The 115,343-nt window shown below is 71.1% G+C and carries 90 protein-coding genes and 5 pseudogenes (1 of these 95 running past the window's edge); 52 read left to right on the forward strand and 43 right to left on the reverse strand.

Annotated elements, in window-relative coordinates; genetic code table 11:
• Positions 1 to 192: 192 nt before the first annotated feature.
• Positions 193 to 522 carry a hypothetical protein gene (locus AB0I77_RS31385; protein WP_363286100.1) on the reverse strand — a complete coding sequence of 110 codons (330 nt, stop codon included), beginning with the start codon at positions 520 to 522 and terminating at the stop codon, positions 193 to 195.
• A gap of 230 nt (positions 523 to 752) precedes the next feature.
• Between AB0I77_RS31385 and AB0I77_RS31390 the strand changes: the two genes are divergently transcribed.
• From AB0I77_RS31390 to AB0I77_RS31405, 4 genes are all read left to right on the forward strand, one after another.
• On the forward strand, positions 753 to 1,403 hold the full coding sequence (locus AB0I77_RS31390; protein ID WP_363286101.1) for a hypothetical protein: 651 nt from the start codon (positions 753 to 755) through the stop codon (positions 1,401 to 1,403).
• A 184-nt stretch (positions 1,404 to 1,587) separates the two neighbouring features.
• Positions 1,588 to 1,965, forward strand: a complete 378-nt coding sequence (locus tag AB0I77_RS31395) for a MerR family transcriptional regulator (RefSeq protein ID WP_363286102.1) — start codon at positions 1,588 to 1,590, stop codon at positions 1,963 to 1,965.
• Between the two features lie 241 nt (positions 1,966 to 2,206).
• Positions 2,207 to 2,410 carry a cold-shock protein gene (locus AB0I77_RS31400; protein WP_010986199.1) on the forward strand — a complete coding sequence of 68 codons (204 nt, stop codon included), beginning with the start codon at positions 2,207 to 2,209 and terminating at the stop codon, positions 2,408 to 2,410.
• A 166-nt stretch (positions 2,411 to 2,576) separates the two neighbouring features.
• Complete coding sequence (locus tag AB0I77_RS31405; protein ID WP_363286103.1) at positions 2,577 to 2,858, forward strand: SCO5918 family protein; 282 nt, start codon at positions 2,577 to 2,579, stop codon at positions 2,856 to 2,858.
• A 30-nt stretch (positions 2,859 to 2,888) separates the two neighbouring features.
• Here the strand turns inward: AB0I77_RS31405 and AB0I77_RS31410 are convergent, their stop codons facing one another.
• Positions 2,889 to 3,257, reverse strand: a complete 369-nt coding sequence (locus AB0I77_RS31410; RefSeq protein ID WP_363286104.1) for a DUF4333 domain-containing protein — start codon at positions 3,255 to 3,257, stop codon at positions 2,889 to 2,891.
• 92 nt (positions 3,258 to 3,349) lie between these two features.
• Between AB0I77_RS31410 and AB0I77_RS31415 the strand changes: the two genes are divergently transcribed.
• Positions 3,350 to 4,561, forward strand: coding sequence for a histidine kinase (locus AB0I77_RS31415; protein ID WP_363286105.1), 1,212 nt, complete (start codon positions 3,350 to 3,352; stop codon positions 4,559 to 4,561).
• A gap of 293 nt (positions 4,562 to 4,854) precedes the next feature.
• Positions 4,855 to 5,595 (forward strand): class E sortase, encoded by a 741-nt coding sequence (locus AB0I77_RS31420; RefSeq protein WP_363286106.1) that lies wholly within the window; start codon positions 4,855 to 4,857, stop codon positions 5,593 to 5,595.
• A gap of 68 nt (positions 5,596 to 5,663) precedes the next feature.
• Here AB0I77_RS31420 and AB0I77_RS31425 read toward each other — a convergent pair whose 3' ends face one another.
• Positions 5,664 to 6,317 (reverse strand): response regulator transcription factor, encoded by a 654-nt coding sequence (locus AB0I77_RS31425; RefSeq protein ID WP_363286107.1) that lies wholly within the window; start codon positions 6,315 to 6,317, stop codon positions 5,664 to 5,666.
• 369 nt (positions 6,318 to 6,686) lie between these two features.
• On the opposite strand from AB0I77_RS31425, the gene AB0I77_RS31430 reads away from it, so the two are divergent.
• Positions 6,687 to 9,560: a LuxR C-terminal-related transcriptional regulator gene (locus AB0I77_RS31430; RefSeq protein WP_363286108.1), complete on the forward strand. Its 2,874-nt coding sequence runs from the start codon at positions 6,687 to 6,689 to the stop codon at positions 9,558 to 9,560.
• Between the two features lie 87 nt (positions 9,561 to 9,647).
• Here AB0I77_RS31430 and AB0I77_RS31435 read toward each other — a convergent pair whose 3' ends face one another.
• From AB0I77_RS31435 to AB0I77_RS31450, 4 genes are all read right to left on the reverse strand, one after another.
• Positions 9,648 to 12,974, reverse strand: a complete 3,327-nt coding sequence (locus tag AB0I77_RS31435; RefSeq protein WP_363286109.1) for an FG-GAP-like repeat-containing protein — start codon at positions 12,972 to 12,974, stop codon at positions 9,648 to 9,650.
• A gap of 218 nt (positions 12,975 to 13,192) precedes the next feature.
• A complete protein-coding gene (locus AB0I77_RS31440; protein ID WP_363286110.1) occupies positions 13,193 to 16,348 on the reverse strand; it encodes a S8 family serine peptidase in 3,156 nt (1,051 codons plus the stop codon).
• A gap of 308 nt (positions 16,349 to 16,656) precedes the next feature.
• On the reverse strand, positions 16,657 to 17,202 hold the full coding sequence (locus tag AB0I77_RS31445; protein WP_363286111.1) for a GNAT family N-acetyltransferase: 546 nt from the start codon (positions 17,200 to 17,202) through the stop codon (positions 16,657 to 16,659).
• On the reverse strand, positions 17,199 to 18,440 hold the full coding sequence (locus AB0I77_RS31450; RefSeq protein ID WP_363286112.1) for a hypothetical protein: 1,242 nt from the start codon (positions 18,438 to 18,440) through the stop codon (positions 17,199 to 17,201). The genes AB0I77_RS31445 and AB0I77_RS31450 overlap by 4 nt, the downstream gene beginning before the upstream one ends.
• Before the next feature lie 151 nt (positions 18,441 to 18,591).
• On the opposite strand from AB0I77_RS31450, the gene AB0I77_RS31455 reads away from it, so the two are divergent.
• Positions 18,592 to 19,161, forward strand: a complete 570-nt coding sequence (locus AB0I77_RS31455) for a hypothetical protein (RefSeq protein ID WP_363286113.1) — start codon at positions 18,592 to 18,594, stop codon at positions 19,159 to 19,161.
• Positions 19,154 to 19,909, forward strand: coding sequence for a DUF6415 family natural product biosynthesis protein (locus AB0I77_RS31460; RefSeq protein ID WP_363286114.1), 756 nt, complete (start codon positions 19,154 to 19,156; stop codon positions 19,907 to 19,909). Before AB0I77_RS31455 ends, AB0I77_RS31460 begins: the two co-directional genes overlap by 8 nt.
• 275 nt (positions 19,910 to 20,184) lie before the next feature.
• On the opposite strand, the gene AB0I77_RS31465 is transcribed toward AB0I77_RS31460, so the two are convergent.
• The 4 genes from AB0I77_RS31465 to AB0I77_RS31480 all read right to left on the reverse strand — a co-directional run bounded on the left by AB0I77_RS31465 (position 20,185) and on the right by AB0I77_RS31480 (position 23,155).
• The gene (locus AB0I77_RS31465; protein WP_363286115.1) at positions 20,185 to 21,294 is read right to left on the reverse strand and encodes a methyltransferase domain-containing protein; all 1,110 of its coding nucleotides are present in this window, start codon (positions 21,292 to 21,294) and stop codon (positions 20,185 to 20,187) included.
• Complete coding sequence (gene tgmB / locus AB0I77_RS31470) at positions 21,291 to 22,268, reverse strand: ATP-grasp ribosomal peptide maturase (RefSeq protein ID WP_363286116.1); 978 nt, start codon at positions 22,266 to 22,268, stop codon at positions 21,291 to 21,293. The genes AB0I77_RS31465 and tgmB overlap by 4 nt, the downstream gene beginning before the upstream one ends.
• Entirely contained in the window at positions 22,265 to 22,495 is a 231-nt protein-coding gene (gene tgmA / locus AB0I77_RS31475) for a putative ATP-grasp-modified RiPP (protein WP_363286117.1), read from the reverse strand. The genes tgmB and tgmA overlap by 4 nt, the downstream gene beginning before the upstream one ends.
• 252 nt (positions 22,496 to 22,747) lie before the next feature.
• Positions 22,748 to 23,155: an ATP-binding protein gene (locus AB0I77_RS31480; RefSeq protein ID WP_363286119.1), complete on the reverse strand. Its 408-nt coding sequence runs from the start codon at positions 23,153 to 23,155 to the stop codon at positions 22,748 to 22,750.
• A gap of 208 nt (positions 23,156 to 23,363) precedes the next feature.
• Between AB0I77_RS31480 and AB0I77_RS31485 the strand changes: the two genes are divergently transcribed.
• Both AB0I77_RS31485 and AB0I77_RS31490 read left to right on the forward strand, forming a co-directional pair.
• Positions 23,364 to 24,479, forward strand: a complete 1,116-nt coding sequence (locus tag AB0I77_RS31485; protein ID WP_363286120.1) for a helix-turn-helix transcriptional regulator — start codon at positions 23,364 to 23,366, stop codon at positions 24,477 to 24,479.
• 13 nt (positions 24,480 to 24,492) lie between these two features.
• Positions 24,493 to 25,068, forward strand: coding sequence for an HD domain-containing protein (locus AB0I77_RS31490; RefSeq protein ID WP_363286121.1), 576 nt, complete (start codon positions 24,493 to 24,495; stop codon positions 25,066 to 25,068).
• Between the two features lie 199 nt (positions 25,069 to 25,267).
• Here AB0I77_RS31490 and AB0I77_RS31495 read toward each other — a convergent pair whose 3' ends face one another.
• On the reverse strand, positions 25,268 to 25,495 hold the full coding sequence (locus tag AB0I77_RS31495; protein ID WP_363286122.1) for a hypothetical protein: 228 nt from the start codon (positions 25,493 to 25,495) through the stop codon (positions 25,268 to 25,270).
• A gap of 34 nt (positions 25,496 to 25,529) precedes the next feature.
• On the opposite strand from AB0I77_RS31495, the gene AB0I77_RS31500 reads away from it, so the two are divergent.
• The gene (locus AB0I77_RS31500; RefSeq protein WP_363286123.1) at positions 25,530 to 25,967 is read left to right on the forward strand and encodes a hypothetical protein; all 438 of its coding nucleotides are present in this window, start codon (positions 25,530 to 25,532) and stop codon (positions 25,965 to 25,967) included.
• Positions 25,968 to 26,031: 64 nt separating this feature from the next.
• On the opposite strand, the gene AB0I77_RS31505 is transcribed toward AB0I77_RS31500, so the two are convergent.
• The 3 genes from AB0I77_RS31505 to AB0I77_RS31515 all read right to left on the reverse strand — a co-directional run bounded on the left by AB0I77_RS31505 (position 26,032) and on the right by AB0I77_RS31515 (position 28,057).
• Positions 26,032 to 26,772, reverse strand: a complete 741-nt coding sequence (locus AB0I77_RS31505; protein ID WP_363286124.1) for a methyltransferase domain-containing protein — start codon at positions 26,770 to 26,772, stop codon at positions 26,032 to 26,034.
• A 41-nt stretch (positions 26,773 to 26,813) separates the two neighbouring features.
• Positions 26,814 to 27,407, reverse strand: coding sequence for a GNAT family protein (locus AB0I77_RS31510; RefSeq protein ID WP_363286125.1), 594 nt, complete (start codon positions 27,405 to 27,407; stop codon positions 26,814 to 26,816).
• Between the two features lie 71 nt (positions 27,408 to 27,478).
• Positions 27,479 to 28,057: a TetR family transcriptional regulator gene (locus tag AB0I77_RS31515; protein ID WP_363286126.1), complete on the reverse strand. Its 579-nt coding sequence runs from the start codon at positions 28,055 to 28,057 to the stop codon at positions 27,479 to 27,481.
• A 68-nt stretch (positions 28,058 to 28,125) separates the two neighbouring features.
• Here AB0I77_RS31515 and AB0I77_RS31520 point away from each other — a divergent pair, with 68 nt between their 5' ends.
• The gene (locus tag AB0I77_RS31520; protein WP_363286127.1) at positions 28,126 to 28,719 is read left to right on the forward strand and encodes a dihydrofolate reductase family protein; all 594 of its coding nucleotides are present in this window, start codon (positions 28,126 to 28,128) and stop codon (positions 28,717 to 28,719) included.
• A 79-nt stretch (positions 28,720 to 28,798) separates the two neighbouring features.
• Here AB0I77_RS31520 and AB0I77_RS31525 read toward each other — a convergent pair whose 3' ends face one another.
• On the reverse strand, positions 28,799 to 30,280 hold the full coding sequence (locus AB0I77_RS31525; RefSeq protein WP_363286128.1) for an MFS transporter: 1,482 nt from the start codon (positions 30,278 to 30,280) through the stop codon (positions 28,799 to 28,801).
• A gap of 262 nt (positions 30,281 to 30,542) precedes the next feature.
• Between AB0I77_RS31525 and AB0I77_RS31530 the strand changes: the two genes are divergently transcribed.
• Positions 30,543 to 31,649 carry a substrate-binding domain-containing protein gene (locus AB0I77_RS31530; RefSeq protein ID WP_363286129.1) on the forward strand — a complete coding sequence of 369 codons (1,107 nt, stop codon included), beginning with the start codon at positions 30,543 to 30,545 and terminating at the stop codon, positions 31,647 to 31,649.
• Between the two features lie 117 nt (positions 31,650 to 31,766).
• On the forward strand, positions 31,767 to 34,214 hold the full coding sequence (locus AB0I77_RS31535; protein WP_363286238.1) for a SpoIIE family protein phosphatase: 2,448 nt from the start codon (positions 31,767 to 31,769) through the stop codon (positions 34,212 to 34,214).
• 87 nt (positions 34,215 to 34,301) lie between these two features.
• Here the strand turns inward: AB0I77_RS31535 and AB0I77_RS31540 are convergent, their stop codons facing one another.
• Entirely contained in the window at positions 34,302 to 37,382 is a 3,081-nt protein-coding gene (locus tag AB0I77_RS31540) for a hypothetical protein (protein WP_363286130.1), read from the reverse strand.
• Between the two features lie 272 nt (positions 37,383 to 37,654).
• On the opposite strand from AB0I77_RS31540, the gene AB0I77_RS31545 reads away from it, so the two are divergent.
• A complete protein-coding gene (locus tag AB0I77_RS31545) occupies positions 37,655 to 38,167 on the forward strand; it encodes a signal peptide protein (RefSeq protein ID WP_363286131.1) in 513 nt (170 codons plus the stop codon).
• 82 nt (positions 38,168 to 38,249) lie between these two features.
• On the opposite strand, the gene AB0I77_RS31550 is transcribed toward AB0I77_RS31545, so the two are convergent.
• The gene (locus AB0I77_RS31550; RefSeq protein WP_363286239.1) at positions 38,250 to 39,791 is read right to left on the reverse strand and encodes an alpha/beta hydrolase; all 1,542 of its coding nucleotides are present in this window, start codon (positions 39,789 to 39,791) and stop codon (positions 38,250 to 38,252) included.
• A 358-nt stretch (positions 39,792 to 40,149) separates the two neighbouring features.
• On the opposite strand from AB0I77_RS31550, the gene AB0I77_RS31555 reads away from it, so the two are divergent.
• Together AB0I77_RS31555 and AB0I77_RS31560 are read left to right on the forward strand one after the other, a co-directional pair.
• Positions 40,150 to 40,941, forward strand: a complete 792-nt coding sequence (locus AB0I77_RS31555; protein WP_363286132.1) for a DNA-formamidopyrimidine glycosylase family protein — start codon at positions 40,150 to 40,152, stop codon at positions 40,939 to 40,941.
• Between the two features lie 201 nt (positions 40,942 to 41,142).
• Positions 41,143 to 42,768, forward strand: a complete 1,626-nt coding sequence (locus AB0I77_RS31560) for an MDR family MFS transporter (RefSeq protein ID WP_363286133.1) — start codon at positions 41,143 to 41,145, stop codon at positions 42,766 to 42,768.
• A 58-nt stretch (positions 42,769 to 42,826) separates the two neighbouring features.
• On the opposite strand, the gene AB0I77_RS31565 is transcribed toward AB0I77_RS31560, so the two are convergent.
• Positions 42,827 to 48,505 carry a type I polyketide synthase gene (locus AB0I77_RS31565; RefSeq protein ID WP_363286134.1) on the reverse strand — a complete coding sequence of 1,893 codons (5,679 nt, stop codon included), beginning with the start codon at positions 48,503 to 48,505 and terminating at the stop codon, positions 42,827 to 42,829.
• Positions 48,506 to 48,731: 226 nt separating this feature from the next.
• Between AB0I77_RS31565 and AB0I77_RS31570 the strand changes: the two genes are divergently transcribed.
• Positions 48,732 to 49,604 carry a helix-turn-helix domain-containing protein gene (locus AB0I77_RS31570; RefSeq protein WP_363286135.1) on the forward strand — a complete coding sequence of 291 codons (873 nt, stop codon included), beginning with the start codon at positions 48,732 to 48,734 and terminating at the stop codon, positions 49,602 to 49,604.
• Here AB0I77_RS31570 and AB0I77_RS31575 read toward each other — a convergent pair.
• Positions 49,599 to 50,213, reverse strand: coding sequence for a nuclear transport factor 2 family protein (locus AB0I77_RS31575; protein WP_363286136.1), 615 nt, complete (start codon positions 50,211 to 50,213; stop codon positions 49,599 to 49,601). The genes AB0I77_RS31570 and AB0I77_RS31575 overlap by 6 nt on opposite strands.
• Positions 50,210 to 50,638, reverse strand: a complete 429-nt coding sequence (locus AB0I77_RS31580; RefSeq protein ID WP_363286137.1) for a nuclear transport factor 2 family protein — start codon at positions 50,636 to 50,638, stop codon at positions 50,210 to 50,212. The genes AB0I77_RS31575 and AB0I77_RS31580 overlap by 4 nt, the downstream gene beginning before the upstream one ends.
• Before the next feature lie 397 nt (positions 50,639 to 51,035).
• On the opposite strand from AB0I77_RS31580, the pseudogene AB0I77_RS31585 reads away from it, so the two are divergent.
• Together AB0I77_RS31585 and AB0I77_RS31590 are read left to right on the forward strand one after the other, a co-directional pair.
• Positions 51,036 to 51,155: pseudogene (locus AB0I77_RS31585) on the forward strand (IS5/IS1182 family transposase); the annotation flags it as partial.
• 22 nt (positions 51,156 to 51,177) lie between these two features.
• Positions 51,178 to 51,282, forward strand: a pseudogene (locus tag AB0I77_RS31590) (IS5/IS1182 family transposase); the annotation flags it as partial.
• Here AB0I77_RS31590 and rutA read toward each other — a convergent pair.
• Positions 51,282 to 52,364 (reverse strand): pyrimidine utilization protein A, encoded by a 1,083-nt coding sequence (gene rutA, locus AB0I77_RS31595; RefSeq protein WP_363286138.1) that lies wholly within the window; start codon positions 52,362 to 52,364, stop codon positions 51,282 to 51,284. The pseudogene AB0I77_RS31590 and the gene rutA sit on opposite strands and share 1 nt — an antisense overlap.
• A 146-nt stretch (positions 52,365 to 52,510) precedes the next feature.
• Here rutA and AB0I77_RS31600 point away from each other — a divergent pair, with 146 nt between their 5' ends.
• From AB0I77_RS31600 to AB0I77_RS31610, 3 genes are all read left to right on the forward strand, one after another.
• On the forward strand, positions 52,511 to 55,693 hold the full coding sequence (locus AB0I77_RS31600; RefSeq protein ID WP_363286139.1) for a SpoIIE family protein phosphatase: 3,183 nt from the start codon (positions 52,511 to 52,513) through the stop codon (positions 55,691 to 55,693).
• Between the two features lie 137 nt (positions 55,694 to 55,830).
• The gene (locus tag AB0I77_RS31605) at positions 55,831 to 56,478 is read left to right on the forward strand and encodes a protease inhibitor I9 family protein (RefSeq protein ID WP_363286140.1); all 648 of its coding nucleotides are present in this window, start codon (positions 55,831 to 55,833) and stop codon (positions 56,476 to 56,478) included.
• Entirely contained in the window at positions 56,475 to 58,964 is a 2,490-nt protein-coding gene (locus AB0I77_RS31610) for a S8 family serine peptidase (protein WP_363286141.1), read from the forward strand. The genes AB0I77_RS31605 and AB0I77_RS31610 overlap by 4 nt, the downstream gene beginning before the upstream one ends.
• 27 nt (positions 58,965 to 58,991) lie before the next feature.
• Here the strand turns inward: AB0I77_RS31610 and AB0I77_RS31615 are convergent, their stop codons facing one another.
• The 6 genes from AB0I77_RS31615 to AB0I77_RS31640 form a co-directional block, all read right to left on the reverse strand.
• Entirely contained in the window at positions 58,992 to 59,504 is a 513-nt protein-coding gene (locus AB0I77_RS31615) for a DUF5990 family protein (protein ID WP_363286142.1), read from the reverse strand.
• A 23-nt stretch (positions 59,505 to 59,527) separates the two neighbouring features.
• The gene (locus tag AB0I77_RS31620) at positions 59,528 to 60,568 is read right to left on the reverse strand and encodes an iron-siderophore ABC transporter substrate-binding protein (protein ID WP_363286143.1); all 1,041 of its coding nucleotides are present in this window, start codon (positions 60,566 to 60,568) and stop codon (positions 59,528 to 59,530) included.
• A gap of 118 nt (positions 60,569 to 60,686) precedes the next feature.
• Positions 60,687 to 61,532, reverse strand: coding sequence for an ABC transporter ATP-binding protein (locus AB0I77_RS31625; RefSeq protein WP_363286144.1), 846 nt, complete (start codon positions 61,530 to 61,532; stop codon positions 60,687 to 60,689).
• Positions 61,529 to 62,626, reverse strand: a complete 1,098-nt coding sequence (locus tag AB0I77_RS31630; protein WP_363286145.1) for an iron chelate uptake ABC transporter family permease subunit — start codon at positions 62,624 to 62,626, stop codon at positions 61,529 to 61,531. The genes AB0I77_RS31625 and AB0I77_RS31630 overlap by 4 nt, the downstream gene beginning before the upstream one ends.
• Entirely contained in the window at positions 62,623 to 63,627 is a 1,005-nt protein-coding gene (locus AB0I77_RS31635) for an iron ABC transporter permease (RefSeq protein ID WP_363286146.1), read from the reverse strand. The genes AB0I77_RS31630 and AB0I77_RS31635 overlap by 4 nt, the downstream gene beginning before the upstream one ends.
• Before the next feature lie 220 nt (positions 63,628 to 63,847).
• A complete protein-coding gene (locus tag AB0I77_RS31640) occupies positions 63,848 to 64,597 on the reverse strand; it encodes an SDR family oxidoreductase (RefSeq protein ID WP_363286147.1) in 750 nt (249 codons plus the stop codon).
• Between the two features lie 128 nt (positions 64,598 to 64,725).
• Between AB0I77_RS31640 and AB0I77_RS31645 the strand changes: the two genes are divergently transcribed.
• Positions 64,726 to 65,160 carry an Rrf2 family transcriptional regulator gene (locus tag AB0I77_RS31645; RefSeq protein ID WP_363286148.1) on the forward strand — a complete coding sequence of 145 codons (435 nt, stop codon included), beginning with the start codon at positions 64,726 to 64,728 and terminating at the stop codon, positions 65,158 to 65,160.
• Between the two features lie 50 nt (positions 65,161 to 65,210).
• Here AB0I77_RS31645 and AB0I77_RS31650 read toward each other — a convergent pair whose 3' ends face one another.
• The 4 genes from AB0I77_RS31650 to AB0I77_RS31665 all read right to left on the reverse strand — a co-directional run bounded on the left by AB0I77_RS31650 (position 65,211) and on the right by AB0I77_RS31665 (position 72,389).
• Positions 65,211 to 67,193 carry a glycoside hydrolase family 97 catalytic domain-containing protein gene (locus AB0I77_RS31650; RefSeq protein WP_363286149.1) on the reverse strand — a complete coding sequence of 661 codons (1,983 nt, stop codon included), beginning with the start codon at positions 67,191 to 67,193 and terminating at the stop codon, positions 65,211 to 65,213.
• 113 nt (positions 67,194 to 67,306) lie between these two features.
• On the reverse strand, positions 67,307 to 67,777 hold the full coding sequence (locus AB0I77_RS31655) for a hypothetical protein (protein ID WP_363286150.1): 471 nt from the start codon (positions 67,775 to 67,777) through the stop codon (positions 67,307 to 67,309).
• 93 nt (positions 67,778 to 67,870) lie between these two features.
• On the reverse strand, positions 67,871 to 71,863 hold the full coding sequence (locus AB0I77_RS31660) for an SGNH/GDSL hydrolase family protein (RefSeq protein ID WP_363286151.1): 3,993 nt from the start codon (positions 71,861 to 71,863) through the stop codon (positions 67,871 to 67,873).
• A gap of 73 nt (positions 71,864 to 71,936) precedes the next feature.
• Complete coding sequence (locus AB0I77_RS31665) at positions 71,937 to 72,389, reverse strand: peptidase inhibitor family I36 protein (protein WP_363286152.1); 453 nt, start codon at positions 72,387 to 72,389, stop codon at positions 71,937 to 71,939.
• A 389-nt stretch (positions 72,390 to 72,778) separates the two neighbouring features.
• Here AB0I77_RS31665 and AB0I77_RS31670 point away from each other — a divergent pair, with 389 nt between their 5' ends.
• The gene (locus AB0I77_RS31670) at positions 72,779 to 73,141 is read left to right on the forward strand and encodes a hypothetical protein (RefSeq protein ID WP_363286153.1); all 363 of its coding nucleotides are present in this window, start codon (positions 72,779 to 72,781) and stop codon (positions 73,139 to 73,141) included.
• Positions 73,142 to 73,189: 48 nt separating this feature from the next.
• Here AB0I77_RS31670 and AB0I77_RS31675 read toward each other — a convergent pair whose 3' ends face one another.
• The 5 genes from AB0I77_RS31675 to AB0I77_RS31695 form a co-directional block, all read right to left on the reverse strand.
• The gene (locus AB0I77_RS31675; protein WP_363286154.1) at positions 73,190 to 74,458 is read right to left on the reverse strand and encodes an ABC transporter permease; all 1,269 of its coding nucleotides are present in this window, start codon (positions 74,456 to 74,458) and stop codon (positions 73,190 to 73,192) included.
• A complete protein-coding gene (locus AB0I77_RS31680; RefSeq protein WP_363286155.1) occupies positions 74,455 to 75,174 on the reverse strand; it encodes an ABC transporter ATP-binding protein in 720 nt (239 codons plus the stop codon). The genes AB0I77_RS31675 and AB0I77_RS31680 overlap by 4 nt, the downstream gene beginning before the upstream one ends.
• The gene (locus AB0I77_RS31685) at positions 75,171 to 76,517 is read right to left on the reverse strand and encodes a peptidoglycan-binding domain-containing protein (RefSeq protein ID WP_363286156.1); all 1,347 of its coding nucleotides are present in this window, start codon (positions 76,515 to 76,517) and stop codon (positions 75,171 to 75,173) included. Before AB0I77_RS31685 ends, AB0I77_RS31680 begins: the two co-directional genes overlap by 4 nt.
• On the reverse strand, positions 76,514 to 77,437 hold the full coding sequence (locus tag AB0I77_RS31690) for a hypothetical protein (RefSeq protein WP_363286157.1): 924 nt from the start codon (positions 77,435 to 77,437) through the stop codon (positions 76,514 to 76,516). The genes AB0I77_RS31685 and AB0I77_RS31690 overlap by 4 nt, the downstream gene beginning before the upstream one ends.
• Before the next feature lie 528 nt (positions 77,438 to 77,965).
• The gene (locus tag AB0I77_RS31695) at positions 77,966 to 79,300 is read right to left on the reverse strand and encodes a hydrolytic protein (protein WP_363286158.1); all 1,335 of its coding nucleotides are present in this window, start codon (positions 79,298 to 79,300) and stop codon (positions 77,966 to 77,968) included.
• A 221-nt stretch (positions 79,301 to 79,521) separates the two neighbouring features.
• On the opposite strand from AB0I77_RS31695, the gene AB0I77_RS31700 reads away from it, so the two are divergent.
• From AB0I77_RS31700 to AB0I77_RS31715, 4 genes are all read left to right on the forward strand, one after another.
• Positions 79,522 to 80,244: a LuxR C-terminal-related transcriptional regulator gene (locus AB0I77_RS31700; RefSeq protein WP_363286159.1), complete on the forward strand. Its 723-nt coding sequence runs from the start codon at positions 79,522 to 79,524 to the stop codon at positions 80,242 to 80,244.
• A 352-nt stretch (positions 80,245 to 80,596) separates the two neighbouring features.
• Positions 80,597 to 83,845: a hypothetical protein gene (locus AB0I77_RS31705; RefSeq protein ID WP_363286160.1), complete on the forward strand. Its 3,249-nt coding sequence runs from the start codon at positions 80,597 to 80,599 to the stop codon at positions 83,843 to 83,845.
• Entirely contained in the window at positions 83,842 to 84,552 is a 711-nt protein-coding gene (locus tag AB0I77_RS31710; protein WP_363286161.1) for a DUF4255 domain-containing protein, read from the forward strand. The genes AB0I77_RS31705 and AB0I77_RS31710 overlap by 4 nt, the downstream gene beginning before the upstream one ends.
• A 23-nt stretch (positions 84,553 to 84,575) precedes the next feature.
• Positions 84,576 to 86,666 (forward strand): AAA family ATPase, encoded by a 2,091-nt coding sequence (locus AB0I77_RS31715; RefSeq protein WP_363286240.1) that lies wholly within the window; start codon positions 84,576 to 84,578, stop codon positions 86,664 to 86,666.
• Between the two features lie 301 nt (positions 86,667 to 86,967).
• Here AB0I77_RS31715 and AB0I77_RS31720 read toward each other — a convergent pair whose 3' ends face one another.
• Positions 86,968 to 88,074 (reverse strand): pentapeptide repeat-containing protein, encoded by a 1,107-nt coding sequence (locus AB0I77_RS31720; RefSeq protein WP_363286162.1) that lies wholly within the window; start codon positions 88,072 to 88,074, stop codon positions 86,968 to 86,970.
• Positions 88,075 to 88,296: 222 nt separating this feature from the next.
• Here AB0I77_RS31720 and AB0I77_RS31725 point away from each other — a divergent pair, with 222 nt between their 5' ends.
• From AB0I77_RS31725 to AB0I77_RS31735, 3 genes and pseudogenes are all read left to right on the forward strand, one after another.
• Positions 88,297 to 88,749, forward strand: coding sequence for a transposase family protein (locus AB0I77_RS31725; protein WP_363286163.1), 453 nt, complete (start codon positions 88,297 to 88,299; stop codon positions 88,747 to 88,749).
• Positions 88,733 to 88,789, forward strand: a pseudogene (locus tag AB0I77_RS31730) (hypothetical protein); the annotation flags it as partial. The gene AB0I77_RS31725 and the pseudogene AB0I77_RS31730, both read left to right, overlap by 17 nt.
• A gap of 224 nt (positions 88,790 to 89,013) precedes the next feature.
• Positions 89,014 to 89,196 carry a hypothetical protein gene (locus AB0I77_RS31735; protein ID WP_363286242.1) on the forward strand — a complete coding sequence of 61 codons (183 nt, stop codon included), beginning with the start codon at positions 89,014 to 89,016 and terminating at the stop codon, positions 89,194 to 89,196.
• Between the two features lie 226 nt (positions 89,197 to 89,422).
• Here the strand turns inward: AB0I77_RS31735 and AB0I77_RS31740 are convergent, their stop codons facing one another.
• Complete coding sequence (locus tag AB0I77_RS31740) at positions 89,423 to 89,668, reverse strand: hypothetical protein (protein ID WP_363286164.1); 246 nt, start codon at positions 89,666 to 89,668, stop codon at positions 89,423 to 89,425.
• On the reverse strand, positions 89,665 to 89,976 hold the full coding sequence (locus AB0I77_RS31745) for a hypothetical protein (RefSeq protein WP_363286165.1): 312 nt from the start codon (positions 89,974 to 89,976) through the stop codon (positions 89,665 to 89,667). The genes AB0I77_RS31740 and AB0I77_RS31745 overlap by 4 nt, the downstream gene beginning before the upstream one ends.
• A 505-nt stretch (positions 89,977 to 90,481) precedes the next feature.
• Between AB0I77_RS31745 and AB0I77_RS31750 the strand changes: the two genes are divergently transcribed.
• Positions 90,482 to 91,933, forward strand: coding sequence for an XRE family transcriptional regulator (locus AB0I77_RS31750; protein ID WP_363286166.1), 1,452 nt, complete (start codon positions 90,482 to 90,484; stop codon positions 91,931 to 91,933).
• Between the two features lies 1 nt (position 91,934).
• Here the strand turns inward: AB0I77_RS31750 and AB0I77_RS31755 are convergent, their stop codons facing one another.
• Positions 91,935 to 92,765 (reverse strand): alpha/beta fold hydrolase, encoded by an 831-nt coding sequence (locus AB0I77_RS31755; RefSeq protein ID WP_363286167.1) that lies wholly within the window; start codon positions 92,763 to 92,765, stop codon positions 91,935 to 91,937.
• A gap of 65 nt (positions 92,766 to 92,830) precedes the next feature.
• Here AB0I77_RS31755 and AB0I77_RS31760 point away from each other — a divergent pair.
• Positions 92,831 to 93,148, forward strand: a pseudogene (locus AB0I77_RS31760) (ATP-binding protein); the annotation flags it as partial.
• 32 nt (positions 93,149 to 93,180) lie between these two features.
• Here the strand turns inward: AB0I77_RS31760 and AB0I77_RS31765 are convergent.
• Positions 93,181 to 94,953 carry a PE-PGRS family protein gene (locus tag AB0I77_RS31765; RefSeq protein ID WP_363286168.1) on the reverse strand — a complete coding sequence of 591 codons (1,773 nt, stop codon included), beginning with the start codon at positions 94,951 to 94,953 and terminating at the stop codon, positions 93,181 to 93,183.
• A gap of 374 nt (positions 94,954 to 95,327) precedes the next feature.
• On the opposite strand from AB0I77_RS31765, the pseudogene AB0I77_RS31770 reads away from it, so the two are divergent.
• From AB0I77_RS31770 to AB0I77_RS31840, 15 genes and pseudogenes are all read left to right on the forward strand, one after another.
• A pseudogene (locus AB0I77_RS31770) lies at positions 95,328 to 95,867 on the forward strand (DUF4157 domain-containing protein); the annotation flags it as partial.
• Between the two features lie 1,471 nt (positions 95,868 to 97,338).
• A complete protein-coding gene (locus AB0I77_RS31775) occupies positions 97,339 to 99,156 on the forward strand; it encodes a DUF4157 domain-containing protein (protein WP_363286241.1) in 1,818 nt (605 codons plus the stop codon).
• 151 nt (positions 99,157 to 99,307) lie between these two features.
• Positions 99,308 to 100,870, forward strand: a complete 1,563-nt coding sequence (locus AB0I77_RS31780) for a phage tail sheath family protein (protein ID WP_363286169.1) — start codon at positions 99,308 to 99,310, stop codon at positions 100,868 to 100,870.
• A gap of 34 nt (positions 100,871 to 100,904) precedes the next feature.
• Positions 100,905 to 101,345, forward strand: coding sequence for a phage tail protein (locus AB0I77_RS31785; protein ID WP_124440001.1), 441 nt, complete (start codon positions 100,905 to 100,907; stop codon positions 101,343 to 101,345).
• Positions 101,342 to 101,842: a hypothetical protein gene (locus tag AB0I77_RS31790; RefSeq protein ID WP_363286170.1), complete on the forward strand. Its 501-nt coding sequence runs from the start codon at positions 101,342 to 101,344 to the stop codon at positions 101,840 to 101,842. Before AB0I77_RS31785 ends, AB0I77_RS31790 begins: the two co-directional genes overlap by 4 nt.
• Positions 101,839 to 101,997, forward strand: a complete 159-nt coding sequence (locus AB0I77_RS31795; protein ID WP_363286172.1) for a DUF6760 family protein — start codon at positions 101,839 to 101,841, stop codon at positions 101,995 to 101,997. The genes AB0I77_RS31790 and AB0I77_RS31795 overlap by 4 nt, the downstream gene beginning before the upstream one ends.
• A gap of 4 nt (positions 101,998 to 102,001) precedes the next feature.
• Positions 102,002 to 105,046 (forward strand): hypothetical protein, encoded by a 3,045-nt coding sequence (locus tag AB0I77_RS31800; protein ID WP_363286173.1) that lies wholly within the window; start codon positions 102,002 to 102,004, stop codon positions 105,044 to 105,046.
• 36 nt (positions 105,047 to 105,082) lie between these two features.
• Positions 105,083 to 105,508, forward strand: coding sequence for a phage tail protein (locus AB0I77_RS31805; protein ID WP_124439998.1), 426 nt, complete (start codon positions 105,083 to 105,085; stop codon positions 105,506 to 105,508).
• 67 nt (positions 105,509 to 105,575) lie between these two features.
• A complete protein-coding gene (locus tag AB0I77_RS31810) occupies positions 105,576 to 106,298 on the forward strand; it encodes a LysM peptidoglycan-binding domain-containing protein (RefSeq protein WP_363286174.1) in 723 nt (240 codons plus the stop codon).
• Positions 106,295 to 108,115: a VgrG-related protein gene (locus AB0I77_RS31815; protein ID WP_363286175.1), complete on the forward strand. Its 1,821-nt coding sequence runs from the start codon at positions 106,295 to 106,297 to the stop codon at positions 108,113 to 108,115. The genes AB0I77_RS31810 and AB0I77_RS31815 overlap by 4 nt, the downstream gene beginning before the upstream one ends.
• A gap of 83 nt (positions 108,116 to 108,198) precedes the next feature.
• Positions 108,199 to 108,546, forward strand: coding sequence for a PAAR domain-containing protein (locus AB0I77_RS31820; RefSeq protein ID WP_363286176.1), 348 nt, complete (start codon positions 108,199 to 108,201; stop codon positions 108,544 to 108,546).
• Positions 108,543 to 108,965, forward strand: coding sequence for a GPW/gp25 family protein (locus tag AB0I77_RS31825; RefSeq protein WP_363286177.1), 423 nt, complete (start codon positions 108,543 to 108,545; stop codon positions 108,963 to 108,965). Before AB0I77_RS31820 ends, AB0I77_RS31825 begins: the two co-directional genes overlap by 4 nt.
• The gene (locus AB0I77_RS31830; protein WP_363286178.1) at positions 108,965 to 110,944 is read left to right on the forward strand and encodes a putative baseplate assembly protein; all 1,980 of its coding nucleotides are present in this window, start codon (positions 108,965 to 108,967) and stop codon (positions 110,942 to 110,944) included. Before AB0I77_RS31825 ends, AB0I77_RS31830 begins: the two co-directional genes overlap by 1 nt.
• Positions 110,941 to 111,504, forward strand: a complete 564-nt coding sequence (locus AB0I77_RS31835) for a phage tail protein (protein ID WP_363286179.1) — start codon at positions 110,941 to 110,943, stop codon at positions 111,502 to 111,504. The genes AB0I77_RS31830 and AB0I77_RS31835 overlap by 4 nt, the downstream gene beginning before the upstream one ends.
• A 4-nt stretch (positions 111,505 to 111,508) precedes the next feature.
• Positions 111,509 to 112,954, forward strand: coding sequence for a zinc ribbon domain-containing protein (locus AB0I77_RS31840; RefSeq protein ID WP_363286180.1), 1,446 nt, complete (start codon positions 111,509 to 111,511; stop codon positions 112,952 to 112,954).
• A 42-nt stretch (positions 112,955 to 112,996) separates the two neighbouring features.
• Here AB0I77_RS31840 and AB0I77_RS31845 read toward each other — a convergent pair whose 3' ends face one another.
• Positions 112,997 to 113,785 carry an IclR family transcriptional regulator gene (locus AB0I77_RS31845; protein WP_363286181.1) on the reverse strand — a complete coding sequence of 263 codons (789 nt, stop codon included), beginning with the start codon at positions 113,783 to 113,785 and terminating at the stop codon, positions 112,997 to 112,999.
• A gap of 161 nt (positions 113,786 to 113,946) precedes the next feature.
• On the opposite strand from AB0I77_RS31845, the gene AB0I77_RS31850 reads away from it, so the two are divergent.
• Positions 113,947 to 115,284 carry a gluconate:H+ symporter gene (locus AB0I77_RS31850; RefSeq protein WP_363286182.1) on the forward strand — a complete coding sequence of 446 codons (1,338 nt, stop codon included), beginning with the start codon at positions 113,947 to 113,949 and terminating at the stop codon, positions 115,282 to 115,284.
• Between the two features lie 35 nt (positions 115,285 to 115,319).
• Positions 115,320 to 115,343 carry the 5' portion of an enolase C-terminal domain-like protein gene (locus tag AB0I77_RS31855; protein WP_363286183.1) on the forward strand. It continues 1,308 nt past the right edge of the window, so the window shows 24 of its 1,332 coding nt (coding positions 1–24); the start codon lies at positions 115,320 to 115,322; its stop codon lies off the right edge, out of view.

Here is a 115,343-nt window from a genome sequence, read left to right on the forward strand (position 1 = left end):
GCCACGACCGGGACGGACGGGGCGTACGCCTTCACCGACCTGGACGGCGGCGAGTACACCGTCATCGCCACGGGGTACCCGCCGCGGGCCACCGCGCTGACCCTCAACGGCCACGGCGTCGACGACCACGACATCGAACTCGCCCACTCCTACGAGTAGGCGGGACGGGAAGCGTGTGCGGGCCGCTGTCGGTCAGCCGGGCTCGTCCGTGTGGGAGCGGCTGGCCTGGAAACGGCTGCTGACCAGCCAAGGGGATGCGGTGGGCGGCTCGTCGGCGGCGCGTCCGGTGTCGACCGTCAGGTGGAGCAGGGTGCCTTGTCCGTCCGCGCCCGTGGGATAGCTGCGCGGTTCGTCGCACTGGAACCCCGAACGCAGCAGCAGCGCGACGCGTTGGGCGACGTCGGGGTCCGCCGCGATGATGCGGACCTCGGCGAAACCCTCGCCCTCGGGCGGCTCCGGCGAAGTCTCCTGTGCCCTGCGAGTGCTCTCGGTGTCACGGAAGCGGCGGGGCCTCAAGCGCATGACAGTCACCCCATCTCGTCTCTTCGTCCGCCGCTTGCCCCGGTCTCTCCACCGTACGCCCGGGCTGTCCTGGCCGGCCGGACGGACAGTACAGGCCCGGTCGGCGGCGCGGGGCCGGGAGTACCGTGAAGGGACCGAGGGCTCGTCGTGCGGCCGCTTCCCCGCGGTGCCGTTCTCGGCGATGGACGACGCCGGGCCGGATCCGTCCGAGCCCGGGGCAGGGCTCGCCGATGACCGTGAACGTGCCGTATCGGAAACCGCCCCGGAAGGGACGGCAGGGACCCTCGCCCCTGGAAGGGGAACACGTCCGCCCGCTGAGCCGGAGCCAGGTCGAGGACCGGTGGCAGGAACTCGGCGACCTGTACGCGCAGACCTCGGGCGGCGGGCCGAGGGGAGGGGACCAGGACCGCGCCGGCTTTCTGCGCCGACTCGCGGTCGACGTACGGCGGCCGGGGTTCGCATTGCTGATCGCGGAGACCGTCGGCGTCGGCGACATGCCCGTGCTGACCGGTTGCGCCTACGGCTTCCCCGTATGCGTCGACGACCCTCCTGGACGGGGACCCTCCTGGCGGGGCCTGGACGGATACCTGCCGGAGCACCTGCTCCAGCTCGCCTCCTCCGGAGGGCTCTTCGCGATCTCCGGGATCCTCGTCCCGCCCCGGGTGCGCGCAAAGGACCAGGACCGCGACTGGAACCTCGCCCGGCGCCTCCAGAAACGGCTCCTCACCGACCACGCCGCCGCGCTCGGCGTCATCCTGGTCGACCGCGGCGACACCCGGACCCTTGAGGCACTGCGGTCCTGGGGATGGCGGTCCGTCGCCACGGACCGGCGGAACGCGTCCCAGCCCGCGCCGTGCCACGTCCTGATCGTCGGCCCCTGACCGGACTGGGCACTCCGGACGGCTGATGCGGATCCCTGGCCCAGGTCCTTCCCCAGGCGCGTCCCGGTTCCTCGGAGATCTGTGCCCGCCGCGGCAGGGATTCACCCGGGGCGACTAGAGTTCCTGTGCGGGGAACCAGCCCCCGGAGGCGGGCCGCGCCCCGGCGACCCGCAGGAAGGCGCACATGCCCTCGGAAGAGCAGCCGCACGCCGGCGACCGGCTCGACGACGACCACTACCCGGCGTACACCATGGGCCGGGCCGCCGAGCTGATCGGCGCCACGCCCGGATTCCTCCGGGCCCTCGGCGAGGCCCGGTTGATCGCCCCGACCAGGTCGGAGGGCGGCCACCGCCGCTACTCCCGTCACCAGCTGCGCCTGGCCGCCCGTGCCAGGGACCTGGTCGACCAGGGGACGCCGATCGATGCCGCCTGCCGCATCATCGGCCTGGAGGACCAGCTGGAGGAGGCCCTGCGGGACAACAAGGAGCTGCGCGACCCGGTGCACGGACGCGGACCCGGACCGGACGGTCCCGGACGCCGACCCGGCGAGGGACGCGGATGAAAACCTGACGTCGCCGGAGTAGAAATCCGCGCGGTGCCGGAAAAGAATACCTCGGCGAATCTCCGCCATTATTCTCGGCGCAATCCTTGCGTCGATTTGTTTCCGGCTGCCCCGTGCTAGGCTGACGTCAGTTGCAGTTGTGGTTGCCATTTTGCTGCCGGTTTTCCGGGCAGGTGATCATCGCAGCGATGAGTGAGGCTCGCGCAGTGTGAGTCTCCAGCACTGCCTCAGGAGATATGACATGGCCACCGGTACCGTGAAGTGGTTCAACGCGGAAAAGGGCTTCGGCTTCATCGAGCAGGACGGCGGCGGCGCCGACGTTTTCGCTCACTACTCGAACATCGCCACCCAGGGCTTCCGTGAGCTTCAGGAAGGCCAGAAGGTGACGTTCGACGTCACGCAGGGTCAGAAGGGCCCGCAGGCCGAGAACATCGTTCCCGCCTAATACTCGCGACACTCTCGCGCGCTACGGCGAAACGGGGCCCGCACCTTGGGTGCGGGCCCCGTTTGTATATCCATTTTCTTTTTATTGATGGCTGACGGCTGTCTCCGCTGATGTAACCCGGCTCGAAAACACCCCGCCGCTCCCCTCGAACCTCGGTGAGGCACCCATGCGCTGCGTGATCGCTCGTTACCCCTTCGACCTGATCAAGTCCGAGGTCGAGACACAGATGGAGGGCGTCCGACCGGAGCCCGTCACCGGGGCCTGCGTGGTCATCGGGCGCAAGGTGTTCCCGGTCAAGCAGGTCGGCGAGATCATCACGCGCCAGGACCGCCGCGACTTCACCGCCTTCGAGGTGACCCGGGCGCTGACCCGGCTCGGCTTCACCTGCCACGAGACGCCCCCGGAGTCCCCCGCCACGCGCTCGGCGGCCCTTCCGACCATCGGCTGACCCGCCCTCGAGGACTCCGCCGGACAGGCCCTAGCGCTCGAACTTCCAGGTGATGTGCGTGTCCGTCGCCTTGGTCGCGGTCACCGGGATGTCGATGGTCGTGCCGTCGTTCTTCCTGCCGGTGCACGTGATCGTCGTACCGGCGATGGCCTTCAGGCCGGCCGGGCAGGACACCTCCACCTTCACCCCGACCCAGGGCACGGGGTGGTACTTGCTCTGGGTGCGGCCGGCGACGATGTTGGGCGCGAGGGCCTTGTGGCCGTCCACGGACACGGTGTCGAAGCGATCGAGCGGGGTCGTCGACTCGGTGCCGGAGACCAGGCGCGTGCCGAGACCGCCGAGGAGCAGCACGGCGGCGGCACCGCCGACGACGCCGATGAGGAACTTGCTGTCCGGCACGACCCACTCCTGATGCCCGGGGAGCTGGAAAGTACCAGGCTCGGCCGTTCGGCCGATCCTCCGGCCGAGCCCCTCGGCCTACCGTGACCTCCATGAAATCCGCTTCCGGCCGGGGCTGCACCCGAGGTCTCGTCGTCGGCGCCCTGCTCGCGCTGTCGCTCCTCGATCTGCTGATCGCGGACGAGGCGGGCTCCAGCGTCTGGCGCCCGGCGCTCGTTCTGGCGGTCGGGCTGACCGCCGTACTGTGGCCGGCCGCGCGGCGGCCCGCATGGCTCACCCCGCAGCTGCGCACCGCCGTACCCGCGCTGCTGTCCGTCCTGTACACGCTGACGACGATCGTGCTGAACCGGGACGCGCCGATCGGCCCCGGCGAGATCGCCGTCCTGCTGAGCCTGCTGTTCATCGCCGTACGGCACTGCCCGCCGCGCTGGGCCGTGGCGTGCGGCGCGCTGGACGTGGGGGCACTCCTCACCACGCCGGCCCGGTACTTCCGGTCAGTGTGGTCGGACGAGGCGTCGTACTACACCCTGGTCGGCCTGATCCTGGTCGGCCTCGTCGGCGGCCTCGCGGCCTACCTGCGCTCACTCGACTACCGCCGCATGGTCGCGGTCGACGAGACGCGCCGGGGGGAGCGGCTGGCGATCGCGGCCGACCTGCACGACTTCGTCGCCCATCACGTGACCGGCATTCTGGTGCAGACGCAGATGGCGCGGATGATGGCGGCGGACGCGCGTCCGGAGCAGAGGGGTGGGGATGACCTCGATCCCGTCCTGGCGGGCATCGAGCGCGCCGCCACGGAGGCGCTCGCCTCGATGCGCCGCACGGTGGGCGTACTGCGCGACACCGACACCGACACCGACGCGGACCGGCCGGGCCGGCGCCCGGTCGGCGATCTGGCCGGTATCACCGACCTGACCGAGGGTTTCGCGAGCCCGGCCCAGCGGGTCACGCTGCACCGCGACGCGTCGTTGCCGGACGACGTGCCCCACGAAGTGCAGGCGGCCGCCTATCGCGTCGTCCAGGAAGCGCTGACGAACGTACGCCGCCATGCCGCCGACGCGACCGAGATCACCGTAGGCCTGCGTCACGACGGCAACCGCCTGGAGGTGACGGTCGCCGATGACGGCCGCGGGGGGACTCAGCTCCCCGCGGCGGCCCACGGCGGCGGCTTCGGCCTGGTCGGTCTCACGGAGCGCGTCACGGCGTTGGGGGGTGAGCTGGGGGCGGGGCCGAGGGCTGGGGTCGGGTCGGGGCCTGGGCCCGGAAACGGGTGGGAGGTGCGGGCGGTGTTTCCGACGGGGTGACGCCCGTGTGCCGCCGGGTGGGCGTGGCGGATACGGCACTGGTGTTGACCGCGTACGCGGGGCAGGTCGGCGTGCAAGGGGCCGGCTGACGCCTGCCGCAGCCCGTATCGCGGATTCGGACATCAATGGGCGACCGCATTCCTTCGTGGAATACGACAAGCTTCGCTGAGTCTGGCCCGGGGGGCGGGGGAACTCCTGGACGGCTCTCATCGTTCTCCCCTCGAATTCCCCGCGAAGCGACCGCCTTCCGCGTCTGGCGGCGCGACGCGACCGGCTACCCGAACCCGAGTCCCATGCCCCGCTCTCGAAACCTTCCCTCCATCCTTGTCACCGTCGGTGTCGCCGGCCTCCTCGGCTGCTCCACCGGCGGCGGCGCAGCCGGCGAGTCCATGACGGATCGCGGGACGACGGCCCCTGTGACCAGCCCCGCCGGGGCCTCACCGGAGACCTCGTCGTCGTCCACGGCGCCCCCGGCGCAGCCGGCTCCCCCCAACCCCAGCACCCGGGGCCAGACCGCCCGGCTCACCATCCCGGCGCTCGGCCGCAAGGACCTGCGTGTCGTCCCGTACGAGGGGACGACGGACGACCGGCCGGGTACGCGGATCCAGAACCGTGGTGTCGGCGCCAGCCCCTACGGCAAGCGGGGCGGGGTCGGTCCCGGTGAGGTCGGCAACTACCTCGTCACGGCGCACCGGCTCTCCGCCGGCGGGCCGCTGCGGGAGCTCCCGGAGCTCGATGAGGGTGACTCGGTCCTCGTCACGTCGGGCGGGGTGTCCTACGAGTACGAGATCACCGGCACCAGAAGCACCTCCTTCCGCTCCGCGCGTTCGCTCGCCGAGCAGCGGGCGGCCGTCCCGGGCTTCCCCGGTAAACGGCCGACTCAAGCCATGATCACCATCTCCACCTGCTCGACGCCCGAGGACAACGCGGCCGGGAACTACTGGCGTGACGAAAACGGCAACCCCGAACACCGCATAGACAAGATCGGCGTGCTGGTTTCCGCGCGGACTCCGCAGACTCCGCAGACTTCATGAGCACGCCCTGACGGTCAGGAGTCGGGCAGCCGCGCTGCCCGAACTTCCCCCTCCGGTTGCCCGTTCGGTCAGATGTAGCCTTCCCGGAGGGCATAGGCCACGGCGTGCGCGCGGTTGCGCAGGTGCAGTCGGGTGGTGAGCCCGTGCATGACGTTCTTGACGGTTCGTTCGGAGTAGGACAGCTTGCTGGCGATCTCTCCGGTGTCGAGGCCCTCGGCCACCAGCCTCAGGACGTCCACCTCCCGGGGCGCGAGGCCCAGGGAGGGGGAGCCGGGCCGGCCCGGGGCGCCCCGGTGCAGGGTTCCGATCTGGCTCATGAGCCGGCCGAGCAGGTCGGCGGGCAGGTCGCCGTCGCCGCGGGAGGCGGCGAGGACCGCCTGCACCAGCCGGTGCGAGGTGGCCTCCCGGCGCCAGACGATGGCCGCGACCCCGCAATCGACGACATCCAGCAGTTCGTTCTCCCGGATACTGCCTACGACCAGGACCGCGCGCGCCCCCTCCGCGCGCGCGATCCGGCGCAGCCGGGCGAGGGCCGCCTCGTCGAGCGTGTCCTCGATGAGCAGGGCCACCGTGCCGGGCCCGGACTCCTCACGCAGTTCGATCTCCGGGTGCCTGCGCAGCTGGCTGACCGCGCCCTCGCGGGAGATGGGATCGGCGGCGGCCACCGCCACGGGTATGCGGCGCCCGGTACCGGTGGCTGCTGTCCTGTGTGGGATGGGCAACGGTTTCTCCCCTGTTCCGGGCCTGACACCCGACGAGGACCGGGAGCGGATGGGCACGTTCCACACTTCTGTGACCCGCGTGGCATGCGCATCGTGGAGTACCACGAGACACACCACGAGACCGGGGAGCGATCACCATGAACGCGCCCCGGGCCGGCCCGAATCGCAGCAGGTCAGCAGGGGGTGCGGGGCAACTGGCGGTCCCGGAAGGCTGGTTCGCGCACCAAACGTGAACCTCGCCACGTTCGGGCGGTCGCGTGTGGGGCACGTCACACCACCGGAGTCGGACGCCCGCACGTCTCTGTCAACGGCACGCCATTTCAACCATTCCATCCAGTCCATCCAGTCCATCCAGCCCGGGAGGCAGCGATGACCGCACCGCTGTGGGAACGCGACGACGCGCACGCGCTGCTCGTGTCCGAGACCGAGCGCGCCCGCGCCGGCAGCGGCCGCCTGGTCCTGCTGCGCGGGGCCACGGGCACCGGTCGTACCGCCGTACTGGAGGCCGCCACCGCGCACGCGGCCGACCGCGGACTGCGCGTGCTGCACCTGCGCTGCTCCCCCGGGTGCGCCGCCGAGCCCCTCCTCTCGGTCCGCCAACTCCTGTGCGCCGTACCAGGGTTCGCCGACGTCGTGCCGGGCGACGCCGACCGCCCCGACGGGACAGCATTGTGGCGGCTGCTGCTCTCCTACGCGGCGGACGCCCCGCTGATGGTGGCCGTGGACGACATCCACCTCGCCGACGACTCCTCGCGCCGCTGGTTCGCCGAGGCGGCCCGCCGTATCGACCAGTTACCGGTACTGCTGGTGGCCACCGAACGCAGCCAGTACGACATCGACCCGCAACCGGCCGGTCTCACCCACGCGTTGTCCCCGTCCCTGGTCCGCACGCACACCCTCGCCCCGCTCACCGACGCCGCGTCGGCCGAACTGGTCCGGGACGCCTTCCCCACGGCCCCGCCCCAGTGGACGGCGGACTGCGTACGAGCCGCCGCCGGCAGCCCACTGCTGCTGCGCGCCCTCTTGGACGACCTGGGCGACCCACCCCCGGCCACCGTGCCCCGGACCTGCGCCGCGCTGTATCCGGGTGCGTATCCGGCGGCGGTCTCCTGGTGGCTGGACAGCGCCGGGCCCGCGACGACCGAGGTGGCGCGGTCGCTCGCGGCGCTGGAGCAGGGGTGGGATGAGGAGGGGGGTGCTTTCGCCTTTGGGGTGGTTGGGGAGGGGGCGGGGGTGGGTCGTGTTTCTGGGGTGGTTGCGGAGGGGCTGCGGGGTGCTTCTGCTTCCGCGCTGCTCGCCGACGTGGCCGGGGCCGATCCCGCCCGGGTGGCCGGCTGGCTCACCGCGATGACGCGGCTCGGGGTGCTGCGGCCGGACGCCGTCGGGCGGCCCCGTTACGCTCATTCGCTGCTGCGGGACGCCGTGCTCACCGGCTGTCCGGTGGCCCGGCGGCAGGAGGTTCATCGGGCGGCGGCGGAGGTGATGCTGCGCCGGGGTGAGGGGGCCGAGGCCGTGGCCCGGCAGTTGCGGGGCGGTGGGGTCGTCGGGCTGCCCTGGGCGTTGCGCGTGCTGCGGGACGCGGTGACCGCCGCGGTGCGCGACGAGCGGCCCTACGACGCCGTAGGCCATCTGCGCCGGGCCCTCGAGGAGCCGATGCCCGACGACCTCAGACAGCGGCTGCTGACCGAGCTGGGCTCCCTGGAGTACGCCGCCGCCGACGCCCCGGTGGGGATACCGCACCTCGCCGAGGCGCTGCGCCTGCCGGCCGAGCCGCAGGACCGGGTGCGTACGGCCATCGCCTTGGGCACCGCCCTGGCTGGCCGGGGTGAGGTCCGCACGGCCGTGCAGGAGTTGCGCCGGCTGGAGGACGGGCTGCCCGGGCACCCCGGGCTGGCCCGAACCGTGCAAGCCGCCTCCGCGCTGCTGTCCGACCAGGACCGGACGGTCCGCCAGGAGGCGTACCGGTGGCTGAGCGGCGCCGCCGAACACTCCCCGGAACTCGTCGGCACCGCCGGACAGGCCCTGCTGGTGCGGTACACGGCGACGGCCGGGGTCAGTTCGGCGCAGGAGGCGATGACACAGCTGCGGGCCCTGCTGACGGAACCCGCCGACCCGCTGGCCGAGCCCTTCCTGCTGGGTACGGCCGCCGCGGTCGCCCAGTGGGCCGACGAACTGGACGAGGCGGACACGCTGGTGGAACTCGGCCTGGCCGGACAGCGTCCCCCGGTGCTGCATCCGATGGAGCGGTCCCTGCTGGACGTCCGGATTGACATCGTTGCCGCGCGCGGACAGTACGGACGGCTCCTCGCCGAGCACCTGACACGGGCGACACCGGCGACACCGGCGACACCGGAAACACGGGCGAACTGGACCACCTGGGCGGCCCCGGCGCGCGGCCCCGGCCCCACCAACACCGACGCGCACCTCGTGATCGCGCTGATCGAGACCGGCCGGATGGCGGACGCGCGGCGGCTCGCGGACAGCTTCGACCTCGGACAGGCCCCGGATTCCTGGGAGTTGAACCGCTTCCTGTTCGCGCGGGGCGTGCTGCACTACCTCGAAGGGGACGTCACGGCAGCCCTCCACGACTTCCTGGAGTGCGGCCGGCGGCAGTCGGCCCGTGCCGTGGTCAACCCGATCGTCACGCCCTGGCGGACGGCCGCCGCGGAGTGCCTCCTCGCGCAGGGCCGCCGCCCGGAGGCCGTGGCGCTGGCGGAGGAGGAACTGCGGCTGGCCCGCGTGTGGAACACCCCGCGCACGGTGGGGCGGGCGCTGCGGATACTGGCCCGGATGGCCGGCGGGCGGCGCGGTCTGGAGCTGGCCGAGGAGGCCGTGCGGGTCCTACGGCAGTCACCGGCCGAGTTCGACATGGCGACGGCGCTGCTCGCGCAGGGGCGGCAGCTCGTCACCGCCGGGGAACGGGCGCGCGGGCGTGGTCACATGCGGGAGGCGGCCGAGCGGGCCGAACGACTCGGTGCCGTACGGCTGCGCAGCCACGCCGAGGAGGCGCTGCGCGCGGGTGGCGCCCGCCGCTTCGCGTCCGCGCTCACCGGCTCCGGCTCGCTCACCGTCAGCGAGCGCCGCATCGCGGAACTCGCCGCCGCCGGCCGCACGAACACGGAGATAGCGAATCTCCTCCAGGTGGCCCGCCGCACCGTGGAAACCCACCTGACGAGCACCTACCGCAAGCTCGGGATACGGCGGCGGGGGGAGCTGCGGGGGGTGCTGGAGGCAGAGGGGTAGGAGTGGGGCCCGGGCACACACGCGCCCGGGCCCCGAACCGTCGTCGACCGCAGCACACCGAGCGGCTACGACCGCAGCACCGAGCGGCTACATGACCGCCTTGTACCCCTGCCAACCCGTAGCGATCTTCGTCCGGCCCCCGAACGACCCCTGCCCGTTGCCGTTGTTGCGCCAGACGTTCCCGGAGGTGTCCCGGGACACCAGATCCGCGCGGCCGTCGCCGGTGAAGTCGCCGACGCCGACCACCGCGTTGTACGAGGAGCCCCAGTCGTTGAAGACCTTGACCCGCGCCTTGAAGCCGCCCGTGCTCGTGGTGTTCGCCTCGTAGCGCCACAGCTCGTTGGACTTGTCCTGGACGAGGAGGTCGCCCCGGCCGTCGCCGTTCAGGTCGCCGGCGCCGACGATCTTCTTGTAGCCGGTCCAGTGAGAGGCGATCTTGGCGCGGGCGGCCAGCTTTCCGGTGCTGGTGCCCTTGTAGAGGTAGACGTCCCCGGTGGAGGCCTGACGGGCCACCAGGTCGGGGCGGCGGTCGCCGTTGACGTCGCCGGGCGAGGTCAGCACGTCGTACTGGTTCCAGCCGGACGTGCCGAGCGAGGTGTACGCCGTCGTAGGCGTCGCCGCCTTGCCGCAGGCCGGACGGTAGGCGCGCAGGGCGCCGCTGCTCAGCCGGACCAGGACGTCGTTGCAGCGGTCGCCGCTCAGATCGCCGTACGGCACGAACTTCGCGGTGGTCGGCCAGCCGGAGCCGGAGACCTTGCTGCCCAGCGTGCCCGTGCCGGTGCCCCGCTGGATGGTGAGGCCGCCCGAGGAGTTGAGGGTGAGCAGGTCGCCGACGCCGTCGCTGCCCGCGTAGTCGCGCGGTGCCGCCGCTCCGGCGGTCACCTTGACGGAGCCGGAGAGGGTGAGGGCGGCGCCCTGGCCGTCGGCGGGCTGGGAGGTGAGCGTCCAGGTGTAGGCGCCGTTGGCGACCAGGCGGCCCGCGGCGTCCTTGCCGTCCCAGGCGGCCTTCAGCAGACCGCGGGCGGCGGAGCCGGACACGGTGCGGACGGTGGCGCCGGACGCCTTGTCGCGGACGGTCACCTTCCAGGCGGCGGCGGGCTTCGACAGCCACCAGGTGCCCGACCAGCTCGCGGTCCCGGACGTGACCGTGGAGTCGACGGCCGACAGCGCGGAGGCCGGGACACCGGTCGGCACGATGTGGACGCGCTGCGCGTCGTCCCCGGAGGCGCCCGCGTAGGCGACGCCGCCGCTGAAGCGGTCGACGGTCCAGGTGGTGCGCACGCTGCCGTACGGGCTGTACTCGCCGAGGTCGGTCCAGTCGACGAGCTTGCGGCTCGGCAGGTCCGTGTAGTTACCGCTCGTCGGCAGTCCGCCGTGCAGGTCGATCAGCTTCAGCCCGCTGTTCGACGTGGTGCCGGAGACATGCTGGACGAGGTAGCCGTCGCCGAGGAGGACCCGGCCGGCCGGCGCGGTGGCGGTGCGCTTGGTCGTGCGGTCGTAGACGCCCGAGCCCTGGACGTCGCCCCAGGCGTCGACGCAGGTCCAGTACACCCAGCGGCCCACGGCCTGGAGGCTGGAGGGGGTGCAGCCGTTGCGCGTGGTGAAGGACTCCACGGCGGTGCCGGCGGGCAGCCGGGTCGCCGTGACCGTGCCTCCGCTCGCCGCGCCGCTCCACAGCGTGTTGCCCCAGACGGCCGCGCCGACCCGGTCGCGCTTCACGAGGACCTTGCCGGCTTCACCGGCCGGGAACTCGCCGACGTACTGCTTGCCGGAGGAGGCCCCGTTGACGACGGCGTACCGGCCGGAGAGGTCCGCGAGCTGCGGGCTGTCGTCGAAGGTCTCGAGGGTCGGGCCCCAGTTGGTGGCGCCGTTGGCGCGCAGCATCGTCAGGCCGGACTCGGTGGCGTCGCGGCGGCCGTGGTAGCCCGTGCCGTCGGCGAACATCGGGATGCAGCGCGGGACTTCGGGGGAGCAGTCGCCGTCCCATCCGCTGACCAGCCCGTCCACCGTGGTCTTCTGGACGCTCGGGGTGCCGTCCGCGGCGGGTGTGCCGAGCCAGGTGCTGCGGTACGCGCCGATGATCGTGCCCGGCTCGTACAGCGTGCTGTTGTCGGCGGTGGTGAGGATGCCGTTGCCGAGGGAGAGGCCGTGGATCTGCGCGGGCATCGGCTGGACGGCGGTCAGGCGGCTGCGGGTGACCGAGCCGTCGGCGGCCGGGGCGATGCGGTACACACCCCAGTCGAGGTCGCCCTGCTCGACGTACTGCGCGGCGCCCGCCACGAGCACGGAGCCGTCGGGCGCCTGGACGAGCTGCTGGGCGGCCGGGTCCATGACCCTGGTCATGTCCGTGTTGTCCGCGCCGTCGGTCGTGAAAGCCCACAAGGGCTGGCCACGGTACTTGTTGTTGCCCGCCGACACCGGCTCGACGGCCAGCAGCGCGTCGCCGACGACCTCGAAGGAGGCCTGGTAGCTCATGGAGCCGACGTCGAAGGTGCGGGGCGGCGCGGTCAGGTCGGCGCGGTCGTACACGTCCGCCTTCGACCTTCCGGAACGCAGCCGCAGCACCGAGTCGGCGCCCAGCCGGAAGCCGGTCACCTCATAGGCGTCGTCCGCGATCCGGTCGGGCAGCGCGCTGAACGCGCCGGTGGCGAGGTCGATGATGCCCCAGTGGCCCCAGCCCTCGTCGCCGTTCGCGTAGTGCAGGATGACGGACCGCGCGTCGCCGTCCTCGACGACGACGTTGCTCGCGTCGGCCGGGAGCCCGGTCACGGGAGTCTCGGCGACGCCGCCGCCGTCCTGGGGCTTCCACAGGTGGTACTCGGCCGGGCTGCCGTCGTCGCCGGTGCGGGTGAGGACGGTGGAGCCGAAGGTGCCCCGGTAGGAGTGGCCCTCGGGCACCGGCACCTCGACGCTGTCGCCGGAGGCGGCCTGGAGAAGGGTGACGTGCGTGGCCGAGTCCTCGGAGTAGTCGCCGGAGTACAGGGCGACGGTGTCGGAGCTGTCCCCGTACCAGCCGGGCGCGGACGGGGCGGCCTCGGTGAAGTAGCCGGTGTCGATGTCGTACTGGACGGGCAGGGGCAGCCGCTGCTCCAGTGCGGTGGTGGCGCCGGTGGCGTAGTCCGTCCACAGGAGACGGTCGTCGCCCTCCTGGGCCCAGAGGAAGCCGCTGGTACCGGCGTTGAGGATCTGCGTGGCCCGGGGAACGGCACGCGGGGCGGCGGGGAGCACGAGTTCTCCGGCCGCGGCGGCCTGGAGCGCCGCGGGGGCCGCCGCCGCGGGCGGGCCGGCGAGCGGGAGACTGAGGCTCAGCGCTGTGGCGAGGACGGCGGCGGTGCGGGCCGCCGGCGATCTGAGACGTACTGAAGGCGAGCCAAATACCGGTCTGTACCGGCGTCGTCGGCCGAGTCGGGCCACCGTTCCTCCTGGGAAGGCGAGAAGCCTGGAAAGGCGAGAAGCCTTGAAAGGCAAGAAGGAGGCATGGCGGGGCGTACGGCAACGCCCTGGCCTGGCTTTTCTCCGGCCCCCCGGCCGCCCCCCATGCGCGTGTGAGGGAGCGTAACAGCATGCTCATGACTGAGCGGGCCCCACCACGTGTGTGATGGGGCCCGCTCCTCGGTTTCAGCCAGTGACCGTCAGGGCGTGACCGTCACGATGGTGTTGCCGATGGTGTCGGTTCCGTCGCCGTACCCGACGAGGCCCAGGTACGTCTGGCCGGCCGGGAGGTCCTTCCAGGAGACGGTGACCTTGGCGGTGGCGCCAACGGCCGCCTGCTGCTCGGCCGGGGCGGCGGTGGCCGCGTGGTCCGGCTTGGAGTCGGGGCCGATCAGCCAGGTGTGGAGCTTGTAGGTCTGGCTGGTGGTGCCCGACGGCAGGGCGAACTGGTTGACGTACACCTCGTAGGTGCCCGGCTTGAGGTCGACGTGCTCGTCGCTGCCGTCACCGGGCAGTTCGGAGACCAGCTGGCCGTCCTTGTCGAGGACCCACAGGTCCATGTCGCTGCCCGCGACGTAGTCGGAGGACAGTATCCCGACGCGGGCGAGGGTGGTGCCCTCGGGGACGGTGACCTCGGTCTTCACCGTGGCGGCCGGCAGCGGCGACGCCGACGGGTCGAAGTTCTGGTTCGTGCCCGTGAGCGTGCCGGTCTTGGTCGTCCCCGCGTACAGACCGTTCACGGCGGCGGTGAGCTTGCCGTCGTAGCCGGTCTTCGCGCTCAGGTCGACGGACCCGGTGGCGTCCTTGCCGGTGACCTCGTCCGCCGCGATGATCGGCGTGGCGCGCAGCGCGACGGCGCTGCGGACGCGGTGCCCGCTCCTGTCGCTCAGCAGGACCGAGCCGTACGACCACTTGCCGAGGGCGGCGGACGTACGCGTGAAGCTGACCTTGTACGTGGCCGACTCACCCGGCGCGACGACCAGCGTCTTCGGTGAGACCGTGGCCTTGTAGCCGGCCGGTGTCTGGAGCTTGGCGCTGTAGACACCCACGCTGTCGCCGACGTTGGTGACCGTGCGGGTGACGGTCTGCTTCCCGGCCAGGTCGCCCACCGAGATCGTCGGGTAGTTGAGGTCGCTCGGGTCGATCTTCCGGGCGGTGGCGCAGACGTCGGAGCCGTCCGCGTTCGCCAGGTGGTCACCGAGGGAGCAGGAGTACGCCGCCCAGTCCGCGGAGGTGGAGTTGTAGACCAGGCCCGGGTCGTCGGCGGAGTTCGGGACCACGTGCCCGGCGCCGTAGTCGAGCGGGGTGGCCGCGCTGTCGGAGCCGGAGCGCCGGATCGCGTCGCCCGCGCTGTCCTTGGTGGACGCGGTCGTCATCAGCGCCGACTTGACCTCCATCGGGGACCAGTCCGGGTGCAGCGACTTGATCAGCAGCGCCAGACCGGAGACGTGCGGCGCGGACATGGACGTGCCGGACATGATGCCCTGCTCGCCCTTGAACATCCCCTCGCTACCGCCGGGGGCGGTACCGGCGACGATGTCCACGCCGGGGGCCGTGATGTCGGGCTTGAGCAGGTCGCCGTTGCTGAGCGGGTCCGGGCCGCCGGAGGAGAACCCGGCGATCATGGAGCCCGCCTGCTTGACGGCCGTGGCGGCGCTCAGTTCGGCCGTGGCACCGGAGCCGTCGGCGTACGCCTTGACGGCCTCGCCGGCACTCTGGTCGAGGTGGGTGCTCGGGATGGTGTGGGCGTCGGCGACCTCTTCGTCGGCCGCGCTGACGTTGTACAGCACCATGCCGATGCCGCCGGCCGCCTTGACCTGGGCGCTCTTGTCGAGACGGGCGTTGGTGCCGCGGACGCAGACCACGATGGCGCCCTTGACCTTGGCCGGGTCGAGCGCGTCGGCCTGGCACTGCGCGGCCTTGATGGTGGCCACGCCGCTCTTGGCGGCCTTGGCCCCGTCGACCAGCTTCGCGGACGCCACGGCGGATGCGCTGATGCCGACCCCGGTGTACGACTTGCCGTTGCCGAGGGTGACGGTCGTGCGGTAGCCGACGTCGTGGGTGGAGGCGGCGACCGTGGTCACCCACGGCGGGGTGTTGCTGACGGTGTTCGGCCCGTCGTTGCCCGCCGAGGCGGAGAAGAAGACACCGGCCTTGGCGGCGTTGAGCATCGCCACGTACTCGGGGTCGGTGGTGCTGGCGGCGGGCCCGCCGAGGGAGTAGTTGATGACGTCCACACCGTCGGCCACGGCCCTGTCGATGCCGGCGACCATGTCCACCGTCGAGCAGCCGACGCTCCAGCAGACCTTGTAGGCCGCGATACGGGCGGCCGGGGCGAGCCCCGATATCTGCCCGGATATCCCGCTGTCGGGCACGGTCGCGGGCACGTCGATGTTGCCGGCCGCGGTGGTCGCGGTGTGCGTGCCGTGCGCCTCGGTGTCGAGGGGGGAGGCATAGTCGTCGGGGCCGGGATTGGCGATGCCCTTGCGGTAGTACTGGGCGCCGATCACCTTGTTGTTGCAGGTGACCCGGTGCAACAGGTCCGCACCGCGGTCGCAGCCGCCCTTCCACTTCTTGGCGATGACGGCGGCGTCGGGCCGCGGCTCCGGAAGCGCCTTCAGGGACGGGTTGTCGGTGTCGATACCGGTGTCGAGGACACCGATGACCAGTCCCTCGCCGGCGTTCTTCTGCCCACCGGGGATCTTGGAGTACAGGCCGCTGCGGTCCTTGAGACCGAGGAACTTGGCGGTGTCGGGGACGGGGAGGGGGTCGGCTGCGGATCCGGTTGCTGTTCCGGTTGTGGTGCCGGTCGCGGTCGTCGCCGGGGCCGTCTTCGCCGTCTGCGTGGCGGCCGTCGTGTCGGTGTCGGACGTCGCGTCGGTGTCGGACGTCACCTGGCGCATCTCGTTACGGACCAGCGAGACGACGCCGGCGGTGCGGGCCAGCTTGTTGGCCTGACCGGCCGTCAGCTTGGCGGCGAATCCGTTCGCCACGTACTGGTAGCTGTACATCGGGGCGACGCCGTCCACCGCGCCCAGGACCTTGTCGCGCTCCTGCTTCAGGTGGCCGAGGTACTCGCGTACGGCCTTCGCCAGCGGGTTCAGCCGTTCGCCCGGCTCGGGCGCGGTCTTGGAGTACGTCGCGACGGGCTTGTCGGCGAGCTGGACGAAATACGTGCCGGCCTTGTACGTCTGCCGCGCCGCGCTGGTGGAGGGAATCGCCGCCGGATCGGTGGGCGAGGCCTGGGCGGTCGCGCCGTAGGCAACGATGAGGCCGCCGAGGAGTGCGGGGGCGGCCAGTAGGGAAACCGTTCTGCGGCCGACGCGGCGGCGCCGGCCGGGGTGGTGCTGGGACAAGAGAGGTGCCTTCCCCCTGCGCACGCCTGTGAGACACGTGCGCATGACGGTCGCTGGAGTGGTCAGTCCCCCGAGAGTGCCGTCATCGTGTCTTCTGAGAGATCGCTGTGAGAAGAGCAAGATCCCTGAAAGTGCAACAACTCCACACAGCCTCCACGGAGTTCGCTCGCCGTTCCTCAACTACTGCTCCGGCGGACGATTGAGGAGCAGGCTTACGCAGCCTGAAGGACCATCGGCCCGTCTCCCGGCCTGAATCGGGGTCCCGCCGTCCCGGAGTCGTCGAACGCCCCATCGGGCGCTCTCCTCGCTCAGCGAAGATCCAGCACCATTGCGCACAGCAGTGGTGCCCCGTCGAACGGCACCGTTTCACCCACGGTCCGGTAGCCCCACCCCTCGTACAGGACCCGCACCTTGTCGTGCGCCTCGTGCGCCAGCAGCGTCACCCGCTCCTCACCACGGGAGCCCAGCAGTGCGTCATGGATGCGGCGGGCCGCCCCGGTCTTCCGCCATGGCACCCGCACCATCAGCTCGGACAGCGCGAACGTGCGGGACCCGGTCTCCGCGGTGAACGGCTCCGCCAGGGGCGGAGTCACCTTCGCCCACCACGTCGTCGCCGCGGACAGAGGGGCACCGTAGGCGTACCCGACCGGCTCACCGTCGTCGTAGGCGACGACGCACGCGAAGCCGGGGCGCGCACACCAATGGTCGACGAACTTCGCGAATTCGTCCCGCCCGGCGAGCGGGTCGTCAACGCCCTCGTACACCTCGTCGTGCACGTCGAGGAGGAGCTCACGGATCGCGGCCGCGTCGGTGTGGCCGTAGTGCTTCAGGTCGAGTCGGGCAGGCGCGCTCACGACGGGCGTCCTTCCTGCTGCTGGGCGGCCTGTGCCACCCGGTGGAGGCGGGCGGTGATCCGGCTGCTCGCGACTGTGGAGACGGGTACGTGCGAGACGGTTTCGGCGGCCTGCTCCCTGTGGCCCTGGGCGAGCTGGAGCTCGGCGAGCAAGGTCGTGTAGTAGGCCCTGTTCCTGCTGAATCGAGCGTCGAGGAGGCCTAGAGCCTGGGCCGTCTGCTCCTCGGCCCGCGCGAGCCGGCCGGCGCTCTGGTGGGCGAGCGCACCGAGCCCGGTCAGCTCCGCAGGGGTCAGAAAGCTGAGCCAGCTCGGGGCGCCCACTGTGGTGTCGGCGCGGTCGTAGGCGCGTTCGGCGGCGGCGAGCTGGCGGCCCATTCCCGTGGTGTCCCGGGTCTGCGCGAGGCAGTCGGCGAGCCGCGCGTGCAGCAGCGCGGTGATGAGCGGCTGGGCACGCAGGTGGCGTTCCGTCAGGGCGGCCCGGTTGATCCGCGCGGCCTCCGCGGGGCGACCGGCATGCTCGGCCTGGGCGGCGAGGTCGGACCATGCCCGGATCACGGCGACCGGCTCACGCGCCAGCAGAGCGGCTTGCAGCGCCTGATTACGGAACACCTCGGCACGGGCGTAGTCGCCGCAGTCGTGCGCGGACCATCCCGCGCATGCCGCGACGTCGGCCACGGCCCGCGTCAGGGCACGCTCGACGCGCTCGCCGTACGTGCAGTCGTTCAAGGCCCGCTGAAGCCGTGTGAGGTAGTCGGCGGCGACGTCCACCAGGGCGCCGCCGCCGAGCCCGTTGAAGTGGGCGTCGAGGCGCGTGATGGTGCTCTGGATCCGGTCGACGTCGGACATGCCGATGCGGCCTCGCCATGGTGTCTGGTCGATGCTGAGGGCTGCGATGAGGGATGCGGCGATGAAGGTACGGCGCTGCACGGGCGCGTGTTCCTTGGCGGGTGTCGGCCGCTGTGGCGCAGAGGGTGGTGCGGGCGCTGGTGTCCCGGTGCGCGGCACGAATCCCATCTGCTGCGGGCTGCGACCGAAGATGTGTTCCAGAGGGCGAAGGTAGCGCGGCCACGGCCAGCGCACAGCGCCGGAGATCCAGCGCCTGACGTGCCGGTCGGTGCAGTTCGCGTCTTCCCCGAACTCGTCGGCGCCGACCCGGTTGACCTGCTCGGCCAACTGGGCGTGCGTGAACCCGAACTCCGCGAGCAGCGCCTCAAGTTCGGTGTTCCGCTGCCTGGCCACACCCGCGCCTCCTCCCATGTTCCTGTGTTCATGCGCGCATCACCGTAGTCCTGCCGCAGTCGACTGCCCGCTGAAACTGTCCTGTTGGCTGTCAGCAACACCCCTGAGAGTGTCCTGACGGGGGACAGGGCACGTCCGGTTCCCTCGAACCATGACGCTCCGCAGCCGCCACGTCCCCCCATCCGCCGAGCCACAGCCCTGCGCCTTCGTCCAGCCCGGACCGGACCGGAGCCTGACGGCCGGTCCGTGGCTCCTGGCCGCCGCCGACGACCCGCAACGGGCCCGCAAGGAGTGGGACGAAAGCGGGATCGCACTGCTCAGATGCGGCACCCGCTTCACGGCGGTCCGCCTCTCCGCCGCCCTCGTCCGGGCCGCCGCCGACACCGAAACCCTGCAGGACGTCGATACCTGCCTCGCTCGCGCCCTGCTCGGCGGGCCGGTGTTCGCCGACACTCGATGGCACCTGTACTACGCCCTGGTGCCGGAGGGCACCGACCGCGTGCCGTCGTGGAACTACCGCAGCGCGGGCGCGGAATGCCTCGGCCCGAACTCCTACCTAGGTGTCCCCGACCTCTCGCGCACCAGGCCGGGCGAGGGCTTCTCGTACTGGTGCGTGCCGCTGCACACCCCGGGGAAGCTGTGCAGCCCGGACGCGGTCATCCAGCTGGTGAGGTACGGCCGCTACCGGCTCACGACGACGGAGGCCAAGACCGGTGCCTAGCGACATGCCGCTTCCGGTCGACGCCGACACGATCCGGACGACGTACGACTCCGTGCTGCGGGGCGTTCGCTTGCCGACGGGTGAGGAACTGGACACCTTGATCGGGCAACTCCTGGGGCACGTGCGGCTCCTGGCGCCGGAGGTTCAGGAGCTGACCGCCCGTATGCGGGGCGAGACGCGGCGTACGGCGGTGCACGTCCTGGTGCGCACGTGTCAGCTCCTGGAGGAGACGGAGGACACCAAGTCCTTGCGGGTCACGCGGGGTTGCGACGCCTACGACCTGGCGGTCATGGCCCGCGCACTTCTGACGCTGCACCAGCACCCTGGCCCGCTAGGGCCTCCGGTGGGCGCGGACGAGATCGCCGAGGAGATCCGCCGACACCGGTGCGGCGCCTGCGGGGAGCCGATCGCGGACGGCGAACCGTTCGAGCGGCGGACCATCGACAGTGACGCCGCCGGCGGTGTCCACGGCTACGACACGCCGAGCCGCGCGTCAACCGGGCGAGCCTCGTCCTCGGGAGATGAGGCTCGCCCGCTGACGGCGGACGGCGTCGTCACCTGGATGACCTGTGGCCATCACCTGCAAGGACCTACCTCACCGTCCCGGCAGGGAACCGAGCCGACAACGGTGCTCGCTTGGGCCTGCACCGCCGGGAGCAACACGGCTCCGAAGACGCTGAGCACGAGGGCAGCCGACACGGCGATGTTGCGGGGCTTGCTGAGGAGAGCACTCATAAGAACTCCTTGAAGTTTGAATGATTCAAGGAAGTGATAGCAGGCATCAGTGGCGGGCATCAATGATCAACTCGAAAGCAACTCGCTGTCTCCACACATGTGTTGGGCGTCGGACGCCGCGAAGTCAGGAACGGTAGGAGATGCTCAGCCACGACGGCGTCCGCTAGCCGGAGCACCGGAGCACCGGAGCACCGGAGCACCGGAGCACCGGAGCACCGGAGCACCGGAGCACCGGAGCACCGGAGCACCGGAGCACCGGAGCACCCGAGGGCCAGGACACCGCGGCTCCTACGCCTCGGCAGGGGCGACGGGGACCGGACGGCTCGGGGCGTCGAGCCAGACGCGTTGCCCCTCGGCGGTCACGGTCACCCCGAAGCGCTCCCGGCCCGGTCGGTCGTTGGCCACGTACAGCTGGTGCGCGGTCTCCACCGCGTCCCACAGCATTCGCGGTCCGGCCTGCCGTACGGCGCCACCGTCCTCGGCGCGCGCCCACGTGCCGTCACTGCCCCACAGCTCCACGGCCGTCACGCGGCCGTCGTCGCCGCGCTCGAAGGCGAACCCGGTGTCGGGGGCGACGAGGGACAGCACGAACCGGAAGGCCTCGTCCTCGGCGACAGCGGACAGGTCCAACCCGGTGAGTCGGCCGCTCGTCGCGTCCGGTCCGCCCGGGTGCACAGGCGTGCCGGTGGTGCCGGCGTCGCGTACGGCCATGAAGTACGAGGCGACGGGCAGGAACCGGCCCTCGGCACGGCCGTCGTCGCTGACGACCAGGCATGCCGTGCCCCAGCCCACCGGGCAGACGATCAGGCCGGCGGGCTTCACTTGCTCCAGCCATGCGGCCGGGACCGTGCTGAAACCGCAGGTCGCGATGAGCCGGTCGTACGGGGCCTGGGCCGGGTACCCCTCGCGGCCGTCCCCGGCGTGGACCAGTGGGGCGTATCCGGAGCGCTGCAGCCGCGATCCCGCCAGCCTCGCCAGCACCGGATCAACCTCCACTGTCACCACCTGGTGACCGCCCAGCCGCTCCGACAGCAGCGCGGCGTTGTAGCCGGTGCCGGTCGCGATCTCCAGCACCCGGTGACCGTCGGCGACGTCGAGGGCCTGGAGCATGACGAGCATCAGCCCGGGGGCCGTCGAGGACGACGTAGCCACGCCGTCGGTCAGCTGCGTGGCCAGCGCGTCATCCGTGTACACGAGGTCAAGCCAGTCCGGATCGGCGGACGTGACGCGCCGCTGCCCCTCGTCGGTCAGGGTCCAGAACTCCGGCACATACGGATGGCGCGGAACGGTCTCGAACACCTTCCGCCATGTCGGGTCGGTGAGTTGGCCGCCGGCCTCCAGGCCGTCAGCCAGCGCCGCGCGCAGCTCCTCCGCGCGCTCTTCGGTGTGCGTCGTCATGGTCGTCCCTTGGCGAGTAGGTCGGCGATGTGCGCGGCGATGGGCAAGCCCGTCCTGTGCTGGATCCAGGACCACTCTCCGGACGGGTTGCACTCGAACATCACCCAGTTCCCGGACGGGGTGACGGCGAAGTCGAACGCGCCGAAGTCGAGCCGGAAGTGCTCCAGCCAGCCCAGCACGCCCGCCCGTACGTCGTCCGGGACTTTGCACACGTCGTAGGTGAGGGCGTCGTAGTCGCTGCGCCAGTCCACCCGGGCCGCGTCGCTGCCCGCGTGGATTTCTGCCGCGAACAGGTCCGTGCCCACGACAGTCAGCCGCACCTCGTGCGACTTGGGCACCCACTCCTGGAACAGGTGCGCCGTCAGGGACACGGAGTCGTCGATGGTGTCGGGGTCGACCACGTGTGTGGGGACTCCGGTGCGGTGGCCGTCCGGGTACTTCAGCGGACCGCCCATGAGTGGCTTGCAGATCACTCGGCCGCCCACCTGGTGGCAGAAGTTCCGGGCAGCCTCCGGATCGGTGGTGATCAGCGAGCGGGGGGTACGGAGTCCGTGCGCCGCCGCCACCGGGAGTTGCCCCGGCTTGTGGGAGGCGATGCCGTCCACCTCCGGCCGGTTGACCCACGTCACCGGCAGCGCGTACAGGGTGCCGAGCAGGCCGGCCAATGCCTGTTCGTCGGCCCACGTGCGGTGGGGTTCCTCCATCTGCTCGGAGACGGCGGGTAGGCGGGGCCGCCTGTAGTAGACGGCCCTCACCTCCTCCAACCGCACGGAGCGGTACTCGTCAGCCAGGACCCCGGCCCAGGGTGCTGCGGCATGCTCGACGCACAGGGAGATGGCTTGCGGGAAGTCGCCCATGTCGAACCTCATGACCGGTACGTGCCGGATCGTCAGCTCGTCGACCACCAGGTCCGCCGCAGGGTCCAGTTCCTTGGTGACGACCAGCACCGGGCCGCCGGACAGGTGCTGTGTCACCGCATCAGGTACGGGTCGGCGGTGTCGTCGTTCTTGCTGTCCCAGTTGGTGTTGGTGCAGCTTCCGGCCAGGTTGGCGGACCGGCTCCACAGGGCGCCGGAGCCGTCGGTCAGGACGTTGACCTGCCGGGCCGGGTCGTAGGTGAACGAGCCCGCCTCCAGGGTCACGGTGTATGGGGTGCGCTCGGCGCTGGCGCCGAACGGGACGAGCGCTGCTGCTGTGGGCATACGTGTCTCCTTCTCGTGATGGTGTTCGGACTGCTCTGTCGGTTCGCCCGTGCGCGAGGGCGTGGACGAGGGTCTTGCCGGGCCGCTCCGCTCCGATGGCCGGCCGTGGTGCTGGACATCGCCCCCCACGCGGCCGAACATCCCCAAGCGGCGGGCACAGCGCGCGCAGTCGATGGCCATCTGCTGCCGCGGCTTCAGCTGGCCGACGCGGGGCGGGGCAGATGTGAGGCAGGGCAGATGTGGGCGGCGCACTCACTGCTCGCCGTCCGCGCGGAGCTCCGCCCACACCCGTTTCCCGCCGTGCACCAGCTCACTGCCCCAGGCGTGCGCGAGGGCGTCGACCAGGAGGAGGCCGCGGCCGTGCTCGTCGTCAGGGGACGGCGTGCCCGGGGCGGGCCTGACGCGCGAGGTGTCCGTCACGACGATCCGCGCGGAGTCCCCGCCGGTCCGGGTGATAGAGGCGCCGACCGTCGCCGCGTCGGTGTGCTCCACCGCGTTGGCAACCAACTCCGTGACGATCTGCTCGGCGATCTCCACCAGTTGGTGCAGGCCCCAGGTCTCCAGCGCCAGTGCTATGTCCCGACGGGCTTGAACAGCGGCCTCCAGCCTCGCCGGGTACCGCTCCTGGTAGCGCTGTGGCCCCACCGTTGCAGCCGTCATGGTCATCGTCGCGTCCCTGGGGGTGCTCGTGTTCCGTGTAGCCCAACCACCGGCCGCCAGGCTGGGAGCATCAGCAACGTCACCCACGGTGACAGCCTCCCTACTAAGCTGGTCCGGTGATGCCTACGACAGTAGGGAGCCGTGATCAGCGCTTGAAGTGACCGTGAGTACAAGTGGGTTGCCGCGAGCGCACAGGAGTGAGGCTGTCATGCGATCAAGTTCGCGACGAACCCTGACTGGCGGTCAGGGATCACCTGGACGCCCCCGCACGGGCGTCATCTCCGGCTACGTCTTCCGGCTCATCCGAGAGCAGCAGAGACACACCCAAGAGGAAGCAGCCGAGCAGCTGCGCGTATCCCCGGACACGATCGCCGGGTGGGAGTCCGGCCGCCGCCCCCTGACCGCCGTACCGGTCGGGCAGATGCTTGTGCACCGTCATCGGCTGATGCGGATGGGTACCGCCCCCGCGCTCCTGCAAGCCCTGGACCGCGCCCTGGAGGCGGACGTCCTCATCGCCGGCGCCCTCGACGGCAAGGCCGCAGTAGAGGAAAGTCCGCTCGGAGCCTGGGTTATGCAGCGCGACCTCGTCGAGGTCCTCGCGTGGCTCCTCAACCATGTACCACCCCAGTCCGTCCGTGACCTGCCCGATCCGCCCCGGAAGCGCCGAGGGCCCGCGCCGACCGGACCGGAGCTGTCGGTCTCCGACCGGGCACGGTTCTTCACGCAGATCCGGCGTATCGCGGAGCAGGCCCGCGGCGAGGACCAGTTCTTGCTCCGCCGCCAGGCCCTCTACCTCTCCGGGTACGACGACCAGGCCGACACATCGGAGTGGCTCGCCCACCAGCAGGCCACGGAGCGCCCCGGTGACTGGCTCACGCGGTGGCTCAACTCCCGGTCCGTCGCCGCTGTCTCGGCCCGGAGAGGAGACCGAGACCGTATGAGCTACTTCATCGACACCTCCCTCATCGACGACGACGCAGGCGAGGCCGCGAACCTGAACTACTGGGCGTACTGGGTTGGCGAGACCGCTCACCTTGAGTTGAGTGACGACTTCATCGCCGCCCGCACGCCCGGACCGTGGCCGGGTGACAGGCTCCTCGCCCACCTCGCTCAGGGGCTCGCGCCGCATCACGGCTACGTGGACCTCAACATCCACTCCGTCTGGTCCCTGCTCAAGGTCCGGCCCAACCTGCTGCGATCCGGCGCAGCAGGCCGCACCCTGCGCGACCGGCTGCCCGTGATGTTGGATAGCCGGGAGCTGACGGCGCGCGGGCGCCGGGAGCTGGAGAGCATCCGGTATGCGATCGGCCTCGCCGAGGCGTGAGAGGAGTCCGACGGTGACTGAAGAGCTGTCCGCGGTAGCGCGATTTCTGTACGAGGCGGGGACGTTGAAGCAGACCAGGCGCACCGGCTGGTGGATGGCAGGTGTACGCGCCCCCGAGTCGGTGGCGGAGCACTCCTGGCGTACCGCGCTCATCGCGACCATCATCGCGAAGCTCGAAGGAGCGGATCCCGCCAGGGCCGCGTTCCTCGCGGTGTGGCACGACTCGCAGGAGACCCGCACCGGCGACGTGAACCATCTGGGCAAGAAGTACGCCCCGGGAGCGGACCCGCGCGTGGTCACGGACGATCAGGTCGCCGGCATGCCCGAAGTCCTCGCCTCCGCGGTGCGCGAACTCGTGGCCGAGTACGAGTCGAAGGAGTCCCCCGAAGCCGTCTGCGCCCGGGACGCCGACAAGCTGGAGTGCATGATCCAGGGCATCGAGTACAAGGCCCAGGGCTACGAGAACGCCCAGCGGTGGATCGACAACAGCCGCGGCCGCCTCACCACGAAGTCTGCCAACGAACTCGCCGACGCGGTACTGGCGACCGGATCCCTGGACTGGCTGCGCGCCGCCCTCGGAGAGAAGTAGGACTGACCTCGGTCCGCCGCCGGACCATGGCACGCGAGAGCCTGCCGCCCCGAACCGGGCCGCCAGCTCTCCCTAAGTCGAGCGCGTCCACTGGCGGAGGGGCTACGGCATGCGCACCACGGGTGAGTTGGGGTTCTGCCTCAGCAGCCCGGCGCGGCCGGTCGCGCCGGCATCCGTGGCGGACGTGCCAGAACAGGAGCTAGGCGTGGACCGCCGTGCCTTCGTGATGGACGGCGCGGGTGCCGCACTGTCGCTTCTCCCGCTCGGGGCCGCCAGGGAGAACCCGCCAGGCCGGATCGGGATCGGCGACGTGCGGGCCGTCGACCGAGCCGTCAGCCGGATCTACGCACACGACCACGACCACGGCTCCGCCGCCCTGCGCCGCGCTGCCTCCGAGGCGCTGCACACCGCCTGCCAGTGGCTCCAAGAGGGGACGTGCACGGGAGCGGACCGGAAGGCGGATGCGGTCGGCGACTGGCCATCTGTCGATCGCGGCCAGGTGGCTGTCGTACGACTCCGGCCGCCCCGCCGACGCCCGCAGTCTCTACAACGAAGCGCCGGACGCCGCCCGGATCGCCGACGACCCGGCCCTCGAAGGGCACGCCTTCGGCTGCCTCTCTCTACTGGCCAGGTATCGGGCCGTCCACGTGAGGCGATCTCCGCAGCCCAGGGTGGCCGCAGCCGGAGCCGAACAGGCCGTGTTGCTGCACGTCGACGCCTTCGCCCGCAACCGCGCCCTGTACACCGCGGACATCGCGATCCAGCATGCGGTGAGGGAACGGCCCGAGCCGGAAGCCGCGGCAGATGCCGCCGCCCGCGTTCTGGCCTATCTCCCCGAGGTGCGTTCGGACCGGCTCACCCTCGCCTCGATCCGGCTCTGGCTCTGGCTCCGCCCATGATCAGCCGGACAGGCCCTAGGTGTGCCCGGCGAGGGGATGCCTTCACGTCTCGGCGCGGCGGAACTTACGGTTTGTGGGTCACCCAGAGCAGTTCCGCCGGCCAGCGGTGTGCCCAGTCGGGTGGGTCGGTTTCGTTGTAGCCGTTGGGTGTTCCGAGTTCGGGGCGCGGCTCGATGAGGTCGTCAATGATGAGACCCGCGCCGCGCAGGACCTTGACCCAGTCGCCGTAGGTGAGCTGATAGCTGGTCGCGCCGTCGTCTTCGGCGATGGTGTTCAGCCCGAAGTAGTCCTGCTGCAGCGTCGTGGTCACGCGGCTGGCGGCTTCGTCGTAGCAAGCTTCGAACCATGGGCTGGCGACGTTGAACACCAGGCGCCCGCCTCGGCCCAAGACGCGTGCGGCCTGCGGGACGGCCAGGTGCGGGGGCGCCCAGCTGAGCCCACCGAAGTCGCAGAACACCAGGTCGAAGCTGTCGGCGGCGAAGGGGAGTTGTTCGGCGGCGCCTTGCACCAGCGGGTAGCGGGCCGCTCCCATCGTGCGGGCCGCTGCGGCGAGTTGGGCTTCGGACAGGTCGAGCCCGACCACCGTGGCGCCTTCGGCGGCGAGCGCCCTGGACCACTGGCCGGCGCCGCAACCGAGTTCGAGGACGCGCTTGCCGGTGACGTCGCCCAGGGCGTGCAGGTGCGCGTCCGGGATGGAGTACACGCCCCACAGCCGGGGTGCGGCGCCGATTTGCGGGTCGTGCTCGTGCTGGTAGGCGCTGCTGATCTGGTTCCAGAGCCGCCGGTTGGCGGGGATGCTGTCCACGTGCCGACCCCAGCACTGCCTGCCGGGGGCGGTCAACACGATTAGGGCACTGGCCGGCCCTCGCCTCGGTCCGGCCCTGGCTCGGCCCATGATCCGCCGGACGAGCCCCGCTTCCACTCCTGAACGAGGAGCCCGAGCAGCACCTCGTCAAGAAACTCCCCCATCACCCAGGTCGAGGAGCGCAGCACGCCTTCGCGGACGAAGCCGTTGCGTTCGGCGGAGCGCAGCATCGCTGTGTTGTCCGACAGCGTGTCGATCTGTAGCCGCTGCAAGCCGCGCACGACGAACCCGTAGTGGCACAGCACCGCCACCACGTCGGTGCCGTAGCCCTTGCCGCGAGAGGACGGCAGCAGCCCAAGGCCGATGTGCGCGGACCGGTTGTGCGTGTCGATGCCCCACAGCGTCGCGGCGCCGATCAGCGTGCCGCCGTCCAACTCCACCACGGAGAACGGGACCTGCCGCTGCTCCTTGTCGTCCACCACGAACGGCGCCTCCTTCGAGCCGGGCGTGATCGGCCGCCACGGCCCGCCTGCGGCCCGCGAGGCGTTGACCACGTCGTCGTGGAGCTCGGCCTGAAGGATCGGGATGTCGTCCTCGTGCCGAGCCCTGAGCTCGACCTTGCTGCCTCTTAGCATCCGAGCTTCTTATCCGACCGGGCTCGGCGACGGCAAACCAATAAGGCAACCGCACTGGCGCCGTGGCGGGCCTATTCCGCCCCAACGATCCGCTCGACCGCCGCCGTCACCAGCTGTTCACGCTCCGCCTCCGTGAAGACGTCCGGCAGGGTGAGCTGCTCGACGATCAGCCAGTTCAGGGTCAGGATGAGCAGCTTGACGGCCATGGCGTCCCCGGGGAGGCCGGAGGCCTCGTGGTAGGCCACGTTGGCATCGACGTCGGCCCGGACCCGCTCGGTGAGGACCTTCCGCAGTTCGGGGCGGCGGGTGGCCTCGAGGCGGAGTTCGAGCAGCGCGAGGTAGCCGGTACGGAACGAGGCGATGCGGCCGACGAGTTCGCGCATCAGTTCCGCGTACGTTTCCCGGTCGCGGCCGGCCGCCTGCTGGCGGGCGATCGTGGCCTCGTCGGGCTGGAGCCGCTCATAGACACGGGCGCCGGCCTGCGTGAGCAGGTCGTCGCGGTTGGCGAAGTAGTTGGACGCGGTGCCGGTGGGTACGGCGGCCTCGGCGTCCACCGCCCGGAACGTCAGGCCTCGGGCGCCTTCCCCGGCCAGCACCTCGATCGCGGCATCGACGAGGGCGGCGCGCCGCTGGTCATTCCGTCTCACCATTGACACCACTCCAGATGTAGTACTACCTTCAAACCACTTCGGTCAGAGTACTACGTTTGGAGTTGGAGATGCGAAAGCTCGTGTACTACGTCGCAGTCACGCTCGATGGCCGCATCGCCGGCCCGGACGGCGAGTACGACTTCTTCCCCCAGGGCGACGAGCAGCAGGCCGCCGCCTACTCCTCCTGGACGAACGCGCTGTATCCCGAGACCGTCCCGACCGCCTTCCGCGCCGCCGTGGGGGTCGCCGACGCTCCCAACCGGCATTTCGACACCGTCATCATGGGCCTCGGCTCCTACCGGCCCGCCTTCGACCACGGGATCACCAGCCCGTACACGCACCTGCGCCAGTACGTGGTCTCCAGCACGCTCAAGCCCGACGTCGACCCGGCCGTCACCGTCGTCCCGGGCGACCCGCTCGGCCTCGTCCGCGAGCTCAAGCGGGAGGAGGGCCCCGGCTTGGACATCTGGCTCTGCGGCGGCGGCAAGCTCGCGGGCGCCCTCCTGCCCGAGATCGACGAACTGGTGCTCAAGCACTACCCGGTGGTCGCCGGCGCGGGAATCCCGGCCGTCGACGGCGTCTTCGACCCCACCGACTTCGACGTCGCCGAGCGCACCGCCTTCCCCAACGGGGTCACTCTCACCCGCCTTACCCGCGCCTGAGGGCTCCACCTGGAGAACACGCCGGGCGGCCGCCTCCCCTGAGGGGAGACGGCCGCTCTTCGTCGTTGTGGTGGGTGGGTCATGCCTTGGCGGCGGCGACTTCCGCGGTCTCGGCGGGGCCGTCGGTGGCCGGGGTGGCCTGGGCCGCGCGGTGCCTGGGGATGAAGGTGGCGAAGGCGAAGGCCAGTAGGGCCGCTCCGGCGCCGATGGCCATGACCACCTTGAAGCCGTTTTCGGAGGGGAGGGCGTAGCCGCCGAAGTCGGTGGTCATCTGGGCGAGGATGACGCCGGCGAGGGCGCTGGCGAAGCTGGTGCCGAGGGAGCGCATGAGGGTGTTGAGGCTGTTGGCGGCGCCGGTCTGGGAGGGGTCGACGGCGCCCATGATGAGGGCGGGCAGGGCGCCGTAGGTGAAGCCGATGCCGGCGCCGATGACGCAGGAGACCAGGACGAGGTGCCAGACCTGGGACATGAGGATGATGTTGAGGCTGTAGCCGGCGGCGACGATGAGGGCGCCGATCATCAGGGTGACCTTGGGGCCCTTGGCCTTGGTGACGCGGGCGGACACGGCGGACATGACCATCATCACCAGGCCCTGCGGGGCCAGCACCAGGCCGACCATCAGCATCGACTTGCCCAGGCCGTAGCCGGTGGCCGAGGGCAGCTGGAGCAGCTGGGGCAGGACCAGGGACATCGCGAACATCGAGAAGCCGAGGGCCACCGAGGCGAGGTTGGTGAACAGGACTTGGGGGCGGGCGGTGGTGCGCAGGTCGACCAGGGGCTGCGTGGCCCGCAGCTGCCACCGGCCCCAGGCCGCCAGGATCACGATCGCGGCGGCGCCCAGGCCGAGGGTGGTGGCGCTCGTCCAGCCCCAGTCGCCGCCCTTGGAGACGGCCAGGAGGAGGGAAACCAGTCCGGCCGAGAGGCCGATCGAGCCGGTCATGTCGAAGCGGCCGCCCGTGCGGACCTTTGACTCCGGTACGACGGTCAGGACCAGGGCGAAGGCGAGGGCGCCGAGGACGGCGGAGGCCCAGAAGAGGATGTGCCAGTCGTAGTTCTCGGCGATGAAGGCGGCGGTGGGCAGGCCCAGCGCGCCGCCGACACCCAGCGAGGCGCTCATGAGGGCGGTGGAGCCGGCGAGGCGTTCGGCGGGCAGGACGTCGCGCATGACGCTGATGCCGAGGGGGACGACGGCGGCGGCGAGGCCTTGCAGGGCGCGTCCGATGATCATGGGGAGGAGGGAGTCGGCGAGTGCGCAGACGACGGAGCCGGTGACCAGCAGGACGATGCTGATGAGGAGCATGCGGCGCTTGCCGAACATGTCGCCGAGGCGTCCGACGACGGGGGTGGCGACGGCTGCGGCCAGCAGGGTGGCGGTGACGGCCCAGGCGGTGTTGGAGGCGGAGGCGTCAAGGAGTTTGGGCAGTTCGGGGACGATGGGGATGACCAGGGTCTGCATGAGCGAGACGACGATTCCGGCCAGGGCCAGCACCGCCACCACGGCGTTCGGCCGGGCCGGGGCGCCGGCCCCGGTGTCGGCGGGTCGGGCAAGGGTGTCGGACATGACTGGGCCTCCGTCGGGCGGGCGTCGGGACGAGGTGTATTGCTTGACTTAGGCAAACATAGTCGAGTTACTTAAGTCAAGCAACCTTCTTGCGTTTGCTGAACTTGCGTAAGCAGACGCTGCCGACGTGGTCTCCTGTGACCTTCCGCCTCTTGACGCTGAATGCCGTTGGCGCGTTGGCTGTTCAGTCATCTGGTCCCCCACGCCACCCCTGCCTCGGAAGGCACTCGTTGTGAACGCTCGTACCACCCGTGGGACCGCCGTGCGTCCTTTCGTTCTGACGCTGGTCGCCGCCGCGTCGGCCCTCTCGCTCACCGCTTGCGGCGTCATCGACGGCGTCGGAGGGGACAGCGATGACCCGAGCCCCAAGAAGGGCGACGACATCACCGTGGGGCTCCTCCTGCCCGACAGGGAGACGGCGCGCTTCGAGAAGTTCGACCACCCCCTCATCAAGGAGCGGGTCGCCGCGCTCACCAACCACAAGGGCACGGTCCGCTACGCCAACGCCGGGGCGAGCGCGGCCAAGCAGAGTGAGCAGTTCGCGCAGATGATCGCCGACAAGGTGGACGTGATCCTGGTGGACGCGGTGGACGCCCATGCCATCGCGCCGGACGTCGAGAAGGCGAAGGACGCGGGCATCCCCGTCATCGCGTACGACCGTCTCGCCGAGGGTCCGATCGACGCGTACGTGTCGCACGACAACGAACTCGTCGGTGAGGTGCAGGGCCGCGCCCTCATCGGCGCGCTCGGCAGCAAGGCGGCGAGCAGCGAGATCGTGATGATGAACGGCTCGCCCGCCGACCCGAACACCGCGCGGTTCAAGAACGGCGCGCTCAGCGAGCTGCGGGGCAAGGTGATCATCGCCAAGCAGTACGACACCAAGGAGTGGCTGCCCTCGGTCGCCAAGTCGAACATGAAGAAGGCGATCCAGTCCGTCGGTCTCGGCAATATCGCCGCCGTCTACTCGGCGAACGACGGCATGGCGGGCGCCGTCATAGAAGCGCTGAAGGACGCCGGCGTCACCCAGATGCCGCCGGTGACCGGGCAGGACGCGGATCTGGCGGCGGTGCAGCGGATCGTCGCGGGCGAGCAGTTCATGACCGTGTACAAGTCGTTCCTGCTGGAGGCGACCAACGCCGCGGAGATGGCGGTGGCCAAGGTCCAGGGCCACTCGCTCCAGTTCGACGCGCTGACCCAGGACAGGATCGACAGCCCGACGCAGAAGGCGATCCCGTCGATGCTGGTGCCCGTGGTCGCCCTCACCCAGGACAACATCCGGCAGACGGTGATCCAGGACGACGTCTACACCGTCAAGGACATCTGCACCCCGGAGTACGAGGCGGACTGCGCGGCGATCGGCCTTAAGTAGCGGACGTAGTGGATGTAGCGGACGCTCCTGCGAGATCGCATCGAAGTACGGGATAATGTGACATTGGGATGAATGCCATGTGATGTGAATGCTCCTGACGAGAGCGAGATGAGCGACATGGAGCGGCCTGTCGTCGACCACCAGGGAGCGGGTCCCGTCCGCGACATCGTCGGCGAGGCGCTCACCGCGCGCGCCACCGTCGACGAGCACGGCACCGTGACCGGGTGGAGCGACGGTGGCGAGCGGCTGCTCGGCTACACGGCGGCGCAGATCGTGGGGCGCCCCGCGGCCACTCTGCTCGCCGGGGAGCCCAGGACGGAGGGCCTCCCGCCCTTCGCGCAGTTGCCGCGGTGGCACGGAAGGCCCGCCCTCAGGCACCGGGACGGCCACCGCGTCGAGGTCCGGGTGCTGGCCCATCACCGGACTCCGGCCCGGGGGGACGGCGAATGGCTGGTGCTCTCCCCCCTGACCGGACAGGAGCCCGAGCCGGCCGACGACGTCCTGGTGGACTGGAGCTTCGCGCAGTCCCCGTGCTGTGCGCTGGCGCTGTACGACACCAGGCTCCGCCTGCGGCGGGCCAACGCGGACATGGAACGGTCCGTAGCCCTCACCGAGGGCGAGATGCGCGGCCTGCGCGTGCAGGAGATCGTGGACAACGAGACCGCCGAGCTGGCCGAGCAGGACATGAGGCGGGTGCTGGAGACCGGGGAGACGCATTACCGCGAGAACTATCTGCGCACGGCCGGCGAGATCCGCGAGCACGCCTGGTCGGTCTTCGTGTCACCGCTGCGCGACCCGGAGGGCCGGATCCGCGGCGTGTGTCTCACGGCGCACGACATCACGGAGCAGCACGCGGCCCGCAAACGCCTCCAGCTGATCGCCGAGGCCGGTCAGCACATCGGCAGCACCCTGGACGTGACGCGGACGGCGCAGGAGCTGGCGGACGTGGCGGTCCCGAACCTCGCCGACTTCGTCAGCGTCGACCTGCTGACGTCCCTGGACGACCCGCACGAGCTGCTCCCGGGTTCGCTGCCGGAGGGCCCCTCCCTCGCCCTGCGGCGCATCGCCCACCAGTCCGTGCTCCCGGGCGTCCCCGAGGCGGCCGTGGACCTGGGCGAGGTGGACGAGTACCCGAGGGCCTCCCCGCCGATCGAGAGTCTGCGGTCCGGGCGGGCCGTGCTGCACCGGATGAGCGAGCCCGCGATGGTCGAGTGGATGGCGCGCAAGCCGCTGAGGGCCTCCCGGGTCCGTGATTTCGGCTTCCACTCGGTGATGACCGTGCCGCTGTCGGCACGCGGAACCACCCTGGGCGTCGCCGTCTTCGTCCGCCATCGGCACCCCGACGCGTTCCAGAACGACGATCTGGTCCTGGCCGAGGAACTGGCGTCCAGGGCGGCGGTCTGCATCGACAACGCCCGGCGGTACAGCCGCGAACGCGGCACGGCGGTCACGCTTCAGCGCAGCCTGCTGCCGCAGCGGCTGCCCGAGCAGGCCGCGGTGGAGGTCGCGTACCGCTATCTGCCGGCCGGTGCCCAGGCCGGGGTGGGCGGGGACTGGTTCGACGTGATCCCGCTGTCCGGAGCCAGGGTGGCGCTGGTCGTGGGCGATGTCGTGGGCCACGGCATCCACGCCTCCGCGACCATGGGACGGCTGCGCACCGCCGTACGCACCCTCGCCGACATCGATCTGCCGCCCGACGAACTGCTCACCCACCTCGACGACCTGGTGGGCCGCCTGGCCACCGAGGCGGAAGGCGCGCAGGACGGGGAGACCGCGGGCGACGTCGGGGCGACCTGTCTGTACACCGTCTACGACCCCGTCTCCCGCCGTTGCACACTCGCCCGGGCCGGGCATCCGCTGCCGGCCGTGGTGAGCCCGGACGGCACCGTGGAACTGCTCGACCTGCCGGCGGGGCCGCCGCTGGGCCTGGGCGGACTGCCCTTCGAGTCGAGGGAGATCGAACTACAGGAAGGCAGTCTGCTCGCCCTCTACACCGACGGCCTGATCGAATCCCGTGACATGGACATCGACGAGGGCGTCTCCCGTCTGTGCCAGGCCCTCGCCTCGCCCACCGCGTCCCTGGACGTGCTGTGCGACACGGTGCTCGCCGCCGCGCTCCCCCAGCGGCCCGCCGACGACGTGGCGCTGCTCGTCGCCCGTACCCGGGCGCTCGACGCCGAACGGGTCGCCGCCTGGGACATCTCCCCCGACCCCGCCGCCGTCTCCGAGGCCCGCAAGAACGCCGTTGAACGGCTGGAGGAATGGGGGCTGACCGACGCCGCGTTCGTCACCGAACTGATCGTCAGCGAACTGGTCACCAACGCCATCCGGCACGCCCGGCCGCCCATCCAGCTGCGTCTCATCCAGGACAGGCACCTCATCTGCGAGGTCTCGGACGCCAGCAACACGGCACCCCACATGCGCCGCGCCCGCACCTACGACGAGGGTGGTCGCGGGCTGCTCCTGGTCGCCCAGCTGACCCAGCACTGGGGCACCCGGCCCACCCCCAAGGGCAAGATCATCTGGGCGGAACAGAACCTGGACATGCCGCTCGACCGGTTCTGAGCACTTTCAAGTGCCGTAGATCGAAAAGCGACTTGGCCCCGGACCGGCGCAGTGCCGGTCCGGGGCCAAGCCGGGGTGAGGGAGGGGTCAGGACGGGGACGGTGACGGTGTCACGGCGTCCGAGGGCTTGTCGGCCAGGGGCTCGAAGGCCAGAGCGTCCCAGGCGATCGAGTCGTCGCCGGTGCCGTCGGCCGTGTCCGAGCTCAGCGAGACACTCGGGGTGCCGCTGAACTCGTACGACCCCAGGGAGACCCAGCTGTTCCTGCCGCCGGTGTCCTGCGAGATCGTCTTGGTCACGACGGTGCCGTCACCGAGATCCACGCGGTACGTCGCCTGATCGGTGTTGGCCTCGTGGTCGGGCAGGTGGACCATCACCCGCGCCCAGCCCTTGACCGACCGGTCGGGCGTCCAGGTGCCGGTGACGACCGAGTCGGTGAACTTGGGGTCCCGGGTGTGGGTGAACCAGAAGTGACCGCCGAAGCCCGAACTGAGCTGATGGAAGTCGATCTTCGACGGGTAGACGGTCGCGCCGTTCTGCTCCGCGGAGCCGAAGGTGAACGACAGCGTGCCCCTACTGGTCCAGTTCTTCTCGCCGGCGCAGGGGTTGGTGCTGCCCACCCGGTACTTCACCGTGTTCGGCACGTCGTCCACGATCAGCGCGTTCGGCGGCAGCGAGGAGGTGCAGGCCGCCGGGTGCGGCGAGGTGACCGCCGGCTCGGGGTCGGTGGCCTGGTAGGTCAGCACCTCGGTGCCGCAGGTGGCGGTGCAGTCCGTCCAGGTCGCGGGCTGGTGCCACCAGCACTTGAAGTCGTCGCGCTGGCAGGGGCCCTCCGGCTGGCTCGAGCCCTCCACCTTGCGGGGCTTGGAGGTGTCGCACTCGTTGACGGCGGGATTGCAGAAGGCGTCGTGCGGCGGCTCGGCGTCCGGCGCGCTGCCGGTCGGCCAGGTGCCGACGGCGAAGGCCGGAGCGGACGTGCCGGTCGTCGGGTCGGTCTTCTGCTGGGAGTACGCCGCCCAGCCCAGGACCCGCTCCGGGTAGGACCACAGGTTGGGGGTGCGGGCGTCGTCGGGGCCGGAGGAGAGGAACATCTTCCGGTCCGCCGGGTAGAGGCCGTTGGCCGGGTTGTTGAACCAGCCCAGGCCCCAGGGGGCGGCGGCGTCCGAGGCGCTCGGCTCGTTGAAGCCGCTGTTGTACGCCCACAGCGCGAACCACCAGTTCTCCAGGTACTGGGGGTCACCGCCGTTGACGAGCATGTCGTGCGCGGCGAGCTGGTTCCACTTGTCCTGGAGGATCCGCAGACTGGCGGCGATGTTGGCCGCGTAGTCCACCGTGATCGCCTTCTGCTGCTCGGCGGTGTAGGTGGTGGTGTCCGAGCGGGCCATCCCGGTGGTCACCTGGCCGATGCCGTAACCGCAGTCGACGGCCGACCAGTCGACGGTGTGGACGCTGCCGGCATTGCCGTAGTAGCCGCCCTGGATGAAGTTGCCGCTCTCGCCCGCGGACGCCCGGGGGGTCGCCTGCGCCAGGTTGGACTCCTGGGAGAGCACGCCGAGCATGATCTGCGCGGGCACCCGGCCGCCGCCCTTGAGTTCGAGGGGCGGGAACATTCCCTGCGGGGTGTACGACGCGAGGTCCGTGCCGTTCCATCCGGACCGGCGGCGGACGTCGAGCTTGCCCTGCACGGCGAGGTCCGTCGCCCACTCGACCTGAGCGGGGGAGGGCTGGAGCGACTGGAGTTCGGGGTCGTTGCGGGTGACGGCGCAGGCGCGGTCCGGGTCGGTGGTGGTGGTCGCCGGGTCGTCGTCGGCGCTGTCCGACTGCTTTGCGGCGGACGGGCTTTCGACGGCGGCGGACTTCGCGCCGATCAACCGGGTCTCGACGCTGTTCGTGTGCAGCCCGGACGACTGGCTCTCGCCGCCGGAGCCGGAGCCGGAGCCGGAGCCGGAGGTGAGCGTGGCCAGGGCCGGGGACTGCTCGGCGCCCTGCCCCTGCCGCGGTGCCTTGGGCTTCACCCGGAAGTCGAAGGTCGCGCCGGTGCCCGGTGCCAGGGCGTCGATGCCGACCGGCTGTGCGGTGCCGGTGGCGGGGGAGGGGGTCGTGCTGACCTCTTTGCCGCCGGCCGCCTCGGTGCCGTTGCTGACGCTGGTCAGGGCGAGCCCACCGGTGGTGGAGACCTCGGAGGAGGCCGGGACGTCGAGCACCTTCCAGCTCTTCGGCCAGCTCTTGGGCAGGGTGGAGCCCGAGGCGTCCTCCTGCGCGCCCTTCCCGGTCACGAAGACCCGGCCGCCGGTGCCGCGCACCGCCAGCGAGCCGAGCGCGCCGGAGCCGAGCAGCCGGTCCGTGCCGCCCTGGGTGACCCGGCGGACCTGCACCTGCTTCCCGGTCTTTCCGGTCTTCGCGGCGCCCGGGACCTGGTAGGCGAGGCCGCTGTGTGCGTCCGGCACCAGCCGGAACGGCATTCCCTGCGTACGGGACAGGGTGCGTACGGTCCCCTGCGGGTTCACCGACACCACCGAGTCACCGGTGGCCGCCGCGATCCCGTTCCCGAAGGGCACGGCGGAGGTCAGCTCACCCGGGACGGTCTGCTGCCCCGTCACCTTTCCCTGCCGGGCGTCGACGGTGAGCAACTGCGTGCCGTTGCCCTGCGGCCGGGACAGCACGGCCTGCTCGCCGTCGCCGCAGCCCGGGTTGAAGTAGGCGAGGGAGACCAGCTGCGGCAGCTTGGTCACCTTGCCGTCCGTCAGGTTGACCACAGCGGCGAAAGCGCCCTGCTGGAAGCCTTGTTGATCGTTGATCACCTGTCGGGGCGCGTAGACCACCACGGCGCGGTCCCCGGACGCCGTCACGCAACTCTGGCCGACCCACTGGTCGGTGTCGATGCCCGGCTCGGACAGGGTGGCCGCGGTGCGCCAGGTGTAGGCGTGCGCGGCATCGGCGACCAGGACGTGCAGTCCGGTGCTGTCCCCGTCGTACGTGACCATCCGGTCGCCGGAGTCCTGCCAGCCGGAGGGCAGTTGGGAGGTGTCGGTGACCCGGTCCAGCAGCGAGACGGTGGTGTCGGGGGACGTGTCGGTCAGAGCCGCTGAAGCCAGCGGTGCGACGAGCGCCATCGACACCAGGGATATCCCGCCGGCCGCGAGTATGCGGCCGCGTCGGCTTTTCGGCACCCGCCACCGGTGCCTTCCCCCTGGGTTTTCACGAGAAGTGCGCAAGGCGTTCCGTCCAGATTCATTTGTAAAGAGAGGTCAGTTACCGGCTTCGACGGTTCCCCCGGGCCAGTGAGGCGGAAGTTATCAGTCCGCTATGGCCGCAGAACGTGACGGAGGACTCCTACCGGGGGGTATTCACGAAATATCCACGAGGGATGAAATGGAATTCTGAGACGGTGTAGCGACTGCAACTACCGGTTCACACAAGCCAACCCGAAGGATCAGCGAACGTGTCGTCGAAGAACAGCCGCCTCAGGGTCGCTTTCGTGGCTCTCGTCGTGGGCCTCGCCGGTCTGGCCGCGGCAGGACCCGCCGCGGCGGCCACGCACCAGGACATTCCGCCAGCGGCCACGGCTCCGGGAGAGCAAGCGCCCCCGGTACTCGTCGACTTCGTGGACCTGGCAGCGAGCCCGCTCCCGGCCGACAGCGAGAAGCACGAGTTCACGGTCACCTACCGCAACGAGTCGTTGGTGGACCAGACGGTAGCCCCGCAGTTGCTGGTGGAGTCCCCGGACGCGGGCCCGTACCTGGACCCGTCGGACGTCAAGCTCGAGCGGCGCACCGCGCACGGCTGCTGGAAAACCGTACAGATGGGGACCCAGACCGGCACGCTGTACACCGACCTGGTGACCGCGCAGCGCACGCTGCACCCGGGTCAGACCCTCACCCGGGTCTACCGGCTCACCGTCACCAACCCCGAGGCAGTGGGCACGGTGCAGCCGAGGGTGGCGCTCTACGCCTGAGCTTCCAGAGACAGTCGCACCAACGGCGAGGCGCCGGGCCCCATGAAGGGCCCGGCGCCTCGCCGTTGGCGTGAGGGGCGAATCAGCGCAGGACGCCGATGCGCTCCAGGCGGTCGCTGACGCCGTTGAGGAGTTCGCCGAGCGTGGTGCCGGGCGGGGCCACCGTGGGCGTGGAGGAGGGCGGCTGGGTCTCGTCCGCGCAGGTCGTGCCCGAGGCCGGGACCTTCAGGTCCACCAGGTAGCCGATGACCGCGTCCGTCGCGCAGGCGCTCCTGCCGAAGGCGGTGTGCCCCTCGGCCTTGAACGTGAGCAGCGAGGCGTTGTCCAGCTCACGGGACAGGGCCACCGCGTCCTGGTACGGGGTGTCCGGGTCGCCGGTGGTGCCGAGGACGAGGATCGGCGCCGAGCCCTTCGCCGCGTAGGAGCCGTCGTACCGGCTGACGTGTTCGCCGGTCCACTGGGCGCAGGCGGTGGCGTGCTGGTGGTCGTAGGTCGGAGGGCCGTACGCCATGGCCGGGCCGAGCAGCGGTGCCAGCCTGGCGTTGGTCGTGACCTGCCGCTTCAGCAGGGCCGGGTCGCTCGGGTAGTCCTTGTCGACGCACTCGACGGCCACGTTCGGGTTCAGGAAGTCGAAGCTGGCCGGGGACGGCGGCCGCAGCAGCATGGAGGTGTTGTCGCGCTGCTGGGCCTTGTGCAGGGCCTCGCCGAGCGAGGGCCAGATGACCTTGCCCTCGTTGATGTTGAACATCAGGCGGTAGACGAGGGTGTAGCCGTTCGCCTGGCCGCCGTTCGCGGTCGGTACCGGGTCGGCGTCCAGGTCGGCCTTGAGCTTCGCGAAGGCCGCACGGGGATCGCCGTCGCCGAACCCGCAGGTGGCCTGGTCGGCGGCGCACCAGTCGAGGAAGCGGCTCATCGCGCCGTCCAGGGCCAGGTACTGGGGCCGGTCGTAGGCGTACGGCTGGTCGGTGTAGTGCACCGGGTCGTACGCGCCGTCGAGGGCCAGGGCGCGCACCCGGTCCGGGAACATGGCGGCGTAGACGGTGCCGATGTAGCTGCCGAACGACCGCCCGTAGTAGGTGAGTTGGTCCTCGCCCAGCGCCTGGCGCAGCAGGTCGATGTCGCGGGCGACGTACTCGGTGCCCACGTACGGCAGCAGGTCGCCCGCGTTGGTCTCGCAGGCCTGGTCGAACTCGGCGGCCTGGCGTACGGCCGGCTCGTAGGCGCCGGGGCCGGGGACGCCCTTGGCCTGGGTGACGGCCTGGGTGTACGTCGGGTCGTCCCAGCACTGGAGCGCCGAACTGCGGCCGACGCCGCGGACGTCGTAGCCGAAGACGTCGAACGAGTCGCGGAGGGCGGCCGGCAGGCTCGCGTAGTTGCCGCGGACGAAGTCCACTCCGGAGTTGCCCGGACCGCCGGGCTGGAGGAAGAGGGTGCCCTTGCGCTTCGTCTGGTCCGCGGCCTTCTTGCGGATCACCGCCAGGGTGATGGTCTTGCCCTGCGGTTCGCGGTAGTCCAGCGGCACCGGGGCGTTCGCGCACTCGAAGCCGTCCTGGCAGTCGGACCAGGCCAGGCTCGGTACCGGCGGGGTGTCCTGCGAGGTCTTCCCGTCCGTCTGCGCGGCCATCACCTGGACGCCCGTCCCGGCGATGACGAAGGCGGCCGCGGCGGCGGCAGCGATCCTCAGTCGCGGGAGCCCTCTGCGCGCCCGGGTACCGGACCGGCGTCCGAGCCGGCGCGTCAAGCGCCCGCCCCGTCCGGACGAGTCGTGATCGTGCGTAGTCACCGCGTGTTTCCCCTCGGGCTGTTGTGACACCAAGCACCCACTGGTCCAGGTGAGTTCGGGGACTGTTTAGCTCAAAGGGAAGGCAAAAGGCCACTCGAGTGACCGTATGGCGGCTCTTCTACGAGATCTTTTCAGTACCCGGCGGTAGTTACCGTGTGCGTCACGTTGGTCGTGTTGCTCGTGCGAGAAGGACGTGCCCATGCCGGAACTGCCGGACGTCGAGGGATTCCGCGAAGTGCTCGAGACCTGTGCGAAGGGCCGGGTCATCGAACGCGTCGACGTGCGCGACGCGGGCGTCCTGCACGGTGTGAGCGCGCGGCGGCTGCGCGGGGCGCTGGAGGGACGGCGGTTCACCCGGCCGGAGCGGCTCGGGAAGTGGCTGCTGGCCCACACCGGCGACGGGCCCACCCTCATGCTGCACTTCGGGATGACCGGACTACTGGTCTGCGGCCATTCCGACGACGCGCCCGAGGCCCACGACCGCGTCCTGTTCACCGTGGGCGGCGGCCGTCAGGTGCGTTACCGCGACCAGCGCAAGCTCCAGGGCGTCTGGCTGGCAGAGGACGACTCCGAGCTCGCGCGGTTGCTGGACGAGCAGGGCCCCGACGCGATGGCGGTGGACCGGGAGGAGTTCATGGCCGCGCTCTCCGCCCGCCGCGGCCGCGTCAAGACCGTCCTCACCGATCAGTCCGTACTGGCCGGACTCGGCAATCTGCTGGCCGACGAGATCCTTTGGCGCGCGGGGCTGCCCCCGACCACCCGGGCGAGCGATCTCACCGAGGCCGAACTCCGCCGCCTGTACACCCACATGGGCCGCACCCTGCGCTCCGCGGTCACCGCCGGCCGCGTCCCGCCGCGCGACTCCTGGCTCACCGGCCACCGCGACGACACCGACCCGGTCTGCCCGCGCTGCGACGGCCCGCTGCGTCGCCGCCGTATGTCGGGCCGTACGACGGTGTGGTGTCCGCGGTGCCAGCCGGAGGGGTCCTGAGCAGGTCGCGATCCGGGCAGGAAGCCCGGTCGGCGACCCGAACAGCTGGACCCCCACTGATCTCTCGCACTCCCTGCACTCCTTGCACGGTGCGCGGTTGCCGCGTGGCGCGCAAGGATTTCGGCATGGCTTCCCAAGGGATCCGGCGGCGCCGCTCTTCCCCCTGGTAGTCGGGCCCACTCCTCGATGTCAGGAACTCCCTTGCACGACTCGCCACAGGCCGTTGAGGCGGAGGATCAGGAATCCTCCGGCGCTCCACCCCGCTTCGGCCTCGTGTTCGCCGCCCTGATGGCCGCGATGCTGCTCGCGTCCCTCGACCAGACGATCGTCAGCACCGCCCTGCCGACGATCGTCGGCGAACTGCACGGCGTGCGGCACATGGCCTGGGTGACCACCGCGTACATCCTCGCGGCCACCGTCGCCATGCCTGTCTACGGCCGGCTCGGCGACCTGATCGGCCGCAAGGCCCTCTTCCTCGGCGGTATCGGAGCCTTCCTCGCCGGTTCCGTGATCGCGGGGGCGGCACCGGACATGACCGTGCTCATCGTCGGCCGGGGCATACAGGGGCTGGGCGGCGGCGGGCTGATGATCACCTCGCAGGCGATCATCGCCGACCTCGTACCGCCGCGCAGGCGTGCGCGGTACATGGCTCCGATCGGTGCCGTCTTCGGTCTGTCCTGCGTGGCCGGACCGCTGCTCGGCGGCTGGTTCACCGATGGCATCGGCTGGCGCTGGGCCTTCTGGATCAACCTCCCGGTCGGTGCCGTGGCCCTTGCCGTCAGCGCGTTCGCCCTGCGTCTGCCGCGCCGGGCCACCCGGATCGCCTTCGACTACCGCGGTTTCGTCCTCATGGCCGCCGCGGTGACGTGCACCGTGCTGGTGGCCGACTGGGGCGGCACGGACTACGCCTGGTCCGACCCGCTCATCCTGGCCATGGTCGCCGGCGGTCTGCTGGCCTGGTTGCTCTTCTTCCTCTCCCAGCGCCGCGACGCGGCGCCCGGACACCGCCGCGTCGCGCAGCCGGTCATCCCGTTGTGGCTGTTCCGCAGCCGGATCTTCGTCATCGCCACGCTGACCGGTCTCCTCGTCGTGGGGATCGGCATGTTCGCGATCGTCGGCTATCTGCCGACATATCTGCAAATGGTCTACGGCGTCAGCGCCACCGACTCCGGTCTGCTGCTCCTTCCGATGGTCGCCGGCATGTTCTTCACCGCCGGTCCGTCCGCACGGATGATGAGCACGACCGGGCGCTACAAGACCTTCCCGATCGTCGGCACGGCCCTCGTCGGTGTCGCCGCGGCGCTGATGTCCACGATGGACACCGCGACCTCGCTCGTCCTGGTCTGTGGCTATGTCTTCGTGCTCGGCGCGGGCCTCGGCCTGGTGATGCAGCCACTGGTCCTGGCCGTGCAGAACGACTTCCCCGTCTCGGAGGTGGGCACCGCGACCGCCGCCAACAACTTCTTCCGCGAGATCGGCGCGACCCTCGCCACCGCGGCCGTCGGCGCGGTGTTCACCCACCGCCTCACCGATCGGCTCGCTGAGCGCCTCGGCGGCGGCTTCACCGGTGCGGCCGACGACACCGACTCCCTCACCCCGGCGCTGGTCCGCTCCCTCCCGGGGAAGGTCCAGGACGCGGTGGTCCTGGCCTACCAGCAGGCCCTGACCCCGGTGTTCCGCTACCTCGTCCCCGTGTTCGCGCTCGGCCTCGTGCTGGCCTTCGCGCTCCCGGAGAGGAAGCTCTCCGACGGCGCCGGCGACGGCACCGACCGCGACCCGGCCCCCGTGCCCGACCGGACCGTGGCGACGGTTCCGCCCCTGGGCTGACGTCCAGGGGCTGCTCCGGTGTGCGGGCCCGCGGCCACGGACCGCACACCGCAGACGGTCACAACCGGCGCAGCCAGTCGCTCACCGCGGTCGCCGTGGTGGCCGCGTGTTCGTTCATCATCGTCTGGTGGTCTCCGGGAGCGTCGAGCGTGTCGTGCTCGAAGTCCCACTCCGTGCTCCAGCCCTGCGGTGCGTCCGTCACGGCGTCCGCCCGCTGCGGCATCTGTTCGGCGGCCCGCACCAGGACGACCGGCGCGGTGACGGTCTGCGGCAGCCAGCCGTCGAACAGTTCCAGATACGCGCCCTGGGCCGTGACCTGCGCCTCCGTCATCAGGGCGAAGGCGTGGTCGTTGACGGCGATGCCCTGGAGCTGCTCCCGGATCTGCTCCTCGGGGATGCCGTCCTTCGGGAACCAGGTGTCGAGCAGGACGACCCCCCGGGGAAAGTGCCCCCGGGCCTCCAGCCGGGCCGCGACGGCGTGTGCGAGCCAGCCTCCGGAGGAGTAGCCGGCCAGGGCGAACGGGGTGTCGCCCAGTTCGCGGACGATCGCGTCGGCGTGCATGCCGACGACGAGGTTGCTGGTCGCGGGCAGCGGTTCGTCGTCGCCGAAGCCCGGCAGCGGCAGGGCGTACACGTCGTGCCTCCCGTGCAGGCGCAGGGCGAGGCGGGCGAAGTTGTGCGGGCCCGAGGGGGCCACCATCGACGGCAGGCAGACCAGTGCGGGTCGCTCGGGGCCGGAGGCCAGCCGTACGACGTCGCAGGGACGGCCGAATTCCTCCGCGCCGGTGAACACCGGCCGCAGCTTGGCGGCGGCCTGGAGGACGCGGATCCCCTCGGTGAACTTGCCGATCTCGCAGGCCCGCCGGTACAGGCCACGTACCCCCAGCCCGTCGCCGTCGGACGGCGAGGCGGGGGCCTCCGGGCGCTGCGCCGCCGCCAGTTCCCCCAGGTGGCCCGCGAGTTCCGCGGGCGTGGGGTGGTCGAAGACCACCGGGGTGGCGAGCGGCAACCCGGTGGCGGCCATCAGCCGCTGCCGCAGTTGCACCGAGGTGAGCGAGTCGAAGCCGAGTTCCAGGAAGCGGCGCGTGGGGTGGATCTCGTCCGGTGACGCGTACCCGAGGACCGCGGCGGCTTCCGTCCGCACTGTGTGCAGCGGGTCGGTCATCCGCCGCCCCGCCGGTATCTCCTGCGCCGCCGCGGCGGCGGACGGCTGCGCGATCTCGTCGAAGAACCGGCTCGCCCGCGTCGCCGTGAACGGCGGCAGGAAGCGGCCCCAGTCGATGTCGGCGACCGTCAGGGCGGTCTCCTTCGCGGCGACCGCCCGCCACAGCTCGTCGATGGCCACCGTGGGATCCATGGGCGGCAGGCCGCGTCGGGCCAGGAATTGCCGCATCCCGTCCTCGGCGCCCATACCCGCCTCGGCCCACGGGCCCCAGGCCACCGAGGTGGCGGCCAGGCCAAGGCCGCGGCGGTGGCAGGTGAGGGCGTCCAGGAAGGCGTTGCCCGCGGCGTAGGCCGTCTGTCCGGTGCTGCCCCAGGTGGCGGAGATGGACGAGAAGACGACGAACGCGTCCAGCGCCGTGTCACCGAGCAGCTCGTGGAGGTGTGCGGCTCCCGCGGCCTTCGCCGCCACGGTGTCCGCGAACTCGGCGAGATCCATGTCCGTCAGCGGCGCGAACCGGCCGCCGACTCCGGCCGCGTGCACCACGGCCGTCAGCTCGCTGCCCGGTATCGACCGGAGCAGTCGTGCGACCTGATCGCGGTCGGCCATGTCACAGGTCTCGACCGAGACGTGCACCCCCAGGCCGAACAGCTCACCGACCAACTGCGTGGCGCCCGGCGCGTCCATGCCCCGGCGGCTGGTGAGCACCAGCCGCCGTGCGCCGTTCTCGGCCAGCCACCGGGCAGCCCGCGCGCCGAGCGCGCCGGTACCTCCGGTGACCAGCACGGTGCCGCGCGGGCGCCAGTCACCCTCCGCCGGGCGGGCCTCGGCGTGCGTCAGACGGCGGGCGAACAGCCCGTCGCCGCGCACCGCGAGCTGGTCCTCTCCCTCCGGCGCGGTCAGGGCCGTACCGAGCCACAGCGTCGCCTCGTCGTCCAGCCGCTGGGGCAGGTCGATCAGGCCGCCCCAGCCGCGCGGCCGTTCCAGGGCGAGGGTGCGGCCCAGGCCCCACACCATGGCCTGGGCGGGGTCGGTGACCGTCTCGCCGTCGGCCGTGGCGACGGCGGCGCGCGTGACGCACCACAGCGGCGCCTCGAGTTCCAGGTCGGCCAGTGCCTGGGCGAGTGCGCAGGTCGCGGCGAGGCCGTCGGTGACCGCGGGGTGCCCGGCGTGCGGGGTGGCGTCCAGCGCGAGCAGGGACAGCACGCCGCCGGGCGTACCGCCCGCGTCGGCCACCTGCTTCGCCACCAGCTCCGTCATCCGCGCGCGGTCCGCGTCCCGCGGCCCGACGGGTACGGTGACCGCCCGGCCGCCGAGGCGGTCGACCGTCCATGCCAGGCGCGAGACGAGTTCCTCGTCGGCCCCGGCCGGCGTGGTCAGCAGCAGCCACGTCCCGGACAGCCTCGGCACGGCCGCGGAGGGCGCGGGCACCACCGGACGCCACTGGACCCGGTAGCGCCAGTCGGCCGGGTCGGCCGGGGCCGGCGCGGTCTCGGAGACCTCTGTCCGGGCGGCCGGCTGGAGCCAGTAGCGCCTGCGCTGGAAGGCGTACGTGGGCAGGTCGACGTGGACCGCGCCGCGGCCCTCGTAGAGCGCGGGCCACTCGACGTGAACACCCCGCACATACAGGTCGGCCAGCGCGGTCTGCACGGTCACCTCCTCCGGGAGGCCGGCGCGCGCCGCCGCCACGAAGACGGCCGAGACGGCGGCCTCCTCGGGCAGGCAGCCGGCTCCCATGGCCGCCAGCACCGCGTCGGGGCCCAGTTCCAGGAACCCGGTGACGCCCTGTTCGTGCAGGCAGCGCACCCCGTCCGCGAACCGCACGGCCTCCCGGACATGCCGAACCCAGTAGTCGGGCGAGCCGAGTTGCTCGTCCGTGGCGGCCTTACCAGTGAGGTTGGAGACGACGGGCAGCAGCGCGGGCCGGTAGGTGACACCCGCGGCGACCTCCCGGAAGGCGTCGAGCATGTCGTCCATGTGCGGGGAGTGGAAGGCATGACTGACCGTCAGCAGCTTTGTCCTGCGGCCACGCTCCCGCCACAGCTCGGCGACCTGGTCCACCGCGTCCGCGTCCCCGGCGACGACGGTGGCGGCCGGGCCGTTGACCGTCGCCACGACCACCCTGCCGTCGAATCCGGCCAGGGTCTGAAGGACCTCGTCCTCGGTCGCCTGTACGGCGGCCATCGCACCGCCCGCCCGGCAGGACTGCATCAGCCGCCCGCGTGCGGCGACCAGCGCGCAGGCGTCGTCCAGGGACCACACGCCCGCCAGGTGCGCGGCGGTCAGCTCGCCGACCGAGTGGCCGAGCAGCACGTCGGGCCGCAGGCCCCAGGACTCGACGAGCCTGAACAGCGCGGTCTCGTAGGCGAAGAGGGCGGGCTGGGTGTACTCCGTCCGGTTCAGCAGCGCGGCCTCGGCCGTGCCGTCGGGCGCGAACATCACCTCGCGCAGCGGCCGTTCGAGGTGGACGTCCATCCGGGCGCAGACCTCGTCCAGGGCCTGGGCGAACACGGGGTGGGCGCCGTACAGCCGCCGCCCCATTCCCGGCCGCTGGCCGCCCTGTCCGGTGAACAGCACCGCGAGCCGCCCCTCGGCGACCCGCGGCGAGACGCTGCCGCGCGTCACGCTCGGCGCGGCGGCGTTCTCGGCCAGTGCCCGCAGCGCCCGTACGGTCTCGTCGCGGCCGGAGGTGACGACGACGGCGCGGTGCTCGAAGGGGGCCCGGGCCGTCAGGGTCGCCCCGGCGTCCGGCAGGGCGATGTCCGGGTGGTCGGCCAGGTGCTGGGCGAGGCGCCCGGCCTGCTCGCGCAGCGCCGCTTCGGTCCGTGCCGACACCACCACCGGCAGGGGCGGCGCAGCGGTCGCGGGCTCGGGCCGCGGGGGCTCCTCGATGATGACGTGCGCGTTGGTGCCGCTCACCCCGAAGGCGGAAACCGCCGCCCGGCGCGGACGCCCGGTGTGCGGCCACGGCACCGGCTCCCGCAGCAGCTCGACGCACCCCGCGGACCAGTCCACGTGCGGGGACGGTTCCCGCACGTGCAGCGTGCGCGGCAGCAGCTCGTGCCGCATCGCCATGACCATCTTGATCACGCCGACCACACCCGCCGCCGCCTGGGTGTGCCCGATGTTCGACTTGAGCGACCCCAGGTACAGCGGGCGCTGAGCCGGGCGGTCCTGGCCGTAACTGGCGATCAGCGCGCCCGCCTCGATCGGATCGCCGAGCGCGGTACCGGTCCCGTGCGCCTCCACCGCGTCCACGTCCGCCGGGCCCAGCCCGGCGGACGCCAGGGTCCGCTGGATCAGCCGTTGCTGGGACGGGCCGTTGGGGGCGGTCAGGCCGTTGCTCGCACCGTCCTGGTTGGTGCCGGTGGCACGCAGCACCGCCAGCACCCGGCGGCCGGCCCGGCGGGCGTCCGAGAGCCGTTCGAGCAGCAGCACGCCGGCGCCCTCCGACCAGCCGGTGCCGTCCGCGTCGTCGGAGAACGCCTTGCAGCGCCCGTCCGGGGCCAGCCCGCGCTTGCGGCTGAACTCCAGCAGCATGCCCGGGGTCGACATCACGGTGACTCCCCCGACCAGCGCCAGGTCGCACTCGCCCGTGCGCAGCGACTGCGCCGCCAAGTGCAGCGCCACCAGGGAGGAGGAGCACTGCGTGTCGATGCTCAGCGCCGGCCCCTCGAACCCGTAGGTGTAGGCGATCCGCCCGGAGACGACCCCAAGGGCGTTCCCGGTGAGCATCTGTCCCTGCATCTCCTGCGGCGCCTCGTGCCAGGCCGGCCCGTAGTCCTGGAGCGAAACGCCGGTGAAAACACCCGTGTTGCTGCCGCGCAACGCGTTCGGGTCGAACCCCGCCCGCTCCATCGCCTCCCAGGAGATCTCCAGCATCAGCCGCTGCTGGGGGTCCAGCGCCGTCGCCTCGCGCGGCCCTATGCCGAAGAAGCCGGGGTCGAAGTCGCCCACGCCGTCGAGGAACCCGCCGTACCGGGTGTAGGCCGTGCCCGGCTGCTCCGGATCCGGGTCGTACAGCCCCTCCAGGTCCCAGCCCCGGTCGTCCGGAAGACCGCCGATCGCGTCCCCGCCCTCGGCGACCAGCCGCCACAGCGCCTCCGGACAGGCCACGCCACCGGGAAGCCGGCAGCCGAGGCCGACGATGACCACCGGATCGTCCGCCGTGTTCGCGCCTTTGCCGCTGTCGACGGCGCCCGCCGCCGGCCCCGTAGCCCCGTCCCGCACCTTCACGGCACCGAGCAGTTCGCCGTGCAGGTACTCGGCGAGCGCGTGCGGTGTCGGGTAGTCGAACAGCACGGTGGCGGGCATCCGCAGCCCGGTCGCCTCCGCCAGACCGTCCCGAAGCCGCTGCGCCAGTTGGCGGTACACGCCCAGGCGCCGCCACGGTGCCCGGACATCGACGTGGCCACAGCCGTCCCCCTCCGCCGCCACCCGGGAGATCTGCTCCTTCAGCAGGTTCAGCAGCACGGCGTGCCGCGCGGCGGGCGTGAGGTCCGCCAGCCGGTTCCGCAGGACGTCACCGCTCCCGGCGTATGCCCGCGCGGGAGAACCAGGAACATCAGTGGTCATGTGCGTCCCATGTTCTGGTGCAGTGAATTGCAGACGGCCAGGAAAACCGTAGGTTACAGAAGATAATTGTCCAGCACGCCCGGCATGTATTCGCCTTGCAGAGAAAGGGTGAAGGTTCTGATTTAGATTCGCCCCCACTTTCACCTTGCAATCACCGAATAATCGATATAGGTTTACTTGAAATTCACAGGGCCGACCTCAGGGCGACCCAGGGAAAGGAGCCAAGATGCGGGGGGCGAACTCCGCGCCGACTTCACGCGTCGTCGACATCATCGAGTTGCTGGTCAGTCGCAGGGGTGATGACCTCCGCTACAGCGACATCGCCCGTGAACTGGAGCTGACTCAGGCCACGACACACGCCATCCTGAAAACCCTCTCCGACCGCGGGTGGGTGAGTCGCGATCCGGTCAGCAAGACCTTCACGCTCGGCCCCGGGCTCGTGCCGGTGGCCGAGGCGGTAGGCGCGCGTCCGCTGGTCCACGCCGCGCGGGCCGCCGCGGTCAACCTGGTTGTCGAATTCGGCTATGCCGCCTCGGTGAGTGAGAGAGTGGGCGACTCTCTGGTGATCACGGCGTTCGAAGGAGGGGAGAGTCCCTGGCCTGGCGACCGTATCCCCTATGCGCCGCCGTTCGGTGTCGGTTTCGCGGCTTGGGGCACCGATGAGGAGCGTCGCGTCTGGATCGAGCGGGCCGCTTCCGCCGGCGCGGCAACCGCCGCGCGCTTGGAGGGCGTCCTCGACCGGACTCGCGAACGTGGATTCGATGTGGACTACGTCTCGCCGGCGGTGGCGCACGCCGCCAGCCTGGTCGACACGCTCGACAGCGGCGCGATCGCGTTCCCGCCGAACATCCGAGGGACACTCGACCAGTTGCTGGTGGAATTCGCCACGATCGGATTTCCCGACGACGCCGTAGCCGTCGAGGAACAACCGGTGGCCGCTGTCGCCGCGCCCGTATTCGACCACCGAGGACATGTGGCGTTGCTGCTCGCCGTGCACCCCCTTGTCGCCCGTCCGCTGCGAGAGATTGATGCCATCGGCCGGCATCTCGTCAGCACGGCAACGGAAATCAGCACCTCCGAGCCGCACCGCATGTCATAGACGTATCTCGGCCTTCAAGCCGAGCAGGTTCACTTGCGCGAGCGGATCGAGATAAACCCGGGTGAGTTTGCTGCTGCTGATAAGCCACCGGCCATCGACGAGCGAATACGTTTCGTGATAGTGCCCGAATCCGTTCACTTTGACGGTGCCCAGCCAGATCAGCAGATCCTGGAGCGCCCAGATTCCTGTCGCTGTCGTCGGCGAGGTCACGTCGATTTCGGGCATGTGTCCTTGGTGGACGGTCTCGGCGGCACCGATCGTCAGTCGGATGAACCCGATGAACTCATCCGCGCCGGTCATCCTGGGCCCGAACGAGCCAGTGGTGTCGACGACGACATCGTCGGTCAGCTGTTGCCTGAGCAGGGCCCAGTTCTTGGTGTCGATCGCCCGGAAGTAGCGCGCTTTGAGCTGTTTGATCTCCTGAGTGGCGGCCACAGCTGTAGCGGGGTCCACGCTGCCCGGTTCGGCCGCGGCACCGAAGGCGGCGTTCATGGCCGGCACGGATGCCAGGCCGAGGGCTGCCGCGCCGCCCCCGATCAGGAGCCTTCGCCGGGTGGGCGTGAACGCATGCGCCCCCCGGGTGCCACGGCCGTGACCCGGCGCGGTCACGACTCGTCCTGGTGCAGGCGCGTCGACGTGGTGGCCGTGATCAGCCATCGCCCGCCACGCAGAGCGTAGCTGTCACGGTCATGACCGAAACACAGTTCACGCTTGCCGTCCGGTCGGACCATCAGCGCGTGTACCGCCCACGTTCCGGTGGCGACGGCCGGTGAGGTGAGCTGGATCTCCGGCATGTGTCCGTGATGGACGGTGATCGTTTTGCCGTAGTTCCGTTTCAGCAGGGCCAGGTAGTTCGCTGCTCCTGTGACGCGGTCGCCGCCGAGTGCGGTCGTGTCGACATCGACGTCATCGGCAAGGGCGGAGTCGACGGAGGGCCAGTCCTTCGTGTCAAGGCTTCTGAAGTAGCGCGCCTTGAGGGACTCGATCGCGTTGATCGCCTGCACCGTGTACGGATCCATCGGCCTGTCACTCACCTTTCCTCGCGAGGGTGTCGCTGATGGGCCGACCGGCGACCGACCGCTCCGGCGGTGAGCTTGGGGACTTCCGCGTTCCTCGCCGTGGGGATCGATTATGCGATGAGACTCATCGAATAATCGTGATGACTCGGTGGCTGGTTCGTGGAAGGTGCGTCGAGATCCGCAGGCTGGGAGCGTGATCTGAGGAGAGGGGTGATGGCGCCGGGTGGGCGGTGCGTAAGCGGGAGCTGGCCGGGAGGTCGTCGGCGCGCTGGGCGGGCAGGTGGCCCATATGGCCTGGCTGCGGGGGCAGATCGCGTCGGTCGAGGCGCGGCTGGCCCGGCCGCTGGGCGTCGAGGCGGACAAGAGTGGCATGCCAAGTCCCGCCGACGGTGAGGCGGGCAAGCGCTTCGGCAGGGGGATCGAGTCCTCACAACGGCTCGGCCGCCACCGACGGGTTGTCGAGAGCACCGTGTCCTGGCTCGCCGGCTGCCACCGGCTCCACCGCCGCGACGAACGCACGCCAGAACATCTGAACGGCAACGAATCCGGGGGTCCTGGCCCACGACTACGAAAGCCTGCCAGCCCGCTCCGAAGCCGTGATCCAGCCGGCCATGGCCGATCTGATGGCCCGCCGCCTCACCGGCGAAGCCACCATCTCTCAGGCCGCCGCCGGCCCGCCCGACCGGGACTTCATCAGCGGCTGGACGCGCGTGCCGAACTTCTCGATGCCGTCGAGGAAGTCGTCGAACACCAGCATGATCCCCTTGGTGCCGGCCACCTCGGCGACCTCATCGAGCATCCTCGCGACGGTCTCGTACGAGCCGACCAGCGTGCCCATGTTGAAGTTCACGGCGCCCTCGGGCAGCGAGATGGTCCGGGCTGTCGAGGAGTCGTCGGCGGTCGTGTCCGTGGCCGTTTCCCCCGCCATGTACGCGAGCGCCGCGAGGTCGGCGTTGTCGTGGTAGTCCTGCCACTTCGCCTGGGCGGCCTCGTCGGTCTCGTCCGCGATGACCATGAAGAGGGAGAGCGCGCCGACGTCGCGGCCGGTCTGCCGTGCCATGTCCACGAGCGTGGCCGTGGTGTCCGAGAGCGCGAGCGGGGTGTTCACGCCGCTGCCCAGGATGAAGTTGAACTCGGCGTGCTCGGCGGCGAATTTCATGCCGGTGTTGCTCTGGCCCGCGGCAACGATGTCAATGTGCCCGTTCGCCGGCCGGGGCGACAGCACGCAGTCGTCCATCTCGTAGAACTCGCCCTTGAAGTTGCTGACGCCCTCGCTCCACAGCTCCCTCATCACGGTGACGTACTCGACGGCACGCTCGTAGCGGTTGCCGAAGTGCGCGTCGCCGGGCCACAGGCCCATCTGGGAGTACTCGCCCGGCGCCCAGCCGGTGACGATGTTGACGCCGAACCGGCCGGGGGCGATCGAGTCGACCGTCACGGCCATGCGCGCGACGATCGCCGGGGGCAGCGCGAGGATCGGCGTGGAGGCGTACAGCTTGATCCGGTCGGTCACGGCGGCCAGGCCCGCCATCAGCGTGAACGACTCCAGGTTGTGGTCCCAGAACTCGGTCTCGCCGCCGAAGCCCTTCAGCTTGATCATCGACAGGGCGAAGTCGAGGCCGTGCTCCTCCGCCTTGAGCACGATCGCCTTGTTCAGCTCGAAGCTCGGCAGGTACTGCGGGGAGCTCTTCGATATGAGCCAGCCGTTGTTGCCGATGGGGATGAAGACGCCGATGTCCATGCCGCTCCTTGGCGGGTCGGGAGAGCATCCAAGGTAACTCGCCGTTGTTTCCGCACCGTTGACGCCCCTGTGGGCCGGCGACAGCGGAGCGTGAGAATCTTGCGAAGCGCTGCTTCACATGAGGCGCGGGCGGTTAAGTTCGCCATATGAACGCACGGCTGGCTCTGCTCAGCACGGTTGACCCCGGTGTCGCGGAAAGTGAGGTCTTCCGGCTGGCGCTTCAGCATGCGGTGGCAGAACTGGGCGCCTTGGGCGGAACGATTCATCTGCGGGGCCCCATGTCCGCGCTGCGCCTGGTGTCGGCGACCGGCCTCCCGCCCCTCCTGACCCGCTCCTGGGAAATCCTCGACCAGGAAGGGCCGTTGGCCCCGGCTCGCGCCCTGCACGCGGGCAGCGGGGTTTGGGTGCCGCTGAAAAGCGCCGGTCCCGCCGCCGACCTCACTGGTCCTGCCGCCGGCGTCACTGGTCCTGCGGATCGCATCGGTTCCGCCGGCGTCACTGGTCCTGCGGATCGCATCGGTTCCGCCGGCGTCACCGTTCCTGCCGATCGCATCGGTCCTGCCGACCTCTCCGGTCCGGCCGGTCCCACCGGTTCCGCCGACCTCACCGGCCTCACCGATCTCACCGGCCTCAACGGTCCCACAGGCGGTCCCACAGGCACCAACGGTCCCACCGGTTCCAACGACCTCATCGGCCCCAGCGACTCCAGCGATCCCGCCGACCTCACCGATCCCGCCGACCCGGCCGGGTGGCCCGGCACCGGCCTGGCCGCCGTGCCGGTGTTCAGCGGGGACCGCAGCATCGGGGCGCTCACCGTCCTGATGGGCGATCAGGGTGAGCCCGCTCCCGGGCAGTGGGATTTCCTGCGGGCCGTCGTCACCTGGACCGAGGAGCGCATGGCCCAGGCGCTGCCGCCGTCGGGGCCCTCGCGGACGGAGCTGAGCGGTGAGCACCTGCGGCAGGCCCTGAAGGAGGTCAGCGTCGGCTCGTGGGACTGGAACATCCGCACCGGCGAGCTGGTCTGGGACGAGGCCGCCCTGGAGCTCTACGGCACCAGACCGGCCGACTTCACCGGGAAGATCGAGAACTGGATGCGGATCGTCCACCCCGACGACCTGGCACCGACGCTCGCGGCGGCGCAGCGCGCGATCCGGGAGCACGGCTTGTACGAGGCCGACTACCGGGTGCGCAAACTGGACGGGACGTGGGGCTGGACCCAGGCCCGCGGCAGGGCGACGTACGACGAACAGGGCGAAGCCGAGCGGATGATCGGCGTGGGGTGGGACAGCAACGAGCCGCGTTCCGCCCGTGACACGCTCAGCCGCGCCCTGCGCCACATGAGCGACGGCTTCCTGGCCGTGGACGACGAGTGGCGGATCACCTTCGCCAACCTGGAGGCGGAGAGCACGCTGGGCTTCTCCGAGGAGGAGTTGTTCGGGCGCGTCCTGTGGGATCTGCCCTACGCACAGCAGGTCCCGGGCCTGGAGTACCGCTGCCGGATCGCCGCGGCCGAGGACAGGCCGGTCGGCTTCGACATCCACCTGCCGGACACCAGGCGCCGCTACCACCTGCGGCTGGTGCCGGGGCCCGACTCCCGCACCCTCTACTTCACCGACGTCACCGAGAAACGGCGGCTGGCTCAGGAGCGTCAGGCGTCCGAGCGCGCCGCGTCCGAGCGGGCGGCCCGGGTCGCGGAGCTGACCGCGGCGCTCGCCAAGGCGACGACCTCGCAGGACGTGGTGGACGCGGTCGCCCGGCGGGTGCTGCCGCCGTTCGTCGCCACCGGCCTGGTGGTGCAGGTGATCGAGGGCGACCGCCTGCACACCGTCGGATCCATGGGCTACCCGGACGACGTCCTCGACGTCCTCGACAACACCCCGCGGGCGCCGGGCGACCCGCTCTGGGACGCGATCCTGGCCGGCACCCCGACATTCCTGTCCTCCGTGGACGAGTTCACCGCGCTCTACCCCGAGCGGGCCGACCTGCCCGCCCGCGCCGGCAAGCAGGCGTGGGCGTTTCTGCCGCTCACCGCGTCCGGGCACACCTTCGGGGTCTGCGCGGTGACCTTCGACGTTCCGCGCCGTCTCACCGACGAGGAACGCACCCTGCTGACCACGATCAGCGCCCTCGTCGCCCAGGCCCTGGAACGTGCCCGGCTCTACGACGCCGAGCACACCCGCTCCCGCGAGCTCCAGCGCAGCCTGCTCCCCCGGGTCCTGCCCGACCTGCCCGCGTGCACGGCCGCCGCCCGCTACCTCCCCGCCGGACAGGGCATGGACGTCGGCGGCGACTGGTACGACATCATCCCGCTCTCCGGCGGCCAGGTCGCCCTCGTCGTCGGCGACGTGATGGGCCACGGCCTGCCCGAGGCGGCCACCATGGGCCGGCTGCGCACCGCCGTCCACACCCTCGCCGATCTCGAACTGCCCCCCGACGAGATCATGAGCCACCTCAACGACATCGTCGCCGGCTGGGGCGAGGAGTCGTACGTCACCTGCCTGTACGCGCTCTACGACTCCACCACCCAGACCTGCTCCATAGCCCGCGCCGGGCACCCGCCGCCGGCCCTGGTCCGTCCCGACGGCACCGTGTACTTCCCGGAGCTGGCCGCGGACCCGCCACTCGGCGCCGCTGAACCGCCGTTCGAGACGGTCGAGTTGCACGTCCCCGAGGGAAGCCTGCTCGTGCTCTACACCGACGGCCTGGTCGAGTCGGCGAAGCGCGACATAGACGAGGGCATGGCCGACCTGGCCCGCCTCCTGAGCACCGCCCACCAGGACGGCACCGCCGCGGACCTGGAGCGCCTCTGCGACACCATGACGGCCGGGCTGCTCCCGGCCGAGCACCAGGCGGCCGACGACACGGCGTTCCTCGTCGCCCGGCTGCACGCCCTGACCGACGACCGGATGGCCTCCTGGCCGCTGCCCGAGGACCCGAGAGCGGCGGGCCAGGCCCGCCGCCACGTCCGCGAGCAGCTCTCCGCCTGGGGCCTGGACGACCTGACCCCCACCACGGAACTCCTGGCCAGCGAACTGGTCGGCAACGTCGTACGCCACGCGAAGGGCCCGGTCAGCCTGCGCCTGCTGCACGGCGCCGAGCTGATCTGCGAGGTCTTCGACGGCAGCCTGACGATGCCCCGCATCCGCCGCGCGACGGAGACCGACGAGGGAGGCCGCGGCCTCCAACTGGTCACGGCACTCTCCCAGCGCTGGGGCACCCGCTACACACCGACGGGAAAGTGCATCTGGACCGAGCAGCCCCTGCTCGCCCGGCCGTCCGATGACGCTCTGGGCCTGATGTTCCTGAACACCGACGAGTTCGACCTGTAGCTCAACTGATGTGCTGTGCACAGCTTGTGAGGACCCCTCAGTAACTTCCCCCCATCTCTTTCCCCATCGCCCCCATGGCAACAAGCTGTCGTCAACGGGTGGAAACGACATTCATTTATCGGGAAAGAGCCAGTGACTTGACCCCTCACCAGCTTGTGCTGATCCCGCTGCTCGCCGGAAGTCTCGCGGTGGGCGCACTGGCGCCCGCCCAGGCCGCCGCACCGGACACGGGGACGGGCAAGCAGCACTACTCGGCCGGAACGTATCTGATCCGGATGACCGGGGAGCCCGTGGCCTCCTACACCGGAGGCACGGACGGGCTGAAGGCCACCAAGCCCGAGCGGGGCAAGCGGCTGGACATCGGCACGCGGTCCGTGCGCGCCTACCAGGAGCACCTTCAGGAGCAGCGTGCCGACGTGCTCGCCGGCGTCCGGGGCGTCAAGCCGCTCTACACGTACGACGTCGTCGTCAACGGCTTCGCCGCCAGGCTGACCGCCGCCCAGGCGAACCGGCTGGCCCGCACGCCGGGGGTCGCCTCGCTGACCCGCAACGAGACGGTCCCCCTGGCGCGGACGGCCGAGGCCGACGCCGGTGCGGGTAGCGGGGCCGGTGCGGCTGTGGGTACGCCCGCGGGCACAGCCGCCGACACAGCCCCCGGCACCTCCGCCCGCACCTCCGCGGGCACCCTTCCCGTCCCGGACACCGCCGCGTTCCTGGGCCTGAAGGGCGAGAAGGGCCTCTACAGCAAGGTTTCCGGGGGACAGCGCAACGCGGGCGGGGTGTGATCCTCGGTGTCCTCGACTCCGGCATCGACCCCGGCAACCCGTCGCTGAAGGCCCTGCCCGAGCCCCGCCCCGACGCCGATGTCATCGCCAGGAAGTGGAAGGGCGAGTGCGACCCGGGGGAGGACCCCGCGCACGAAGTCCGCTGCAACAACAAGCTGATCGGCGCCCGGTACTTCGACAAGGGCCTCGACGACCCCACCGAGCGGGACTGGGCGTCCCCGATGGACGCCGCCTCGCACGGCACCAACACCGCCACCGCGGCCGCCGGGAACATGGACGTCGAGACCGCCGTCCCCGACACCGGCATCTCCGGCCGCATATCGGGGCTCGCGCCCGCCGCCCGCATCGCCGCCTACAAGGTGTGCTGGACCAAGGGGTGCACCTACGTCGACACCATCGCCGCGCTCGAGACGGCCGTGGCGGACGGCGTGGACGTCATCAACTACTCCATCGGCGGATACGGGGTCCTCGGCGGCACCCTTGAACTGGCCCTGCTCAACGCGGCCAAGGCGGGCGTCTTCATCGCCGCGGGGGCGGGCAACGAGGGGCCCGACACGGTCTCGAGCGTGATGCCCTGGGTCACCACCGTGGCCGCCTCCACCCACGACACCGGTTTCCGTTCCACCGTCACCCTCGGCGACGGCACCTCCTACACGGGCGCCGGCGTCGGCGCCTTCGGCCTGCCGTCCGCCCCGCTGGTCGACGCGGCGCGCGCGGCCCGCGGCGGCGTGGCCGACGCCGATGCCGAGCGGTGCCTGCCCGGCACCCTCGACCCGGACAAGGTGACCGGCGCGATCGTGCTGTGCGAGCACGTCCTCGGCGACTCCCGTGCGAACAAGGGCGAGCAGGTCAGGCAGGCCGGCGGTGTGGGCATCGTGCTCTACAACGTGGCCACTCCCGTCGACACGGCCTTCGCCGTCGCTCAGGCGGTCCCCTCCGTCTACCTCACCAGCGCCCAGGGGAAGGCCGTCAGGGCCTACGCCGAGCGGGCCGGGTCCGGTGCCGCCGGGAAGCTGAGTGCCGCCGTGGCCGTCCGCCAACGGGCCCCGGAGATGGTGACGTTCTCCTCCAGTGGCCCCGGCCCCGTCCGCGGCGGCGACCTGCTGGAGCCGGACCTCACCGCCCCCGGCCTCGACATCGTGGCCGGCGTCGCCAAGGGCAGCCCGGACTTCAAGGGTGAGCAGGCCGTGACGTCCGGTACGTCGATGTCGACGCCGCACATCGCGGGCCTGGCGCTGGTGTTGCGGGGGCTGCACCCCGACTGGTCCCCGGCCGAGGTCAAGTCGGCCCTGATGACCACGGCGACGACCACCGACAACGCGGGCAAGCCGATCCGGCGTTCCGGGGCCACCGCCACCCCGTTCGACTACGGCGCCGGCCATGTCGTCCCGACCTCGGCCGCCGACCCGGGGCTGGTCTACGACTCGACCTCCGCCGACTGGAAGGCGTACATCTGCGCCGTCGACGGGCGGCTCGTGGACGAGGACGGCAACGACACCTGCGCCGGCGTCGCCAAGATCGCCCCGAGCGATCTGAACTACCCGACCATCGCGGTCGGCGAACTCATCGGCCGCCGGACCGTCACCCGCACGGTCACCAACGTCGCCGACACCACCGGCGACTACGCGGTCGAGGCCAAGGCGCCGCGCGGCTTCAAGGCGTCGGTCTCGCCGCGGAGGCTGACCGTGGCGCCGGGTGCCTCCGCCACGTACAAGGTCACCTTCACCCACACCGACGCCGCCTACGGCGACTGGTCGTTCGGCTCGGTCCTGCTCAGCGACAAGGGCGGGCACCGGGTCCGCAGCGCCGTCGCGCTGCGCGCCCAGCACTTCTTCGCGCCCGCCGAAGCCACGGGGACCGGTACCGGTGCGACCGGCTCGGTGACACTCGGCACGAAGGCCGGCTGGACCGGCACGCTCACCACCGAGGTCAACGGCCTGTACGCGGGCGAGAAGAAGACCGGCACCCTGACCGGCACGGACCGGGACTTCGACGCGACCAAGCCGCCGGCCGAACTCTCGCCGGCCACGGTCAGGACCGAGATCACCGTCCCCGAGGGCACCAGGCTCGCCCAGGTGGGGATCCTCTCCGCCGACTATCCGGCGGGCACTGACCTGGACCTGTGGGTGGTCGACAAGGCCAGCGGCAAGCTGGTGTTCGAGCCGGCCTCCAGCAGCGAGGAACACGCCCGCCTCGCACCGGGCACGTACGTCGTCTACCTCAACCAGTACGCACTGCCGGCAGGCGTCACGAGCCAGCCGTACACCCTGCGCACCTGGCTCATCGACGACGACACCCGGCCCGACCACCCGGCCCCGGCCGACCCGGTCACCCAGCAGGTGACCGCCGGCGACACCCCGGAGGTCACCATGCCCTGGAAGGACCTCGACCCCGAGCAGTCCACCGTCTACCTCGGCGTGGTGGCCTACAGCGACGGCACCGCGACGGTCGGCCGCACGGCCCTGACCGTCACCGTCGCACCCTAGGGACGCGCGCCCGGCGGGGGTCCTCCCCTACCCCGCCGGGCGCGCCTTGTCCGGCTGTCCGGCGGTCCAGGTGATCCGCGGCGGCTCGACGCGTGCGCAGAGGGGCCCGCCGCACGCGTCGGTCAGGCCCAGGCGGCCGACCAGCAGGCCGTCGCGGGCGGCGGCGTCGAGTACGCCGGCGGGGACGGCGTCGAGCATGAGCTTGGCGCGGCGGAACATCGAGAAGACGCCCGCCTCGTCGACCGTGCCCCACGACAGGTAGATGAACCGCCGGCCCAGCCGGTCCTGGACGTAGGGGCCTTTCACGTTGGTGCCGGTCTCCGAGGCGCTCGCGGTGCACTCCAGGGTCCAGGTCGCGGACGCGGCGTCGCCGGGCTGCGGATCGAGGAGTTCGGCGGGGCGGTCGCGGCGCTGTACGGCGACATGGATGTTGCCGTAGGCAGGGGTGCTGCCGTCGGCGGGTGCCGGGCGGGTGCGGCCGGGCAGGTCGACGGCGTCGATGCGGATGCGCAGGGGGACCGGGGAAACCAGGGGGACCATGGGTCCATCATGCGCGACGCGCCCTACTTGACGAGGCGCTCCTCCAGGTCGGCGAGTACCGCCTCGGCGGCTGTCACGCCGAGGCCGAGGTACCAGGTCTCGTCCGGGACGTCGTAGGCGTGCCCGTCCTTGACCGCCCCGAGGTTCTTCCACAGCGGGTTGCCCTGCGCCTTGGACTTGTCGGTGGCCTTCGGGTCGCCGTAGACGCCGGTGAAGATGTAGTCGGCGTCGGCCTGGTCGATGTTCTCGGCGCTGATCTCGACGGCGAGGTCCTCGATGTCCTGGTTCCCCGGCCGGGGGATGCCGGTGTCCTTCAGGATCGTGCCGATGAACGAGGCGTTGGCGTACAGGCGGATGACGCCGTCCGGCATGAAGCGGACCATCGAGACGGTCGGCTTGTCGGCGCCGAGCTTCTCGCCGAGCGCCTTGGCCTTGCCCTCGTAGGCCGCGATCTTCTCCTTCGCGAGCGCGGTCTTGTCGAGGGCCGCCGCGTTGAGGAGGTAGTTCTCCTTCCAGGTGAAGCCGGGGCGGATGGAGAAGACGGTCGGCGCGATCCGGGACAGCTCGTCGTACAGGTCGGCGGCCCGCAGCTGGCTGCCCAGGATCAGGTCGGGCTTGAGGCCGGCGATGGCCTCCAGGTTGAGGTTGTTGATCGTGCCGACGTTCTTCGGGCTGCCCGCGTCCTTCCTCAGGTACGACGGCAGTTCGGGGGAACCCTCGGTGGGGGCGAGGCCGACCGGTTTGATGCCCAGCGACACGACATTGTCGAGCTCGCCGACGTCCAGGACGACCACGCGCTTGGGCTGGGCCTCGAGTTCGGTCTTGCCCATGGCGTGCGTGATGGTGCGCGGCCACTCGCCGGGCCTCGCGTCGGTGCCCATCGCGGCGGTCTTCTTCGCCGCGTCCCCGAAGTCCTCCCCGCCCTGGGCGACCGCCTTCTTGCCGCCGGCTCCGGCCGAGGGGCCGGCCTCCCCGCTGTCCGAGGAACCGCCGCAGGCGGCCAGGGAGAGCGCGGCGGCGAGAGCGAGAGCTGCGGCGGTGAGGCCGCGGCGTCGGACGAACATGGGGGGCTCCCGTCGTGCAAGGAAAGAGCAAAAGGAAAGAGCAAGTAGCCTTAGGTGAGGCTTACTTACCTTAGAGAACCCTGTGCGGGACGGGACCGTATGGAAGGTGTGCTTCCGATCACGTGCCGGTCTGCTGCGCGGGCACGGCGGCGCCGTCACCCCGGCCCGGCCCCACCGATCGCGGCGGGCCGGGAACCACCAGCGGATCACCCGTCACCGGATCCGGTACGACGACCGAGGCGAGCCCGAAGACCTCCTGGACCAGGTCCGCGGTGACGATGTCGGCGGGCGGACCCTGCGCCACGATCCGGCCCTCGCGCAGGGCGATCAGATGGTCGGCGTAGCGCGCCGCCTGGTTCAGGTCGTGCAGCACCGCCACCACGGTCCGTCCGCGCTCACGGTTGAGCTGGCGCACCAGGTCCAGGACCTCCACCTGGTGGGCGATGTCCAGATAGGTCGTCGGCTCGTCGAGCAGCAGCAGGTCGGTGTCCTGGGCGAGGGCCATGGCGATCCACACCCGCTGGCGCTGGCCGCCGGACAGCTCGTCGACCGGGCGCTCGGCGAGGTCGGCGGTCCCGGTGCGCTCCATCGCCTCGGCGACGGACGTCTCGTCCGTCTCGGACCACTGCTGCCACCACTTCTGGTGCGGCTGCCGTCCGCGCGAGACCAGGTCCGCCACCGTGATGCCCTCCGGCGGCACCGGAGTCTGCGGCAGCAGGCCGATCACCTGGGCGATCCTCCTCGTGGGCAGGCGGGCCAGTTCGGCGCCGTCGAGGAGTACGGCGCCCCGACGCGGCTTCAGCAGCCGGCCCAGGGCGCGCAGCAGGGTGGACTTGCCGCAGGCGTTGGGGCCGACGATGACGGTGACCTTGCCGTCCGGGACCTCCAGGTTCAGGTCCTCCACGACCGTACGGTCCTCGTAGGCGAGGGTGAGCCCCTGTGCGGTGAGTCGGTTGCCGGTCACGCGGTTCCTCCGGAACGGCCGTTACGGGTGCGGATGATCAGCCACATCAGATACGGGGCGCCCACCAGGGCGGTGAACACGCCGACCGGAAGTTCCAGCGGCGAGAAGAGCCTGCGGGCCAGCAGGTCCGCGACGACCACGATCAGCGCGCCCGCCAGCGCGGAGCACACCAGCGGGATGTGCGGGGTGCGGGTGAGCCGACGGGCGATCTGCGGGGCGAGCAGGGCCACGAAGTCGACCGGACCGGCGGCACCGGTCGCGGCGGACGCGAGGACCACGCCGAGGACGCTCAGCCCGAGCCGGACGCGGCCGAGCCGGATGCCGAGGGCGGCGGCGGTGTCGTCGTCGAACGCGGCGCTGCGCTGCGCGCGGGCCGCCCACAACAGGAACGGCACGAGCAGCAGGAGGAGCGTGGCGAGCGGTGCCGCCTGGTCGAAGCCGCGGCCGTTGAGCGAGCCGGTGAGCCAGGTCTTGGCCTGCTGGGCGACGAGGTAGTCGCCCTTGGTCACCAGCAGCCGGGTCAGCGAGCCGAGCGCCACCGAGATGCCGATGCCGATGAGGACGAACCGGGAGGCGCTGAGGCCTCCGCGCCAGGCGAGCAGATAGACGAGCAGGGCGGTGAGCAGGCCGCCCGCGACGGACACGTACGGCAGGGCGGCGTACGAGGTGAGGCCGAAGGTCATCGCGGCCACCGTCGCCACGCCCGCGCCGTGCGTCACGCCGATGACGTCGGGGCTGGCCAGCGGGTTGCGGGCCATGGTCTGGATCAGCGCCCCGGAGAGGCCGAAGGAGACGCCCACCAGCAGGCCGGTCACCAGGCGCGGCAGCCGGAGCGTGCCGACCACCAGGTCGTCCGGGCTGGGCAGGCCCAGCAGCACGCGGACGACCTCGCCCGGGGCGACGAACGACTCGCCCACGCACAGGGAGCCCACCGCGGCGGCCGACAGCAGGACGGCGAGGACGGCGCCCACCGCAAGGGCTCTGCGGTGCACCAGGAAGCTGCTGCCGCGCCCGGCCCGCAGGAGGGCGTGCCCGGCGGGACGCACGGCGGGGTGCCGGGTGGCGCGAGAATCCCGGCCGGCGATCCCGGTCATGCCGCGGCCACCGCCTTCCTGCGCACCAGCACGACCAGGAACGGCACCCCGGTCAGGGCGGTCATGACGGCCACCGGTACCTCCGAGGGCCGTACGACGACCCGGCCGAGGACGTCCGCCAGGAGCAGCATCACCGGGCCGAGCAGCGCGGCCATGGGCAGCAGCAGGCGGTGCCCCGGGCCGACGAGTGCGCGGGCGATGTGCGGAACGGCGAGGCCCGTGAAGGCGATGGGACCGGCCGCGGCGACCGCGGCACCCGTCAGGACGGTCGCGCCGAGGGCGCCGGTCGCCCGGAGCAGGGCGACGTTGCGGCCGAGCCCCCGGGCGATGTCCTCGCCGAGCGCGAGCGCGTCCAGTCCGCGGGCCATGGCCAGCACCAGCAGCAGCCCGGCGAGCAGGAAGGGCCAGACCTGCCCCACGATCGACGCGTCCCGCCCGCTGAGGGAACCGACGTCCCAGAACCGGAATTCGTCCAGGGCCCGCGCGTTGGTCGTGAGGACGGCCGAGATCACCGAGGCGAGGAACGCGTTCATCGCGGCGCCCGCCAGCGCCAGCCTGACCGGCGAGGCGCCGCCGCGTCCGCTGCCGGCCACGGCGTAGATGCTGACGGCCGCGACACCCGCGCCCGCGAACGCGTACCAGACGTATCCGGTCAGGGTGTGCACCCCGAGAAAGGCGATGGCGCAGACGACGCCCAGCGAGGCCCCCTGGCTGATGCCCAGGATGCCGGGCTCGGCGATCGGGTTGCGGGTGATGCCCTGGAGAACCGTTCCGGCGATGGCGAGCGCGACGCCGACCAGTACGCCGATGACCGTCCGCGGCAGGCGCAGTGACCGTACGACCTGGGCGTCGTCGCCGGCGCCGCCGTGCACCAGGGCGTCCCAGACCACCGAGGGAGCGATCGGGCGGCTGCCGACCGCGAGACTGAGCAGCACCGCCAGCGACAGCAGGAGAAGGGCCGCGGCCATCCAGCCGACGCGACGTCTCGCGACTTGGGGCATGCGTCCTCTCCGTCTTCTCCCTGTCCTTGTCCGGTCAGTCAGCCAAGGCTGGCCCAAGAGTACGGCGTGAGGAACGGCGGCTTCCGCCTCAACTGCCGCTGTCTCAACGGCCGCCGCCGTCCGCCGCCCGGGAGCCGGTCGTCGACCGGCACGCCCAGCTCGTCGGCGGTGCGCGCCCCGAAGGCGCGATGTCCTTCGGGGCGCGCGGCAGGGGTTCGGGTCAGGCGTTGTAGCCGCCGTGGGCGTCCAGCACCGCGCCCGTGACGTACGACGCGGCGGGGCTCGCCAGGAAGGCGATCGCCGCGGCGATTTCGTCGGGGTGCCCCATGCGTTGCAGGGACAGCGAGCTGACCAGGGCGTTGAGGGTCTCGGGGTCCGGCGGTTGCATGCCGCCCTCCATCAGTCCGGCCTCCACGACGTTGGCCGTGATGTTCCGGGGCCCGAGGTCGCGTGCGACGCCCATGGTGTACCTCTCGATCCCGGACTTGGTCGCCGAGTAGTCGGCACGGCCGGGGCCGCCGACCCGGGAGCCCAGTCCGGAACTCACCGTGATGATGCGGCCGCCCGTGCGCAGCACTCGGGAGGCGGCCCGGATGACGGCGATCACGCCGAGGTAGTTGGTGGCGTGCATCCGGTCCAGGGCGGCCGTGTCGGCCTCCGGGTCGTCCACCGTGTGGCTCACCGAGATCGCCGCGTTGTTGACGAGGATGTCCAGGCCGCCGAAGTGCGCGACCACGTCGTCGATCAGCGCCGGCGCCCGGCTCGTGTCCGTCTGGTCGGACTGGAAGGCGACGGCCTTGGCTCCCTTGCCGTGCACCTCGTCGACGACGGCCTGCGCCTGCTTCTCGGAGCTGACATAGGTGAAGGCGACGTCGGCGCCCTGCTCGGCCAGCAGCCGTACGGTCGCGGCTCCCAGTCCGCGCGACCCCCCGGTGACCAGGGCGACCTTGCCCGTGAGTGGCTTGCTCATTCTTCTCTCCTCGTTGATTGACCCTTCCCGGCAGTCGCAACGTTAATTGTTACGACAGGCTGTTGCAACCTTCACTGTTACGACTGCGCTGTCGTAACATGAAGCGTTGCGGCCGAGAGGAGGAGCCCATGAGCGCCAACAGCAGGCTGACCATCGCCGCCCACGCGCTGGCCTGGATCGGCCTCTACCAGCGCCAGGGCCATGAGGTCGCCACCTCCGAGCAGATCGCGACCAGCGCGAACACCAACCCCGTGGTGATCAGACGGCTGCTCGGCGAGCTGCGCAGGGCCGGGCTCGTGGAGTCCCGGCGGGGCATGGGCGCGGGCTGGTCGCTGGCGCGCGAGCTGGGGTCGATGACCCTGCTCGACGTGTACGAGGCGGTGGAACCCGGCCCGCTGTTCGCGATGCACCGCACCACCCCGGACCAGGGATGCGTGGTGGGTCACGGCATCCAGCCGGCGATGCAGGGCATCTACGAGGGCATCGAGGAGACCCTGAGACACGAGCTGGCCCGCGTCACGCTCGAGAACGTACTCCGGGACGTACTCGCGGCACCTCGCTAGCCTCCCCGTTACGCCCTGACATCACCCAGATCCAATCCTTCCGCCCGGCGTCAGGCCGGCGTCAGGATGATCGCCTGGCCGCCCGCACTCGCCATGGCCACATCCAGCGTGGTCTCCGAGGTGACGGTCTGGGTGCTCACCACGACCGGGGTCCGGAACGGGCTGGTGCCCGGGGCCCCGTCGGCGTAGACGGTCGCCGTGTAGGTTCCGCTCGTCTCGCTGTTCCCGTTGTCCAGGAACGACAGGGGGATCGACAGCGTCCGGGCCGTCTCGTTGGTCATCGCCCCGAGGTACCAGGTGGAGCCGTCGCGGCGGGCGACCGCCACGTACTCGCCGATCGAGCCGGCCAGCGTCCTGCTCTCGTCCCAGGTCGTGGGGATGGCGTTGAACCAGGGCAGTCCGGGCCAGTTCGCGGTGTTGGCGTACTTGGACGGCTTGTCGTACCAGAACAGGAAGTTGAGCGGCTGGTAGTACACGGCCGCCATCGCCATCTGGTGGGCGTTGGTCGTCTTGTCGCGCGACTGGCCGTAGCAGATGGTGTAGTCGATCGGGCCGCCGATGTTGCGGGAGAAGGGCAGCGTCACGTTGTGGGTGGCGGTCGGGGACTGCTCGTTGCCCCGGACGCCTTCCAGGCTGATCCAGTTCGGGTAGGTGCGCTCGTAGCCGAACGGCCGGACGTCGTCGTGCATGTCGATCAGCAGCCGGTACTTGGCGGCCGTTTCGGCCCAGCCGGTGATCTGGTCGGTCATCGTCTGGGTGCCGTCGTTGATGAAGCCGAGCTTGATGCCCGAGACGCCCCAGCCCTTGTAGAGGCCGAACAGCGCGTCCGCGTCGTCGGACAGGGCGAGCCGGTTGACGTAGAGGAAGACGCCGATGCCCTTGCTCGTGGCGTACGAGATGACGGACGGCAGGTCGATCGCGGCGATCGGGGTCGTCGCGTCGGTGGTGGTGAACTCGGGCCCGTACCAGCCGGCGTCGTACTCGATGTAGTCGATGCCGCGGGCCACGGCGAAGTCGACGCCCGCGAGGCCGGCGGCGGTGGACAGCTCGCAGCGGAAGACCTTGCCGGGCCTGATCCAGGAGGTGTCGGTCAGGACGTTCGCCGGGGCCAGATTGAGCACCAGCTCGGCGTTGTCGACCAGTTCGGCGTGCGTGGCCCCGATCACCACCGCGCGCCACGGCGTGGCGAAGGGGGTGCTGACCGTGGACGTCGTCTCCACGGGGCCGGTGCCGCGGGCGGTGTGCTCCATCAGGAAGGCCGAGAGGGTGCCCGGCTGCCCGGCGACCGAACTGAGCATCAGACGGGGGTAGTTCACCCGGGACGACTCACAGACGCAGGCGAGATACCCGCTTGCGAGGGCGGCGGTCAGCGGCAGGTCGGTCAGCGGGCCCTGGTCCGTGCTCGACGTTCCGGTGACCGGGATCGAGCCGGGGGCGACCGGGGTGTAGGCGTCCTCGTCACGGGCGCTGTAGACGGTGGTGTCGTCGGGGAAGACGAACGTCGTCAGTTCGTCGGCGATGGTGACGGTGGTGGCGGTGGTGGCGGTGCCCTGGTCGAGCAGGACGTAGCGGAGGGCGACGCCGGTCCGGTAGGCGCGGATCTGCACACCGAAACGGATGCCGGAGGCGTTGTCCCGGAGAGTCCAGCGCTGCTCCTGGTAGAGGTCGGTGACGCTCGCGTTGCGCCCGTACACCGGGGACCAGGTGTCGTGGACGGTCCCGTACTGGTTCCGGGTCACCGTCACGTCGCTGCCGAGGACGGTCCCGTCGCCCAGCCTGAGCCCCAGGGCCGAAGTGTCGATCACCGTACGGCCGTTGCGGGTGGCGGACCACTGGAGCGCCCCGCCCACCACCGACATGGTGATGGCCGTCCCGCCCATGCGCGCGGTCGCGCCGACGGCGGCATCCGCCGCGTGGGCCGGCCGCGCGGCACCGAGCCCGGCCGCCGCCAGCCCGGCGGTGACGGCCGCACCCTTGAGCACGCCCCGGCGGGACAGCGCCCCCGGCTGGTCCTGGTCTCCTGCGGTTCTCATCGTGACGGGACCTCTCCCTCGAGGACGGAATTTCGGTAGTAACCGTTTACCGACCTGGGGAAGGTACGGGCAGGAGAAAGGCGGGTCAAGATCCCTGACACCGGCAAATTCCCCTAGGAACGGGCGAGTCCCGCCATGAAGGCGAAGGTGAGATGGGGCGCCCTGCTGATCCGCGGGCTGCTTCCCGTCTCGCAGGAGACCTTCCTGTCCTTCACCCGTACCGTGTCGCCGGTGCGGTCCAGGGTGAAGAGGTGGCATTCGTCCACCGTGTCGGTGGAGGGCATCAGGACGGTGTTGTCGTAGTCGACGTCGAGGTGTGCGTACACGACGGCGTGCCTGCTGTCCTGGCTGACGACGGCCGGGGTGCCGACGTCCCGCGGGACGGTCGGCAGCCCGCCGTCACTTCGGTAGCCGTCCGCTACCCGCTTCCGCACCTCTACGACGAGTGCGGCGAGCTTCTCGCGGGCCGCTTCCTCCTCCCGGTGCTGCCTCACCTGCATGGCGACGAGGACACCCGTCACGGCGAGCACCGCGAGCAGGATCACGGCGATGACGCCTCGGGAGAGGGTGCGTGCGAAGTTCATGGGTTTCCTTGTGGCCGGTGAGAGAAGGCGGGCGGGGCGGCCACTCGACGGTGGCCGCCCCGCCCGCCTTCGCGCGCCCTTCCTGGACAGGGCCTAGTAGCCGGTGTTGGTCAGGACGTGCTCAAGGGCCGACGCGTACAGCTGCGCGCCCTCCATGTTGGGGTGATACGACTCCATGCTGGACGGCGCCGTCGCGGAGAACTGGTTGTCCGAGGCGATGTCGTCCGACGGGGTCTGGGTGAAGCCGTGCAGCGCCTCGTCCGAGTCGCACAGCAGATGTCCGTCGAACTCGGTGCTCGGATCCCAGAAGACGGCCTTGCCGTTCGTCGAGTCCGCGCTCTGTGCCACGGCGGTCTGTTCGTCGCTGTTGAGATCCTGGCCCCAGTCGTGCAACAGCTCCATCTGCTGCGTGGTGAAGACGGACGCGCATGTCACGGACGGGTCGAACAGCAGCGGATAGCCCAGCAGGACGATCTTCGCGTTGGGCGCCGCCGCGTGGACGTTCGCCAGGAACACCTTGTCGTTGGCGGCCGCGGTGCTCAGATATCCCTGGACAGTGGCGTCGTCCGGGCAACCGGTCAGCAGGCACTGGGTGAGGATCTTGGTGAACTGGGCGTCGTCGCCGCCCATGGTCATGGTGACCAGGGTGGTGTCGGGGGTGAGGAATCCGGAGTACAGCTGCGGGATCTCCCCGAACTGGCCGGTGCTCGACGCGTTCTCGGTCTTCGCCCCGCTGCACGCGACCGAGTGGAAGTCCATCGACGTGTCGAACGCGTCCTCACGGGCGCCGACGGAGGTCGAGGTCCCCGGCAGGTCGGTCTGGCGGATCCACGAGTTCGACGAGCGCAGACACGCGTCGTACGTCGCCGGCTTCGGGTCACCGCTGACCAGGTGCGGGCCGGTGTCGGAGTCGGTGGAGTAGCTGCCGACGCCCGTACCGGAGGCGTAGGAGTCACCGAGCTGGACGACGGTGTCCTTCGGCTTGCCGGGCAGCGCCGTGAAGGCCACCGAGTCCCAGGCGACCGTGTTGTCGGCGGTGGCGCCGAAGGCGAAGTTGGTCAGGCTCACGCCCTGCCAGTCCGTTCCCGTGAAGTCCACCGCGCCGAGGGAGATCCAGGTGTTCGCCCGCTTGTGGGCGTTGATGACGCGGTTCGTGGTTCCGGATCCGGTGTGGATGGTGTAGATCGCCTGCTGGGCGGTCATCCCCGTGTCCGGGACATGGACCCACACCCGCTGCCAGCCCTCCATGTGCTGGCCGGTCTTCCAGTCGCCGTCGACCGCCATGACGCCGTCGGCCGCGACGGGCGTGGAGGCGAACTGACTGGCGGCGCTTCCGTCGGGGGCGAAGTCGCCGGTGGCACTGTCGTACCAGGCGGAGCTCTGGTTGGCGTCGCTCACGCCGGTGGCGTCGGAGCGGGTGTGCGCGTACCAGAAGTGGCCGCCGTAGCCGCCGCCGATCTGGTGCAGGTCTCCTCTGGCCTCGTACTCCCCGGCGGAGTCTGCCAGGAAGCTGAACTGGAACGATCCGCTGTCCCCGCTGACCGCACCGCAGTTGCTCCAGGTCGGGGTTCCGTTCGGTACGGAGGTGACCACCACCGATCCGGACGGCAGGCCCGTGGTGGTGCACGCCGGGGTGCCGTACTGGAGGTTGTAGCCGCGTCCCGGTTCGCTGCGCAGGGTCGCGTACTTGAGGTTCTCGTGTCCGCAGGTGGTGGCGCAGTCGCTCTTCCACGTCGCGTTCTGTGCGTCCCACCAGTGCAGTTCGTCGCAGCCGTCGATGTGCTGGGTCTCGCACGGCGGCGGGTCGCTGACGTCGCAGGCGTTGCTGGTGTCGCAGAAGGTGGCGAGCGAGGGCTGGATCTGGGTGCGGTAGGAGGCGTCCGTCCACCAGGCGGGCTGGAAGCCGGCGGTGTTGTAGCCGGAGTCCGTGGCCCGGTCCTGGTTGCCGCTGGTGTCGTAGGAGTAGCCGGTGTCGATGGACCAGGCGGCCCAGCCCATCACCTTCTCCTCGTACGACCAGTCCTGCGGGTGCGCGGCGTCGTGGTTGGCGTCCGGGTCGACGCTGGTGTCCATGAACGGCATGCGGCTGGGCGAGTAGATCGGGTTGGCCGGGTTGTTGTACCAGCCCAGGCCCCAGTGGCCGTCGTTCTGCGGGGCGTTGGCGAGGGTGTTCAGACCGCTGTTGTAGTCCCAGAGCGCGGCGAACCAGTTCTCGATGGCCGACGCGGAGTCGTTGTTGACCGTGATCGTCTGGTCGCCCGAGTGGATCTCGTTCCACTTCTGGGCGAGGATGCGCGCCGAGGCGGCGACGTTGACCGTGTAGTCCAGGGCGACCGCGCGCTGCACGTCCGGAGCCAGCGCCGTCTCATTGGTCTTCTCGTGGCCGGCCATGCGCATGCCGTCGGTGATCTGTCCGACCCCGTAGCCGCAGTCGGAGTCGTCCCAGTGGATCTGCCAGTAGGACAACGGATCGGCCGAGTCGGCCACATGGCCGTAGAAACCGTTCGTGGAGGCCAGCGGGTTGCCCGTCTGGCCGGGGACGACGCCGTCCTCGGCCTGCCACAGGTTCGACTCCTGGGCGAGCACGCCCAGCAGCACCTGCGCGGGCATCCGGCCGCCGCCGTTGAGCGTCGGCAGCGGGAACAAGGACTGCGGGTCGATCGTGCCGAGCCCGGCCTGGGAGCGCCAGCCGCCCTGGGTGATCCAGCTGGAGTTCAGGTCGTTGCGCACGGCCATGTCGACGGCCCACTCGACCTGGTTGGGGGTGGGCTGGAGGGCCTGGGTGCCGACGTCGTTGCGGGGCACGGAGCACCAGCGGTCGGTGTCGACGGTGTCGTTCGAGACGGCGCTGGTCGCCATGAGGTCCATGGTGTCCGCGCCGCCGGACTTGTCGGGTGTGCCGAGAGCCGGGGACATGGCCTTGCCGGACCCGTCCGAGGGAATGGTGCCCTGGGCGGTCCGGGTGAGCTGCTTGCCGGTGGCGGTCGCCGTCGCGGTCACGGTGGTGGGAGCCTGCGCGGAGTCCTGTCCGGGCACCGTGGAGGCGGACGGGTTCTTGCCGAAGTGGCGGCCCGCGTCGGCGATCCGCTTCAGGCCGGCCCGCACGCCGGGGGTCAGGACGGTGGAGACGGCCAGGCGTCCGTCGCTGGAGACCGTGCTGTCCGCCGGTGCGTCGAGCCGCGTGACGACGCCGGCCGGCAGGTGCGTCGGGCCGGTGGGACGGCCGGTGAGGAAGACCTTGGAGCCGCCGCCCTGGCCGAGGCCGATGGCGCCGAGCTTTCCGGTGGCCACGGTGCTCACCCGGCCGGCGTCGAGGACCCGGGCGCGGCTGGTGGCGTTCTTGTGATCGAGCTTGTGGTCGAGAAAGGCGATCTGCCCCTGGGCGGCGACGCTGATCTCGAAGGGGGTCCCGTCCGCCGAGGCGAGGTTCTTCACCGCCCCCGACCGGCTGATGTGCACCAGGTGGTTGTCGCGGCCGGCCACCGAGCCGTCCTTGACGGGGACGGCCGAGGTGACCTCCCCCGCCGCCACCGTGGCATTGACGTCCTTGCCCGCCGTGTTGACGGTGACCAGCCGGGTCTTGTCGTCCTTCAGCGCCGTGAACGAGGCCTCGTGCAGGGCCGGGTTGCACGAGGGGGAGAAGTAGGCGAGGGACGCGGTGAAGGGCAGTTTGGTGACATGTCCCGAGTCGAGGTCGACGACGGCCGTGAAGGCGCCGCGTTCCATCAGGTCCTCGTGGTTGGTGAAGCCGCGGGGTGCGTAGGCGACGGCCGCGTGCGAGTGGTCCATGACGCACTCGTTGCCGATCCACATGTCCGTCTGCGTGCCGGGCTCGGAGAGCACGGCCGCGTCCTTCCACGTGTAGGCGGTACGGCTGTCCGCCACCAGCAGGTGCACGCCGTCGGTGTCGGCGGCCAGGGTGACCGCCCGGTCCGACGAGGTCTTCCACCCGCTGCCCAGCGTCCTGTCCGGGGCGGTGGCCGACGCGGATGCCGAGGTGCCGTGGGGTTCGGGCGGTTGGGGTGAGGCGGTGGCGGGGGCGGCCTGTACGAGTCCGCCGACCAGCGCGGCGGATGCCGCCGTCATGGTCAGCGCCCTCAGGCGTCTTCGGTTTCTCACAGCTGTCGCACACTCCTGATGGAATACCGAATAGCGGTGGTCAGATATCTGTGTTCGCCAACTGTGAGGCGTTTTCGTTGTACGTCGCGTTCAGATTTCCGTAGAACGTGCCGTAACCTTCGGGGTCCCACTCGTCCCGCGGGCCGCTGTAGCTGCTGTTGTAGTAGACCCAGTAAACCCAGTCGGCCTCGTTGTAGACGGAGGCGGCGTTGTTCTTCACATGCTGGTACTCGCCGCTTCCGCTCGTCAGGAAGATGTATTCCGGGCAGCCTGTGTCGCTGCACCCGGGCTCATCGACGGCGTAGTTCGGCACGTCGCCGTAGATTCCGACCCGGGAGCCGCCGAGGTTCGAGTTGTAGAAGAGGCAGAGTGTGCCGTCGTAGTGCGCGCACTCGGTGTAGTCGCCGCTGCTCAGCGCGGACGCCGACGGGGCGGTGACGAACAGTGTGGCAATGGCGGATATCGCGGCGCCGAATGCAAGTCTGGAACGCACGGGAGTCCTTTCTTAATGCCTCGGATGTGCTGTGTCTGAGATGATTCTGTGTGCAGCTGGAGATTTCCATCTCTTTCACATGGGCGTCAAGAGAGAGATGGAGAAGTTCGAGTAATGGCGGGATAAAGATATGGATCGATCCGGTTTTAGGAATTCTTTCCCTTCTTGACTGATTACGGCCGCTAGAGTGATGTCACCGTGCAGAGGGGGAGTTGGTTGTGCAGCAGAATGCGTTGCGGGCGGCGGCGGCATTGGGCCTGGCGGCGGTCTTTGTCACAGGGTGCAGCGGTCATTCGGTCCGGCCGTCGACCACTCCTGCCCCGGCGTCGACCGGTCCTGCCGCGTCGTCGGAGCCGGCCGTCTCGGCAAAAGGCCAGATCGCCGAGCGGGTGAAGACCGCTCTGGAGGAGAGCATCTCGGCCGATGAACAGAAGTTCGGTACGGGCCTGGACTCATCCTGTTCGACGTCGTCCCCCCAGCTCTTCACCGCCAAGTGCGGTGCGCAGGCCGACGCCACGTCGGATGTCGCCGGCCTGGCCCTGCGGGAGATCGACGGGCGCGCGGGCTTCCACACACTGGACGCCAGTGCGCGCGAACTCCAGGCGGCGGTACGCACATACGACTCCCTGGGGTGTGCGGCCGGGCCCACGGCAGCGGACGTCCGCCGGGCCTGCCTCGGTCCGGCAGCCGCGATAGCGCAGGGATTCTCCGATCTGCGCGACGGGGCCAACCTGGCTCTGGCGGGCAAGTAGTGCGGACGGGGTCTTCGGCGGTGGGACATGGTCCTCCTCGGCGGCGGCTCAGTGGCGGAGAGCTTCCAGGGGTTCGATGTGCGCCGCGCGCAGGGCGGGGTACAGCCCGGCGAGGAATCCGACGGCCACTCCCATGAGCGGGGCGGGCAGGACGGCGTAGGGCTCAAGGACGGCGGTCCAGTGGCGGGCGAGCGCCGTGCCGATGACGACCGCCACCCCGATGACCGTGCCGGTCAGGCCGCCCAGGGCACCCAGTGCGGTGGACTCGGTGAGGAACTGGGCCGTGATGTGACGGCGGCGGGCGCCCAGCGCCCTGCGCAGACCGATTTCTCCCGTGCGTTCCAGCACGGACACGAGCGTGGTGTTGGCGATACCGACCGCTCCCACGATCAGGCAGATCGCCGCGAGAACCAGAAAGAGCCCTGACATGTCCGTGTTGACCTGGTCGCGCAGTTCGTGAGGATCGGGCGGCGGTACGGCACGCAGGAGACCGGGGTGGTCGGGCAGCAGCGCTGGCGGGGCCTGCGCGGCGATGAGCGGGGCCGCGCCGGGCCGGGTACGGATCAGCGCCTCGGCGGGGTCGTCCGTCGGAGCGCCGTACGCGTCCAGTGCCGTGCTGGAGGGGATGAGTACCGACAGCAGGCTCTGGGGCAGGCGCTGGGTGTGGGAGATGACGCCCAGGACCGTGTAGGCGACTCCGTTGATGAAGACGGCCGGCTGGTTGTCGACCCGGGTGATGCCCAGCAGGCGGGCCGCGGTGGCCCCGAGCAGGCAGACCCGTTCGGCGCGGCGCTGATGGAACGCGTTGAACAGGGTCCCGGTGGACAGCGTCGGCTGCATGGCGCGCAGCGTCCCGGGAGATGCCGCGAGGACACGCAGGCCGGTGAGGTCGCTGCCGGCGGCGGGGGACATGGCCGCGGTGACGTCGGGGCGCGCGGAGACGGTGGGATGACGCAGCGGCACGTTCCACCAGACACCGCCGTCCACGACGCCGTTGAGCCGCCCCAGCCGCTCGTCGGCGTCGCCCGGGAAGTCCATGCCGGTTTCCCGGGCCGCGAGGGAGTCGTGGGTGGCGGCCCCGGTGTCGTCGACGGTCACCGTGGTGTCCTGCAAGAGACTGAACGAGGTGCCGATCTGCCCGGTGGCGGTGGACGTCAGGCCGAGGACGGCGACGAAGGCGCCGACTCCCAGGACGGTGCCGAGAAGCGTCAGCAGGGAGCGCCCCGGCCGCTGGACGACCGCCGCCAGGGCCTCGGCCGCCGTGTCGCGCCAGGTGAGCCGGGTGGCGGTGGGTCCGTCGTGTCTTCGCCGCCTCATCGAGGGCCTCCGGCGGCCCGGCTGCCCGGTGCCGTTTCGCTCAGGCGGCCGTCCAGGATGGTGACCCGGCGGGGGGCGCGCTGTGCCACCGCCGGATCGTGGGTGATGACGACGATGGTGACGCCGGCCCGGTTGAGCTCCGCCAGCAGGTCCATCACCGCGGCAGCGGTCGCCGAGTCCAGGTTTCCCGTCGGCTCGTCGCACAGCAGGATGTCCGGGGTGTTGACCACGGCACGTGCGATGGCCACCCGCTGTCTCTCGCCGCCCGACAGCCGGGAGGGCAGGGCGTCCAGCCGGTGGCCGAGGCCGACCCTGCGCAGGGCGCGCGCCGAGTTGGCCCGACGAGGTTCGCCGCGCCCGGTGACATAGAGCTGGGCGAGGGCGACGTTCTCCAGCACGGTGCGGTGCGGCAGCAGATGGAAGGCCTGGAAGACGAACCCGACCCGGCGTCCCCGCAGGGCGGCGCGGTCCCGCTCGGTCAGGGACGCCACATCCGTGCCGGAGAGCCGGTAGCTGCCGTCGGTGGGGCGGTCCAGCAGCCCGAGCAGGTTCAGGAGGGTCGACTTGCCGGACCCGGAGGGGCCCACCACGGCCAGGAAGTCGCCGGTCTTGACGCGGAGGTCCGTCGGATGGAGAGCGGTCACGGGCGGTGAGCCCGGATACGTCTTGCGGACGCCTCGCAGGTCCAGCACGGGAGGGGGCGCGGCGGCGGTCATGTGCCCACCACCACGCGGTCTCGCGCCCGGAGCGTGTGTCCACGCGTCGGCGTGACCTGCACCAGACCGTCGGCCGAGACTCCCGTGGTCACCGGCACGACGTGTTGCGCGCCGGAGGCGGTCACCACGGTGACCGTGGTGCGCGCGTCCGCGCCCGCCGTGACGGCCGCTTCGGGTACGGCGGTGACGGCGCGGGAGGTCGCGGCGGCGGTGATGGTGATGCGGACGTCCTGGTCGGCGAACCTCTTGTCCCAGGTGCCGCGGCCCTCGATCCTCACCGGCACATAGGCGCCGCCCGTCTGCGGATCGGCGGGGCCGTTGTCCGGCGACGGCTTGTCGTTCCCGGTGCCGGGGGTCACCAGGGCGCCCACCGACTCCACGGTGCCCGCGGCGTGAGTGCCGATCGCCTCGGCCAGGATGTCGGCTTTCGCGCCGGCCGAGACGAGGCCGCGTTCGGAGGGGTCGAGGAATCCGGTGAGCGTCATGTCGCCGCGGGCGAGGGTGATGACCGGCCCCTTGACCGGGTCACCCACGTGCACGGGCACGGAGACCACCCGGGCGGGCAGGGACGGGACGAAGACGACCTCGGACGCGGGCAGCGTCACGGTGGCTTTCGGCCCGGCTGTCGAGGGCGCGGCCGAACCAAGGGCCCGCGTGGCGCTCCCGGACTGCTCCGCGGCCGATCCGGTGTCGTGCTCCGTGGCCGAACCGGTGTCGGCGGAGGTCGTGAGTGGCGCCGCGTAGCCCATCGCGGCGTACATGTGCTTGACGGCGGCCGCGGTGCCGGGGCCGAACGTGCCGGACGGGTCCGAGCCGGTCGGCCGGCCGAGGGAGCGCAGCGCCCGCTGCAACTGGGCGACGTCCTTGCCCTCTTCGCCCATGGTCAGATCGCGGTACATGGGAAAGGTCCCGGGCAGTGCGAAGACAGGACGTGCGTCGTACTCCACCAGCGGCTTCGCCGCCCCGACCCGCCGGCCGGCCCGGGTGAACACGCCCGTGACCAGGAGCGCGGACGGCTGCGCGGCGGGCTGGGTGACGGGCTGGGTGACGGCGACATCCGTCGGCGCGGCGGAAACGGTTCGCCCGTCCGAGAAGGACCCGCGGAAGACCATGGTGTTCCGCATGACCTGGCGCACCACGGGGGCGGTGATGACGCTCGCCTTCGGCGCCCGGGTACGGGCGGCGGCCTCCGCCGGCGACCGCACCCACTGTGCCGCGTACACACCGCCCGCCGACAGCAGGGCCGCGGAGCACGCGGCCACCACAGTCCAGCGGCGGCGCCGGGCCAGTCGGGAGCCGGGGACCGCACCGCCCGGCTCGTCGGGCGGGAAGGAATCGCTCACGAGGAGGCTCCGGCGGCGATGACCTTCGCGGATCGTTCGAGGGTCTCCCGAGAGGCGGCCCGCACTTGGGCCAGGGCTTCCTGGTTCTTCTCGATCAGCACCTTCTGGACGGCCGATTCGACGGCGACCCAGACACCGATGAGGTTCGTCCGCTGCTTGCACGCCATGTCGGACTCCGCCATGTGAATCTCAGCAGCCGAGGGCGCGGCGGACAAAGGGGACCTGAGCGGCTCCAATGGATTGCCGAAGGTGTAACCGCGCTTCAGCATGCAAGCCGACCAGGACCGGAAAACGGCGGTCACCTGCGGTGTGGCCATGGACTGCTGGAAACTGGCGTCGTTGATGCTTTCGGGCAGCTGTACTTCCAGCCCCTTGCCGAGTTTCCGCTCCGCCTCCCCGGAACATCCGTGAGCCGGAATGTTCTGCCCCTTGTACTGTTTCGCCTCCGGACCACTGCCGTCGGCCCGCGGTGTGTCACCGAGGAACACGTTCCGTTCGGCATCGCTCATCGGCGGCGTGCTGGGCGGCGCGGCCGGCATGGTGTTCGCAGCGGGGTGGTAGCCGTAGCCCGCCGCGGTCTTCGGGTCGGAAATCCCGTAACGACGGGCCAGGTTGGCCGCGTCCCCCTTCGGGTCGACCGGGGAATTCTCCGCCGGGTCGACCGCGTAGTCGAAACCGAAGCGAGCCATGCACTGGCGGACGAGAAGCTTCGACGCGTAGAGCATCTGAGCATGTTCGTCGTTCTTCAGCAGGTAGTCCTCGATGGGCAGGGAGACCGACGCGACGGAGGCCAGTGTGGGGGTGGCGGTCGGTGACGCCTGCGCGGCCACGAGGTCCGCTCCTGGCTGCCGCGCCGGGGCGGGGGACGCGGCGCAGGCACTCGCCGTGGCCAGCAGTCCGCCGGCCGCGAGTGCGGCCATCACCCCGCGCGTCCATCTTTTCCCGGTCACTTCACGACCGGCCGAGCGAACGGCCCGACACGAATTCTGACGAAGCATCAGCCAGCCCCCCTGGCGTTGTGTCAGCGCCCAGCTGCGCGAACGGGGCAGATGCTCGCATGGCCCGTGGGGGACTGGACCCGGCGTTTCGCGTTTCCGCCAATCGGAGGCAAAGCGATCTTCAGCGGGTTGCCAGCGAACGGCATGGTCCGGCATGACCGGGCTCGTGAATGAACCGTTTTGTCCGGAGGCCCTCTCGACGGTCCGCGGATCCGCGGCTTCCGGGACTTGGGCCCGTCTTTGCGGAATATCTACAAAAACGGGGAAAATGGGGAAGTTGTGGATCTGTCGAACGGAACGGCGGCAGGGCAGCCGGCGGGGCGGCCCGCCGCCAGATGCCTACTGCCGCCTTTCGGACCCGGGTTGTCGATTTCCAGACGGAACAAGATCCCGCTCTTTACAGGCGGCACTCCCACCGATCGACAATGACCCGGAAGTGCAACATCCGTCTCATTGCTTGGTACTGCTGAGCACACCACTCACGTTCAGGACCTCGTGGCACCCCTGCGCCCGGCGACCGGTGGCCGGTGTGCCCGGCTTCTCGCAGGTCACTTCGACGGTCACGGTGTCGTTCTCGGGGATCTTGATAGGGGTGACCCAGTGGTAGTCCTGATTGCGGAAAGTCTCCAGCGCGATCGTAGTGATCTTGCGGTTGCCGAAGGTGATCGTCAAGAGCCCCTCGTCGCCCTGGAAGTTGGCGACAACGATGTCCGTTACTCCGAAGACGCTGTCCTTCGGCACCGTGTACTTACCGGTGTTGGTCTCCCCGCTGGACGTCTGCACGTCGATGGTCTGCGACTGCTGGCCCTCGCCGGCCGAGGTTCCGCCGCCGGGCGCGGTTCCGTCGCCCGGTGCGGTTCCGTCGCCCGGTGCGCCCGACTCCTGGCCGCCGCCGGGCTGGTTGTCCGAACCGTCGCCGGTACCGGGGCCCGGTGTCTCCTGCCCGCCGGGCGTGGGGCGCGACTGAACCGCCTCGTCGGCTGCCTCCTTGGCGGCGCTGCGCACCGTCGGACGGACCAGCGCGAACCAGATGAGCAGCAGTGCGATCAGCGCCGCGAGCACCGCGAGCAGCCACTTCGGGAAGATCGGGATCTGGACGAACTCCGCATCCAGCGGCGTCCGTACGGCGGGCTCGTCCTGCCGGTCCTCGTCCTGGTCGCCGGTTTCCTTGGTGTCCAAGGTGAACGGCCACACCACCGGGGCGCCGAACCACACAGGCTTGCCCGTGCGCACCCGCAGCCGGGCCTCCGCCGACTCGCCGGGTTCGAGCTTCAGCTCCGCCGGGCTGAAGGCGAACCCCAGCTCCTCGCCCGCCTGGCCGGGGGTGAAGCCCGCCTTCACCGGGGTGTTGCCCTGATTCCGCACCGCCAGCTGATAGCGGCCGCGCAGCCAGCCGCGCCGGCGGCGCGGGGCCAGCTCGGTGCGCAGCTCGTGGAACTCCTCGATGTGCACGGTGGTTTCGGGGACCCGCACCGACTCGGGGTGCTCGGTCGGCAGGACCCGCACGCCGAGGGGCACCTCACCGGCGCGGATCTCCGGGGAGCGCGGTGGCTCCAGCCGGATCGTCACCGTTTCGGAGGTGCCGGGATAGAGCGAGACCCGCTGGGGTTCCACGGTGGACCAGGCGGCGCAGTCCCCGACTACCTCGAGGCTGTACGCCTCGACGATGTCGCTGTCGTTACGGACGGTCAGACTGGTTGTGACGGTGTCACCCGGAGCCACCGTCACCGCCGGGATGTCGAGGCCGGGCGCACCGGGACCGGAAGAGGCTGGAATAGACGTCACGGCACCACCGTAGGACGGGGTCCGGTGGCGTCACGAGGAGCGCGAGGGCAACATCCGGGCAGTCGCGGTGCCCGGGAAGTCACGGGCAACTCACTTGTAACTGTGAGCCGTTAGCGTGGCGCGCCGCCTCCCGTCCACCGCCCCCCGCGCGCCACCCTCGTATGGTCGGCCCTCCCTACACCACCTACAACCCCCGCGAACTTATGAAACAGGTAACCCCCATGCCCTGCGCCGAGGAGATCAGCTCGGTCAAGCCCACCGCCACGTCACATGAGCCCGCCCAGGCCGGCTCCACTCACCGGGCCTCCCGCTCCGCTCGCCCGGACCGGGTGACCGTGGCCGTCTACGCCGCCGATCCGGTCCTGCGGGTCGGCGTTGTCCAGCAGTTGCGCCAGCGTCCCGAGATCGACCTGCTCGCCGACGCCGACGCGGAGCGCGCCCAGGTGTCGCTGGTGGTCGTGGACACCGTCGACGACGACGTGGCCACCCTGCTGCACCGGCTGCGGCACAATACCGCCACCCGCACGGGCCTCGTGATCGGCACCCTCGGGTCCGGCGCGCTGCAACGCGTCATCGAGTGCGGCGTGGCGGCGGTGGTGCGGCGGGTCGAGGCCGATCAGGACCAACTCCTCCACATGGTCCTCGCGATAGCCAACGGCGAGGGTGTACTGCCGGGCGACCTGCTCGGCACGCTGCTCACCCACGTGGGCAACCTCCAGCGCTCGGCCCTCGACCCGCGCGGCCTGTCCCTGTCCACGCTGACCACGCGCGAGGCGGACATGCTGCGCCTGGTGTCGGAGGGCCTGGACACCGCGGAGATCGCCCGCAAGACCGCGTACTCCGAACGGACCGTCAAGAACGTCCTGCACGAGATCATCACGCGACTGCAACTGCGCAACCGGGCCCACGCGGTCGGCTACGCGCTGCGCAACGGGCTGATCTGACGGGCTGCCGCTTCACTGGTCCGACGGGCCGATCCGCTGAACCGATGTACCGATCCACTGGTCCGACGGGCTGATCCGACGGGCTGCCGCTCACCCGCTCCGACGGGCTGATCCGACGGGCTGCCGCTCACCCGCTCCGACGGGCTGATCCGACGGGCCGCCGCTCACCCGCTCCGACGGGCCGCCACTCCGACGGGCCGCTCCGACGACGGCCGGGCACCCCCGCGTTGCCCGAAAGCGCACCGCGCGCTTCCCCCGGATACGGCCCCGCCGCCCTGTCGCCCCGCGCGCGCCTGTCGCAGGGTGGCAGGGGCACGTTCATGTGCCGTACCAGACTGCGAGGGGGACCTTGATGGGAACCGCTGGCCCGGGCGGGCGGTACCGCCTGGGGAGACTCGGCACGTCATTGCTGCTGCTGATCCCGCTGCTCGGGGTGACGGCGGCCTCCGGGCAGGGCAGCGGCGCCGCGGCCGAGCCGCGGGCGGTCGACGCCGCGGACACCCGGGTGACGTACGCCGGTACCCGGCACCGCAGTCTCGGCCAGGTCGCCCCCGACTCCACGACCACCAGCACACCGCTGTTCGGTGCGGGCCCGGCCCACTACGACGTCCAGCCGTCCGCCCTCGGCGACCAGATGGTCTTCGCGAGCCTCCGCGACGAGAAGAACCCGCAGATCTACCTGCGGTCCGCCGACGGTTCCGTACGCCGTCTCACCACCGGCAAGGACGCGGCGCACCCCCGGCTGACGCCGGACGGCAAGGCCGTGGTGTTCGACTCCGCCGAACCCGGCGGCGCGGACGGCGGCACGCAGCGCGACCTGTGGCGGGTGAACACCGACGGCACCGGCCTGACCCGGCTCACCGACACGCCCGCGAACGAGGAGTGCCCGACGGTCTCCCCCGACGGGCAGCGCCTGGCGTACTCCAGCGACAGCGACGCGACGGCCGGACAGCAGATCTACGTACAGCCGCTGGCCGGCGGCACCGCCACCCGGCTCACCGACCCCGCGAACGGCCCGGCCACCGAGCCGGTGTGGAACCCCGTCAACGACGACGCGCACCGGAACCTGATCGCGTACACCGTCACCATCACCGTCAACGGGCAGTCCGTGAACCGGCTGCGGCTGACGGACGGGACCACCGACGGGCCGCTGCTCGGCGAGTACGCCGAGTGGCGTGCCCACGGGGCAGCGTGGCTGCCCAACGGGAACGAGGTGCTGTTCCTGAGCCCCGAGGTCACCTGCACGTGCGAAGGCGACTACGACCATGTGTTCCGGGCGCAGACGCACACCACCACGGAACCCGGACTGGTGCTCAACGAGGACCGTGAGGTCCTCTCGCCCACCTGGCTCGGTTCGCAGGACGGCGGCGGCGCGGTGGTGGAGCGCACCTCGGCGGCAGACCCCGACGGGGCGCCGGCCCCTGACACGGAGAACATCTCCGGTGCGCACGTGGTGACGCTCCAGGACGCCCGGTCGGACGGGTCCGACCCACGCGACCTGGGCCTGACGATCCTCAACGAGGACCCGCAGGCCGATACCAACACCGATCCCGCCAAGGACCCGCTGTTCCAGCCCAGAGCCCAGTACGACCCGTGGACCGAGCGGCAGAACTACACCCCCGACGGCCGCCGGATCGTCGTCACCCGCTTCGAGACCAACGATGCCGGCCAGCGGATCGAGCGGATCTGGATGGTGGACGCCGACGGCTCCAACGCGGCGCCCATGCCGCTCGCGGGACGCGCCGCGACGGACTGGGACACCGACCCGACGTTCTCCCCGGACGGCAAGTACCTCGCCTTCACCCGGACTTCGCCGGGCGGCGTCGGCGAGGGCGCGGGGCCCAGCCGCATCCTCATCGCCGACGCGGCCACCGGCGCGATCACCGGCGAGATCACCCCGCCGGCCGGACAGCTCCAGGGCCAGGACGCCCAGCCCACCTGGTCCTCCGACGGCACCACCCTGGCCTTCACCCGCAACATGGAGATCGACGGGGGCGGCGGCAACAAGCACGTCTGGACCGTGCCCGTGAACAACCTGACCCAGCAGAGCGACCTGAGCGCCACGAACTGCCCGGCCGACTGCGCGGTCATCGACGACAGCCCGGCGTTCTCCCCGGACGGGCTCAACATCGCCTTCAACCGCAAGAGCGGTGGCGGCCAGGTCGACACAGGCGGCGGCCTCCTGCTGACGTCCCTGTCGGGCGACGACTGCCAGGTGCTGCTGCCCGCCTCCCTCCTCGACCTGCCCGGCGCCTGCGGCCGGGAGCTGCCGGAGCCCTCGGACACCGGCCCGTTCCAGCCGCGCGACGCCGCCTGGACGGCCGACGGTGAGGGTCTGGTGTTCAGCTCCCGCACCGCCGAAGCGGTCAACAGCCCCGAGAAGCTGCAACGCCTGGACATCGCCTCCGGCGACCTCACCCCGCTCACCAGCGATCTGCCGGGCCGGCAGAAGGAGCCCAGCGTCCAGCAGTCCGTGGACCTCGCGGTCCAGGCGCCGGGCACCGCCCCGGAGGTCACCGTCGGCGACTCCACCACGGTCCAGGTCGACGTCGTGAACAACGGGCCCGCCGCCTCGCCCGGCACCCGGCTGACCGTCGATCCGCCGCCCGGCGTGCGGATCACCGGCCTGACCTGGCCCGGGGGTACCTGCGACGCCGCCTCCCTCCAGTGCGACGTCGGCGTGGTGCAGCCCGGCGACACCGTTCCGGTGACCGTCACCCTCACCGGGGTCACTCCCGGCGACGCACCGGTCGACTGGTCGGTCACCGGCACCGTCCTGGATCCGCGGCCCACCGACAACTCCGGCCGGACGGTGGTGCCGGTGCGCGAGGCCACCGAGCCCCCGCCCCCGACGAGCCCGCCGCCCACGACCGAGCCCCCGACGACCCCGCCGCCCACCACCGAGCCGCCGACGACCCCGCCGCCCACCGTGCCCCCACAGGAGCCGGAGCCGGAGGCCGGGCCCAGGGTGCGCGTCACGGCCCAGCCGAACCCCGGCTACGTCGGCGGGCGGGTCGTGGTGACCTACACCGTGAGCAACGGCCGTAACGCGCTGGCGACCGGGCTGCGGCTGCGCATCGGCCTGCCTACGGGCATCCCCAACAACGGGCGCCCGGCGGGCTGCGACAGCAGCTGGGTGTGCGCGCTGCCGGACCTGGACCAGGGCGCGAGCACCGTCGTACGGGTCGTCCTCAGTCCGAAGAAGGCGATGACCGCCCGCGTCACCGGCAACCTCACCACCACCGGGACGGACGCCGACAAGAGCGACAACACCGACCGGCAGCGGCTGCGTATCCTCCAGCCGCGGATCGTCGCGGTGCCGGACATCGGCAAGCCCGGCTTCGTCACCTCGGTGCGGGGCAAGGACTTCCCGCCGGGCGTGCCGGTGCGGTTCACCTGGAAGCCGGGGATCACCGCGGCGGCGGCGCCGACCGTGCCCGAGCCGGACGGCACGTTCATCGGCCAGCTGCTCATCCTCGCCAAGGACCAGACCGGCCCGCGCGTCATCACCGCCAGGGGCCCCGGGTTCTCACCGGTGACGACCGACTTCCTGGTGGTCAGCGGCACCTTCCAGCCGCCGGACGAGGTGACCCGCCGGTGATCCACGAGGTCGACGAGGGGCTGCGCCGCCTGCTCGGCGAGTCCGGCCTGGAGGCATCGGGCGTCGAGGTGGTCTTCGACGCCCCCACCAGGGACTGGGCGGCGCGCCGCAGCGCCCCGACGGTCTGCGTCTTCCTGTACGACATCCGGGAGGACAACACCCGGCGCGGCAGCGGCGCCGGGGAGGTGTACGACGAGGACGGGCACCTGGTGGCGCGGCGCTCCCCGGCGCGCTGGTTCGAGCTGACGTACCTGGTCACCGCGTGGGCGAGCCGCCCGCAGGACGAACACCGGCTGCTCTCGCAGGTGCTCGCCTGTCTGGTGGCCGCCGACTCGCTGCCCGCACGGCTGCTCACCGGCACGCTCGCCGAACTCGGCCTGATCGTGGGGCTGGACGCCGGCGGGTCCGGACTCGACGCACCGGCCGCCTCCGATGTGTGGTCGGCGCTCGGCGGGGAGCTGAAGGCGTCGCTCGAGGTGCGGGTGCGGGCACCGCTGGCCGGCGTGACCACGGCCGTCGCACCGCCGGTCACCGAAGGCCTCGTCGTACGCTCCGCCGCCCGGCGCGAGGACGGGGAGGCGGAGCAGGGCCGCCGACTGCGCTACACGGAGACGACCGACCCGGGCCCGGAAGAAGGCTTCGCGGGTCCGCGCGAACGGGGGGCGGCGCCCGCGCGGCGGCGCCGTAGGGGGGACCGCCAGCCGTGACGCACACCGCCGAACCCCTCGCCATCGCCCACTTCGACGCTCGCCCCGACGCCGAACCCGCCCCCGCCGACCGGGAGCACCTCTGGACGCGGCTCCGCGTGGTCGAGGAGCGGGTGCGGCACGCGGTGGCGGTCCGGCGTGCCGTCGACCCCGATCCCGACGACCCCTACCGGGGCCAGTACCTCAGCCCCGAGGCGGTGGCCCGGATCCTGGATGAGCCGGGCGGGCTCGACGTACCCGAGCACGAACCCTGGCACCCGCCGGCCGGTTCCGTCCTCGACGGACTCGCCCGGCGGTTCGGGCTGTCCTCGCTGGACCTGGATCTGCTCCTGGTCGCGGTGGCGCCCGACCTGGACGCGCGGTTCGAGCGGCTCTACGGCTATCTCAACGACGACCTGACGCGCCGTCGGCCCACGGTCGGGCTCGCCCTGGAACTGTGCGGGCTCGCCGGGGCGGCGGCCGCCCGGTTCCGGCTCGGCCCCGGAGCGCCGTTGATCGCGGGTGGTCTGGTGGAGGTCGGCGAGCCGGAACGGCCGCCGCTGTCCCGCGTCGTGGTGGTCCCCGACCGGATCACCGGGCACCTGCTGGGCAGCGCGCAGGCCGATGCCCGGCTCGCCGGGGTGCTCGGCGAGGCCCGGGAGGACCCGACCGCCGAGGCGGCGGAGGTCCACCGGGCGTCGGCCGCGGCCGGGACCGGCGTCGGCCTCGTCCACCTGCGCAGCCGGGGCGGCGACGCCGAGGGGCTGGCCGTCGCCGCCCTGCGCGCGGCCGGGCTGCGCCCGCTCGCCCTGGACGCGGTGGCACTGGCCCGGCGCTCGGGCGACGTGCCGGAGCTAGCCCGGACAGCCGCCCGCGAAGCCCGTCTGACCGGTGCCGGGGTCGTCCTCGGCCCGCTGGAAGCGCTGCCCGGGGAACCCGCGGAACGGGCCCGCACGCTGGGGGCGTTGTGCATGGCGCTGCGCGGGATACCCCTTTTCACGCACGGCACCGTCGGCTGGGACCCGGCGTGGGCGGTCGACACCCCCGTCGTCCTGACCGTGTCGGCGCCCTCTCCCGAGCGGCAGGCCGCGCGCTGGCGGCACGCTCTCGAACGGGCCGCCGGTGACGGCTCGGTGACCGGTGACATCGACGCGCTCGCCCGTGCGGTCGCCGCGCACCGCCTGGACTCCGGGCAGTTGCGCCGCGCCGCCGACGTGGCGGTGCGCACCGCCGCCCTCGCGGGCCGCCAGGTCCTCCCCGACGACCTCCAGACCGCCGTACGCGCCCAGAACGGCGCGGGCCTCGACCGGCTCGCCCGCCGGGTGGAACCGGGCGTCGGCTGGGACGACCTGGTGCTCCCGCCGCCCACCCACCGCCAACTGCGCGAACTCGCCCTGCGCGCCCGCCACCGCGAGCAGGTGCTCGGGCAGTGGGGGATGCGGCCCGGCGGCGGCCGAGGGCGCGGCGTGATCGCGCTGTTCGCCGGTGAGTCGGGCACCGGCAAGACCATGTCCGCCGAAGTCGTCGCCGCGGACCTGGGCATGGACCTGTACGTGGTGGACCTGTCCACAGTTGTGGACAAGTACGTGGGGGAGACGGAGAAGAACCTGGAACGGATCTTCACCGAGGCGTCGGCGGTCAACGCGGTCCTGCTCTTCGACGAGGCCGACGCGATCTTCGGCAAGCGCTCCGACGTGAAGGACGCGCACGACCGGCACGCCAACATCGAGTCGGCGTACCTGCTCCAGCGCATGGAGTCGTTCGACGGGATCGCGGTGCTGACCACGAACCTGCGTGCCAACCTGGACGAGGCGTTCACGCGCCGCCTCGACGTGGTGGCCGACTTCCCGGTGCCCGACTCGGGCCAGCGCCTCGCCCTGTGGGACCGGTGCCTGGGCGACCGGCTGCCCCGGGCCGACGACTTGGACCTCGCCTTCTGCGCGGACCGCTTCGAACTGGCCGGCGGCTCGATCCGGGCCTGCGCGGTGACGGCGGCCTACCTCGCGGCGGAGTCCGGTGAGCCGCTCACCATGCGGCAGGTGGTGACGGCGGTCGCGCAGGAGTACCGCAAGCTCGGACGGCTGGTCCTGGAGAGCGAGTTCGGGCGGTATCTGGCGGAGGCTGTCGGCGCTTGAGGGGCGGGCCTGGTGGCCCGCCGCGCGGGAACTGTCGTCATGTGCCTATCCATTCGCTGTAGTGCAGCGGGGAAGCGGTCCCCACGCCGTCTTATGACCCGCCCCGGAGGCAACTCGGTCTGCCCGAGGATTGGTGATGATCCGCCGGGGCGGGGGCCAGTGGGCTTACGGCCCTGGGAGCGATATCAGCTCCCGGATCTGCCTGGCGGCCTGGGGCTCTGCGCGATCAGGACGCCGCTGAGGAGGAGTGACGCCGGTCAGGCGGATTGCGGTCGCCGCAGTCTTGACCGGCGCGTCTTGATCAGGGAGTGGACCGCAGCGGCGGTGCCTGCCACGTCATGCTGGGCGGCTGGAGTAGGGGCGAGGGCTCGGGTCCCGGGTCATCGGTGTCGACGACTCCGGCGGTCGTGTGGTCGAAGTCGGCGGGCCAGCGGGTGTGCTCACTGGCCAAGGCGCCGGTCAGGCGTGCTTCGACAAGGTTGGCAGTGCTCAAGTCGGTGCCGCGCAAGTCGGCCATGCGGAGGTCGGCGCGGTGGAAGACCGCGCCGTGGGCGTCGGCCTTACGCAGGTTTGCCTCGCGCAGGTCGGTCTCGGTGAAGTCGGCGTTACGCAAGTCGGTTTCGACCAGCTTCGCGGCCCGTAGGTCGGCCAGAATGCAGCGAGCCTGGCGGAGAATCGCAGTCGTGAGGTCGGCGTGACGCAGGTTGACCGAGACCAGGGACGCCTGGGTCAGATTGGCGTGGTACAGGCCCGCCGCCTCCATGCAAGCGCGGTCGAAGTTGACCTCGGGGAACCACAGTCCGTCGCAGTCGGCCCGGCGCAAGTCGGTGATGCTGAGATTGACCCATGACTGCTCCCGGTGCTGGCACAGCACGCCGAGCGCGGTCAGCGCCACCTGGGCGTCGGCGGCGCGAGTCTCCAGGGGTGCGATGTCGTTGATGGGCACGTCTGCCGCCGGTGGTTCCAGCCCGGCCGGTGGCCAGGGCAGGTGTGTACGCAGATACGCGGCCTGGATGGAGATGATGGCCTCCCGGTCGCGGGCGGACTGCTCCGCGATCCGCCACAGCGCGTGCAACCCGCCGATGCGCACATCCAGCTTGTCGCTGCCGAGCTGGTCGACGGCCCGGCTGAATCGGTCGGTGACGTAGCCCTCCTGGGTGGCGCGCAAACCGTCTTGACTCACCCGCAGTTGCCGCCAGGTGGCGTACGCGCCGAAGAGCACGATCAGGCCGCCGACCACCTGCAGAAGCGTCGTACGGACATCGTTCACCGCCTTCAGCCGATCCTGCGCGGCGACGCTCGCCCCGGCGAGATCGTGGTCGACCACCACCCCCGGCAGTACGACGAACACCGTGCCCAGAATGACTAGCCCCGCCCCGGCCAGCAGACCTGCGGCTACACGACGCATGACCAGCCCGTCGTGCCATGCACGCCGCCCTCGGTCTGGTTCCCCCATCTCCATGGGCATGAGAGCCTAGGCGCCGCCCGGAAGACGATCAAGAGTGCTGTGCCACTGGCTCGTGACATGAGAACGGCCCTACGGGTTGGGTGAGTTGTGAGGCTTACTTGGGCCCGTGCGGCCTGTTCCCATCCTGCCCTGTCCGGCATCTCGCCCGCACACTTCGGCGAGTTGCTCGAAGAACTCGCGCCCCGGTGGCAGGCCGCGCGGGAGTCGGCGCTACGCGAGCGGCGTGGCGGAGACCGGAGGCGGGCGGCCGGCGCCGGGCCCCAGCGCCTGGCCTTCGTCGACCGGCTCCTGGTCACGCTGGTCCACCTGCGGCTTGGGATCCCGCACGCCGGGCTGGCTGAACTGCACGGGGTGGACCACTCCACCGTCTCCGGAGCGATCCGCGAGGTCCGGCCGCTGCTGGCGACCCGCGGTTTCGCCGTCCCCGACAGGACGGGGGTGCGGCTGCGGGCGCTGGAGGATCTGTTCGCCTACGCCGACGCGGAGGGCGTTGACTTGCGCATCGACGGCACCGAAGTGCAGGTCCGCCGCCCCAGCGCCCACCGCCCCGGCCCGCCAGGCGTTCGTCTCTGGCAAGAAGAAGCAGAGCACCATCAAGATCACCACCTTCAGTGACCCGCAGGGTCGCACCCTGTTCAGCGGTGTGGTCCGGCCGGGCCGCATGCACGACCAAACCGCCGTGCGCACCGAGAGCATCGCCGAGCAGTTCCACCGCACCTCAAAGTCAAGGCCGAGGTCGACGAGGGCTACCGCGGCCTGGCCAACGAGTTCCCCGGCCAGGTCAGCGCCCCGCCGAAGAAGCCGAAGGACGACGCGCCGCTGGGCGAGCGCCACGCCTGGCGCGAGCAGCGACGCCGCCAGTCCTCCGCGCGGATCTGCGTGGAGCACGCCAACGCCGAGTACAAGCAGTGGCGGCCCTTGCAGCGGTTCACCGGCTGCCGCGAGACCTACGCCGAGACCCACCTCGCGATCGCAGCCCTGGTCTCTGACCGCTCCGCCCGGCGGGCGACCCGCCGCAAGGCGAGCACGGAACTGGTGCTCGCCCGGCAGGCCGCCTGGTGATCACCCACCAGCCAACCCGCCAGGCCAGCACGCCCCGAACACAATTGCTCCCAAGGTTGTTACTCGTCGGCCAGGCATTCAGGGCAGGTGACCCGCCGTAGCCACTCGTCCACCTCTCCGGACGCACCACACAGGGGCTTGCCGTCGCGCACCCTGTGTACCGTCATCACGTCGTCGCCGGCCGTGCCAGGCGTCCAGTCGGTATCGGTCCTGTCCTGTGTTGCCTTCACCGCCACGCTCCCGGTTCGAACCGGTACGGGCGCGTGATGTGCTCCCGGTACTCCAGATGACCGGGGTTGGCCTTGAGGTGCTGAACGGCCCACGCGGTACCGTCCGCGAACTCTTCGTCTTCGGCCTTCTCGCTGATTTCGCCGCACGCCTTGCACTGCATTGCTGCCGTGATCGGCTCGGCTTCAGGGCGCTGATCGGGACTGATGGTGTACTCACGGAACCGGTAGACAGCGCGCGTCATGCCCTCCTCCTTCCGGCAGCGGGCCGCTTCTCGCTGTGGTCCGGGTGCCGTTTGAGCAGGACGTCGCAGTCGGTGATCCGGCTCAAGTCCCGCTCCATACACGCTGCTTGCTTCTCGCGCTCCAGCCGGGCGCACTCGGTGCACTGCACGCCGCTCATGACGCCTGCCGTTCTTGCCTCTTCGAGCCGACGCGCCATCTCGCACGACAGGTCGGGTGTGCACGTCGGGCACTCCTGCCTGTGCATGAGGTACACCGTCAGAAGCTGGTTGATGTCAGCGGGCCGGGGGTGTTCGGAGATCTCAGGCACGGTTCGCCACCTTCACTCCGTGCATCGGGCGGGGGCCGATGTCCACACCGTGCACGGCCAGCCATAGCACACGGCGTCGTGCTCTCTGCTGCTGCGCCGCTCTGCGTCGCTCGTGAGCAACGAGGTAAGGGCGGACAATCCCGATGGCTTCACCGCTCAGCGCGGGCACTCGGGGCTCAGGCGGGGACTGGACGGACAGGTGGGATTCGTCCAGCCGATGACGTCCCCCAGGGGGCAACAGGAGCCGCAGCAGCGGCAGAAGCAGTCTCGCTGTACCTTTGAACACCGTCGTCAACCTCTCAACAGGTTGGTGGCCATGCCCCCGGGCCGTTCGCGCGGTTGCGGGGGTCCTTGCTGTCCGGCACGGGTGTGTGCCTCTCCAAGAGCCTGATGCGGAGCAAGCCCCGGACGGAACAGCAAATGGGGAACCCCGCAAGCGCATTTGGGGAACCCCGCACGGGTCTACCCTTGGGAGAGATCACTTCCGTCTTCCGAGGTGGCGCCCATGGACGACCGCGAAACCTGGCGCAGCGGCTATCCGCTGACCATCCCTGACGCACTGCTCCACAGCGAAGCCATGCGGCAAGCCTGTGCCGCGCGGAACTTTCAGGAGATCTTCCGTCTCGTCAACCGGCGCACTGGCTCCAGTTACGCGGTAATGGCAGCCGCCATCGGCAAGATGACTAGCTCACGGGTCAGCGACATCATCCGGGGTGTCCGTGGCATCCGAGGACAGGAAGTCATGGAACGCGTGGCCGATGCATTCGGTATTCCGGGAGAAATGCTCGGCTTACCAAGACGGCCATGGGAGGTTTCCCCGGAGGGCGTTGACGGAAGTAGCAAAGTTCGCAATAGCGTCGGAGGCGATACCGAGGAAATTGCACTGCTGCCCTTTGTTGTGAATGGCCACACGGTCATGGTCCCGGTGGACAAAAAAACGCTGGAAAGGGAGGTTATGAGTCAGCTCAATCGTCGTGCCCTCCTCAAAGGAGGAATAGCGGCTACCGTTCTGGCAGGGGCGGGCCTCGAAGAAATCCAACACGTGGCCGCAGCATTGGAAGACGCGCACCGCTATCTTGATGGTCCGGTGGTTGATTATTTCCGCAGGCAACTCGAAGCAGCCAAACATGACGATGGTGCGCTCGGTGCACGGAAAACCCTGCCACTAGTCCTCGGCCTGTTGGGTGCTATTGAGCAGAGAGCACGGAACGTGAAGCCCGCAGTACGACGAGAGTTGCTGTCAGTTGGTGCAGACGGTGCGGAGTTTGCTGGTTGGCTGTACCGCGATATTCATCAACCAACCATTGCCATTTTCTGGTATGACCGGGCCATGGAATGGGCGCAAGAAGCTGACGACCCCGCCATGCAGGGTTATATGCTGCTCAAGAAATCTCAAATGGCGTATGACGACGGAGACGCTGCGCGCATTTTGACGCTGGCGCAGGCGGGGCAGCATGAGCGGTGGCAGCTCCCGACCCGCGTGCAAGCGGAGTTGCTACAGCAGGAAGCACTGGGGTGTGCCATGCTCGGTGAACCATTCTCACTGGTCGAGCAGAAACTCAGTACGGCTCACGAACTACTTGCTCGCACCGCTGACAGTGAACCAAACGACCTTGGCGCGTACTTCAACGAACACACGTTGTTGCTCCGGAATGCGGTGAGCTATACCGAGGCCGGCAAGCCAAACCTCGCCGCCGACCTGTTCGGCCACATCATTGCGGCTGGAACACTGTCCCGCCGCGACATGGGATTCTTCAATGCCCGACGTGCGGCGGCATTGGCGCTGAGCGGTGAGCCAGACGAAGCGGCCCGGATTGGTACTGCTTCGGCGGAGGTAGCCCGGGCAATGAAATCAGAACGCACCAAGAGAGTACTGGGCGAAGTGCTACAGACGCTAAGTCGTTGGCGCAACCGTCCTGCGGTGCAGGAATTCCATGAAGTACTCCAGGCAGCTTAGTTTAATCCTGCGAGGAGTCTGCGTTCAGCCACTCGGACACAGTGCGGATTACGAACGTCTGCCATTCCTGGCTCTGCGGATTTAGATATTTCGGATCATCGTGCACAGCGAAACCGTGCTGTGATCCCTCAATCTCGATGAGTTCACAGGGGGCACGAAATTGCTGTACCGCGGACCGTGATGAGTCGATAGGAACAAAAGTGTCTTCGGTGCCATGCACGATGAGCGTCGGGGCTTGTACCTCGCCGAGTGCCTCGTGCGGATGCAGCCAGAACACCTCGTTGAGTAGCGGCCGTCCATGCCGCAGTGTCGGTGTGAACTGGATGAATCCGTGTTCGGTGAGTTGCTGTGCTGCTTCCTCGCTGATCGAATCATCGACCCAATAGGACCGCGTATCGATGGTGCGCCATTTGTAGTCCAATTGAGGATTGAACAGCACTAGCCGTGAAAGGTCCCCGGGACGCTTGGCAGCGTAGTACGCGCAGATGCCACCCCCGAAGCTGGCGCCCAACAATGTAATTTCATGAGCGTCCGTAGCTTTGCGCAGACAGGCGATGGCCACGCGAATGTCATTGAGGATCGTGGCGAGCGTCAGCTCTTCTTGTCGGCCCTCACTTTCACCGTGGCCGCGCATGTCGAAGCGGAGAGACGCCACACCACTGTCAGCAATTCCGGCAGCCAAGCGTGTGAAGAACCCACCCTCTTCACGAGTGACGCCACCGCCGTGCACGAGCACGACACCGTGCGAGGCCGGCGTGTCTGGGCTCATGAGCGTGCCAGCCAGGTGCAGACCGTCAAGCGTCCGAAGCGTCACGCTGTCAGCTGTAGGCATGGCGCGAGCCTAGTGCTGAGGCACTGGACACAGCGATACCGCACAAGCCCCGCCGATATCCGGTCTCGCGCCGCCTGGACGTGGTGGCGGACTTCCCGGTGCCCGACTCCGGCCAGCGCCTCGCCCTGTGGGACCGGTGCCTGGGCGACCGGCTGCCCCGGGCCGACGACCTGGACCTCCCCTTCTGCGCGGACCGCTTCGAACTGGCCGGCGGTTCGATCCGGGCCTGCGCGGTGACGGCGGCCTACCTCGCGGCGGAGTCCGGCGAGCCGCTCACCATGCGGCAGGTGGTGACGGCGGTCGCGCAGGAGTACCGCAAGCTCGGACGGCTGGTCCTGGAGAGCGAGTTCGGGCCGTACCTGGCGGAGGCTGTCGGCGCTTGAGAGCGGGTCGCGCGGCGTGACGTGACTGCGTTCTACTCGCGCGGGCCGACCAGTTCCTCGTACAGCTTCCGCTTCTCGGCGGTGTCCTTGGCTGCCTTCAGCTTGTCCACCCAGTCGCGCTGGATCTTCTGGAGGAAACCGTGCCAGTCCTCCCCGCCCATCTCCCCCAGCTTCACCTGCGTGGCACCGATCTTGTCCGGCTTGTGGCCGTGGAGCACGGACTCGGGGTTGGCGGTCACCTCCGTGGACTTGATGCCGTGGTGATAGCCGACCGGGCTGGGGGCCTCGGGCTCCACCGTCTCGAGGCCGACCAGCAGGCCGCCGTCCGTGTCACCGGTCGGCGCGGTGAACACCAGGAGCATGTGGCCGTAGGAGCCGTTCGGCAGGACGACGTCGCCGTTCCAGTCCTTGGTTCCGAAGCCGCCGCCCGAGATGTTGACCCCCATCAGGTCCGGGTTGGTCATGCCGGGGGTGTATTCGGACAGCTTGTTCTTCACCGCCGCCCCGACGCCGCCCTCCTCCTTGAACTTGCCGGTGCCGGGCTCACCGTCCTTGTTCTTGCGGATGGAGGAGCGGTGCGTGGCGTAGTCGCGCTTCAACGTGTCCGTCTGCCGGGTGCCTTTCTCGGTGACGCCGAGGAAGTCGAGCAGCTGATGGGGGCTCTCCCCCTTGCGCAGGGCGGGGATGCGGATGTTGACGCGTCCGCCGTGGGAGAGCGCCCGGATGACGTCGCCCTCCTTGTAGTCGACGTAGTTGTCGTCCTTCCCCGCGACCTGGAGGCCGTGCCGCAGGATGAGCAGGACGTTGGTGAGGATGTTCCGGGCGAAGTCGTCCCGCCCTTTCATCTCCCCCGCCGCGTGTTCGCCGGCGGACTCGTGCTTCTGCTCCTCGCGCACGCCCTCCGGGAACAGGGTGTCGACGGCCGTTTCCCGGATCTGCGTGTTCCGTTCGTTCTCCAGCGTCTGCCGTTCCGGATCGTCGGGCTCCAGCTGGTTGGTCCGCATGAATCGGCCCAGGGTGTAGGCCGGATTGATCGGTGTGGAGGCTCCCGCGACCGGTGCCTGTGTCTGGAAGGCGAGGGTCGCGGCGAGGATGCGCCGTCCTGGGGTGAGCTTCAGCCAGTTCGAGTAGCCGACCTGTTCCTGCTCCGCGGCCTCGGCCTGCGCATCCTTCCCGGCCTTTTCCTTGCCCTTGCCGCTCGCGCTGTTGCCCGCGCCGGCCATCTTGCCCTTGCCCTCGGCGATCAGCCTGGCCTCTGCCAGGGTGCCGATGCCCACTTTGTTCAGCCAGTCCGGCCTCTTCGCGGAGAGGATCTCGATGTCCCTGAGTTCGTCCGGCTGGAAGGCCTCCCCGAGGACCAGCCGCCGTTCCAGGACCCACCGCAACCGGGCATTCTTCGGCAGCCAGCTCTCCGGCCACTTCTTGTGCGGCTCCCAGAAGTTGAACTTCCGTACCTCCAGGAGCGTGTGCTCATCGATCGACGCGCTGAGCCGGACCATCACCGTATCGGGGTCCCGGGAGGCCTCCAGGGCAGCCTCGTCGGCCGGCGGCGTGCTCTCCCTCGCGGGGGCGTCCGCTTCCGTCTGGCCTTCCGTTTCCGTCTGGCCTTCCCGGGCCCGCTGGACGATCGCCGTCGCCACCTGGTTGCCGGCCGCGCTCTGACGCGCCGCCACCTCGGCGGGGCTCACCCGGCCCGGGCCGCTCGCCCCCCGGACGGGTGGCGCCGCGACCTGCGGGGCGGGCACGGTCCGCGCGGGTGTCCTCGGCCGCCTGTGCTCGGTGTCGCCGTGCCGCTGTCCGTACATCCGTGTCCCCTCCCGACTCGCCGCACCGCCCGGCCCGGAATCCGTGTGCCGGTATCGCCTGCACCGTGCGTTGTGCGCACCAGGCTGCAACGTGCCCGGCTGCGGCTCAAGAGCCGCAGGGGCAGCGCAGGTGCGCCTGCGGCTTCCCCTTCGACGAAAGGAGCTCCGGGCATTGCCCGTTCGGCCACCCCTGTCTGCCCTCAGGTTGCCTGGCGTCGTGATCGTCCACCGCGTATCCAGGAAGAGTTGCTATTCCCGCGTGCGAAAGGTTCCTCCTCGTGCACGTCCGAGACAACGACAAGACCTCACGGACCGAACGCGGCCGCACTCCGGACCGCACACCCGCGGGGGCCGGGACACCGCTGAGAGGTCTCATGGCGTTGCAGGCCGGAGCCGGGAACGCCGTCGTCGTCCAGATGCTCCGCCAAGCCGGCCACCCCTGGGCCCAGGAACAGCAGCACCGGCACAGCTCCGACTGCGGCCACCACCAGACCGAACCGGCCAAGCAGCCGGCCAGGCAACAGGCCAGGCAGCCGGCCGTACAGCGGCGCTCCGCCGTCCACGACGTGCTCCGCACCCCCGGCCGCGCGCTGGACGACGCCACCCGCACGGACATGGAAGGCCGGCTCGGCGCCGACTTGTCCGACGTTCGCATCCACAACGACAGTGCCGCCAAAGCCTCCGCCGCCGAAGTCGGCGCCCGCGCCTATACCAGCGGCAGCCACATCGTCATCGGTGACGGCGGAGCGGACCGGCACACCCTCGCCCACGAACTCACCCACGTGATCCAGCAGCGCCGCGGTCCGGTCGCGGGAACGCCCACCGCCGACGGGCTCAGCGTCAGCGATCCGTCGGACGCCTTCGAGAAGGAGGCCGAGGCCCAGGCGACGCGGGCGCTCTCCGGGCCGTCGCCGAAGCGGACCGCTCCAGGCGAGGCCGCTCGCCAGGACACCGCCCATGGCCAGGTGCAGCGCGTGGCCGCTCCTACGGACCTCTCCGTCCAGCGCCTCTCCATCGAAGACGCACCGTCGACGTGGCAGGGCCAGGCGGTGCGGCGCTCGGGCGAGGGATTCGGCGGAGTCTTCTTCGTGGGCCCGCCGGGGGCGGAGGTCGTGGTCAAACCAATGTCGTCCACGGGCACTGTGGAATACGCCCATCGCTTTCTGGAGCACATGGACATCGAGGCGCCCCGGATCGTCCGCCATGCGGCCACCTCACCTGAGGGGCAGGCGATCCATAAGCTCCTGATGGACAACCGGCAAGCCGGCCGGACCGAGGATGAGATTCCGAATCAGCTGAGCACGGCTGAGGCATTCCTTGTCATGGAGACGGCCCCGGGGGCCACGCTGCAAAGCATGGACCCCAATGCGGCAGTGCAATTCCTGGGCGACCAGGCGACCTTGCGGAAAGCCGGCCGCACGATGGTCACCGATGCCTTCCTCGGCAACGACGACCGGTTGGTGGGTAACAGGGTCAACCTCGGGAATTTCCTCTACCAGGCGGCGACAGCCATCGTGCCGACGGCACAGCTCACCCCGATCGACAACGACTCCAGGTTCACGGCCCCGCAGGTCCTTACCCTGGCGGGCGGCAAGAAGCTGGACGACAGGCTGGGGACCAAGCTCACCTGGATCCAGATGCTTCGCGCTCCCGCCCGCGACAACTACCTCATCACCAAGTTCCTCCAGAAGTTCCGTAACGCCCACCGCGCGAGCCCGGAGGTCACCGCGATTCTGGACGACCCTGCGCAGTCGGGCCCGATCAGGGACCGGCTGGGAGAAGGGATCACAGCCGCGTTCGCCGATCTCGCGAAGGTCTTCAAGGACAACGTCTTTCTGCTGCGTGCCATCGCTTCGGCGGGCTATGACGAGGCGAGTGCCGAGGACCGGTCCGTCTCCGGAGCCAAGGCCGCCGCGAAGTACGTCGCGGACACCCAGAAAGGCCTGACTCATGACGAGGCGGTCGACGAGTTGATCACCTATGTGGAGCGACGCATCGCCAAGGAAAAGTGGCCAACCGGCTTCAAGTGGCTGGGCCAGCGGGTCGCCTGATCTTTGTCGCCCGCACCGCCCCGGTCCGTCACGCGGGCAGAGGGAGCCGACCACAAGGGCATCGGCACTGCCCTGAGGCGGCCCCCGCGAGTGTTGCCCCGAAGGGGCGAGGGCTTTTCAATGACCTGATGCGCACCATGCCCTGAGCCCACAGCCCTGAGCGCGGAGGGTCGTTGTCATGCATGCCCATGCACATCGCACCGAGCCCGCCGGCCGTCCGGCGCACCGCGCTCCGCTGCGCACCCCCGGCCGGGCGCCGGGGCCGGCCGATCTGCGGTCCCCCGCGTCGATCCTCGCCTTGCAGCGCACGGTGGGCAACGCCGCGGTGACGCGAATGCTGGCCCGCGCGGGCCAGGAGAGTGCCGAGCCGGCGGCGGAGACCGCCCCGGTGCAGCGTTCGGCCGTGCCCGAGGTGCTCCGTTCCGCCGGGCGTCCGCTGGACGCGCCGATCCGCACGGACATGGAGGCCCGGCTGGGCGCGGACTTCTCCTCGGTGCGCGTCCACGACGGGCCGCTGGCGCAGCGGTCCGCCAGCGAGATCGGCGCGCGGGCCTATACGTCGGGAGAGCACGTCGTCATGGGACGGGGCGGCCGCGACCGGCACACCCTCGCGCATGAGCTGACCCATGTGATCCAGCAGCGCTCCGGCCCGGTCTCCGGTACGGACAACGGCGCCGGCCTGCGGATCAGTGATCCCGCCGACCGCTTCGAGCGCGCGGCCGAGGACAACGCCCGGCGTGCCTTGGCCGGTCCGGTGCCGAGCGAGGCGGCCCCGCATGCCGACGGAGCCGGACACGAGCCCGCCGCCGGGGTGGTGCAGCGGGCGGTGGGTTTCGAGTTCGAGACGGCCGAGGAGACTCTGGCGGCCGATCCCGGTCTGCGCCAGTCGGAGCGCAGGGGTGAGAGGTACATCAAGCAGTTCCGCACCCGGGGTGTCTGGGAGGGGCGCGATGCGGCAGCCCCCGACTCCACCGAGTACATGGGCCGTGGGCTGAGGAAGAAGGAGCGCATCGTCACCGTCGGGGATCTCTTCACGATGGAGGCCGACGAGACGAGCATCGGTGGCTCCGACCTGGAGTTCGTCACGTCCGCCTTCCCGGAGACCGACGAGGGCCGCAAGCGGCTTGTCAGTGCGATGGGGCTGATCAGCGGGGTGGCGGCTCGCCTCGAAGGGGGACAGGGTCTCTTCTCCGGCGAGGAAGTGGCTAGCTTGGCCGGCGGTACGGCGTCGCAGGTGACCGACCGGGCGCCGCAGGCGACGGGCAAGCAGCGCGGCCCGGTCGGGAAACTCTTCAAGAAGAACCCGGACCCGCAGTACGTGGTGAAGGTGGCGGGAATGGGGATCGCCGCCGGTCCGCAGACGACAGCCGGGGTGCATCTGTCCCGCATTCCGCAGCTGATCGGCGCGATCACCGGGCCGCCGCCGCGGCCTGCCGGGGCTGAGGCCGAAGCTGAGGCTGAGGCTGAGGCGACTCCGAACCCGATGTCGCAACTGGACATCCGGAAAGTCCAGGCCACGGCACGGGAGCGGGTGAACGCGTTCCTGGGCAACGGGTTCGTCGTCCCCAGCGCCGACCCGGAACGGGAACCCGCCGTGCCGAGCGATCGGCTGCGGGGCCTGCTCACCCTCACCGCTACGTACCTCATCGGAGGTGACCTCTCCCGCGATCAGGACTATGTGAAGGCCATCGCGCCGATGCTCGCCCGCACCGACTTCGCCGCGATGTACGCCCAGCTCCCGCAGGAGGAGCGGGAGAACTTCGCCGCCGACCCGGACGCCTTCGTCGATGTGGCGGTGCGGGCGGCGGGCCTGCCCACCCCGGACGCGCCGGTCTTCGCCGCGAACATCGGCCGCAGCGCGCCGGTGAACATCCAGCATGTGACCCGCAGGCTCTGGCTGCGCGGCATGGTCGGCGGGCAGGATCTGATGTCCGCCGAGGGTTACCGGAGTCACGACTGGGGTCGCTCGGACAATGACCGGCTCGCCGAGGAGTTCGAGTCGATGGGCTCCTTCGGAGCGCAGACCGACCCGGGAAACATGGCGATCGTGGAGCTACGCCGCATGCGGAAGAACGTGCCTTACCAGGAGTGGCCCCGGCTGGCACTGATGGCGTTCGACCTCATCCGTCAGGTCAACAACCAGAACCGGTAGCTCACCCCGCGTCCTCCCGGTCCACCCGGAGGGCCCGGAAAGGCAGCGGTCTTGCCCCCGACCACGTCCGCCGGTCCCTGTCGCCCTCGCGAACCCGCCCGGCAGACTCGGCCTGGACACAGGTGGCCTGTAAGGACGCGAAGGAGCGAGTATGCCGACGTACCTCACCCCGGGCGTGTACGTGGAGGAGGTGCAGTCCGGTGCCCGACCGATCGAGGGGGTCGGCACCGCCGTCGCCGCGTTCGTCGGGTTCGCCGAGAGCGGTCCGTTCCACGCGCCGACGCTGGTCACCGGCTGGGACCAGTACACCCAGCAGTTCGGTGGCTTCACCGAGGGCACCTATCTGGCCCACGCGGTCTACGGGTACTTCGCCAACGGCGGCGGCGCCGCGTACGTCGTACGGATCGGCGGGTCCGCCGAGGACGCCTCCGCGCCGGCGGCGGGCAGTGCCCAGCGCGGGCGGGGGTCCAGGGCGGCGGAGCCGGTAGAGCTCGGCGGGTTCCTGGTCGCGGCCCGGCCGGGCGTCTCCGGGGTGTCGGTGGAGGTCGCCGACGCGGACGGCGAGAACCCTCCGGAGGACCGCTTCAAGGTCGTCGTCCGCCAGGGCGACCAGGTGGCGGAGACGTACGAGGCCTCCACCCGCAAGAACGTCAAGGGGTACCTGGTCAACCAGGCCCGCTCCTCCAAGCTGATCGAGGTCACCGAGCAGCGGGGCGCCACGCAGAGCAAGCCCGCCGGCCAGACCGTGGCGCTGCCCGACGCCCCCGGCACCCCGGCCGCATCCGGCCCCGGCGAGGTGTCCCGCCTCGACCCGGCCGAGTACGTCGGTGACTCCGCGGCCCGTACCGGGTTCGGCGGTCTGGAGACCATCGACGAGATCACCATGGTCGCGGTGCCGGACCTGATGAGCGCCTACCAGCGCGGCGACATCGACGCCGAGGGCGTGCGCACCGTGCAGCTCGCGGTGATCTCGCACTGCGAGCAGATGGGCGACCGGGTGGCCGTCCTGGACACCCCGCCCGGGCTCTCCGCCCAGCAGGTGCGCACCTGGCGCAACGACGAGGCGGGCTACGACTCCCGGTACGCCACCCTCTACTACCCGTGGGTGCGGGTCTTCGACCCGGCCGCCGGACGCAACACCACCGTCCCGCCGAGCGGTCACGTCGCCGGCGTCTGGGCGCGCAGCGACGCCGAGCGCGGTGTGCACAAGGCGCCCGCCAACGAGGTGATCCGCGGCGCGGTGGACCTGGAACTCCGGCTCAGCAAGGGCGAGCAGGACCTGCTGAACCCGATCGGCGTGAACTGCGTACGGGCCTTCTCCGGCCGGGGCATCCGGATCTGGGGCGCCCGCACCCTCTCCTCCGACCCGGCCTGGCGCTACCTGAACGTGCGCCGCCTGTTCAACTACCTGGAGGAATCGATCCTCCTGGGCACCCAGTGGGTCGTCTTCGAGCCGAACGACGACCGGCTGTGGTCGAGCATCCGGCGCAATGTCACCGCGTTCCTCACCGAGGAGTGGCGCGGGGGCGCGCTGTTCGGCCGCACCGCCGATGAGGCGTTCTATGTGAAGTGCGACCGGGACAACAACCCGCAGGAGTCCATCGACCTGGGCCGGGTCATCTGCGAGATCGGCGTCTCGCCGGTCAAGCCCGCGGAGTTCGTGGTGTTCCGGCTGGCCCAGTTCTCCGACACCACCAGCCTCATCGACGAGTGACCCACGGGTCCGCAAGGAAAGGTGACAGGCAGTCATGGCAACAGGCGATGCTCTTTCCACCCATGTCTTCGGCATACAGCTCGGCGGCTATCTGGTCGAGTCGATTCAGGAGATCAGCGGGCTGACCGTCGAGGAGGAGGTCGTCGAGGTCCGCCAGGTCAGCCCGGAGGGCAAGCAGATCATCCGCAAGCAGCCCGGCGCCCGGCAGGCCGGCGAGGTCACGATCGTCCGGGGAATGGACCAGAGCAGCGAGTTCACCAAGTGGATCAACGAGACCCTGAACAAGGGCGCCGTGGATGCCGCGCGGCAGAACCTCACCATCGAGATCAAGGACTCCGAGCTCAACACGGTCCGCCGTATCCAGCTGATGCAGGGCTGGGCCTCCAAGTGGGAGGGCCCGTCCCTGAGCGCGGGCGACTCGTCCCCGGCCACCGAGACGGTCACCATCGTGTTCGAGGAGATCGTCGTCGAATGAGGCGCCGTACGGTGACCGCGGGCAACCTGGAGGAGATCCTCGAGGCGACGGCGCCCGCGCCGGGCTCGGAGCAGGCGGCGGCCACCCCCGCCGCCCCCGCTTCCCCGGCGTCCCGGGGGGACCACGGGCTGCGCACCGAGTTCGAGTTCGAGCTGCCGCGCGGGTACGTGGACGACGAGGGCACCGTGCACCGCCACGGCTCGATGCGCCTGGCCACGGCCCGGGACGAGCTGCGGCCCCAGATCGACCTGCGGGTCAAGGAGAACCCGGCGTACCTGAGCGTGGTGCTGCTGAGCCAGGTGATCACCCGGATCGGCTCGATCACCGATGTGCACGCCGGGATCGTGGAACGGATGTACGCGACCGACGTCGCCTTCCTCCAGGACTTCTACCGCCGCGTCAACAGCGAGGGCCACACCCGGGCGGCGGTGACCTGCCCGCACTGCGAGGGCGGCTTCGAGGTCGACCTCTCGGGTGGGCGCCTGGGGGAATCGTGACGTACGCACTTCCCCGGCTCCGGGAGGAGATCGCGTACGTCGCCTACCACTTCCACTGGCAGCGCGAGGAGATCCTCGACCTCACCCACGGCGAACGCCGGCAGTGGGTGGCCGAGATCGCCCGTATCAACACCCGCGTGAACGAAGGTGGTTGAGCGCATGGCATGGCGGGACAGGCTGCGCCGCCGGGCCGCCGGGCCGTCCGCCGGGGGCCCTGGACGGGGCGCGCCGGACCACTCCGGCGGCGGCGCTGCCGGTCCGTCCGGCGCGGGATCGGACCGGAGCGCCTCAGGCGCCCCGGGTCCCTCCGTGCCCGGCGACTGGGACGGCGGCTGGCGCCGTACCTCACCGCCGGAACTCACCGTGTCCCGCGCCCCGCTCGGCGTCAGCGACGGCCTCGCCTTCCGCTCGGGCCTCGCGGCCTGGCAGAACCCGTCGTTCGACGCCGGCCTCGGCCACGCCCTGCTGCCCACCGCCCCGACCGGCCTGGTGCGCGGCGTCACCGGCCCGGCCGCCCCGAAGCCCGCCTCCACCGGCGGGGGGCCGCTGCTGCTGCGGGCGCTACGCCGAGAGGGGGCGGCGGACGGTACGCAGGACGCCGGGGGGAGCCCGGACGGCGCGGCCCGGGCGCCGGCACCGCCTTCCCGGCCTTCCCGTAGCGGCTCCGGCGTGCGTTCCAGCGATGCCAACAGCACTGCCGGGAGCGGTAGTTCGGGCGACGTTTCGCGGAGCCGTGGTATCACGTCCGCGGCTTCCCCCGCCGTGCTCTCCGCGTCGGCTCCCGCTGTCCAACGGGCCGCGGAGCCGGACACCGGCCCGGTCGTGACCCCCACCGACACCGGCCGACGGTCGGCCGCCGCGGAGATTCCGCTGGTACGACGTGTGTCGGTGGTCCCGGGCGCGGTCGCCGACGGGGGAGTGGCCCGGCCCGCCTCGCAGACGCCGTCCGGCGCCTCCACCCCGAACTCCGGGCGCGCGTCCGGGTCGCCGGCCGGTTCCGGGGGCCGTACGCCCTCCGCCTCCGGCCCGGTCGTCCAGCGCAGCACGACAGGGACGGGGACGGGGGCGGGGGTGACAGGGGCCCAGTCCGGTCGGGAAGGCAGGCAGCCGGAGGCATCCCGTGTCTCCGGCGCCGAGGTGTCCCACCCGGTCGTCCGGCTGCGCCCGACGGGGCCTTCCCTGACCGCCGCCCGGCACTCGGCCGGCCCCGCGCGCCGGGTTCCCGCCGTGCGGCCCGCCGCGACCCCGGCGCCCGACGACGGCGCACTCGCCCCTACACCCGGCCCCGCCTCCACCGCGCCGCCGCCCGTACAGCGCGCGCCAACCCGCGCGGCTCTCGGCGCCCCGCTGAGCGAACTGCCCTCCACGGCCGCACCGTTGCCGGAGGGCACCCCTGCCCCGCGCCCCGCGCCCGGTCCGGCGCTGCCCGTCGTCCAGCGCCACACGGACGGCACGGCGGACGGCACAGCCGTCGCCCCGCGCCCGTCCGACGGCGGCACGAAGGGAACGGCCCACGACTCCCCGGCCGACCCCCCGCGCCGGACCTCCGGGGCACGCGCGCGTGGTGGCCTGGGCGCGCCGCTGTCCGCGCTGCCGGCGAGCGCGGACCTGCCAGGTACCACCGCGTCCGGCGCCCGCGCCCCCCTCCCGGCGCCCGGCCCGGACGTCCAGCGCGCTCCGGCGAGTAGGGACCGGAGCTCCACCACCGCTCCGGGGCGCGAGGACCGGGGGTCCACCACCGCTCCGGCGCCGCACACGACGGATCACGACCGGAGGCCCGCCGAGGCCGCACCCCGCACGTCGGCGGACGCGCCGCTGCTGGGTGCGGGCGATGTCGTCCAGCGCGCCCTCGCGGACCACTCCTCCACCGGGGGCACCACGGAGCCCGGTCCCACGGCCCACGGCAACGGGCCCGCCACGCCGTTGGTGACGCCGTCCTCGTCCGCCGCGCCGCCTTCGCCGACCGCCGCGCCCCACGGCCCGGCAGCACCGGAGCGTGCCGTAGGGCAGGCAGGGCAGGCAAGTCCGGCTGGAGACGCGCGACGAGCCGGTACGACGTCGGCCGGGGGCGGGCCGGGCTCCGGCAGGCCAGGGCCTCAAGGCCCCGCCGCCTCCGCCCCCGCCTCCGCCCCGGGCCCGGTCGTAGTCGCCCGCGCCGTAGCCCAAGGCACCGGCGGCGCCACCCGACCCCCCGGTGCAGCCGACCCGCGCCCGCGCCCGCTCACCGTGATGCGCTCCGCAGCGCACTCCGCCCCGGCGGCGCCCCGTACCCTCTCGCTGCTCGCCGCGCGCCCGCTCTCCCTGAACACCCGGGCCCCGGAAGGGGTGGCAGGGCCCGCCGCCTCCCGCTCCGACGCCCGTCCTGTGGTGGCGGCGCGGTGGCCCGGCGCATCCGCCGCCCCCCAGGGCGACTCCGCGCCGCCCACCGGCGCGCCCGCGCGGCGGGCACCGGGTCCGTCCGCGACCGCACCCGCGACGCCTCAGATCCAGCGGGCCGCGACCTCCCCGGCGACACCTCAAGTCCAGCGGGCCGCGACCACGCACGCCGGACCGGGGCACTCGGACTCGGGCGTACGAGGGGCCAGTTCCGCGGACTCCGTGCAGCGTGTCCCGGTCGTGCGGCCCGCGCCGCCCCACGGGGAGACACCAAGGACGGCCGCCCCCGCCGTACAGGCGCGGTCTCTGCCCGTGACCGCCCCGCAGGCGCCGCCGCTCGCGGACCGCCCGGCGGTCCTGTCGGCACCGGCACCGGTGGGGTCCGTCCCCGTGGTCCGGCCGAGGACCGTTACGCCGGGCCCCGTATCGGGGACCGGCGGCGGGACCGGCAGGGCGGCAACCCCCGTCCAGCGGCGCGAGATCCGCGGCACCGGTGGCGACGCCCCGTCCACGGACGCCCTGGCCATGGACGCCCCGCCCACGGACGTACCGGCCAACGCGGTGCCGCCGCGCGGCCGGCCGCGGTCGGCCTCCGTGTCGTCCATCCCCGACAAGGGCGCCTCCGGCAACGGCGCCTCCGGCAACGGCGCCTCCGGCAACGGCGCCTCCGGCAAGAGCGCGGCCCGGCGCGCCGAGACACCGCAGGACCCCGCCCTCGACCTGGACGACCTGGCGCGCCGTCTGATCGACCCGGTGTCCCGGCTCCTGCGCACGGAACTGCGGCGCGGCCGGGAACGCATGGGCCGCCCCTACGACGGACGCCGCTAGGCAGGCCGGAACGGACGATGGACGGATGACGGACCAATGACGGACAGCATCTTCGCGACCAGCGTGTTCTTCCGGCTCGCGATCGGCGGCAACGACCTGGGCGCCTTCCACACCTGCTCCGGCATGGGCGCCGAGGTGGAGATGGAGAGCTACGCCGAGGGCGGCAACAACGGCTTCACCTGGAACCTGCCCGGGCGCGTGACCTGGTCGAACATCACGCTCACCCGGCCGGTCACCGCCGACACGGCGAAGATCAGCCGCTGGCTCGACGAGACGCTGCGGCGGGTGGTGCCCAAGGACGGCGAGATCGTGGCGCTGAAACCGGACCTGACCCCGATCATCAGCTGGCAGGTGTTCGGGATCGTCCCGGTGCGCTGGCAGGGGCCGTCCTTCGACCCCTCCACCTCGGAGGCCGCGGTGGAGACCCTGGAGATCGCTCACGAGGGGCTGCGTCCTTCCTGACCCACCGTCACAGTCCGCCGACCACCCACGTATCCGCCGTATTCGCTCCAGGAAAGGAAGTCCCGACATGTCCCCAGCGGCGCGTTCCAGTCGGGCCAGGGCCCGGCTGACCCTGAAGGAGCCCCCCGCCAAGGTCGGCGCGAAGCCCGGCGGGACGATCACGCAGCTGAACCTCCAGTTCAACCCCTCCACGCTGGAGCTGCGCAAGACCACCGAGTGGCGGCGCACGCCGTCCCGGATGGCCGCGGAGTCGGCGCTGCCCGAGTTCGTCGGCAGCGGCCCGCGCGAGCTGAGCCTCGAAGTGTTCCTGGACGCCACCGCCACCCACGACAACTCCGTGGAGAAGGCGGTGGAGAAGCTGATGAAGGCCTGCGTGCCGACCCCGAAAAGCCTGAGCCGCAAGAAGCCGGCCAGCCCGTGGGTGCGGTTCCAGTGGGGCACCTCGCGCACGACCTCGTTCGACGGGGTGATGTCGAGCCTGTCGGTGTCGTACACGCTCTTCGACGTGGACGGCAGGCCGCTGCGGGCCACCTGCTCGCTGTCGATCGAGGAGGCGAGCGTCGGCCCGGCGGGCCAGAACCCGACGTCCGGCGCGCGCACCGCCCGCAGTACGCACACCCTCGTGGCGGGCGACAGTCTGGCCCTGCTGGCCTGGCGGGAGTACGGCGACGCGACGGCCTGGCGGGCCATCGCGGACGCGAACGGAATCGACGACCCGATGGCCCTCGTGCCCGGCACCGAACTGGTGGTGCCGGCGCTGCGGGACGCGGGCGATGAGGAGGAGTGGTGAGCACAGCAGGGGAACGGGACGGCCGGTCTTTCGCGGCGGACCCCATCGTGGAGACGCCCGCCGAACTTCCGCAGGTCTGGGCCGCCCAGCTGAAGAGCTGCGTGGTGGACGAGAACGTGGGCCTGCCGGACGCCGCGGTGCTCACCTTCCGTGACCCCGATCACGAGTTTCTGACGGCGACCGGCATCACCATCGGCACCCCGCTGCGGGTGTCGGTGATGACCGTGTCCGGGACGGCGCGCGAGCGGCTGTTCAACGGCGAGGTGACGGCCGTGGAGGTGGACTACGACCGCACGGGCTCGTTCACGGTCGTGCGCGCCCACTCCAAGGCGCACCGCCTCCAGCGGGGCCGGAAGGTGGTGGCGTACCGGAACATGACGGCGGCGAGGATCGTCCGCGAAGTGGCCAAGGGTGCCGGGCTGAAGTGCGGAACCGTGCAGGCCGCGCCGGTCGAGTACACGCAGCTGTCGCAGGCCAACGTGTCCGACTGGGACTTCCTCCAGTACCTGGCGAGCGAGAGCGGCGCGCAGGTGCGCATCGACGACAAGGGGCTGCTCCAGTTCACCAAGCCGCAGAAGGCGTCCGGCGCGCCCGCGCCGACGACCTCGGCCACGCGGAACCCGATGGTGCTGGAGTACAAGCAGAACCTGCTGGTGCTGCGGGCCTCGCTGTCGGCGGCGGACGGCGCGTCGTCGGTGGAGGTGCGCGGCTGGAACGTCACCACGAGGGAGAAGCTGGTGTCCCCGCAGCAGTCGGTGACCAGTGACACGGTGGTGCCGCGCCTGAGCCCGAAGATGGCCGCCCGGTTCGGCAAGTCGGCGAAGCTGACCGTCACGGACACCCCGTACCGCACCCTGGCCGAGACGAAAGCGGCCGCGGACGCGATAGCCGCTGAGGTCAGCGCGGGCTTCGGGGAGCTGGAGGCGGTGGCCGAGGGCAACCCCCAGCTGCGGGCGGGCAAGCCCGTGGCGCTCGGCAACGTCGGGTTGTTCTCGGGCCGCTACACGGCCACGGCGGTGCAGCACGTCCTCGAGCCGCACGGCGGGTACTGGACGACGGTGTGGGTCAGCGCCAGCCCGGATCGCTCCCTGACCGGCCTGGTGACCGGCGCCAACGCGCCGGGCCGTGGCCCGCGCATGCCGGGGCTGGCGATCGGCGTGGTGACGGACGTACGCGCCCCGGACGGCGAGGTGCAGCTGAAGTTCCCCTGGCTGGACGACACTTACACCACCGACTGGGTGCGCACCGTGCAGTGGGGTGGCAAGGACGGCGGAGGTGTGATGGCTCCGGAGATCAACGACGAGGTCCTGGTGGGCTTCGAACAGGGCCTGCTGGACAGCCCGTACGTCATCGGAGGGCTCTACAACGGCATCGACCAGCCGCCGCCCCATACCGTCCCGCTGGTCGACAGGTGGGGGGCGGTCAACCGCCGCTCCGTGGCGTCGCGTTCGGGGCACCGCGTGGAGCTGCTGGACACGCGGAAACCGGGCCCGTCCGGCCTCAAGCTCGTGACCGCCGACGAGCGCCTCGAAGTGAGCATGGACGACCGGCTGAACCGGATCGAGCTGACGGTGTACGCCCCCGGCCCCAGCACCGCCAAGCGCACCGCCCTCACCTCCGTCCTGCTCGAGAAGACCGGCATCACGCTGGACGCGGGGACGGGCACCGTGACCGTGAAGGGCCGGCAGGTGGAGATCGAAGGCACGACCGGGGTGACGGTCAGCGCCCCTTCGGTGGAGGTCAGCGGCCAGACGAACGTCACCGTCGACGGCGGTGCGCTGGGTGTCTTCAAGGCCAAGATGATCCGGATCAACTGAGGCTCAAAGCCGTAACCGATGACCCGCCGGCCGTAACCGATGAACCGCTGACCCGAAGCCGTACCCGATGAAAGGAGCACCGCATGCCGCCCGCAGCCCGTTCCGGTGACCCCACCAACCACGGCGGTGTGATCGCCCTGCCCACCGGCCCCGCAGCCCAGGTGATGATGCGTGTGCTGATCGGCGGCCGCCCCGCCGCCGTGACCACCGGCCTGAACCCCACCGCCGGCCTGGGCAGCGTGCACACCTGTGTGGTGCCGCCGCACGCGGCCGCGACAGTGGGCAACGTGGTCATGTACAACCCGGCCGCGGCGACCAGGGGCCAGGTGCTCATCGGCGGATTGCCGGCCGCGCGGGCGCTGGACAAGACCACGTGTGGCGCGATGATCCTGACCGGCGCCCCGAACGTCATGATCGGGGGTGTGTTGTGAGCGAGCGGTTCATCGGGCGCGGCTGGGCGTTCCCGCTGCGGGTCGGGCCGACCGGCGGGATCGGCATGGTCGAACGGGAGCGGGAGATCGAGGAGGCGATCCGCCTGGTGCTCGGCACCGCGCCCGGCGAGCGCCCCATGCGCCCCGAGTTCGGCTGCGGCATCCACGACTACGTCTTCGCCCCCGGCGACGGCGCCACCGCCGGACAGGTCGCGCAGCAGGTGCGCGACTCCCTGGAGCGGTGGGAGCCGCGCATCGCGGTGGACGACGTGGTGGTCGCCTTCGACTCCGTCGACGCCGGCACCCTCTACATCGACGTGCACTACACGCTGCGTTCCACCAACGACCGGCGCAACCTGGTCTTTCCCTTCTATACGATCCCCTCCGACGAGGGGCTTGAGGAATTGGTCGCCGACTGATGGCCCTGCCCTCCCCCAACCTGGACGACCGGCGTTTCCAGCAACTCGTCGACGAGGCGAAGCGGTACGTGCAGCAGCGCGCGCCGGAGTGGACCGACCACAACGTCTCCGACCCGGGCGTCACCCTGATCGAGACGTTCGCCTACCTCGTGGACCAGCTGCTGTACCGGCTCAACCGGGTCCCGGACAAGAACTACACGGCGTTCCTCGACCTGTTGGGGATCGGCCTGTTCCCGCCGGCCGCGGCCGGGGCCGAAGTCGACTTCTGGCTGTCGGCGCCGCAGCCCGACACGGTGACGCTGCCGGCGGGCACCGAGGTGACCACCGCGCGCGCCGAGAACGGCGCGAGTGGCGAGGACGAGGCGGACGTGGTGTTCGCGACCACGGACGAACTGCGCATCGTGCCCAGCGAGTTGACACGCCTGGTGACCGCACCCCGGACCGGCGAGCACACCGACTGGACCAGCACGCTCGCCGAAGGCCACGACGTGCGCTGCTTCCAGGCCGCACCGGAGCCGGGCGACGCGCTGCTGTTCGGCCTGCCGACGGCGGTGCCGCGCTGCGTGGTCGCGGTGCACCTGGACAGCCGCGTGGAGGGCGTCGGCGTGGACCCGCGCCAGCCCCCGCTGGTGTGGGAGGCGTGGGAGGGCGGCGGCTGGCGGGTGTGCGAGACCGGCACGGACACTACCGGCGGGCTGAACCGGCCCGGCGAGGTCATCGTGTACGTACCGGCCGGGCATACGGCGTCGGTGATCGGCGGGACCCGGGCCGGCTGGCTGCGCTGCCGGGTCACCGAGGCGGAGCCGGGCCAGCCGTTCTACTCGGAGTCCCCGACGGTGCGCGAGGCGGAGGTGTTCACCGTGGGCGGCACCATGACCGCCGAGCACGCCGAGACCGTGACCGACGTGCCGCTCGGCGCCTCGGAGGGGGTCGCGGGGCAGACGTTCCGGCTCGGCCGCCCGCCGGTCCTCCTCGACGGCGAGCCCCCGGTGGTCGAGGTGTCGTCGGACGAGGGATGGCAGCGCTGGGAGGTGGTGGAGCACTTCGGCCGCTCCGGGCCCGCCGACCCGCATGTCCGCGTGGACGCCACCACCGGCGAGTTCACCTTCCCGCCGGTACTGCGCGAGCCGGACGGCACGCTGCGGCAGTGCGGCGCCGTGCCGCCCAAGGGCGCCCAGATACGGGTGACCCGCTACCGCACCGGCGGCGGCCCGGCGGGCAATGTCGCCCGCGGCGCGATCTCCGTACTGCGCAGCTCCGTTCCGTACGTGGCACGGGTCACGAACCGGGAGGCGGCGCGCGGCGGCGTCGCCGGAGAGACTGTCGAGAACGCCAAGCTCCGGGCGCCGGAAGTGCTGCGGATGCAGGAGCGCGCGGTGACCGCCGAGGACTACGAGATCATCAGCCGCCAGGCGGCGCCCTCGGTACGCCGGGTCCGCTGTCTGCCCGCCGCCGACGGTGCGGGCGCGGTGCGGGTCCTGGTGGTGCCGGACGCGGTGGCCGACGAGGGTGACGACCGCCTCCGCTTCGAGCAGCTGATCCCCTCCGACCAGGTGCTCGAGTCGATCACCACGAGCCTCGACGAACGACGCCTGATCGGCACCCGCCTGGTGGTGGAGCCGCCGGTCTACCAGGGCATCACCGTGGTGGCCCGGCTCGCGGCGGCGCCGGGCGACACCGATCGGGTGCGCGACGCCGCGATCGCCGCTCTGTACCGGCACCTCAACCCGCTGCACGGCGGCCCGGACGGCACCGGCTGGCCGTTCGGACGGCCGGTGCAGTACGGGGAGGTGTTCGGCGTGCTGCAACGCGCCACCGGCAACGCGCTGGTGGAGGAGATCCGGCTGTTCGCCGCCGACCCGATCACCGGCCGGCGAGGCGCGCCGGCGGACCGCATCGACGTGGCATCGGGCGCGCTGGTCTTCTCCTACCAGCACCAGGTGGTCGTCACGGCGATCGAGCCGGAGGTACGGGGATGAGTCGTGCCGCCGTACCCGGCTTGCCGAGCCGGTACCCGATCGGCGGGCAACTGCCCGCCCTGTACGCCGACGACGACTTCGCGCAGCGGTTCACCGCAGGCCTCGACACCGTCCTCGCCCCGGTGTTCGCGACCCTCGACAGCCTGCCCGCCTACCTCGACCCCCGGGTGGCACCGACCGACTTCCTGGCCTGGCTGGCGTCATGGGTGGGCGCCGCCGACGACCCGCAGTGGCCCCTCGAGCGGCGCCGCGAGGCCGTGGCCCGCGCGGTGGAGCTGCACCGGTGGCGCGGCACCAGGCGCGGCCTGGTCGAGGGCCTGCGGCTCGCGCTCGGGGTGCACGCCGAGGTGACCGGGGACGGCGGCGCGACCTGGTCGAGGACCCCGGGCGCCGACCTGCCGCCCCAGCCGCCCGCCGAGCCGCTGGTCCGGGTGTGGCCGGGCCGCGAGGCGCGGGTGGACGCGGCTCGGGTCCACGAGATCGTCCGGGCCATGTGCCCGGTACACACCGTCTGCCGGGTGGAGATCCTGCCCGGCCCGCCCGCCGACGAAGGGAGGTGACGTCATGCGCGCGTGTCCCGCGTGCGGGGCGTCCAACGGCTCCACGGACGACTTCTGCGGCAACTGCGGCGCGTACCTGGGCTGGTCGGACCCCACGCCGGCCCCGAACGCGCCCTCGGAGCCCACGTCTGAGCCGGACGCCACGCAGCCCCCGAGCCCGCCCGGGCCCGAGCCCACGGAGCCGCCGCTGCCGAGCACCCCACCGGACGCCACCCCGGCGCCCTCGTCGCCCCCGGCGGACGAGCCCACGCCGCCCCGCACCTCGTCGTTGCGTGACCGGCTGACCGGCCGTGGCCGCGGCGGGGCGAGGGAACCGAGCGCCCCACCCGCCGCGGGCTCACGCTCCGACGCCGAGCCCGGCCGGGACGAGGCCGTGAGCCCTCCGTCCAAGCCCGGACCCGACGACGGCCGCACCGAGGCACCCGCCCCGGTGCTCCGCTCGACCACCGGGGAGACCACTGGCGACGAAGGTCCCCCCACCACCGAACCCCCCGCACGTCCCGAGTCCGCATCCGCCGCATCCGCCGCATCCGCCGCATCCGGAACAGCGGCAAGGCCGTCGCAGCCCCCGGCCAAACAGTCGTCCGCCGGCACCCCACCCGCTCCGACGGCCCCGAACATGCCGGGCCCCAGGCCACCGACCACTCCCACCCCCGAGGCACCGCCCCCGGACCCCGTCCTGCCCGTACGCCCGGCGAAGCCGGTGGCGCAGCGTCCCGTCGTTCGTCCCGTGGAGGTGCCGGACGAAGCGGCGGGGGTGCCCTGTCCCTCCTGCGGCGCGCTCAACCAGCCCGACCGCCGGTTCTGCCGACGCTGCGCGACCCCGCTGAACCCCGCCCCGAAGCCCGACCCGCTGCCGTGGTGGCGGACCGTGTGGCCGTTCCGCCGCCGGGTGCGGGCGAGTTCGGGCCGGGCGGTGCGGCTCCTGGTGATCCTCGCCGTGGTGGTGGCTCTGTGCGCGGGCGCCATCCTGCTGCTGCCGGCCGGACGCGACCTGTACGAAGACACGCTGGACAAACTGGGCAAGCCCAAGGCCGTGACCCCGGTGGACATCGAGGCGAGCGCCGAGATCCCCCGGCACCCGGCGACGAACACCACGGACGAGGTGAGCAACAGCTACTGGGGCGCACCCGAGCCGGGCGCTTCGGTGACCTACACCTTCCGCAAGCCGTTCCGGCTGGTCGACATGCTCATCACCAACGGCCCGTCCAAGAATCCGGAGGCCTACACCCGCGAGGCACGCGCGCTCCAGATCGACCTCGAAGTGACGACGTCGGACGGCACGAGGCACGACGAGAGGCTCACGCTCAGCGACAAGCCGGGCTCGCAGCCGACCGTCACCGGGATCAGCGACGTGAAGACGGTACGCCTGGTCCTGCGCTCGCCGGTCGGCCTGACCCCGGGCCGTCATCTGGCCCTGGCGGAGGTGGAGTTCTTCCAGCGAGGCTGACCTGGGTGAGCTGACCTGGGTGAGTCGGGCGTACTCGCGGCCTCAGCGCCAGTCGGGTGCGCCTGAGACGGGCGGCAGGTGAGCTTCGATCTTCGCCCGTACCTCCCGCATCACCGAGACGATCCGGGCCTCGTGGGCCCGGGTCAGCCGGGCCACCGGCACCGAGCAGCTGATGGCGTCGGTGGCCGGTGCGTCGTAGCGCAGGGCGAAGCCGAAGCCGGCGATGCCGGTCACCGTCTCCTCGCGATCGATGGAGTAGCCGCGCTCGCGTACCTGGGCCAGGTCGGCGAGCAGGGCGGCGCGGTCGGTGTGCGTGTTCTCCGTGAGGGCGGGCAACGGCCCGTCAGGGACCGCCAGTTCGTCCTCGGCGCGCTCGGCGAGCAGCGCCTTGCCGAGGGCGCCGGCATGGGCGGGGACGCGGCGGCCGACCCGGCTGATGGTGCGCAGGTACTCGTGGGACTCGCGGGTGGCGAGGTAGACGACGTCCGGGCCGTCGAGCCGGGCCAGGTGGATCGTCTCGCCGAGGGCGTCCGAGGCCTCGTCGAGGTAGGGGCGGACCGTACGGATGCGCCGGTCGCCGTCGAGGTAGCTGGTGCCGGTGAGCAGCGCGCGGATCCCGATGCCGTAGAGCGAGCCGGTGGCGTCGGTGCGGACCCATCCGCAGTCGACGAGGGTCTGGAGCAGTTGGTACATGCTGCTGCGCGGCACACCCAGGTCCTCCGCGAGCTCGTCCAGACGCGAGGGCTGCTCGCCCCGCGCGGCGAGCAGTTCCAGCAGCGCGACGGTCCGGGCCGCCGACTTCACACCGCGGACACCTCTCCCCTCCGACATGGGCCCATCGTAATTCCGCGTCGATCCGTCTCCGCATGCCCATTGACCCATGCTGTTCACCCACCTAGCCTCCATCTGCATACGTGGACGGCATCTGCATACAGAGATGACCGCTTCCTGCGCATGAGTTCAGCACAGCAACAGTTCAAAGGGGAACTGCCATGCCTCTCCTCGTAGTCGGGATCAGTGTCCTGATTCTGCTTGTCCTCATGACCAGGCTGAGACTCAACGGTTTCGCGGCCCTCCTGCTCGTGGCGGTCGGCGTCGCACTGGTCCGGGGAATTCCGGTGGCGACCATCCCGGACGTCCTCTCCGAAGGCATCGGGGACCAGATCGGCGACACCATGCTCACCATCGGACTCGGCGCCATGGTCGGCCGCGTCATGGGGGACTCCGGCGCCGCACAGCGAATAGCGGGCAAGCTCCTCGACGCCTTCGGCCCGCGCTGGGTCCAGGTGGCCATGGTGGTCACGGCCATGCTGATCGGCGTGACCATGTTCTACGAGGTCGCGTTCATCATCATCGTGCCGATCGCGTTCACCCTCGTCAGGGTCACCGGAGTGAAACTGCTGTGGGTCGGCCTGCCGATGTCCATCGCCCTGTCCACCATGCACAGCTTCCTGCCGCCGCACCCCGGCCCCACCGCCGTCGCCGCCACCTTCCACGCCTCCGTCGGACTGACGCTCTTCTACGGCCTGTTCATCGCCGTCCCCGCCGGCGCGCTCATCGCCCTGACCTGGCCCCGCCTTCCGTTCATCAGGGCGATGAACCCCTCCATCCCCAAGGGCCTGGTCAGCGAGCGCGAGTTCACCGAAGAGGAAATGCCGTCCCTGGGCTGGTCGCTGTTCGTGGCGCTGTTCCCCGTGGCGCTGATCGTGGCCGCCGCCGTGACCGACATGGCCACCTCCACCGAGAGCCCGTTCCTGCACTTCGTGGCCTTCATCGGCTCGGCCCCGATCGCGCTGCTGCTGACCCTGTGCCTGGCGGTCTGGGCGTTCGGGCCGCGCATCGGCCGGAGCCTGGAGGAGGTCGGCGCGTCCTGCACCTCGGCGGCCCAGGCGATGGCGATGATCCTCCTGGTGATCGGCGCCGGCGGGGCCTTCAAGAACGTCCTGGTCGAAGGCGGGATCTCCGACTACATCAAGGACGCCACCGACGGCTGGTCCATCTCGCCGATCGTCCTGGCCTGGCTCGTCGCCGTCATCCTCCGCATCGCGCTCGGCTCGGCCACGGTCGCCGTCGTCACGGCCTCCGGCGTGGTGCTGCCGCTCCTGGCGGGCAGCGGGGTCCACCCGGAGATCATGGTGCTCGCCGTCGCCTGCGGCTCCATCGCCTGCTCCCACGTCAACGACCCCGGATTCTGGCTGTTCAAGGAGTACTTCAGCCTCTCCGTCATCGAAGCGATCAAGGTCCGTACGACCTATACGTCGGTGCTCGCCGTCCTGGGCCTGGGCGGCGTACTGGTGGCCGAATGGGCGCTGGACATCCTCAACCTGTAACCCGACTTATCCAATCTGCAAGGGACTTGGACAGCATGAGCAGTCAGCCGACCGTCACC

This window comes from Streptomyces sp. NPDC050619 (assembly GCF_040654815.1).
GTDB lineage: Bacteria > Actinomycetota > Actinomycetes > Streptomycetales > Streptomycetaceae > Streptomyces.

What these genes read in the sequence shown, in the direction of transcription:
- AB0I77_RS31385 (WP_363286100.1), bottom strand. Translation starts at nt 522, where the DNA reads ATGCGCTTGAGGCCCCGCCGCTTCCGTGACACCGAGAGCACTCGCAGG.
- AB0I77_RS31390 (WP_363286101.1), top strand. Translation starts at nt 753, where the DNA reads ATGACCGTGAACGTGCCGTATCGGAAACCGCCCCGGAAGGGACGGCAG.
- AB0I77_RS31395 (WP_363286102.1), top strand. Translation starts at nt 1,588, where the DNA reads ATGCCCTCGGAAGAGCAGCCGCACGCCGGCGACCGGCTCGACGACGAC.
- AB0I77_RS31400 (WP_010986199.1), top strand. Translation starts at nt 2,207, where the DNA reads ATGGCCACCGGTACCGTGAAGTGGTTCAACGCGGAAAAGGGCTTCGGC.
- AB0I77_RS31405 (WP_363286103.1), top strand. Translation starts at nt 2,577, where the DNA reads ATGCGCTGCGTGATCGCTCGTTACCCCTTCGACCTGATCAAGTCCGAG.
- AB0I77_RS31415 (WP_363286105.1), top strand. Translation starts at nt 3,350, where the DNA reads ATGAAATCCGCTTCCGGCCGGGGCTGCACCCGAGGTCTCGTCGTCGGC.
- AB0I77_RS31420 (WP_363286106.1), top strand. Translation starts at nt 4,855, where the DNA reads ATGCCCCGCTCTCGAAACCTTCCCTCCATCCTTGTCACCGTCGGTGTC.
- AB0I77_RS31430 (WP_363286108.1), top strand. Translation starts at nt 6,687, where the DNA reads ATGACCGCACCGCTGTGGGAACGCGACGACGCGCACGCGCTGCTCGTG.
- AB0I77_RS31455 (WP_363286113.1), top strand. Translation starts at nt 18,592, where the DNA reads ATGACGCTCCGCAGCCGCCACGTCCCCCCATCCGCCGAGCCACAGCCC.
- AB0I77_RS31465 (WP_363286115.1), bottom strand. Translation starts at nt 21,294, where the DNA reads ATGACGACGCACACCGAAGAGCGCGCGGAGGAGCTGCGCGCGGCGCTG.
- tgmA (WP_363286117.1), bottom strand. Translation starts at nt 22,495, where the DNA reads ATGCCCACAGCAGCAGCGCTCGTCCCGTTCGGCGCCAGCGCCGAGCGC.
- AB0I77_RS31480 (WP_363286119.1), bottom strand. Translation starts at nt 23,155, where the DNA reads ATGACGGCTGCAACGGTGGGGCCACAGCGCTACCAGGAGCGGTACCCG.
- AB0I77_RS31485 (WP_363286120.1), top strand. Translation starts at nt 23,364, where the DNA reads ATGCGATCAAGTTCGCGACGAACCCTGACTGGCGGTCAGGGATCACCT.
- AB0I77_RS31500 (WP_363286123.1), top strand. Translation starts at nt 25,530, where the DNA reads ATGCGGTCGGCGACTGGCCATCTGTCGATCGCGGCCAGGTGGCTGTCG.
- AB0I77_RS31510 (WP_363286125.1), bottom strand. Translation starts at nt 27,407, where the DNA reads ATGCTAAGAGGCAGCAAGGTCGAGCTCAGGGCTCGGCACGAGGACGAC.
- AB0I77_RS31515 (WP_363286126.1), bottom strand. Translation starts at nt 28,057, where the DNA reads ATGGTGAGACGGAATGACCAGCGGCGCGCCGCCCTCGTCGATGCCGCG.
- AB0I77_RS31520 (WP_363286127.1), top strand. Translation starts at nt 28,126, where the DNA reads ATGCGAAAGCTCGTGTACTACGTCGCAGTCACGCTCGATGGCCGCATC.
- AB0I77_RS31525 (WP_363286128.1), bottom strand. Translation starts at nt 30,280, where the DNA reads ATGTCCGACACCCTTGCCCGACCCGCCGACACCGGGGCCGGCGCCCCG.
- AB0I77_RS31535 (WP_363286238.1), top strand. Translation starts at nt 31,767, where the DNA reads ATGGAGCGGCCTGTCGTCGACCACCAGGGAGCGGGTCCCGTCCGCGAC.
- AB0I77_RS31550 (WP_363286239.1), bottom strand. Translation starts at nt 39,791, where the DNA reads ATGGCCGCGCAGACGGACGGGAAGACCTCGCAGGACACCCCGCCGGTA.
- AB0I77_RS31555 (WP_363286132.1), top strand. Translation starts at nt 40,150, where the DNA reads ATGCCGGAACTGCCGGACGTCGAGGGATTCCGCGAAGTGCTCGAGACC.
- AB0I77_RS31565 (WP_363286134.1), bottom strand. Translation starts at nt 48,505, where the DNA reads ATGACCACTGATGTTCCTGGTTCTCCCGCGCGGGCATACGCCGGGAGC.
- AB0I77_RS31570 (WP_363286135.1), top strand. Translation starts at nt 48,732, where the DNA reads ATGCGGGGGGCGAACTCCGCGCCGACTTCACGCGTCGTCGACATCATC.
- rutA (WP_363286138.1), bottom strand. Translation starts at nt 52,364, where the DNA reads ATGGACATCGGCGTCTTCATCCCCATCGGCAACAACGGCTGGCTCATA.
- AB0I77_RS31600 (WP_363286139.1), top strand. Translation starts at nt 52,511, where the DNA reads ATGAACGCACGGCTGGCTCTGCTCAGCACGGTTGACCCCGGTGTCGCG.
- AB0I77_RS31615 (WP_363286142.1), bottom strand. Translation starts at nt 59,504, where the DNA reads ATGGTCCCCCTGGTTTCCCCGGTCCCCCTGCGCATCCGCATCGACGCC.
- AB0I77_RS31620 (WP_363286143.1), bottom strand. Translation starts at nt 60,568, where the DNA reads ATGTTCGTCCGACGCCGCGGCCTCACCGCCGCAGCTCTCGCTCTCGCC.
- AB0I77_RS31630 (WP_363286145.1), bottom strand. Translation starts at nt 62,626, where the DNA reads ATGACCGGGATCGCCGGCCGGGATTCTCGCGCCACCCGGCACCCCGCC.
- AB0I77_RS31635 (WP_363286146.1), bottom strand. Translation starts at nt 63,627, where the DNA reads ATGCCCCAAGTCGCGAGACGTCGCGTCGGCTGGATGGCCGCGGCCCTT.
- AB0I77_RS31640 (WP_363286147.1), bottom strand. Translation starts at nt 64,597, where the DNA reads ATGAGCAAGCCACTCACGGGCAAGGTCGCCCTGGTCACCGGGGGGTCG.
- AB0I77_RS31645 (WP_363286148.1), top strand. Translation starts at nt 64,726, where the DNA reads ATGAGCGCCAACAGCAGGCTGACCATCGCCGCCCACGCGCTGGCCTGG.
- AB0I77_RS31650 (WP_363286149.1), bottom strand. Translation starts at nt 67,193, where the DNA reads ATGAGAACCGCAGGAGACCAGGACCAGCCGGGGGCGCTGTCCCGCCGG.
- AB0I77_RS31655 (WP_363286150.1), bottom strand. Translation starts at nt 67,777, where the DNA reads ATGAACTTCGCACGCACCCTCTCCCGAGGCGTCATCGCCGTGATCCTG.
- AB0I77_RS31660 (WP_363286151.1), bottom strand. Translation starts at nt 71,863, where the DNA reads ATGACGGCGGCATCCGCCGCGCTGGTCGGCGGACTCGTACAGGCCGCC.
- AB0I77_RS31675 (WP_363286154.1), bottom strand. Translation starts at nt 74,458, where the DNA reads ATGAGGCGGCGAAGACACGACGGACCCACCGCCACCCGGCTCACCTGG.
- AB0I77_RS31680 (WP_363286155.1), bottom strand. Translation starts at nt 75,174, where the DNA reads ATGACCGCCGCCGCGCCCCCTCCCGTGCTGGACCTGCGAGGCGTCCGC.
- AB0I77_RS31690 (WP_363286157.1), bottom strand. Translation starts at nt 77,437, where the DNA reads ATGGCCGCACTCGCGGCCGGCGGACTGCTGGCCACGGCGAGTGCCTGC.
- AB0I77_RS31700 (WP_363286159.1), top strand. Translation starts at nt 79,522, where the DNA reads ATGCCCTGCGCCGAGGAGATCAGCTCGGTCAAGCCCACCGCCACGTCA.
- AB0I77_RS31705 (WP_363286160.1), top strand. Translation starts at nt 80,597, where the DNA reads ATGGGAACCGCTGGCCCGGGCGGGCGGTACCGCCTGGGGAGACTCGGC.
- AB0I77_RS31720 (WP_363286162.1), bottom strand. Translation starts at nt 88,074, where the DNA reads ATGCGTCGTGTAGCCGCAGGTCTGCTGGCCGGGGCGGGGCTAGTCATT.
- AB0I77_RS31740 (WP_363286164.1), bottom strand. Translation starts at nt 89,668, where the DNA reads ATGACGCGCGCTGTCTACCGGTTCCGTGAGTACACCATCAGTCCCGAT.
- AB0I77_RS31750 (WP_363286166.1), top strand. Translation starts at nt 90,482, where the DNA reads ATGGACGACCGCGAAACCTGGCGCAGCGGCTATCCGCTGACCATCCCT.
- AB0I77_RS31755 (WP_363286167.1), bottom strand. Translation starts at nt 92,765, where the DNA reads ATGCCTACAGCTGACAGCGTGACGCTTCGGACGCTTGACGGTCTGCAC.
- AB0I77_RS31765 (WP_363286168.1), bottom strand. Translation starts at nt 94,953, where the DNA reads ATGTACGGACAGCGGCACGGCGACACCGAGCACAGGCGGCCGAGGACA.
- AB0I77_RS31775 (WP_363286241.1), top strand. Translation starts at nt 97,339, where the DNA reads ATGCTGGCCCGCGCGGGCCAGGAGAGTGCCGAGCCGGCGGCGGAGACC.
- AB0I77_RS31780 (WP_363286169.1), top strand. Translation starts at nt 99,308, where the DNA reads ATGCCGACGTACCTCACCCCGGGCGTGTACGTGGAGGAGGTGCAGTCC.
- AB0I77_RS31785 (WP_124440001.1), top strand. Translation starts at nt 100,905, where the DNA reads ATGGCAACAGGCGATGCTCTTTCCACCCATGTCTTCGGCATACAGCTC.
- AB0I77_RS31790 (WP_363286170.1), top strand. Translation starts at nt 101,342, where the DNA reads ATGAGGCGCCGTACGGTGACCGCGGGCAACCTGGAGGAGATCCTCGAG.
- AB0I77_RS31800 (WP_363286173.1), top strand. Translation starts at nt 102,002, where the DNA reads ATGGCATGGCGGGACAGGCTGCGCCGCCGGGCCGCCGGGCCGTCCGCC.
- AB0I77_RS31805 (WP_124439998.1), top strand. Translation starts at nt 105,083, where the DNA reads ATGACGGACAGCATCTTCGCGACCAGCGTGTTCTTCCGGCTCGCGATC.
- AB0I77_RS31810 (WP_363286174.1), top strand. Translation starts at nt 105,576, where the DNA reads ATGTCCCCAGCGGCGCGTTCCAGTCGGGCCAGGGCCCGGCTGACCCTG.
- AB0I77_RS31820 (WP_363286176.1), top strand. Translation starts at nt 108,199, where the DNA reads ATGCCGCCCGCAGCCCGTTCCGGTGACCCCACCAACCACGGCGGTGTG.
- AB0I77_RS31830 (WP_363286178.1), top strand. Translation starts at nt 108,965, where the DNA reads ATGGCCCTGCCCTCCCCCAACCTGGACGACCGGCGTTTCCAGCAACTC.
- AB0I77_RS31835 (WP_363286179.1), top strand. Translation starts at nt 110,941, where the DNA reads ATGAGTCGTGCCGCCGTACCCGGCTTGCCGAGCCGGTACCCGATCGGC.
- AB0I77_RS31840 (WP_363286180.1), top strand. Translation starts at nt 111,509, where the DNA reads ATGCGCGCGTGTCCCGCGTGCGGGGCGTCCAACGGCTCCACGGACGAC.
- AB0I77_RS31845 (WP_363286181.1), bottom strand. Translation starts at nt 113,785, where the DNA reads ATGTCGGAGGGGAGAGGTGTCCGCGGTGTGAAGTCGGCGGCCCGGACC.
- AB0I77_RS31850 (WP_363286182.1), top strand. Translation starts at nt 113,947, where the DNA reads ATGCCTCTCCTCGTAGTCGGGATCAGTGTCCTGATTCTGCTTGTCCTC.